The organism is Planktothrix prolifica NIVA-CYA 540, from assembly GCF_963864145.1.
Classification (GTDB): domain Bacteria; phylum Cyanobacteriota; class Cyanobacteriia; order Cyanobacteriales; family Microcoleaceae; genus Planktothrix; species Planktothrix agardhii.
This window is the reverse complement of the sequence record NZ_CAWLTW010000001.1, coordinates 4,685,801-4,800,613: the sequence shown is the minus strand read 5'-3', so window position 1 is coordinate 4,800,613 and position 114,813 is coordinate 4,685,801. Positions and strand designations below refer to the sequence as shown.

The window sequence follows — 114,813 nt, the reverse complement described above, 5'->3', positions numbered from 1 at the left end:
ACCCATAGTAGGTGGCTGGTATGTTTTTAAACATCTGCGGGGTTGAGTGGGAGCATCGCCCAGGTGGTATAGGTTCCAATTGGACTCCACAGGACAAGGGGGAGGAGTAAATAGGCTGCGGTTTGAGACACTGGCCAAACACTCACCATTAACATTAAGCCTAAAATAAAACCTGTCCCGCCTAATATTGTTCCGATGCGTAAACTTTTGGTTTTGCACATTACCGGGGTATAGGACAAAATCACTAATTCTAATAATAGGTAAAATCCCATTAATACCCAGGTTTGGGATATTCCGGGTTCGGCTTCCCAGACTAAAATTGCTGACCAAGCCCCCGCAATAAAAACGATTATCCAAATTAAAGGAATTGCTTTTTCAAAGGTTAACCAACTGGGACGGGTTAAACGATTAAACCATCGGATATCATCAGAAGTTAATAGAATATTATTGGCTAAGGCGACTAAAAACGCCACTCCTCCAATTACCATCCAAGATTTAATCATCAAAAAACGAGTGGGAAACCCCTAGCTTTAACTATGGGGAGGAACACGGATGCGGCTAAAGCGGCCTGAAAGATTATCTTTCCCTTTGTGGGGACTAGGTTTTTGGTTCGGAACCTAGAAACCGACTCGGATCGCTCCGGTAATGTGAGCCTCGACAAAGTTAGAGGTCGGTACTATCCAAATCGCACTGGCTTAACCCATTACACCTGTTTAACGATTCGGTTTTAGAGCTACAGACTGGCTAAACGCATCCGTAGGTAAGAACTTTAACGCTTGCCTCTAACGTAGGTATTGCTACCTGAGTCTGGTCAGATTAGGCTTTTACAAGCCCCCGCCTAAAGGCGTGGGGTTTCTGACAATTTTTTACGGTTTTAACCCTATTCAGATTATTTTAGTTGGTTATTAGTAAAATCTCCCAAAAGTAGGAAAATTGATCCCTATTCCTAAACAACTCCAGCCCATTGCATTAATTTTAAAAGAGAATCCAAATTGACCTTAATATTTTGAGATCCATCCGTCGGAGAACGGCCAAAATCGGCAGGTTCACAAAATAAACAGTAATAATCACAACCCACAATATTACTTAATTCCCAATAACAAGATAGCGTCCAATTTGGCATTAAAAACTCAATCACCTGAGTTCCTGGGGAACAAAAAACTAAATTGGTTAAAGCTGCTCCATGGGGAGAAATAATGACTTTAGTATTTGCCATATAATAGGCTTGTTGTCTGACCGATAAAGTTTCTAAACTCAAGACTGTAAATCCAAATTGCTGTAAAAATGAGATGACTTCTGCTTCATTAGATACCTGACGATAGGATGCGTTACTTCGACTTAAATAAACTCTTTCTAAAGGAAACAATCCTTGATGATCTTGACCCTTGAGACACAAATTTTTTAAGAAGTTGCAAGCCCATTCAGGGGTTCTGTAAGTCGAATGGGAATAGGACGGAATTAAAAATCGATCCGCTTGTAAAGCCGGATAATTGCAAGTTTCAATAATTTTTTCTGAAGGGATATTTAACAGATATAGGGTTTCTCGTTCATAAGCAAATTGACATCTATTTATGATAAAATAATCTACTTCTTCTAGTGAACAATAGGTTGATAATAAATCAAACCTAGCAATAATATCAAACATCCAGTGATAATAGTTTTCTCCCCATTTTATAGAAAAAAATGCCACAGTTCCCCCTAAGTTTCTAGGTGAATTTAGATGAGAAGAATTAACGACTAAAGCAGCACTTCCTGTTGATAAGTCTGTTACTAATTGATGATCTGATGTGAGAACAGCACTGCTCAATGAATTTGCCCAAACTTTGCCTTGAGGGATACTAGAAACAAAGGTTTCTGGGAAATTAATTGAGGGGACTTGAAAATAAGGGTTGAGGGTTCCTTCAATCAACTTAGGAGGCTTGAGTTTGATATTGGTAGGGGGATAAACTGGCATTATAGCTAAATTTTTAGCTGTATTAGTTGTGATAAACTGCTCCTCTGATAAATTAAATATTTTTTGAATTAAAGAGATTGGTAATTGATGATGAACTTCACAAAAAACAGCATCTAATAGTTGATTTTTTTGTTCAAAAATATTAGCAATATAATTATATGCTTCATAGTAATCTGGCTGTATTTGTAATCCTTTAATTAAATAATCTAAAGCAAGATCCCATAATTCCTGTTGGATTAAAATTTTACCAATTGCGATATAGTAACAGCTTTGCGGATTTATAGTTATAGCATTTTGGTAGGCTTGAATTGCATTTTCTAACTGATTTTTAGATAAGAAAGTTTCCGCTAATTTCTCATAAAACCAATCTATATTTGGATTAAGCTGAATTGCTTGAGAATAAGATTTAATCGCATTTTCTGGTTGGTCTAATTTTAATAAAGCATCCCCTAATTTAATATAAATCCAGCAATTTGTAGGCTCAAATTTAATTGCTTTTTCATAATAATTAATAGATTTTTCTATCTGATTTAAGTTAAAAAAAGATTCTCCTAGACCAAAATAAGCCCAACAAAAATTATTATTAAATTTAATAAATTGAGTATAGGCTGCGATCGCTTCCTCCCAGCGTTCTAATTTAATTAATACTTCTCCTAAACTATTGTAAGACCAAGGAAAATTAGGATTAAGTTGAATAGATTTAGAATAGGCTGTAATCGCATCTTCATAACGTTCTAACTGCATTAAAGTTTGACCTAATTTATAATAAATCTGGTCATTATCAGGATTTAATTCAATGGCTTGATTATAGAAAAATAAAGCTAGTTCAGGGTTTCCCTCTTCTAAACATTGATTTGCAGAAATTAAATGAGATTCTGCTATTTGTGAATTATTTTTGGTATTATCATCGTTAAAATGAGTCATAATTAATTAATAACTTTTGCCATTTTTAAAAGTTCAATAATAGTATAAGACTTAATTTTTATATTGTCAAAAATTGGAATAAAATTTAATCCTTCATCATCTATCGGTTCACCGACACAACAGTAATATTCACAGCCGACTATATTGCAAAGTTGCCAATAATAAGAAGTCTCCCATTCAGGAAATAAAAACTCAATCACCTTTGTATTAGGACGACAAAAGACTAAATTAGTTAATCCTGACCCATGGGGTGCGATGATAATTTCTGCATTAGCAAAATAACCAACTTGTTCTTGAAAAGGTAAATATTCTAAACAAAGCGTTTGAAAACCTAATGTTTCTAAAAAGGGTAAAAACTCCGACTCATTGATAACTTTTCGACAGTTAGCATTTTGGCGACTTATATAAATTCGCTGGGGATAATTATTTGAATTAATACTAGCGGAAAGAAACTTATTTTTAATAAAATTTACTCCCCATTTTGAAGACTTTAAATGACTCCAATGAACAGGAGATGGAACTAATAATACTGACCCTCTAACATAGGGATAAATACAGTTATCAATTACTTTATGTTCGGGAATATTCAACAGCTTTAGCATCTCTTTTTCATAGGGAGATTGATGACGGTTAACGACAAACCAATCAATTTTATTGAAATCAAAATCAGCTTCCTCTAATAAATGCAAACGGGCTATAATATCAAACATCCAATGGTAATAAATTAATCCGAATTGCGCTGATAAAAAAGCTACATTTCCTTGTAATTCCAAAGGATCTTGTAATTGTTCACGACTAATTATTAACTCACCACAACCTGTTGATAAATCCTTAATTAACTGGTGTTCTGAAGTCATAACAGCAGATGTTAAAGCATCTCCCCACCCTCGTCCATTAGGGATGACTGCAACAAACGCTTCTGAGGATAGCATAGAGTTAGGAAACAACCTAAAATTAGGTTCTCCTAATATTCCGTTTGGAGGATTAAAATTTACTAAACTTTGAGGGTAAATTGATATTTTCTGAGCGGGAGGATAATCTTGATTATTTATCAGTAAATCAGGTGATAAATTCAAGTATTTTTGAAGTACATCAAGGGGGATAATTTGCAAATATTTACATCCATCTCCATCTAACTTTCGCCCCATTTTTTCTAAAATTAAACCCAATTTAACATAACTATCAAAATTATCTGAATGTCGTTTTAACCATTGCAATAAATAGGGAATTGCTTCTTCCCATCGTTGTTGCTTAATTAAAAAATCTGTAATCAATAAATAGAAATTAGAATGATAGTTGATTTTAATATAATTTTGATCACAAGTAATTGCTTGCTGTTGTAAATACGTTCCTAATTTTTGATAGACTATTTCTAAGTTTAAATTTAAGTCAGGATAATCAGGATTAATTTTTAGACAATCACTAAAAGTAATGTACGCTTCTTCCCATTGTTTTAATTCTTTTAAAATTATTCCTAAATTAAAATAACCTGCCGCAATTTTAGGATTAATAGCAATAAAGCGACGATAAGTAGAAACTGCTTTGTTTTCCTGTTTAACGGCTTGGTAAGCTTCTCTTAAAGCATAATAAGACCAAATAAAATCAGGATTTAATTCTATGGCTTTTTGATAGGCTAAAATCGCTTCTTCCCAGCGTTTTACCTTACTAAGATTTTCCCCTAGACCTTGATACGACCAGCTAAAATCAGAATTTAATTCTATGGCTTTTTGATAGGCTAAAATAGCTTCTTCCCAGCGTTTTACCTTACTAAGATTTTCCCCTAAACCTTGATACGACCAGCTAAAACTAGGATTTAATTCTATGGCTTTTTGATAGGCTAAAATTGCTTCTGTAAAATGCTCCTTTTGACTTAAAGCCAACCCTAATTGACAGTAAGGATGATAAAAGGTTGGATTAAATTCAATGGCGTAACGATAGCAAACAATTGCTTGATCAATTTTGCCATTATCTAAAAATTTATTTCCTAAATTAAACTGATCTTCCAATTTGATTTTATCAGGTTCTCTAATCATGATTTGATATTGACATTAAAAAATATAAATTTAAGTTAAAATAGGTTTTTATATGGATTTAGCTAGACAGATTATAATTATAACATAAATCTAATCTAATTCCAGTTAAACTGCATTCCTAAAAACTCCTCTAACTGCTGATTATAAGGCTGAAAATAATCATTGAGTAATGTCCGAGTTGGTTCAGATATGGGGGGATAGGGTCGGGTATTATATTGATGATAGTTTGAAAGATGATATTCCGGTAAACCTAAAAATTTCAGGACTTCTGTTGTTCCCTGGTCAGGGTTTGTATAGAATTGTTCACTGCTTAAAATTAAAAACTGTTCCCTAGGAAATACTTTGATCCATTTTTCTAAGAAATAAATATATAACCCTTTAGCTAAATATCCTTGAAAGTTTGGTTGATGGATTTTTCTCCAAAAATCAATAGTTTGATCCTCTAATTGATCTATTTCCCGTTGAATTGCTTCTTCAAAACAAGATAATTCCCATTTTAAACTTAACCAATGATAATAGTGGGAAACCGCTCGGTCAATCGGGTTTCTTAATAATAAAATTAATTTAACATTCGGAAAAAATTTAACTAAGTTTTCGGCTACTTCTGGAGAATTAAAGTTTATTGGTGTTGCTTCTCCTACTAAACAATGATAGTTAGGAGGAATGGGGGGGAAATGGGAAAAATACCACTCCAAACCTCGATGAACTTGATTTGACCAAAAGGGCATTTCTTTAATCATTGAGGACATAATATTGGGATGTTCAGAAAGATAGTAATTTAAAGAAGTTGTCCCACCTTTTTGGGTTCCAATTATTAAATAATCTAGGTGATTAACAGGTTTTAATAGTGCTGAAATATTCTGCCATTGTGGACGGAATTTAGGGATGATTTTTTGACCAGCAATATAATTATATTTAATCGCAGATTGTAAATCTCCTTGAGCAGTATATAATACGGCTAAATTCAAATAATAAATAGAGGAGTCTGGATCTTTTTTAATTGCTTGATTAACAATATTAATGGCTGTGACAATTTGATTTTGTGTTGCTATTAAATCAACAATATTTTGATAATTCCAAAGGTACAAATCGGGTTTAAGTTCTAAAAATTTGAGATAGGCAAAAACCGCTTTATCCGGCTGTTGGTTACGATATAAAGCCATTCCTAAGTTATAATAAACTTGGGGATCATTGGGTTTATGTTGCACAGCATCCCGACATTTTTCTACCTCTTGATCTAAAACTTTTTTTTGCTCTAAAATAGTTTCTATTTTTTGAGAAATATCTAAATTATTAGGTTGAATTTGCAAGGCAATCTGGTAAAATATAAGGGCTGCAAACCCATAATTTTTTTGAATTAGAATTTCTGCCAATTTTATATAAAGTTCAAAATCAATTGGTAACAATTTATTTTTAGAAGATTCATTAACTACCGAACAATAATCATTAATTACCGGATCTAATCCCTTTTTGATTTGAGTTTGAAGTATAGCTCCAATTTGATTAATACTTTCTAATAAATCCGGGTTTTGTTTCCAAGCCTGAAAATAAGCATTCACAGATTTTTGCCAATTTTGTTGTTGATAAAAAGCCTCTCCCAAATAATAATATGACCAACAAAAATTAGGGTTGATTTCAATAGCTTTTGAGTAAGCTAAAATTGCTTCATCCCATTTTTTTTGTTGAATTAATGCCATTCCTATGTTATGATAAGACCAGGAAAAGTTGGGGTTAAGGGCGATCGCTTGACGATAAACAAAAATGGCTTCTGTCGGGTTATTTTGCTGGGAGAAAATATCTCCCAGTTGATGATAGGCCCAGGAAAAGTTAGGATCAAGTTCGATAGTTTTTTGATAAAGTGCGATCGCTTCTACCAAATTTCCTTGATTTCTATAAAGTTCTGCCTGTTCGTATAAGGTGGAAGCTGAAATCGGCTCTGGATGTAAGCAGTTAAAATCAAAACTCATTAAAATTTATTCCAATAATTGTTAACCTTTAGTGAGTTGATATATCAGAAAAAATACTAAACCAGCAATGGTAGGAATTGCCAACAAATAGATAAATAAAACTTGAGAAATCCCACTAGCTACATATAATAAAGCACCGTAGGGCCCAAATACAAAGATCAAAAATAAAATCAGTTTAATGGGAGTCCATTTAACGGGTTTTAGGGTCTGTATATTCTTACCTGTTAAACCAGGTAACATCACAGACTTAGGGGGTTTTCCAAAATTATCATGTTTTCCTGATGGCTTCTGAATCTTACCCTTTTTAATTAGTCCAAAGTCACGAGGCATAAAAAACGCTCCTTACTGCATCATATAGGCCAGAAATTTTAACATCTAGGATGTTAAAGATTACACTTTAAAATCCCTCATAAATTAGAAATTATTCAGATTTTAACCAGTATTTGGCTTTGATTCAAACCGATATCCAATCCGATTTACTCAAACTACTGATCATGTAAGCCAATAAGACTTATAATAACAGGTTGATTAGCTAAAACCGTATTTTTATGTTAAGTTCATTTCCTCAAGTTAGTGTTATTATTCCGGTTTATAATGGCGATCGCTACCTTAGCCAAGCCATTGATAGTGTTTTGAGCCAGACTTACTCAAACTATGAAATTATTATAGTTGATGATGGTTCAACAGATAACACTCCTCAAATTATACAACACTATTTAGAAACAAGGCAAGATCCTTCTTTAATTCATTATATTGCTCAATCTAATCAGGGAGTTGCAGCCGCTAGAAATCGCGGAATTCAGGAAGCCAGAGGAGAATTAATTGCTTTACTGGATCAAGATGATGTGTTTTTATCGGAAAAATTAGCCCATCAAGTTGCTTGTTTTGATGCTAACCCAATGGTAGCAATTGTTAATAGTGGTTGGCGTTTAATTGATCAAAATAATCATAACATTTCTGATATTGAACCTTGGCATGAGTTACCCGATTTAACCTTAAAAACTTGGATGACAAGAACTCCAATTTTACCCAGTGCATTGATGTTTAGGCGAGAATCTTGGCAACAAGTTGGAGGATTTGATTCTGGATTTAATGGAGTCGATGATGTTGATTTTATTTGGCGTTTAGCATCACAAGGATATGAAGCCATTTGGCTCCCTGAAATTACCGTTAATTATCGGCAACATCAGCAAACTGTTTCTAATCAAAAAGCTAGAGAAAGGGCTAACTTAATTGTAGCACTTCACGATTATTTTTTCAGTCAGCCTAATTTATCCGATGAAATTTTGCAACTGGAAAAACCCACTCGATATGAAACTTTAACTTGGATGGCATGGCATTTATATCATACCAATCATCCTCAAGCAATGGCTGAATTTCTCCAAAAATCTTTACTTTATACTGCTTATACCGTAGCCATTACAATTTCTGATTGGGTACATAGATTTATTGGTTATTGTCGTGGTTATGGTTACGAAATTGATTTAGAAAATTTCTATAATTTACCCGAATGGAAACAATTAATTACTGAAAATATTTCCCAAAATAAACCTAGAGTGAGTGTGATTATTCCCGCTTATAATTGTGACCAATATATTGAACAATGTGTAAAAAGTGTTCTCGAACAAACCTATACTAATTATGAAGTCATTGTGATTGATGATGGATCTCAAGATCAAACTCAAGAAATTCTCAAACCTTTTTTCCCTGTAATTAAATATATCTATCAAGATAATCAAGGAGCAGCAAAAGCTAGAAATTATGGCTGTGAAATAGCTCAAGGAGAATTTTTAGCTTTTTTAGATGGAGACGACTTTTTCTTACCCCAAAAATTAGCAGAACAGATCGCTGCTTTTGATAATGATCCAACTATTGATTTAATCCAAAGTGGCTGGTGTATTGTTAATCAAAAAGGAATCGGAGTGAGTGTCATTACGCCTTGGGGAAACGCACCAGAATTAAATTTAGAAACTTGGGTTTTACATAAATGTGTGCGTCCTAGTGCTATGATTTTACGTCGAGAATGGTGGGAAAAGATTGGAGGATTTGATCATCATTATCCCCCTACCGAAGACTTAGATTTTGTCTTACGGTTATCTTTAATGGGATGTAAAACTGTTTGGTTAAAAGAAATTCATGCCTGTTACCGTCAACATGATCATAACTTAATGTCAGGAGGATTAAAAGTTATTAAAAATACTGAAATTGTTATGGATAATTTTTTTAATCATCCGAATCTTCCTGATCAAATTAGTAAATTACATCGAAAAGAAAGTTATGAGCGCTGGGTATGGTTAGCTTGGCGAATGTATCGAGATGGTTATCCCGATTTAATGATATATTGTTTAGAGAACTCTATAAAACATACTTTTTCCCCTCTAACCGAAACAATTTCTCAATGGCTTGATGGGTTTCAAAATATTGCGTCAGACTATGGGGAAAAAATAGATACCTATGCTTTAATTAAGTCTCAGGAATGGCAAACTGTTATCCATAAAATTATGAATCCAAAACTTACTCCCCGACCTAAATCTACCTTAACTCCTGCCTCGAATAAACCCCATATTCTGTTAATAAATACCGATGATCCGGGTATTGGAGGTTTAGCCCAATATGATCATTTAATTCTGTGTGAATTAGCTAAATTAGGCTATCGGGTAACGGCCGTTAGACCCAAACATGATAACCCCTTAGTTGAGGAGGAAAAAGAGTTAGAAATTCAGCAATATTGGTTAGACTATAGTACCAGTAAAGATTTACCGCGAATTCTCAGAAATACCCAAGATGCAGAAGCCATTTATGATGAAATTAAGCCCGATTTTATTATTTTTAGTGATGGCTGGCCTTACTCCCATTTTGCCGCTAAACAAACTGCAATTCAACGGAATATTCCATATATGATTGCCTTGGGATTAGCTATGCCAGAACATATTAATTTTACTATGGGAGATGGTGTTCCCTACGCCAAAGGAGTATTATATCAATATGGTTCTTCGCGTACCTTTAATACCGCAGCTTACGAACATATTCAGATTTTACAAGACCAATTTGGCTTACCGAAAAATAAAGGAAATGTAGTATATTATGGGCGATCAGAAAAATATTTTGCCCCGCCTAATTTAGCCACTCGTCAACGGTTACGGCAAGAAATAGGGATTCCTGAAGATGGGATGATGTGCTTAACAACAGCAAGATTAGCACCGATTAAAGGACATCGGTTTCAGTTAGAAGCGATCGCTAAATTAAAACACACTTCTATCTGGGAAAAATTATACTTTGTTTGGGCAGGAACAGGACAGGGAAGTGATCATGATTTAGAACATGAATTAAAGCAAAAAGTTGAGGATTTAAGAGTTAGCGATCGCGTCATATTCTTAGGGCAAATATGGAATATTCCCGACTGGTTAGATGCCTGTGATATCTTTATATTAACCTCCCTAGCAGAAGCCGCCCCCTCCTTTGCTATTATGGAAGCCATGGCAAAAGGATTACCCATTATCGCCTCGGCTGCGGGTGGTATTCCCGAAGGATTAGGAGATACGGGAAAACTGTTAAGTGATCCTAATATTGATCCCGAAAAAACGGTTAATGAACTTGTTCAAAGTCTTCAAGAATTAGCAATTAATCCTCTATTATTATCTAAAATGGGTGTAGCATCCAAACAACGGGCGGAAGAACTCTTTAAAGAAGACCGGATGTTAAAACAAACCCTAGAAATTATAGAAATTGCTTTAACTTCCCACCAGGAAGATGACTTGATCAATTTACCCTTAACGAAAACTGAAGTAAAACATCTCAACCATCGTCTCAAATATGCTTCATTACTTTGGAATGCTTGGTATTATTATACCCAAGGTAATCTATCTCAAATGGTTAACTTTCTTGAACAATCTTTAAAATACTCCCCCTTTGAATTTGCCACCGAATCTGTGTTAGAATGGGTGAATGATTTTGTGCGATTATCCAATTACAAAAACTATCCGTTGGATGCTTCTACCTTAAGTCAATCCCCAGAATGGAAATATGCAATGGAACGAATTTTAGGGATTGTTAGTCGTTTATAATAGTTTTAAGATTCCGATATTCCGACAGATTTCAATCTGTCGCTACACGGACGAAACCCGCCTTCGCGGGTTATGAAATCAAACATTAAGGATTGTCAATTAAAGATGAAAACAGCATTAATTTGTGGGGTATCGGGACAGGATGGGGCCTATTTAGCCGACCTATTGTTAAAACAAGGTTATTCCGTTTATGGCACATCACGGGATGCTCAAATGTCTTCCTTTAGCAATTTATCCCGCTTGGGAATTCGGGAAAAAATCAAATTAGAATCTATGAGTCTAACGGACTTTAGAAGTGTATTGCAAATCTTGACTAAAGTTAAACCCGATGAAGTCTATAATTTAGCAGGTCAAAGTTCAGTAGGATTATCTTTTGAACAACCTGTAGAAACCTTAGAAAGCATGGCAATTGGCACATTAAATTTATTAGAAGCGATTCGATTTACAGGCGCTAAAATTAAACTTTATAATGCTAGTTCCAGTGAATGTTTTGGCGATACAAAAGGACTTCCTGCCGATGAAAACACTCCATTTCATCCCCGCAGTCCCTACGCTGTAGCCAAAGCAACGGCTTTTTGGGAAGTCGCCAACTATCGAGAAGCCTATGGTTTATTTGCCTGTTCTGGGATTCTATTTAACCATGAATCTCCCCTGCGTCCCGAACGATTTGTCACCCAAAAAATTGTTAAAGCCGCGATTGATATTGCAGCCGGAAAACAAGATAAACTTTATTTAGGGGATATTTCAATTCAACGAGATTGGGGTTGGGCTCCAGAATATGTAGAAGCCATGTATTTAATGTTGCAGCAGCAAGAGCCCGATGATTATGTGATCGCAACGGGGGAAACCTATGCCTTAGAATCATTTATAGAAACAGCTTTTTCCTGTGTGGGATTAGATTGGAAAACCTGTGTTAAATCTGATAGTAATTTATTACGACCTACGGATATTGCAGTAGGTCGAGGAAATCCGGGTAAAGCAGAACAAAAGTTAGGATGGAAGGCAAAATATAAAATGCCCGATGTTGTAAAAATGATGATCGAAGCAAAACTCGTAGTAAGCCCTTCAGGGCTTTAATATCAAAATGAATTTACAATCATCACAGGGTTTTGGTTAGGTTGGCAAACCCCATTCATTGGATAGAATTATAGATCAATACCGCTTGCTGACGAAATGGGGGGGGAAATAGCTGATAATGCCGAATAGGTTTGAGATAAAATACTAGATATTGCTTCAGCAATAAATTTTTCTCCGTTATAAACCGGAATACAAACACTAACTAAAGGTAATTCTTTAATTTCTTGATTTAAACCCTTATTAAACAGGACTTATTAACAGGACAACATCTTAAAGTCCCCCAATTTTGGGGGATTTAGGGGGCAAATATTGCTGCTTTAGAAATAGGTTCTAAAACTGCTGATCTAGCCCCCTAGCCCCCAAAATTGGGGGGAAAATAAATAATTAGGACTTTTGAGGGCGATTGCTATTATCATTGGTATGCGATCGCCTACTTTTGACACGCTATATATAGCCTGCTTGCGTAAGTCCTGTTCAAGTTAAAATCAATATCAGCAACCCCAGCCCAGACCCAGGAATAGTGCCATGACCCCAGAACAGCAAAAAGCTGAAGCGGATCGCTTATTCAATCAAGGAATTGAGGAATATTATCGTAGTCAATATCGCCAAGGGTTACAATCCTGGCAGCATTACCAGGAAATCAGAGATCGTCAGAGAGAAGGCGTTGCTCTGGGCAGCTTGGGCAATGTTTACAATTTTTTGGGACAGTATCAACAAGCTATCGACTATTATCGAAAAAATGGGTAGAAACCCCTAAGTTCTACTTAGGCTTTGTGTTAGAATGTGGATGGTCACTGACCCACCCGTGACGATGGATTCAGACAGCCTAACGAGCGAAGCCCAGTTGTACTGGCGGCGCAGAAAAATCGGTAGACCGGGAAAATGAGGATAGGGCAATGGGCAGTCCACCCCTAGAATCAACACAAACTTAAGAATTCTCTTTTTGAGACTTCGACACATAAGAACCGCAGGGCTTGCGGGGATAGTCTGTGGAGCGAACATAAGACCAGAAAACTCCTTGTGGGTAGAGGCAGTTGCTAAGAAGCAGAAACCTAAATTGTGAAGTTTAGGAATCACCGTCCGTTTTACGGCGGCGAGGATGTCAACAGCAGGCTTTAACGATTGCACGAGAAATCGGAGATCGTAGCAGAGAATTTCATAGTCTGAATAACTTGGCATCTATCTACGAGAAACTGCAACAAATCCCCCAAGCCTGGGAAACCTGGCAATCTGCCTTAGCTTTATCTTCTCCCCTGAAGTTTCCGGTAGAATATTTATTGATCGGGCGTAATTTGGGTAATACTGCCTTTGAGGTGGAAAACTGGCAACGGGCTATTACGGGCTATGAAGCCGCCCTGGATGCTTTAGAAGAACTCTGTCACCGCGATCGCTCCGATGCCAATAAACAACAGCGACGGCGTGAGAATGTTGGGGTTTATGAGCGCCTTGTCCAAGCTTATCTCCATCAGAACCAGATAGATAAAGCCTTAGTAACCCTGGAGCGCGGCAAGTCTCGCAGTTTAATTGAACTCTTGGTTAACCGGGATTTATTGCCGAAAAATACCCCACCAGAGATTTGTCAACGGTTAGAACAGTTGCGTCGGGAACTTTCTGCCAATCAACGGTTTATCGAATCTTTAGGCGGCGATATTCCGGCTGCTGGGATTGATCCAGATTCTCCTCAAAGTCGAAGTGTGGGTGCTGTTAATATTCCGATTGATTCTATTAATCAAATTCGGGAAACTTTGGTTCAGCAAAAGCAGGAATTAAATCAAGTTTTAGAACAGATTAAAACCTTTGATTCCACCTTTGAATATACCCAACGGGTGCAACGGATTAATCTATCAGAAATTCCGGCATTATTGCCAGAGAAAACGGCGTTAGTGGAATGGTTTATCGCGTCGGAAGGGATTTATGCGTTTATAGTTTGGGCAGATTCCCCCCAACTCGCCTTAGAAAAGAGGGAGAAGGATGATCAATCAGGTTTTCGCGCTGATTATTATTGGCAATCAAAACCGGAAGCGGTGACGGCAGTGGTGGAATTGCGCGATCGCTATTTAGAAACCTATAATAGCGAAACCGACATCTGGGAAGATCAGTTAGAATCGTTTTTAGAAGAATTAGCCGAAATTCTGAATATTAATCATATTTTGAGCAAAATTCCGCCCACTTGTCAACGCTTAATCTTAGTTCCCTATCGAGAATTACATTTATTTCCCCTCCATGCTTTACCCGTTGCTAAAGATAACGGAAAAACCGTCTGTTTGTTTGATAAATTTTCTCAGGGGGTGCAATATTTACCGAGTTTGCAAATGGGGTTAATGTCGTTAAAAAATATTGCCTTGCGGGAGGAAAATTCAGACCATGCCGTTAACAATATTCAATTATTTGCGATTCAAAATCCCACAGGAGAATTAGACTTTGCAGAATTAGAAGTGGATGTGATTGCATCTAAATTTACCGATAAGAATATTTTATTGCGTGAACAAGCCACTAAAATCGCCCTAACTCAGCCCCCCAATAGTGATCTCTTTCGAGATGCCAATTATCTCCACTTTGCTTGTCACGGGTCGTTTAACTTTGAGTCTCCATTATTATCCCATTTGATTTTAGCAGGTGCGGTGGTTGACCCCCCCCGGCCCCCCTTGGTAATGGGGGGAGTGAAGAACTTTCTGATCTTCCCCTTGGTAAAGGGGGGTCTAATCTTCCCCACCTTAGTAAGGGGGGGACGTGAGGGGGGGTCTAATCTTCCCCATCTTACCAAGGGGGAGACTGAGGGGGGGTCTAATCTTCCCCACCTTAGTAAGGGGGGGACTGAGGGGGGGTCTAACCTTCCCCACCTTACCAAGGGGGGGACTGAGGGGGGGTCTTATCTTCCTTGGAGAAAAGGTAAACAAGTCGATACCAATCAATGTTATACTCTACGCGAAATCTTTAGTTTAGATTTCCCAAAAGGGGAACTGGTAATATTATCCGCCTGTGAAACGGGGTTAACACAATTTGATCAGACTTTAGAAGAATATATTAGTCTTCCCAGTGGGTTTCTGTTTGCCGGGGTTAAAAATGTGATTTGTAGTTTATGGCGAGTCAGTGATTTATCAACGGCGATTTTAATGATTAAGTTTTATGAACTGTTCCCGTCTGAAAAGTCCGTGAGTTTGGCCTTAAATCAAGCCCAAAGCTGGTTAAGAACCGTTGATAAAGAAAACCTCATAAAATGGCTAGATGCGCTACAATTAAAACCAGAATCCAAACAAAAACTCCGTCAACAGCTAAACTTAGGGTTGCGTTCATCAACCTATCAACCTTTTAAAGAAGCTTATTATTGGGCGGGTTTCTGTGCAATTGGAAAATAGGTTAAAATTCTCTTGAGATTCTACTATTGTTAATCCGTTGAGGGAATAAATTATGCAAGACTCTATTGAAACCCTAGTTTGTTTTTTAGAACTGTTAGAAATTCAACCTCCCATTCTTCAAGATCAGGATAAATCTAGTTTAACCCGATTATTAGAACAATTGGAAAAGTTAAACCTTGATCAAATTCAACAAGCTGCAAATTCTATTGAAAAATGGTGTGGAGATCATGAGCAACAGTTAGATTTATACGATCAAGCTAAGAAGGGAAAATCTCGAAAAGAACTCGATGAAATTAGTGATTCTGATCCCCATAACGGTCGCTGGATTATTCCTAATTTTCAACTCGAAACCTCAGAATATTCTCAATCAGAAAATTCCTATTCTGAAGTCAGCACTTTAATTATACCTGCTCCTGAAAGTAGCGAAGATTGCCAGGTTAAAGTTCCTATTCTGGATTATATTAAGCAAATTTTAAGCAAATGGATTAATCGTTAAGATGATAGAAAAAGTTTATGCTCCCAATTTACATTTATTTGCCTTTCATCTCTGGAAAGTCTTAAGGGATGATGGCAATAATAGAGTTGAAAACCCTCAAAAACTTTTTGATAAGTGTTATCAAATATTGGAAAAACTACGTTTTTCAGAACGGTTGAATCTTGCTCAATATGATGATGAAGTTTCCGAAAAATCCAAAAATTCACTGATTAAAATATACGGGAAACTCCCTAATAGTGAAACCCCAATTGCTGGAAGGATTTATCCCCAATGTCTGCATGATAGTTATGCTGTAGCCTTTAATTTACGTCGTCCCGAACAGGAAAACGGCAAAAAAACAGAAGAAATATCGTTAGATTTTTTCCGAAAAATTAATCGAGGTCAGATATTTTTACCCAAATTTGTTGATAGTTCCCTCGGACAAACTTTATTAATTACTGCTTTTATTCCAGAGGAATTTAAACAAAGCTCAATTGAAGATTTAGAAATTTTAGCTCAAAAATGCTTAGAAGAATTTATCCCGAATAATCAACAACGTCCTCCTCTACAAAACCAGGGAGAATTATTTGGAAGTCCTATTTTTGAATATGATAATTTAAGTCAAATCAATCTTGATTCTTCAGACATTCATTACTGTCATATTTTAATTTGGTTATTTACAGAGAATCAAAGCAGTAAAGATTTTATTGATTGTTATTCTGAATTTATTGATTTATTTTTTTATCGTAATAAAGTGATTACCGCCTACCAAGAAAGCCTCAAACAATATGAAAAAGCCTTTAATTATTATGGTAAAATTGAACAGGAAATCAAGAGTTTAAATGAGTTTTTAAATCAGGAAATAACAGATGAATCTTTTTTAAATGAAAAAGACTTAAAGTTGCTTAAACAAAAACTTAAAATTTTGTCTCAGCAAGATTTTACCTATTCTCAAACCCTCCGTAATTTAAAACATTATAGAAATACAATTGCAATTAATAGTAAAAATTATCAACAAACTTTAAAAACAATTCAACGGAAATTAAAAGAGAAATCATTAATTAATTATAGTCAGAACTTAGATTTTTTTCTCGGTTTTATTAATCAGGATAGTCAATATTTTCAAGAACGAATTAATGATCAACTCAACTATTTTGTTGAGGGTTCTACTTTAGTAGATCGAGCGATCGCATCTATTCGGGGAATTACAGAAATTGAACAAACCGAAAACCAACACCGTCAGGAAGAATGGGAAAAACAAAACAATTATGACCTGCAAATCACCATTTTAGCCGTCGGTACAGGTATGAGTGCGGGAGGAATTACAGGCTCTAGTTCCGGTCTATTATTAAATCAATATGCGACTGATTATCCCTTTATAACCTTTGGAATATCCCTTGCCCTTAGTTTTATAGTTGCGTTATTATCGGGTTTATTCACATTTGGCATTGGTAAAATCTTTAAAAACAAAAAGACCTAGAAATTACGAATTACAAATTACTAATGGGTAATAGAAGGAGTTTACATCCCCTGCTCCTCCTACCCCCTGCTCCCCTGGCTTTCCCCTATCTCAATTTAGCAGGAATAGCATAGGGGCCTTTTTTCAAGGCTGTAGCCAAGGCATTATTATTCAATCTTAGGGCTTCATAAAAGAAAAATATTTCTCCCTGAACTCCTTTAAACCGATTATAGTCAATTGACTTCAATAAATCATCCGCCGTAATGCAATAGGAACCGATTTTTGCTAAAATCCCTGGAGAAAGTTTAGGTAACTGCCAATCCCTAAACTGCACATCAACCAATTGATCTACTAACCCTTTATAACTCCAAAAATTGCGCCGATATAACTGAGGGTGAATCCAATCAACTAAATCTTGATCAATCCAAGCAATATAATCCTGTAAATATTCATCTAAACCCCATTTATAAACACTTGGAGCCATAGAAATCATCAAATGGGGTTTAATTGCCTTAACTTCTCGACGCAAACGAACTAAAAAATTGGTGAGAATATTCGCCCGCCATTGTACCCATTGGGGGTCTTTATGATAGCTCGGAGGTTGACGCCCAAATTCATCCCGATAAAGAGCAATTGTTTTCGGATCATATCCTCCTTCCGAGGGCATAGCAGGCATCCGGTCATCACCCTGAATCCCATCAATATCGTATTTTCTCACCACTTCTAAGACTAAACTTAGAACAAAATTCTGCACTTCTGGGTCAAAAGCATTCATCCACTCAAACCCATTTTTAGCAACTAATCCCCCCGTGGAATTAATCCCCGACCACTCAGGTTTTTGAGATAAAATTCGGCCCCCATTTTGTTGATAAGAACTCGCAAATCCAAATTCAAACCAAGGAATTACTTTCAACCCAACTCGATGACCTTCCTCAATCACTTCTTGTAACGGGTCACGTCCCTTAGAATAGAAATCAATTTCAATCCCAAAGGTTTGAGCCATCACCTGAGAGCGATACAAAGTTACGCCCTTATTCCAAACCACCGGAAACACCACATTAAAACCCGTCTCCACCAAGAATTCCATCGCTTCAGCAATGGTCTGTCGAGAAAACATAACTCGACTATCCGTATTAGTTAACCAGACACCGCGAATTTCCATAAAACCTCCTGAAAGCGATCACACTTTAATCTTAGTATGGAGGCTTTCCCGGTTTAGTGATTCAGTCCTTAACACTTTTAGTTTGACTCAGATCCAACCTAACTTGAAAAACCCACATTGCCGAGTTGAGCCTCCAGCGATTATGATTAGTTTAAGAAACAATTTTGATCAATCGAGGCAAAAAGATCAGTTAATCTTTGATCCTAACCCACAAAAATCCCCTAACTCTCAAGGGAAGGCAGTTTTGCCTAAACTCTCGTAGGATTAGGAAGAAGGGGGGTTTAGGATTAAAACATCCTATGAATATCCCAAATCAACAGCGATGGAGGAGTTTCTTCCGGGTTAGACTTTTAGCCCGTCGTTTTCATCTGAAACCGACATTCGACCCAAGCTCGGTTAGTTTACCCGTTTTTGGGTTATCCCAAATCAAGGGTTATCCAGTCCTATCTAAGACTTCTCAGCACTTTCGTTCTTGTATTATTTTATATATGCTGCGGGATATTCCACTTCAGCCGCACTATGATTTTCAGCAATTCTGTTTAGCAATAATCTGGCGATTAATCGCCCAATACACCTATATTGCGGGTGATACCAGTTAAGCCCGATTCACTTTGGGGTTAGCCATTCACCTGAATGTAGTTAAGTAGCAACGTCCGATACAGTTAGATTCCCACAAAGAATTTAGACTGAATCTGATCTAGGTTGATTTATCTATGATCACAGACTAATAAGCATTATTTGGCATTTTTTCCCTTGCCATGAACTGCGTTAAAGCAATTCGTGGTCATTTTCCACTATTTACACATTAAATAAAACCGTTCATTTTTTATGAAGGCTAATGAAAGCATCGATGTCGATAAGTTATTAACTCGATATGCTACAGGAGAGAGAAATTTTAGCGGTATCCATCTGATGGTAGCCTGCTTGAAACAGGAAAATTTGAATCGAATTAATCTTAGTAATGCCAACTTACAAGGGACTAATTTATCTCGCGCCCGCCTAATTGGAGCGAATTTCAATGGGGCTGATTTGAGTCAAGTTAACCTCACCATGGCCGTTCTAGTTGAAGCCAATCTCAGTGGAGCCAGTCTGACCAATAGTATTTTACGCAATGCTGACCTGAGTGGAGTTATGCTCAGTGGTGCGATTTTGTCCGAAACAGACTTAACTGGGGCAAACCTCACCGGAGCCAGTTTAATTTCAGCCTGTCTCCTAAATGGTTGCAAACTCAACGATACAATTTTAGTCGGGGCAACCCTCAGCCGAGCAATTTTAAGCGGCGCTAATTTAAGTGGTGCTAACTTAACTCGAACCATTTTAACTGAAGTTGATCTCAGTGGTGCTAATTTAAGTCATGCTAAATTAGTCCGAGCTTACATAAATCAAGGTAATCTGAGTGGGGCTAATTTGAGTCATGCCGATCTGAGCGAGGCTAGTCTGCGGGAGGCTAATTTGGGTGTGGCTAACCTCTCAGTTGCTAACTTACAAGGGGCGGATTTAAGTGGCAGTAACTTAAACGGAGCCAACTTAAAAGGAGCTTGCCTCCAAGACACAAATCTTAAAGATACCTATTTAAACGGTTTAAACTTACAGAATGCTGATTTAAGACGCAGCGATTTGACTAAGGCTAATTTGCGCGGGGCTAACCTCAGTGGCGCCAACTTAGAAGGTGCGACGCTCTTAGGAGCCGATTTGCGCGGGGCGAACTTGAGCCATGCTAATCTCACCGGAGCCGGACTGCTTTTGACTTCCCTCAAAGGAGCAAATTTAACCGGAGCTAATCTCTGTGCGACTAACTTAATCGGTGCGAGTCTCAATATTGATAACCTGAACCCAGCCAGCCTCGAAGGAGCAATTCTGCCCAACGGAGCCAGCTATTCTTAGAGATTCTGAGCGGTTTCGATAAAACTCTTGCACAATTTCTGAAAAGGTGTGATATGATGGGAGGGTTTGATACACTTTAGGGTGGAGGTAAAACCCGAAGAATGAAACAATTGGGAACCCATCTGGTCGTTGACGCTTGGCAGTGTCCTGCAGAACTTCTGAACGATCCTGAACGCATCCGTCGCGCGATGCTTGATGCAATTTCTGCTGGGGGGGCTACCCTCATCGACTTATGTGTACACCAGTTTAGTCCTCACGGAGTAACTGCAACAGCCACTTTGGCTGAGTCTCACATTGCCATTCACACCTGGCCAGAATTAGGCTATTTCGCTGCTGACTTATTCTTTTGTGGAGCAGGCAATCCTCAGCGAGCCATTAAGTTTCTAGAAACCGCGCTTCAAGCCAAACAGGTAAGATCGAGAGAATTCAAACGCGGTTATGAACCCGACGAGACTGAGATCCCAGATTCAATTAGCGAAGAATCTTTAGCAACTTTAGTTGAAACTGGAACTCGCGGTTAGAACCCGTTCATCGGTTATCCGAGTCAAGTCAAATCGAAACAAAGGATTGTGTTTCTCATCCTTCCGTTGGTATTGATAATTTCCTAAAATTCAATAGTGAAACTATTAATACCAACACCGAGCTAACACAATCAATGTCCCTTCTGGAAACTACATTACAGCCACTCGATAAGCTGATTAATTCTTAGAAAGTTGCATTAATATCTACAACTTCAGAAATAGTATTGGCGGAGGGTTTTCCTTCCGCTTACTTATTACCTATTACCTATTACCTCTCATACTAGCGCTGTTGGTTCAACAGAGGACGAACAATCCAATAACCAGCACCAAAGGCGACTACTACAATCAAAACAATTGATATAATTAACCAAAACCCGCTCAATTCAGAACGCTGAGATTTAGACATCGGGCGTAACCGGGCCTCTGTTGGTTCTGTAAATAAAGGTTGTGCTATTTCTGGAATTAATGGGGGTTTGGGAGACTCAGAAAACGGAAAACTGGGTTCATTTCCCCTCGGTTCAAGTTTAATTGAGGGGGAAATTTCCATCATGGGGGAAGTAGTTGGAGCGGCTCCGAGATGGGTCGGAATTTCAACGCTAAAAGAACTAGCCCCTGGGGATGAAACTTGGGATTTTTTCCCCTGACTGATGCCTTGAGCTTTATTAATAGCCTGGTGCAACCCAATGGCAGATTGCACAACGTTTTCTAATTCTTGCCTAAGTTGTTGATTTTGCTGGGTTAGCTGTTGATTTTGGGTTTTGAGCGTTTGGAGTTGAGATTGAACGGTTTGCAACTCCGCCGTAACTTCCCGATAGATAGAAATGGGAATTGATGGAGAGTAGTTACTCGATGCCACTGACGGATTAGGACTAGAGGCGTCAGCATTTTGCATAGGACGACTTGTAATTGAGGGTGAACATTTTATTAGAAACTTATTATGTTTTACAATACCTGTGATTAGAACTATTTGAACGAATTTTTTCCAGCAATTGCAGAAAAATTCACCCTGCCATCACTACACTTTAAAGAGTTACTGTTGAATCCTAACTATGAGCCACTCTTACTCCGAACCCACAGAATCTGCCACCGCCAGTCCAGAAGCATCAAAATATGGTGAACGGGAAATCGAGGAAGGACAATTGATTACCTTTCCTAATCCTAGAATTGGTCGTCGCTATTTCGTTGAGATTATCTTACCCGAATTTACCTGTAAATGTCCTTTTTCTGGATATCCCGATTTTGCCAAGATTTATTTAACATATCTTCCCAATGAGCGGGTGGTGGAATTAAAATCGATCAAACTGTACATTAATAGTTACCGCGATCGCTATATTTCCCACGAAGAATCGATAAACCAGATTTTAGATGATTTTGTTGCCGCTGTCGATCCCTTAGAAGTCAGCATTAGAGGGGATTTTAACCCCAGGGGTAATGTGCATACGGTTGTTGAAGTCGAACACGAGAAGCTAAACCCCAAACTCTAAAACTCAGGACTTGTGAGAATATCAACTCCTATGATAGAATTATAGGCTGTGTCGAATTTAGGCGAATCCATGCCCAAACTCAAAACTCGGAAATCCGCAGCCAGACGATTTAAAGTTACTGGTAGCGGAAAAATCGTGCGTCGTAAGGCTTACAAAAGCCATTTGTTACAGCATAAAAGCTCCGCTCGCAAACGGAATCTGTCTAAGATGGCGCTGGTGAGTGAGACTCAAACAGATAACGTGCGTTTGATGCTGCCCTATTTGTAAGCCTCTAAACGAATTTTATTAAAGGAAACAAACGTAAATGACCAGAGTTAAGCGCGGTAATGTTGCTCGCAAACGCCGCAAAAAAATACTGAAACTTGCCAAAGGATTTCGGGGTTGTCAGTCTACTAACTTCCGCACCGCGAATCAGAGAGTCATGCAGGCGTTGAGAAATTCCTATCGAGATCGTCGTAACCGCAAACGGGATTTTAGACGGTTGTGGATTACTCGGATTAATGCCGCGGCTCGGATTAACGGAATTAGCTATAGTCAGTTAGTTGGCAATATGAAAAAAGCCGATATCTTACTGAATCGTAAAATGTTAGCTCAACTTGCTGTTTTAGATCCTCAAACCTTTGGGAAAGTCGTTGATCTTGCCAAGAGTGCAAACAAGTAGTTTTAACCACTTAAAACCGCCTGTTCAACTGAATAGACAAAATTGCCCATTGTTAGCTAAGGTGAAGGATAGATTTAATTCGATCCTTCACCTTTGTGTTGAAAAAACTCTCCTTTTTAAAATTATGGATAAGAACCTTCCCATTGCCTATTTATTACTGTTAGTGGGGTTACTGGCAGCCGCCATTGTCTTTGTGATTCGTCAAATTATTAAAACCCGTCGGATAGAAAGCACCCTTTTTGATCTACAAACTAAATTATCAAAAGAACAGGGAAACGCACAGGAATACTATGAATTAGGAAGTATTTATAATGATAAAAAACTCTATTCCCAAGCCGTTACCGTATTACAAAAAGCCTTAAAAGCCGGGGAAGATGAAGCTCCTGAAAACCTAGCCATGATTTATAATGCGTTAGGATATGCTCATCTAGCTAAAGAACAATACGATATTGCCATTCGTCAATATAAAGAAGCCTTAAAGTTAAGTCCCATTTACCCCTCCGCTTCTAATAATTTGGGTTATGCCTACGAAAAGAAAAAGCTAACAGCCCAGGCTTTAGAGGCCTACGAAGAAACATTAAAAAACGATCCCGATAATCAAACTGCAAAATATCGGGCCCAATCCCTACGCAAACGAGTTGGAATTCCCTCAGAATCAACTAAGTAAGGGGAAATAGGGGGAGTCGGGGAGGTATAGCAACCGTGCCTGGGGTGTTAGGACACCAGACGGATGTTGGAACCCAGACGGTGAAGTCTTTTCCCCCTGTTCCCTAGCCCCCCCGTGCACGCAGGGTTTGGGGGGGCTGTTCCGGTGTTCCCTGCTATATTTGTCAAGATTTAATGCAAAGGATTAAGAGAATTGTACCTGTTGTGACATCTTGTATATTTTTGCTTGCAATTTGAGAAAACTCGGTTATTCTTGAAATTTGAAGAAAGTATTAAGCCTTCTCCTAAATGGCGAAGGCACTTTCTAAGTCACTCAGAAAAACACTGTTATTTTCTGTATAGAAACTAACAAAACTGCATCCATCGGAGATTTTATGACTCCTACAATGCTTCGTCAACTTTGGTCACTGGTAGAAACTACTCAAGCATCCACTTTGGTTGATCTTGATGATGCGAGTCTTGTCCAGTGTTTAGTCAAACAGTTGAAAAAACAAGCTGGCATTAACGCTAAAGAAGCCGATCTCTTAAAGGATTATATCTGCTCTCGGATTGCTTTAATTCGAGATATGGCAGAAGCCCGCCTATCTGGAGATGCTTCGGCTTAACCTCCATATTCCAATAGTTTCAAATTCTGTGAAAGTATAACTATGGGGGCATCTTTCTTAAAGGGTTGTATGGAAAATTATCAGATTAAGTTGACACTCCACTGTCTAAAAGTGATTAGACTCATTTCTTTGGTAAGATGAAAGCGTTTGAGGTCGCTCCTTGAGGGTGAATCACCTCAATACGGTTATGGTTTGTCAACTTGTCTAACTCATACACCTACAATATAAAACTATGAACAAATTTGGTTCTTTACTGGTAGCAACCCTATTGTTAGTTGCATCCCTAACAGCCTGTGAATCATCGAATCCTACGAACACTGCTACAATTTCCTCTGGGGGAGACTCAACGGCTGCTAAAGGAGGAACAGGCCAAAGTCGTCTTGATATTGTCAAGCAAAGGGGAAAACTCATCTGTGGAGTTGATGGCAAAATTCCCGGATTCAGCTTTGTGAATGAAACTGGCCAATATTCGGGTCTGGATGTGGATATCTGTAAAGCCCTGGCCGCCGCCGTTTTTGGTGATCCGAATGCGGTTGAATATCGAAATTTGGATTCTACAGAACGATTTGAAGCCTTAAAATCGGGGGAAGTCGATATACTTTCTCGAAATACCACCTGGACAATTAGCCGTGATACCTCCGTTGGCTTAGAATTCGCCCCGACTACATTCTACGACGGTCAGGGGATGATGGTTGCTAAAGATAGTGGGATTACTAAATTGGAAGATTTAGCAGGTAAAGCTATTTGTGTTGAGGCGGGAACAACTACCGAACTGAACCTAACTGATGCCCTGCGTCAAAGAAATATCAAGGCTGAAACCGTTACCTTTCAGCAAGCTGACCCGGCTTATGCTGCTTATGTAGAAGGTCGATGTCAAGGGATGACATCCGATAAGTCCCAATTGGTTGCCCGTCGCAGTACCCTCCCTAATCCCGACGATCATGTTCTTTTGGATGTTACGATGTCTAAAGAACCCCTGGGCCCGGTAACAGTTAATAATGATTCCGCTTGGTTTGATGTGGTGAAATGGACAACTTATGCTTTAATTGAGGCGGAAGAATTAGGAATTAATCAAGGGAATGTGGATCAACTCAAAACCAGTGATAACCCTAATATTAAAAGATTTTTAGGAACAGAAGGCGACCTCGGTAAAGGTGCTGGATTAAGTAATGATTTTGCGGCTAATGCGGTTAAAGCTGTTGGCAATTATGGTGAAGTTTACGAACGCAATTTAGGTCAAGGTTCACAATTTAAACTGCCCCGGGGACAAAATGCCCTATGGACAAATGGGGGTTTGATGTATTCTCCTCCTTTACGCTAAAGTCAGTTAATAGCTATGTAGCGACGTACAATGGTACGTCTCTACACTAATAATATTGATACTTGATAAATAATATATGAGCAATAGAGATCAGAAAATTCCTCTTTGGCGAGATGACCGATTTTGGCGAATTGCTTTGCAGGTTTTAGTGATTGTGATTGTGGTGAGTGTATTTGCTCTTTTGGGCGGAAACCTAAATCGCAGTCTCAGACAAACTGGAAGTGGTTTTGGCTTTAGTTTCTTAGGAACATCGGCGGGATTTAATATTCTCGATAGTTTAATTCCCTATACTCCGACAGATCCTTATATTCGGGTTTTATTCGCCGGATTATTAAATTCTCTGCGGGTAATGTTTTTTGGAATTATTCTCACAACTTTATTGGGAATTACTGTTGGTATTGCCCGTTTTTCTGATAATTGGCTTTTGCGTAAATTATCGTTTATTTATGTCGAAATTGTTAGAAATACTCCTCTATTATTACAGTTAGTTTTTTGGTATGGGGTTTTTGTGCAGCTTCCTCAGATTAAAGAAAGTTTCAGTTTTTTTAATGCAGTTTTCTTGTCTAAGCAAGGAATTTTTATGCCTTGGCCGTCGGGAATGCAAGGAATTATTGGATTTGGGGTTTTAGTGATTTCTGCGATCGCAGCCTTCATTATATCAAAAAAACGCCTAAAACTCATGATCGAAAGGGGAGAATCTGGACAAACTCAATTGATCACTTTGGGGATAATTGGTTTGATTGCTTTATTAACATTAACTATCGGATTAAATTGGCAAACTCCAATATTTAATCCCACAACCAATAATATAGAAGGAGGATTAAGGCTTACGATTGAATTTACAACCCTGTTAGTCGCTTTAGTAGTTTATACAGCGGCTTATATTGCTGAAATTGTGCGGGCGGGGATTCAATCTGTTTCCAAAGGTCAATGGGAAGCGGCTCGCTCCTTGGGTTTACAATCCGGTTTAGTCATGCAGTTAGTGGTATTTCCCCAAGCCCTGCGGGTGATTATTCCGCCCTTAAATAGTCAATATTTAAACTTAGTAAAAAACTCCAGTTTAGCGATCGCCGTTGCTTATGCGGATATCTATAATGTTGCCACAACTACTTTTAATCAAACCGGAAAAGCGATTGAAGTCATGTTAATTATTATGGGAACTTACCTGACAATTAATTTATTAATTTCTTTAGGAATGAACCAATTAAACCGCAGTGTTCAGTTGCAAGAAAGATAAATTAATGGTCAAGAAAATCATCTTCAATCTTTTTCCGAATACAACACTGATTCATAATAGTTTTGATATGATCAACAACAATATTAGTCTGTTCTAGCATAGCTAAATGCCCACAATTGTCAATTTCAATCACATTGTTATCCCCCTGACGAAATAGCCAATGAAAACTGGCTAAATGGCGAACATATTGAGGCTCCATAATTAAATCTTGGCATCCCGCCAAAAAATAAACAGGTTGGCTAAGTTGGGAAACCACCTGGGGTAAACGATGAACTTCTGATTCAGTAGTGGAATCTAATAACGCCCCTAATGCGGCTTCGGGATGGGCGATGACAAAATCAATTAACCTTTGGCGTCCCCAGCGTTGGGTGATGGGACAAGCCACTTGAGCACGGGTAAAGATTAAATCCAACAGAGGTAAATAACACAACCATCGGGGGCGGAATTTAACAATTTTTTCTCCCACGGAACGAAATTTATCAAATTCTTCTTTCAGGTAAATTCCTCCCCCAGCATTAATACAAATAACGCCTTTCACCTGTTTCGAGAGTTTATCTGCTGCTAAAAGCGCAATCGTCCCCCCCAGGGAATGACCCACTAACCAGGCATTTTTGATATTCAGGGTTTGTAATAGAATCCCTAAATCTTCGGCGTAGGAAATGGGGGTATAAATAGCGTGTGATGGGTTTCCCGCCAACAATTGAGAATTGCCAAATCCCCGTAAATCGTAGGATAAACATTGATATTCGGGGGCTAACAGGTCGATTACGGGTTGCCAATAGTGACGACTCAGTAGCCACCCATGAATAAACACAAGTACATCACCCGATGAGGTTGGTGATGTCAATTCGTAACTATGTTTTACGCCATGGATATCGATAGTAGCCATAATCCTATCGTATCTTGAAATGTACTTTTTTCGTTAATCTACTATCCTCTCCGTTAAACCTATCCAAAACTATCTATCCATTTCTGTCACTCTCCGAGTGTTAAGATAACCGGATCAAGTTTGAGTCCCATTTTAACAATAATCCCACGCCAAAAAAATTAGTATAGCGTGGGAAAAGTTATAAAAAATTGCAATAGCAAAAAAACGTTAAACCAAAACCGGAATAATCTCAGATTCTTCGATGAAAATAAGGACAATTCGACTCAGGGCTTAAGCCACTTCGTCAGAAACCCCTGAAACCAACTCTTTGAAGGCCTTACCTGCCGAGAACACCGGAACAGTGGTCGCCGGAATGGTCATGGGTGCACCCGTACTGGGGTTACGACCCTCACGGGCTTTACGTTCTCTGGCCTCAAATGACCCAAAACCCACCAAAGTCACTTTTTCCCCATCCGCCACCGCTTCCATGATGGACTCACAAATGGCTGAAACAATCAAATCCGCTTGTTTTTTAGTAACACCAGCTTTAATGGCTGTGGCTTGAACCAGTTGTTCTTTATTCATCTGATATGAACCTCATAAATTATGTGAGCAAGTCTGCAAATGCAGAAACGGCTGAACCATCCGTCTTTAAAATTCTGATGCCTTCTGACAAAACACCAATTTACCACTTTTGTAGAGATTAGCATTGATTTGAGGGAGTTTTGACACTCTTACGAATAGAATTTGGGAGATTCAAAGCTTAAGTAGAAGGACGGGGCTTGATAGCCTATTTTTGGGTGACAATAGAATAAACCCTAGACTTGAAAAGATCAAATATGACGGCTGAAGAACTTTTGATGGCTTATGCCTCTGGAAAGCGGGATTTTCGGGATACAGACCTATTTCGGGCTGATTTTAATAATGCTGACTTGAGTGGGGCCAGTCTATTTCGATGTCACCTGTTTCGGGCTAACCTATTTCGGGCTAACTTGATTGGGGTGAATTTATACAATGCCGATCTCGTTGGTGCTAATCTCTACTGTGCTAATTTAAGTGGAGCTAACCTCAGTGGGGCTAACCTGACCCGAGCGGATTTGACCGGGGCTGACCTGAGTGGAGCGGACTTGAGTGGGGCGGATTTGAGTGGGGCAACTTTATCCTTGGCAAATTTGAGTTATGCTGATCTGAGTCGAGCCACTTTATTAAAAGTCGATTTGGTGGAAGCGAATTTGAATCATGGGAACCTCAAAGGAGCTAATTTGAAAGATGCTAATTTCAAGGATTCAACGGTTCAGGACGCTAATTTGACGGGTGCAATTAATATAAGTTTAGATTTACTCAGTTACCTGCAACAGCAAGGAGCAATTTTATCTAAATCGGAGCTTTCGGTGACTCAGTGCTAGACCCTTGAACGTGCGGACTTGGCCTCCGCACCCAGCCCCTCAAAATTGTGGCAATATTCGGTGTGGCTTTTTAATCCCCCAATGCTCTCTATCCAGTGATTTTGACCTTGGAACCAACTCCCCATTTAGTCTTACATACCGAAGGTGGTAATCGCTATTTACCACTAATGGGTAAAAATTACTGGACATTCGGTCGCAGTGAGGACAATACTTTTGTCGTCAAAGACCGATGGATGTCTCGTAACCATGCCATGTTACAACGCATGGAAAATGGAGAGTTTTTTTTAATTGATTTAGGGAGTCGAAATGGTTCTTTTGTCAATGGTCGGCGGGTAACAATTCCGGTTACCCTTCATAATGGAGATCATATTGTTTTCGGACAAATGGAATTAGAATTCTATTGTCCTGATGTCACTCAAGAAACTGACCCTTCCGAACCCGAATCTGAAGATTTTACCGCCACATTAACTGTCCGTCGTTTGATATCAGTCATGGTGATGGATATTCGGGATTTTACCGTATTAACTAGACAATTAGATGAACGGATTTTATCAGAAGTTATCGGTCTTTGGTTTCGTCACGCCGGACAAATTATTCGAGAAAATGGCAGTTGGGTAGATAAATATATTGGCGATGCGATTATGGCCGTTTGGTTTCATGGAACTCAAGGAGTCACTCCCCAAGAAATGTTAAAAATTGCTAAAGCATTAAGTCAATTACATAAAATTACCCTAGAACTGAGTAATAATTATCCCTTGCCTTTCCCGTTACGAGTGGGTGCTGGTATTAATACCGGATATGCCATGGTCGGAAATACCGGAAGCGGTGGTACTGCTGATTATACAGCCTTGGGAGATACGGTAAATGCAGCATTTCGTTTAGAATCTTCGACTAAAGAAATTGGTATGGATATTGCATTAGGAGAAACTACCTATAAATATCTAGCCCAGGCTTGTCCTGAACAAAATTTTCAACAATATACTGTTAATCTGAAAGGCTATGATACCCCTACAATTACCTATGGCGGAACTTTTGACAATTTAGATGAGTTTTTGGAACCCAAATCATAAAGCTGAACCCGACTATATTTTAATTCTTCCTTCTTTCTATTCCTAATCTTTTTAACGTGTATAATACTAAGTTAGAATATTTTACCTGATTAATTATGAAACTTGTCACCGACATCAAAATTCCCTTCCCTCGTCCCCTGGTTTTTAGTACCTACAGAGACAATTTAATGGATGTGGTCAACTCATTACCCAATAAAAATGATGTTAAATTAGTCTCTCATCGAGTAGAAGCCGATAAGGTTTATACTGTTTATGATTGGCAATCGGATGAAGATATTCCCGCACTGATTGAGAATATATTAAAACAGGATAAACTCCGTTGGACAGAATACGACACTTGGAATAATCAAGACTTTACCTTAGATTGGCAAATTAAAACCCAAGCCTTTACAGAAGCATTCCAATGTTCAGGGAAAAACACCTTTTTAGAGGATAAAAACCACACCCTAATTCAAACCAGAGGCGAAATTCAATTAGACCCGAATAAAATAGATGGAGTTCCCGATTTTCTCAAGACTCAATTAGCCAGTTTATTTGAACAAATCTTAGGAAGTAAACTCGAACCCAATTTAATAGATATGGGGAAAGGAGTACAAAAATACTTGGAAAAACATAAATAACCCAAGAAACCGGGTTTTATTTTTCATAAACCCGGTTTCTGTATCAGACCTGTTTTTGATAATATTAATATCATCACAATTCACACCTATTTCTCAACCGAACTTCCTTGGCCTACGACAACACTTGTAAATATCTTGCTGAAAAATTCCCAGATGCTTTTGTCCAATGGCTGCTCCCCCTTGAGCAACCTACCAGCATTCAGGTACTCAAAACTGAACTAATTCAAGAGCCTATCCGCGCTGATTCTCTCACCTTTTTACAAACCGATAACCAAATTCTGCATCTGGAATTTCAAACCCTATCCTATTCCAACCCTCCGCTCCCATTCAGAATACTTGACTACTACGTCAGGCTCAAGCGCCAATACTCTTGTTCTATAACTCAAGTTGTACTCTTTTTACAGCAAACAGCCTCAGAACAGGCTTTTGTATCTGAGTATACAGACACAAACACCCAACACTGCTACCGAGTGATTCGCCTGTGGGAACAAGACCCCGATTTATTGCTATCCGTCCCCGCTTTACTACCCTTTGCGACATTATCTCAAACCAACTCACCCCGAACATTGCTAGAGCAAATAGCGAATCAAATTGCTACAATTGAAGAACCATCACAACAAGCCGATCTACTCGCTTGTACTCAAGTTCTTGCGGGTTTGAGGTTTGAAAAAAACTTAATCAGACAACTATTTAGGAAGGAAACTATGCGCGAGTCTGTCATTTACCAAGAAATTCGGGAAGATGGTCTCCTTGAAGGTCTCCAACAAGGAAGACAACAAGGTCTGCAACAAGGAAGACAACGGGAGGCGATGTCATTTGTCACTCGCCAGTTGACGCGACGACTCGGTGCGATCGCTCCTACAATACAAGAACAAATTCAGACCCTATCTGTAGAAGAATTAGAGAATTTAGGGGAAGCACTTCTGGATTTTTCAGAAGCAACGGATTTAGAAAATTGGTTGAATCAACATCAACCTTAATGGGTAGAATAGAGGTTCATCTGTTTAAAACTGCACCTAATACTTTAAGGACATTTAACCCATGACCGTTGATGAAGCTCTTGCGATCGCAGAAGTTGTCCTCGATGGCGAATGCTTAAACGACGTACAAGAGCTAATATTTAGACAATGTTGGGAAGGGAGATGTTCATATCAAGAAATTGCTAAACTTTCCAAGTATGATGATGAATACATAAAAGCCATTGCTGCTAAACTTTGGAAACAACTCTCAGACGCTTTTGACGAAAAGGTAAAAAAAAATAATTTACAGTCTGTTTTTAAGCGATACTTGCGACGAAATCAAATAAATTTGCATCGAACTCAGGAAATAGAAGTTAATCTTAGTGGCGCAAATCTAACTGGCGCAACATTAAATTTAGCGAGTTTAAGTGGAACAAGACTATTATTTACAAACTTTAGTGAACCTGTCTCATGTCAGCAAGATTTAGAGCAAGTATTATTACCAGACAATAACACTGACTCCCTAGAAAAAATCATACAATCTGAAGCAGAAAATAATCACCAAACTCACTCTAACCTAGAAGAAAAAATTTATCTCTGGAATAATTAGCATTTCCACTGCGAAGAACAAATAAAAATAGCTGAAGCACTGGATCGTGCCAATATTCTTTTTTTTCCTAATGCTAAAGTGCGTCTGACAACACCAGAAGGTAGACAAAATCAAGAAGCAAACTTTCTAATTTTTAATCAAGGTAAATGGGGGATTCTGGAATTATTATCACAACCTAATATAGCAAAAGTTGAAGGGCGCGATCGCCTTTTTGAAACTCAGGGTATCTGTATTATCCACTATTATGACTGTAATCGGTGCAATCAAGAACCCGATGAGATTGTGCAGGAGTTTATAGATATTTTGAGTCAGGGATAGATCTAAAAATAGCCCAAATTGGGGAGAGTTTTACAACATTAATGATTAAGTAGAGACGTTGGATGCAACGTCTCTACGCATGGTTTAGGGAACTTATGTAGCACCGATTTCAAGATTTCATATCAGAATGAATCTTGACAGTTTCCCCTAATAAACTGGAATGTCGCGCCGCCTCAGCAACTTTTAGGGTATATAAACTCGCTTCTGGCGTAATATAAAGCGGCTTTCCTTCATAGAGAAAATCTAAAACCATCTGGGTATCTTTAACAAATAATCCTCGACGAGAAGCTACCTCAATATTTTGAATATTATCGTTTTGAATTAGTTGACCCTTTTCGGGAGTAAAAATTAAGGTTCCCTGTTCACCATAGAGGGTAAAAGTATTATCAGACTGCCAAAAAACTTCCCCTTTCCCATAAACACACTCTCCCAGGATACCATTACTAAAAGTTAACCGAGCATTACATAAACAGGCTTTATAAAGATCCGGTTCAATATCCCAATATTGGGATTGACAATTGACACTAGCTACCGTCCCAAATAAATCAGTAAATCTATGCAAACGGGACAAAGCCCCAGTCATGGGAAAACCAAATAAAGACGGCTGATATGTCCATTTAGGGGGGGTCGGATGTTGGGGGTTAATAGTGACATAACGGACATAGAAGACTTGACCAATAGCCGCCAGGGACGCTTTGATGGCATTGTGCAGTCCCCCCAAGAGTTCAATATGTTCAACGTGGAGGAGTTTATTTTTCTCTTGCGCCAGAGTAATTAAAGATTCTGCGTCATCGGGATCTAAACTCAGGGGATATTCAACAACGACGTGCTTACCATGTTCTAAAGCATAACGGGCAATTTTGCCATGATCTCGATTAACCGTAGAAATGATCACCAGATCAATATCTGGCCGTTCGACTAAATCAACCCAGGATGCAGATACCGTGACATCAAATTCTTGACTAAAGGCAATTGTCGAGGCCGGGGTATTACCTGTAACGGCCACAAGCTGCGATCGCTGATCAGCAATTAAAGCCGCCGCCCGCATTTTTGCCACATATCCAGTACCAACGATGCCCACTTGCAGGGGATGGGAAGCCTTACCAACAGAAAAAAATAAAGATTGAGTCATGATAACAGAGTTAGGGACAAGGGAGCTAGATATAAGTAATCAAGATGTAATTAGAAAAATTTATAATAAATCCCATTCTAAATCTAGGTTGACAAGGTTTTACAACTTCCGCTTTTTCTCCTAATATCGAGAGGTGAAAAAAATCTGTGATGCAAGCAAAAGCCCATTAATGCTTTTGACTTGTATAAGGGATTTTTATATTTTTATCGAAATTAACGAGAGGAACACTACATGGCTAGTTATAAAGTCACATTGAAAACTCCAGAGGGCGATAAAACCATTGAAGTCGCTGATGATGTCTATATTTTGGATGCGGCGGTAGACGACGAAGGTATGGATCTGCCCTATTCCTGCCGTGCAGGTTCTTGCTCATCCTGTACAGCTAAAATTATTTCCGGTACAGTCAACCAAGACGATCAGAATTTCTTAGAGGATGAGCAACTCGATGCAGGATACGTTTTGACGTGCGTGGCTTACCCCACTTCTGATCTTGTGATCCTGACTAACCAAGAAGAAGAAATGCAAGACTTGCAAGCCTAGTCATTGGCGTGTCTGTTCAAAGTTCAACGGTGATGGGTATTATCGGCGTTAGTCTTTGAATTCATAAGGGATTGACGGGCTGAAGTTGGGTTTTTAGAAATTAAGAGTTTAGTTACTTCACTACCCTGACTTCACCTGTTAATCTGACCCCCAACCCGCCTTAAAATTTACAAAGTTGGCTTTTTTTCGTACTGTCTAAAGAGGAAAAAATTCCACGATGTCAACAAATCCTAATCAAGATTTTGCTTGCTGTCGGGGATTTTTAGAGTTTTTATCAAAATTCGTGAGAGGATCACTACATGGCTACTTACAAAGTCACACTGAGAAGTAAAGAAGGCGACGAAAATACGATTGAAGTCCCTGATGATGAGTTCATTTTAGATGTAGCAAAAGAATCCGGACTAGAACTACCATCTTCTTGTCGTGCTGGTGCTTGTTCTACCTGTGCAGGTAAAATAGTATCCGGTACGGTTAACCAATCGTCTCAGGCTTTCTTAAATGATAACCAAATTAAAGAAGGATATGTCTTAACCTGTGTAGCTTACCCCACTTCCGATTGTGTAATTGAGACGGATAAAGAGGAAGATTTATATTAATTTGTTCTGGATTTAAAGTTCAACCTTATTGATTCCATCGCCACTAAATCCTTGGGTGATTAGTGGTGGTGGTGATTTTTTTAGAGTTTTTATCAAAAATCGGAGTAAGAAGACCCGCACTAACGCTTCGCTGATTGTGTCGGGAGGATGTCAACTTTTATTCCTGACCTGGAATCCCAACGTTAAGTTCTGCAACAGGAGCTTGGATTATATCGATAATTATGTAACTCTGAATACAGAAATAATTTTATTTTTCAGGTTCAGACCCCTAGAACTTGAATATTAACGGTTGATAAGGGACAAAAAATTATGAAACTTAATCTCAAACAAGCGGATACAGAGGTTCAACCCCAATGGCAACCTATTGTTGGGTATGCCTCGGAATTTAATCCCTCTACCTGGGTACAGATGCGGGAAAAACCCAATCCCTATAGCCATGATCAGGCGTTGCTCTTATGTCAGGTGACTGAGGATGAATGGGTGGCTTGGGTTCCCGACCACGGTGAGATGGTATTATATCGCCATCAATTCTTTCGCTCTTAACCCTTGAGATGGGATACAGTAACAAAAAGAACGTCAAAATTATCCCATACGAGCGTTATGACCGTTTTGGAATCTCCTGGTAAGTCTTCAATTCAATATTCTGAACGCACCTTAAAACGGGCTGAACGGGCGATCCGGTGTTCTCCCTTTCAACTGCTACTGTTCACCACGATCCGGTTTAACAGTGTCAGTCTGACTGGAATTGCCGGGGAGTCTGGAGTCAATTCTACCTATACCCGCATCGCCCTAACCGAACTAGCCGCAGAAAATACCCTATTATGGCTGATTCAGGTGGGGGTGCTGCGTCGAGAAGTTGATGGTCAGGGGATTACAGATAGTTTTCGCCTCACTCCCCTGGGTCGGCAATTAATCGACCAATGGGAAAGTGAAAATCAAGGCATACCCCAGCCTTCTTTGTGCGATCGCTCTATCAACACTCTCAATCGTTGGTTGCGATTTGCCTTTTGAAAAAACAAAAACAGGGGTATGCTTTAAAACAGCACCCTAAAGCCAGATAGAATTAAATCCTATCTGACTTGTGGGGTCAGAAAAATTAGACCCCCCTAAGTGGATTAAAATTTAGGATTGATGGATCAAATGGCAGGAAGAAAGCCCGTGATTAGTAAAATGAAACAAATGCTAGGACTAACGACGCTAATCAGTATGGCTTTGGTATCTTCAACAGTGGCGGAACAACCTTTATATATTGCCTATCCGCCACCAGATCACAAAACAACATCTGATCGTATTTTTTTGATTGGAACAGCAACACCCGATGGAGAAGTCTCAATTAATGGTCAAGTAATTCCCCGAAGCCAAGCTGGTCACTTTGCACCCACATTTCCATTGCAACTTGGGGAAAACAATTTTATTCTACGCTACAAAGATCAAAAAATCAAACTTAATATTACTCGAATTGCGACGGAAGCAAATTCTTTAGATCCGGTCAGCTTTTTCAATGATTCATTGACTCCCTCCGAGAATCTGGCCATCCTTCCGGGGGAGTTAATTTGTTTTAGTGCGATCGCCCCGGAAAAATCAACGGTTTCTGTTGAATTAGCCGGACAAATTCTATCTTTATCTCCCCAGTCTCAGAGATTAGAATTACCCGATAACAAAGCGGTTTTAACCGGAACTAATCAACCCATAAAATCTGATACCTTAAAATATCAAGGATGTGGAAAAATTGCTGAGAATTTGTCATTTTCTGCTTCCCAAAACTCCTTGGATTTAGGTCAACCGAAATATCAATTAACCCTGAATAATCAAACCATTACCCAACTGGCAACGGGAAAAATTTCTGTTCTCTCTCCGATTCAATTTGAAGTAGCTGAAGTCATTGTAGATGAAGGGGTAGCCCGCACTGGCCCCAGTAGCGATCATTCCCGTTTAACTCCTTTACCCAAGGGAACCCGTGCCACGATTATCGGACGACAAGGAGATTATTTACGTCTTGATTATGGGGGGTGGATTAAAGCCAGTGAAACCCGGATCACCAGCGAGTCAGTTCCCCCTAATTCCGTAATTAGAAGTGCTAGTTCTCGTCAAGTTGGCGATTGGTTAGAGGTTTTTTTTCCCCTACAAGTACCAGTACCAATCACTGTTAAACAAGAGGATCAGAGTTTAACTTTAACCCTGCATAACACAACAGCAAAAACCGATACGATTCGGTTTAATGATAATCCCTTAATTTCGCGTATGGATTGGCAACCGATTTTATCTCCCCTCGGAGAATCACAAAATGCGGTGCAATATACATTTCATTTTAAAACCAAACAACAATGGGGTTATAAACTCCGTTATGAGGGTACAACTTTAGTTTTATCTCTGAAAAATCCCCCCCAACTCCAATCGAATTTACCCTTATCGGGGTTAAAAATTTTAATTGATCCCGGTCATGGTAGCCCCAATGATTTAGGGTCAAAAGGGCCGACGGGATATCCTGAAAAAGATGTTAATTTAGTGGTTTCTAAACTATTAGAAGCCGAACTAATTAAACGCGGTGCATCGGTATTTATGACCCGCAACGGTGATGAAGATTTGTACCCTCAAGATCGGGTGAAAATGATTAATCAACAGGAACCAGATCTATCAATTTCTATTCATTATAACGCCTTACCTGATAATGGAAATGCCATCGAAACAAAAGGGCTTAGTACCTTTTGGTATAACCCTCAAGCCCACGATTTAGCTGTGTTTTTACATGAATATTTAGTTAACAAACTTGACCGTCCTTCCTATGGCGTATTTTGGAATAATTTAGCCTTAACTCGTCCGACCGTTGCCCCATCCCTGTTATTGGAATTAGGATTTATGATTAATCCCGAAGAATTTGAATGGATTGTTAACCCTCAAGAACAACAAAAACTAGCAATAACCTTAGCGGATGGTATAGTAGAATGGGTCGGAAAAACTCAATAGCAAGGAATACAAAATAGGAAAGTGGCGTTGCTGAATTAGGTTATGATTAATCTACGACAGCTACGCCATCGAAGATTAAGATATTGATTATTTATGATAATTAATGAGAAGATTTGCACCGATCGCAATGACCACAGCGTTTAAACTGATTATCTAGGTTGAACCCAAAAGATTGTAATAAAAACTTCCATCGACAATCACGGGTTTTTAAGTATTGATTCATTTGTTGAATGGCTTTACTATTTTGATCTTGATTCAATTTTGCAGGTTTAGATAGAATTTCATAATCAAAGGGATTATGCCAGATTAATCGTCCTTGGGCGTGTAAAATAGAAAGGGCGATCGCACTATTTTTAAATTGTTCAGATAGAGTTTCTATGTTTCCCGTTGCTGGAAGTTTTTTAATTAATTGATTTGCTGATTGATATTGTTTTTCTAGGTTTTCGATTAAATATTTTTGTCGTTGTTTATCTTCAGGATAGAAAAACCCCGTAAGTTCGCTAATAATAGTTAAGGCGATCGCAGGTTTCCCATCTCTCCCCGCCCGTCCCACTTCTTGAATATATTCAGACAATAAAAAAGGGGCTTGAAAATGGCATACCCATCTCACGTTACTCTTATTAATTCCCATACCAAAGGCACTACTACAAACTACAAATTTAATCTTTTCCTGTAACCAATCTTTTTCTATTTTTCGACGTTCTTCTGAACTTAATCCCGCATGATAAGCAACAGTTGAATAGTTTTCTGTTTGTAACCATTGGGCTAATTGTTCACAGTCTTTCCGAGTCCTCGCATAAATCAAACCTGTCTGATTTTTTCGCGGTTGAATAAATTGGATTAACTGTTGTTGTCGTCCTCTGGGAGTGCAAACTGTTTTAATATTTAATTCTAAATTAGATCGATAGGGACTCAATAGAAATTGCTGAGGTTTTTGCAGTTGTAAAACCTGTTTAATTGTGTCTTGAGCATCGGGATCGGCGGTGGCGGTAAAAGCTGCGATCGCAATTTTTGTTCCTTTTGGTTTAAGTTTTAATAAGGTCGAACGAATAGCCCCTAAACGTCGATAAGCTGGGCGAAAAGTATCCCCCCATTGTACTAAACAATGGGCTTCATCTAAGATTAAACCATTGATTTGAACATGGGGTTGAGAAATCACACTCCAGACGGGAGAACTTAATAGAGTTTCGGGGGAAAGATAGAGAAGTCTTAATTGATTTTGTTGAACCAAACTTAAAGTTTTTCGTCGTTGTTGGGGCATTAATTGACTATGAATTAAAGCGGCGGGAAGTTGCAATTCTTGAAGTTCTTGCACCTGATTTTCCATTAATGCCACTAAAGGAGATATAATTAAAGTTAATCCAGTTTGTAATAGTGCTGGCAGTTGAAAACAGATGGATTTTCCGCCTCCGGTTGGCATGACAATTAAAGCATCTTTTTTATCTAATAAGCTCTTAATAATTTCCCATTGGGGCGGTCTAAAATCATCATAACCCCAAATTTTCTTAAAAGATGCCTTAACCTGTTGCCAGTCTGTAGATGCTTCCATAACACATTTCCAAATTTGACTTAAGTTCGTTGTTGCGCTTCAGCGCAAAGAGGAGCTAAATATAAGAAATCCCGTTGTTGCGCTTCAGCGCAAGGAGGGGCTAAATATAAGAAACCCCGTTGTTGCGCTTCAGCGCAAGGAGGAGCTAAATATAAGAAATCCCGTTGTTGCGCTTCAGCGCAAGGAGGGGCTAAAGCCCAACGACGGAGGGGCTAAAGCCCAACAACGGAGGGGCTAAAGCCCAACAACGGAGGGGCTAAAGCCCAACGACGGAGGGGCTAAAGCCCAACAACGGAGGGGCTAAAGCCCAACAACGTTTTATATGTTTAATTATTTTAAGAGGATAAAACATGAGTTGTGTTAGAAAAACCCTATCGTTATCAAAAATTAATCTATCTTATTTAGAATGGGATTCTGGGATTAATAATTCCTCAGACACCAATATTTTATTATTACATGGGTTAGCAGATCAGGGGTTAGTCTGGAAACAATTAGGGGAAAAATTAAGCGATCGCTATCATATTATAGCACCGGATATGCGAGGACATGGAGAAAGTAGTAAACCCGATCACGGATATACTTTTACCGAAGTTATTGAAGATTTAGAAGCCTTAATGGATCATCTAAACTGGTCAAAAGCCCATATTTTAGGACATTCTTGGACAGGGAAAATGGCAGCAATTTGGGCAAAACAAAATCCCGAAAGGTTTAATAGTCTGATCCTAGTTGATCCGATTTTTATTATGAAACTTCCCGGTTTGTTTAAACTAACTTTACCAATTCTATATCGTCAGTTAGATTGCTTAAAATTAATCGGGCCATTTACGAGTTTTGAACAGGCGGAAAATCTGGCTAAACAATTAGCTCAATTTTCGGGATGGAGTGATTTACAACAGGAATTATTTATATCGGGAATGGAACAAAAACCCGATGGAAGTTGGGGAAGTAAATTTGGAATTGCTGCTAGAAATGAAATTTTTGAACAGGTGATGGAAGTTCCTGGTTTAACCGAAAATATTGATATTCCTACGTTATTAATTCAACCGGAAAAAGGCGTAAATCGCATGGAATGGCAATTAAAACCCTATAAACAGTATTTAACTCAGTTAGAAATTCAGCGTGTAGCGGGAAATCATTGGTCATTTCTAGTCGAAGCTGAAGGTTTTAATCAAACAGTTGAACGGTTTTTAAATAGTCAAATTGTGGTAAAATAACAATAATAAAAACCGAGGTAAAATTATGGATTTAGAAATTATTGCCCATCGAGGTTTTTCGGTGATGGCGCCTGAAAATACCCTAGTAGCATTTAGTGCCGCGTTGCAACAAGGGGCAAATTCCCTAGAATTTGATTTACAAATTTCTGCGGATGGAATTCCGGTTATTTTTCATGATCAAGAGTTAAACCGAATTACGGGAATATCGGGTAAAGTTTCTGAAAAAACTGTTGCAGAATTAAAAGAATTAGATGCGGGAGGGTGGTTTGCGGAAAGATTTGCGGGGGAAAGTATTCCGACATTGGAAGATGCGATCGCTACCTTTCAAGCGGTTAAAGATTTTTTATATTTTGATGTTAAACCCGATCATCAATGGTCAGAATTAGAAATCAAAAATTTAGGAGATTTTTTAATTAATAATAACTTGATTAAGAAGTCGATTATGACTTCATTTAATCAAGGATTTTTAGACCAAATTCGAGGTTATTGTCCAGAAATCACCTTGGGATATTTTTTAATTGATTTTAAGCAATTTGAACAACAATTACAAACAGCTATTAATCAAGGAAATGCTATTTTAACCATAGATTATTCTGTGATTTTAGAGCATCCCGAAATAATTACCCAGAGTCGAAATCAGGGGGTAGATATTGTGGTTTGGACGGTGGATGATTTAGAGGATTTTAAAAAATTAGTTAATCTGGGAGTAAAACGGATTATTACAAATTCATTAATTGGTAATATTCAAGTTAATTAAAGTTGACTTTAAATTCCGGTTACTACTTCCCAAAAATAGGTTTTAAAAGTTGTTAAATCAACAGTAATTTGCATTTCCTGTCCCCAAGTATAAACATTAAAATGAATCAAATTACTGTTTTGATTAATCTGTATTTCACCTAATAAAGCTACCCAATGATTCGGATAAGGAAAAACGGGCGGTTGATTTAGGAGTAAACCGGAATCATTAATTAAGGCGAAGGCAACACCACCGGATTTAATCATCTGATTTGCGGTTTCAATTGCTTCTAAATCCCCAAATAAGTAAGCATTTCTATAATTAACGGTTTGATAGCCTAAAATTTCTTTAATCCATCCTGCCATCTCCCAAGGTTTAGTCATTCCGGCTAAGTTTCTTAACAGTTGAGGTGCATTAGGATCTACAGAAAAAATAATATTTTCCGACTCTCTGAGGGTGGATAATACCATCCAGTCTATTTGAGAAATTTCTAAATTTAAAGGACTTTCTGATAACCATTGAGGCGGAGAAATCCAGCGATTATTTTGGGTATGAAATCCTCCAATTTGGAACAAATTACGGCAGATTTGAATATAGGCAAGGGGATTTTTTCTAATTAGTTCAAAAACAATTGCTGCTGGGCCGCAAAATGGTTGAGTGCCTTGATTAATATTAAAAGGATTAACCAGATGTGATCGCAATTCTGCAATAATTTGTTGTTGATCTAATCCCGTCCAAACCCCCGATATTTTTGAATTTTCAAACTCAGTAATTGCTATTTCTGCTTGTCTTAAAATGTCAGAATTTGCTGTCATATTCTATAAGTAGTTGCACAAAATAAATTACCTAGTTGAGAGAGGGAACACCGGAAAAGCCCCCCAAACCCCCCGTGCACGGGGGGCTAGGGGGGGAGGGAACAGGGTAGAGGATGTGTAATTAATTTTGTTTAGGTACTTAATTGATTTAGAGAAGATTGCTCCTTTAATTTATTCTGAAAGTTGGTTTCCATTTCTAATTCTTTATTCAAGAAATAGTTTAAAAATGTCCGAATTACAGCAATAGCAGCTAACTGACCTAACGCAATAAAAGAGGGTGTAACGGTTGTGAACAAAATATCTGCACCCAACTGAAATTCCAAGGCTAAAGCTAACCAACTGCCAAAATTAAGCCGTAATTCTATAAACGGAAAAATTTGCCGACGACGGAAACTTGCCAGGGCAATTTTTAAGGTACTAATTAATCCCAATAATATACAAAAAGCCGAAATTGCTTCTAAGCAAAATCCTAGAAGATGAACAAAGGAAGATAAACTATGTTTTAAGGTTTCTAAACCGATCATAAATCCAATAATTAAGGATTAACTAAGTGCTTCAGATAAATAATCGGCGGCGGCTTCAACCACGGCGATCGCATTTTCATACATCATCCGAGTCGGGCCTAAAATTCCCACACTTCCAACCGGAATATTATCCCGTCGATAGGGTGCAGAAACCAAGGTACAGCCTTGAATCGGTTCTAAAGGATTTTCCGACCCAATGCGAACCGTAACCCGTTGTTCTTGTTTAGGATTAGGAAAAATTAACGGCCATAATTGTTCCTGTTCTTCTTCCAATAAGTGCATCAAAGTTTTCACCTGTTGCAATTGAGAAAATTCAGGTAAATGTAGAACCTCAGCAATACCACTAATTAGAATGCGGGTATATTCTGGAGTTTGGCTGCGAAAACTTAAATCCGTTAATAACTTCCTTAAAAAGTCAGAATAGCACTGAAATTCCCGATCTAATTCACTCCAATCTAAAATCGAAAGTTCAGAAATAGATTTACCTCTGAGTTGAGCATTTAAAAAATTAGAAAGTAGTTGTAATTCCTGTTCTAAAACCTCTTGATCTTCGGGTAAAAGATTAACTCCCATGGCCTGAGAATCCGAGGGAGAATTGGCTGGAGATAAATCAATTAAACTGGACTGAGTTTGATAGGAGTCTGTCACCACAACTAACATAATTTTCCCAGGTTCTATAGAAACCAAATGCAAATGTCGTAACCGAGTAGTGACGGTTTTCGGGAGTGTAACTAAGGTAATATAGCCACTCAAAGTTGATAAAATTTGCGATGCCCCCCGCAAAACCGCTTCCAAACTACAGTTTTTTAAATTGAGTTGTTCGCGTAACAATTGCAGCGCCTCATCCGCAAAAGTTTCTGAGGGGGTAATCAGTTTATCAACATAAATCCGATACCCTGAGTCGGAGGGGATACGTCCGGCGGAGGTATGGGGCTGATACAGGAGTCCAGCCCGTTCCAAGACCCCCATGCCATTACGAATAGTGGCGGGACTGACTTTGAGGTTGTATTCTTCCACCAAAGCCTTAGAGCCCACGGGTTCGGCCGTCGCAATATAGTGACGAATCGTTGCCCAGAGAATATGATGATGTCGCTCTGTCAAATGAACTTGTGTAAACATTGAATTTTTCTATACAGATTTGACTGATGGAAGTACGGTATGGAATCAGGCAACTCCGAGATTTCCAGAATTTCGTGACTCACAAGATTTTTAGCAGAGTTTTGATATCCAAGATAGCAGATATTTGAATTAAACCGGGAAATTTAATCCAATAATATTATGAATTATGATCTAAGGAAATTTATTGTAATGGCGACCATGCCTTTTCAGCTTGTTCAGCAACATAGGCAGCAACGGTGGTAATTTCTCTAGCCGTTAACCGAGTTTTAAAATTAGGCATGGCATTTTTACCATTAGTAACTTGATTAATAATTGCAGCCAGGGGATTTTCTTGATATCCTTTTAAGTATTTAGTTAACGCTTCTTTTTTTAGGGTTTTATTAGCAACTATAACGTTATTCCCGTTAATATGGCAAGCTGCACAGGAGTTAGAAAAAATAGTAGACCCACTTAAAACCCCTTCTGCTAATGCGGATTTAGGCAAAAGGACTGTTAACAATAGAAAACTCAAAATAAGGACTGATAAGAGCTTTTTCAATGGAGTCTCCTTGAATCAAAAATAGCTAACAAGAAGATTTTACTCTTTAAGTTGTGCAAATAGACAACGATTCCCCTTAACGAGTTGCCTTTCAGTATCCTAGAGGGTTAAACACACGGATTCTGGCCATTCTCGACACCAGGATTTCATTTCTGTGACGACGGGGAGATGAATACGATTCCAACTAAAAAAACCAGGATTAATTTCTGCATAGTAACCTTGATGAAATTGGACTTCTCCAGGGGATAAACCACTTTCTACAAATTTAAAGGTTAATTGAGAGGGGTTAAGTTGCTTTTTGATTTGGTTTCTAAACCAGTTTCTATGGATAATTCCGGTATAGGTACTGCGAAAACTACCCGCAAATTGCTGACAGTTCCATATCACTAAATTACAAATTAATCCCAGGGTTTGTTCATCGGTAAAAGGTAAATTTTTGAATTGTTTTTGAAAGTTTGCAATAATAAAATGATCAATAAAAATAGCATTTTTATAGTATTTTAAAATTGGGTTAAAAAAATCCATATTCTCCGATTCATCGGTACAAATTAATAAAAGTTCTTCCGGTGGAAAAATTTCTTTTAGGGTTTTTAAGATTAAATAGGGATGGTCGGCTTCTCGATGGGGAATCCAGTTACGATAGTCTGTCAGACGAATATGAATCCCATTATATTGTCCGAGGGTTTGAGAGATTTTATCGGCTAAATTTCGATAAATGGGTTTAAATTTAATCGCTTCCATCAAGGAATAGAGCGTCGGGGAAGGCAGATAAAAAAAGCGAGAATAATAGGCCAAATTACAGGCACTAAATTCTAAAATATCCTGTTCAACATCCTGTACAATCATTCGATTTTCAGCAAAATCCGATAAAACCTTGGGGTCAATTATAATATTATTCGGAACAAAAACCGCATTAACTAATCTAACCTGACTCTGATAATGACTGAGATTTTTTCCTTGGGTTTCTGCCAAAAACTCTGAATAATTTAAAATAGGAATAGGAAGTTTATCAACTAAATCTAAAATCGTTGGTAGTTGGTCAATATTAATAATATGTTTCCGACTTTCAGGAACCGATAAAAAATAGCCCCCCCGCACAGGTAAAATGTTTTTATCCTCTCCCACGGAACCATAAAAAACTAACTTTCGTTGGGTTAAATAAGCCAATCCTACGGCTATTTCTAACCCCATTAAGTTATTATTTAACCCGGATTCATAATCTTTGTATAACAGATAGCGTGAGGTCATGAAATTGAAAATTAAGAAACTTTAGCTGAAGAAAAATTTAATAGTTTTCCTTGGGCAGACTCCAAAATTACATCCCGGATAAAAGCACTTGCTTCAAGGATTTCTAGTCCAATTAATTCCCCATCTTCATTCAGTTCAGCCGTCATATTAGGGCTAATCTCAATACTTCCAGTTTCCGATTCATCTGAAAATTTCAAATGCAGAATATCTTCTTGTTCAAAATAAGTCATTTTTGTAGGATTCATAGATTACAAATCTCCCAGTTTTTAAACGAAATCGCACTTGTTGCCGAGTGGTTACATGAATCGTCACAGGCATGATTAAATCTGGATTTTCTTCATAAGGAATCAAAACCAAGTCATTGTTGTGTTTACCCACTACCACCAAACGGCTTGTAGCACTATCATAATACTTTTCTGCTGAAAATCTTAAAATTTCTTCAATTTGTTCAAGATCAAAACCTCTCAGTGTAGCTCGATACTGAATATAATCTGACCAGACAATTTTAACCATGAACTGATGCCCAAATCTATAGGTTTCATTCTTTTTCTTTCTGCTTCCTATTTTCTATTCCCTTCTATAAATCCGAAATTTAATATTAATCAAGGTTTCGGTAGGGTCTGTGTGGGGTGGGTTCAGACCCACCTTTTTTAACTAAATTTTACAAATCCAATTATATGGATCGGGTGCTTTTCCAGTTTTAATGGCTTCCAATTGTTCTAAAATAGATGGGGCATATTTGCGTTCAGAAATCGGAGGTAAAACTAAATCCCGTCCTTGATATCCAATTTTAGAAACCTGGGCAATAGTAGCTGCGGTTCCCATACCAAAAGCCTCTTGTAAAATCCCTTGGTCATGGGCTGCTGCCACTTCTTCGATAGAAATTAACCGTTCTTCCACTTCTACCCCTTGATCTCGGAATAACTTTAACACACTATCGCGGGTAATTCCTTCTAAAATGGTTCCGGTTAATTGAGGTGTTACCACCACATTATTAATCACAAATGCTAAGTTCATGGTTCCACATTCTTCCACATATTTTTTGTGGACACCATCGAGCCAAATCACATTATCATAACCCAAGGCTTTAGCTTCTTTATCAGCTAATAAACTAGCGGCATAATTTCCAGCACATTTCGCCGCCCCGGTTCCCCCTTCACAGGCTCTAATATATTTATCCGTGACGATTAATTTAACTGGTTCGGAATAATAGGCTCCTACGGGACAACTCATAATAATAAAAGTATAGTGAGTTGAAGGTTTTAAACCAATAAATTCATCGTTGGCAAAATACAAGGGACGAATATATAAACTTCCCTCGGATTCAGGAATCCAACCGGAATCTAAACGAATTAATTCCGTTAATCCTTCCATAAAAACTGATTCAGGAATCGGGGGCATACAAAGTCGATGAGCCGATTGATTAATCCGTCTAAAGTTAGCATCGGGTCTAAAGATTAAGGTTTCTCCCGTGGCACTTTTATAGGCTTTCATCCCTTCAAAAACAGCCTGACCATAGTGCAGAACTGCCATGGCTGGAGCCATAGTTAAATTACCATAGGGGATGATTTTGAGGTCTTGCCAAGTCCCGTTATTGTAGGTGGCAACAAAAATATGGTCACTGAAGATTCGACCAAAGGGAATATTATGTAAAGTTTCCGCAGAAAGACGGGAATCCTCTGTTTTTTGAATCAGAATTTTTTGAGTTAGTGTTTCCATTATGGCTTAGGTGGTCAGGGTTTTATGGTTTTTCATCAGAATAACATGAATAACTGATAACTGATAATCGGGATACTTGATAACTGATTAATAGAACTTCCTCCCATTTTTATAATGAGGATAAAAATAGGAGGAATTTAGGCAGACCTAGATTAATTTTGATCGTTTTTGGCAATTATCCAAACGGCGTGAATAATCCCAGGAATAAATCCCAGTAGGGTTAGGAGAATATTCAGCCAAAAGGCACCCCCAAAACCAACGGTCAAAAAAACGCCCAAGGGCGGCAAAAACACAGCGGCAATTAAACGAATAATGTTCATATCACTGGATTACAACTTCTCTATCTATTTTAGCAATTTTTTCAATTAGAATAGGGAAACCTCTGTCATATCTTAAATTTTATGTCCATGTTGTTTGATATTTTTCCCTTCCAATTCCATTTTGACCCCAAATTGATTGCCGGGGCAACCCTCTGGTCTTTAGCGTTGTATTGGGGTTTTTCTCCCGTGGGTGAATGGGTCACCCATCAATTAAACCGTTGGTTTAATTATGCAGAAAGAATGTTATATACCTCGGAAGCTGAATATGAACGTACTCGCCAAGGTCGAGAATCTCAAAATGCTTTTTATGCGTCTTTGTTTAGTATTGTTCCTTTTTTAATTATGGGATTTTTATGTAATTGGGGTATTGAGATAGGTTTAGATAAAAGTTGGTCAATTAGTGTGGGAATCATTGCTTGTATGAGTGGGGGAATTTATGAATTAGGGCGACAAGATGGCAAAAAAGGCATTAATTCTTAATCATGAATTTCACCATTAGGCATCATTGCACCATGCAAAATGGCTCCGGCGGTATTAGCACTACTAATTTCTACGCGAGTTAAATAGGTATAACTTAAATTCGCATTTCTTAAATTAGTTCGAGCAACGGAAGCATCGGTTAAATCCGCTTGAGTGAGATTGGCTCCATTCATATTAGTTCGGGTTAAATCGACACGAACTAAATTGGCTCGACTCAAATTGGCATTACTTAAATTAGCATTACTTAGTTGAGCGTCGGGGAGAATGGCATCACACAATTCTACCCCGGGTAATTGAGCATCAATTAAAATCGCCCGTTCTAATTTAACTTTTTTTAAATTCGCTCCAATTAAGTTAGCTTCGGTGAGATTTGCTTCGGTTAAAAATGCAGATTGTAAGTTGGCTTGACTTAAGTTCGCTTGACTTAAAATTGCTCCTTTTAAGACGGTTTCTGTTAAATTAGCTCCGCTTAAATTCGCCCGAGTTAAATCAGCCCCGGTCAAATTTACCCCTTGTAAATCGGTTCCTCGTAAATCAGCCCCGCGCAAATTCACGCTTTCATAAATTCTGGGTTCATAGCGCAGATTAGCCCCCCGTAAACAGGCTCCTCTCAGGTCAGCCCCTTGTAAATTTGCCCCTCTTAAATCCGCTTGAATCAGGTTCGCATCTAATAAGGTTGCTAAGGCTAAATTGGCTTTCCGAAAATCTGCTCCTTGTAAATTTGTGCCATGAAATTCGGCATCATTCAGGTTAGCACTGCTTAAATTGGCTTTATTTAAAATAGCGCCATTAAACCTAACTCCCCTCAGATTAGCCCGGGAAAAATTAGCCCCATTCAAATAGGCTAAAACAAAGTTAGAGCCTTGCAAATCTGCACCACTTAAATTAGCACCAATTAAGTCCGCACGACTTAGTTCAGCACTCCTTAAATTAAGCCCTTTAAAATTTTTTTGTCCGGCTCGATACTGTTCGAGTAGTGTTTCCTCATCCATGATTAATTATCTTTGAGTTCCCGTATAGGTAAATTCTTGAACCCAAGCCATTGACTTACTACCAGGAGTTCGAGCGTAAACTTTAACCTTCTGAATCAATTGAATGTTCAAATCCAGCAATTTTTGACGGATAAATTGACTCATAGAGGCTTGATTTGGCACTTGATCTGACTCTAGTATAATGTGCAGACAGCCCTCTTTTGACTTGGTGAGAGTGTTAATTCCTTTCGGTTTCAGGGATTGACTAATCACCGTTGCGATCGCTTTTGCATGGCCCTGCTTGGCCAGTTCTAACAATTGGCCATGGGTTAGTCGAGGTTCCAGTTGTTCTGGGTCTTCCTCCTCAACGGCTATTGTGGTCTTATGCTGGGATAATCGTTGCTGTTCTTCCACTTCCGATTGATGAATGACCCCCGCTAAATCTCCGACTTTAGCTTGCAGGACATGAATAAACCGTCTTAAAGATTTATATTTAATCTCTAATTGAATTTCAGGAGGATGATTTTTTAATTGTTGATTGAGGGCAAGTTCTAAATGTTTCAAAATAGTGGTTAATGGCACCAAGGTATCTGCTACACTATTTCCAACAATCTGTTCAACTTCTTGCTCCAGAATGAGCTTTTTTCTGAGATCATCACTCATTTCTCCTGAGTCTGTGGGCGGGATATCAATATTACTAAAGGCGGTGGCGGAAGTAAAATCAGAAAAACTACTCTCGCTAATTGTCGTAAAATGTTGAGTTTTTGGTAAACCTAATCCCAAGTTCGGAGGATTAGGGGATAATAAATGCACGGTTTCACTTTCATTAATATCAATGGCATTATCAGTTAAAAAATGCTGCTGCAAAATTGAAGAACGGGGGGGGGTTGTATTCCCAGGAGAATGATTCAACCCCGAATCTGAACGGGATTTAGCTTTAGTTTCATAATAGGGGTTCAGGGCATCTAAAATCACCGTTACTGCTTGAATATTTTCGTCCGTATCTTCTAAATATTCTGCCATCTTATAAAGATGGGATTTTAGTCGATCTACGTTAGGAAAGGTTTGTAATAGTTCGTGAAGTAAATCATCGAGACTCTGATTTTTTAGTTGTGACCAATCTTCTTCTCGATAGTTAAATTCCCGTTCTAAACTCGAAAAAATTACCAGTTTTGCCCGTAAAGGATTGGTGTGTTGCATGATTTTAAATCGCACATCAAATAAATTCGATATGTTGCGAATCTGATGGGCGGGAACACCTTGACTAAAATAGGCTGAAGATAGAGAATTTAACTCCTCTGGACTAATTTTTATGGTTTCTGAAGCAGTAATTGATAGTTGATTTAGTTCGGGAATTTCTTCGACATCAGACTGAATATAAAATTGACTAATCTGAGCTTCAATCCTCTCTAAAACCAGATTGTATTCATTTTTTTTATTCAGACGAGATAGAATATTATTCAGAATAATTTTAAGCGGTTCAAACTGGGGATGTTTTTGATAAATATTTTGGAGTAAAACATTCAAATTAATACTATCTAGGACATGGGAATCATTCTCCCATTTTCCACTATAGGCACATAACAGAACTTTCTTAATCCGAGTGATATTCGGATCAGTTTCTAAATTTTGAGCAATCTCATTTAGACGGGATGGGTTCGGCATTTGGGTCTCCAATACAGAAAGTCAACACTATGGGAAGTGACTTAGGGGTATTCGGCACGAGGGTCTTGAAAATAACGGATTACATCCGGTTACAGGAATATTCAAAACAAAACACAAAATCCCTGATGATCCGCTCAAACACATTTTAATTCTAAAAACCAAAATTTATATTTTTGACTGACCATTTTTGATTCTCCCATCTTAGAATACAATTTTAATCGTTAGCACCCTAATATACTATTTTACGCTATTTTTTATCGGAATAGCTGTAGGATTTTTTGCTACTCCCCTACCCCCGAATTTATACGGATGTAAAGTTTTGATGGGATTGTCATTGACAGTGGAATTGGTGGCTTAGTTGCCGGGGGCTTTTAGCTGATAAGTAGTTACACAAAATAAATTACCTAGTTGAGAGAGGGAACACCGGAACAGCCCCCCCCAAACCCCCCGTGGGGGCTAGGGGGGGAGGGAACAGGGTGGAGGATGTGTAATTAATTTTGTTTAGGTACTTATTGACCATTATGCTTTTTTGTCAAAAAATCTGTTCAATCTAGCCAACTACCATTATCGTCCATCAGCAATAAAGCCGGAGGCAGAAAAATCCAAGCCATGATAGCATCTTGATCCAAAAGCTGTTTCTGAGAACCCGGTGAAGAAGCCATAACCTGAATAAATTTTGATAAAGTTTCTTAAAAATATTTTACAATAGTTTGGTTAATTTATATTTAGGTAAAAGCTTGAATGGATAAGAAAATGACCAAAATTGACCCCACCTCCTGTTTAATTTCTCCCGCCATTCCCTCGCCTTTATTTGTAGAGGGATCTCCGGTAAAAATTGGAGTTTTAGCATCTGGAAGTGGCACGAACTTTGAGGCGATCGCACAAGCCATAAAAGATCAAGAACTCAATGCCAAAATTCAGGTTTTAATTTATAATAACCCCGATGCTAAAGTCATAGAACGGGCGGAAAGGTTCGGAGTCAAAACCATTCTTTTAAACCATCGTAATTATAAAAAACGGGAAGATTTAGATCAAGCCATTGTTCAAACCTTAAAAGAACATGATGTGGATTGGATTGTTTTTGCTGGATGGATGCGAATTGTTACCCAAGTTTTAGTGGATGCTTTCCCCCATAAAATCATTAATTTACATCCGAGTTTATTACCGAGTTTTCCGGGGATTAGAGGAGTAGAACAGGCATTAGAAGCTCAAGTAAAAATTACAGGCTGTAGTGTTCATTTAGTCGAGTTAGAAGTCGATAGGGGCCCAATTTTGATGCAAGCCGCGGTTCCGATTTTACCTGATGATACTCCCGAAACTTTACACGCTCGAATTCAAATTCAAGAACATAAAATTTTGATTGGGGCGATTTCTTTGGTGAGTCAGTGGCAAAATGCGATAAATTAAAATACAGTGCCATCACTCTCTAATTTTAGGGGAGGAGAACCATCAAAACGTTGTTGTTTAGCAATTTCCCGTCCAGCATTCCAGGTACCTCCTTGTAAGACTTTAACTAGGGGAAATTCCTGGGAGGTAAGATTTAATTTTTGGCGAAGGATTTCCGCAATTTTATCGAGTATAATAATCGTGAGAGATCGCCATTCTATAATTATATTAGAATCGGGTTTGTGTAGTTTTTCCGATAAATTATTATCTTTTAATTCCAATAATCCCAAATCTAAAATTAATCCCCCGTTGCGATATTCTGCTAATCCAGTTAATTGATCTAAATCAATAATTTCTAATCCTAAATCCTGTAAAGGTTCAAGTAAGGAATAGGTTAACCATTGGGATAATTTATGGAAAGGAACAAAGGGATATTCTGAGTCTAGGGTTTCTAACCCTGAATAATACCAAACATCTCCTAAATTGACTTGATTTAAAGTTAATCTTCCCGGCCAAATTTCTCCTAACCCTTCTAAAATAGCGGTTAAAACAATCACAGCACTGAGTTGATTGTCTTGGGTTTGGGTTAAAAAATAATTCGCTAATTTCCCAGGTCGAGGATGAATTTCTCCAAATAAATGAGGATAATTAGATAGGGTTTCACCGAGTTTTTTTAAGAGTTCTAATCTACCTTTTACTCCGGTTAAATAATTATTTTCATTAACTTGAAATCCGGTGATTAATTGGGATTCCGTCAAATTCATTAATCCCTGGGCGTCGGCTTGAAATTGATATTTACTCTGACTAGAAAATAAACCCTGACTAAACATTTCATAACTGGCAATTGCTAACCCCTCAGAACGTCGCCAAATCAACCCGGTTTCTGATTCTTGATAATGCCATTTTTCCCCGGCTCCGGCATCCAGTAACACACTAATAATGGCTAAATCAAGTTTAGCTTGGGTTTGTTCTAACTGGGATAAACCATTTAATTGTTTTTGTAAGTTTGCAATTCTAGGAATATTACCGACTTCAAAATGTCGCCAGCGAGAATGAAAAGGGACATTGAGATCGGGATAGTTTTGAGTAATATTATCTAAAACAAAATTAGCCACTAATTCTAACTTTTCTGGATGATAAATAAAATGTTGTAGTTGATTAGATAGGGCTAAATCAAAGATAAAATTACAACGTTCTCGAATTGCTTGAGGAGAACGAAAATAGGCGATCGCATTTGAATAATTTTCTCGATTTTGCATTTTAATATTAAGGGAATAGGGAATAGAAAAAAGTGATTGGCTACCTGATCAAGTATTTGTAGCAAACATGAAAGAATGGAATATAACTATCCCCAATTCGTAATTCGTAATTCGTAATTCGTAATTCCCATTAACTTGGGATTTTGCGCTGAAGCGCAACAACGGGTTAATAGTCTCGACCTTTAATACCGAGTAAACCTTCTGGGTCTAAAATTGCCCCTTCCGTATAATATCCGGCGGCTTTTTTCGCTTCAATTTCCACCTGAGCATCCGCCGGAATTAAATCATCAGGAATCGCAATTCGTCTAACTACTTCAATCCCAGAATTAACAATCGCATCATATTTCATATTACTCATGGAAACTAATCGATCAATCCGAGTAATTCCTAACCAATGTAACACATCCGGCATTAATTCTTGAAACCGCATATCTTGTACCCCAGCCACACATTCTGTCCGTTCAAAATAGGCATCCGCGCGATCGCCTCCAGTTTGACGTTTCCGGGCATTATAAACTAAAAACTTCGTGACTTCTCCTAAAGCTCGTCCCTCTTTTCTATAGTATATAATTACTCCTGCGCCGCCTGACTGGGCTGTTTTAATACATTCTTCAATCCCATGCACTAAATAGGGGCGACAGGTACAAATATCTGAGCCAAAAACATCAGATCCATTACACTCATCATGAACTCTAACTGCAACCGGACGATCAGGATCAGTAATCGCTGCAATATCCCCCATAATATAAACCGTAACTCCCCCAATCGGAGGTAAAAATACTTGTAAATCAGGACGAGTAATTAACTCAGGAAACATTCCTCCGGTCTGTTCAAATAATGCTTGACGTAAATCACTTTCTGTCACCTTTAAATGATCGGCAATTCCGGGTAAATACCAAACGGGTTCAATTGCGGCTTTTGTTACTACTAAATCACCATTTTTCTTCATAATTTTGCCATCAATTTCTAACCGTCCTTTCGTGGCTGCATCATATAATTCTGGCATATTAATATGGGCTTTTGTAATCGCAATGGTGGGGCGAATATCATAGCCTTTTTCCAAATATTCAGTAAATGCTTCCCCAATAATCGCGCCAAAGGGATCGAGGGCGACAATTTTATCGGGATCTGACCAACTGGGGTAAGGGCCAATTTTTACGAAGGGGGAGGTATTGGTTAAGTCGGCGCGGTGGTCGGTTTTCAGATTCCCCTGGACAACGGCTAAGGCGCGATAGATAGCATAGGAACCCGAATGGGTGCCAATGACGTTACGATGGCTAAGATCGGTCAGGGTTCCAATCAGGGGGCCACGTTTGCCGGGATCGGCATTTCCCCAATGGACGGGGATGGGTTTGGTGCCGTAGGAGGTGGGGTGAGAGGTCAGAACAATATGCCTCAGTTTTGGATCTTGCTTTTGGCCAGCCATTGTTGTGTCCCATGCGATTCGGATATCCCTATTATGGGCATATTAGGGGTATTTTCTTATTCAACAAGATCCCTGGACGGCATTTTTTATTTCAGAGATTTGTAAGTTTTTACCAATAAAAACTAACTGGGTTTGACGGGACTCGGTGGGTTTCCAGAGACGATCATAAAAGGTTTCAATTCGATCACCAACTCCCTGTAATACTAACCGCATTGGTTTATTTGGAACTGAAACAAACCCTTTAATTCGGTAAATTTCCTGTTGTTTCACCATGGTTTTTAACCGTTGAATTAAATCTTCTGGTTCAAAATCTTGGGTTAAAATCACCGGAACTGAATTAATATTATCATCATGGTCGTGTTCTTCTTCGGCGTCATGATGACTGGGACGGGCTTCTAAATTATCTTCAACCGCCGCATTAAACCCTAAAATTACATCGGGATGAATATTTCCCTGTTGACAAGGAACAATTTTAACTCCTGCTCGCAATTCCTGTTTTAACCAGGTTTCAACTTTATGTTGATGATCTCGATCAACATGATCGGTTTTGGTTAATAAAACTAAATCCGCACAGGCTAATTGATCTTCAAATAATTCTTCAATTGGGGTTTCGTGATCTAAATTGGGATCGGCTTGACGTTGGGCTTCTACGGCCTGAATATCCCCAACTAAAGTACCATTAGCCAAGGCTTCACAGTCTACTACAGTTATCACACCATCTACCGTTGCCCCCGTGCGAATTTCCGGCCAGCGAAAGGCTTGAATTAGGGGTTTAGGTAATGCTAACCCAGAGGTTTCAATCACAATATGATCGATTTTATCCCGTCGTTTGAGTAGGGCTTGCATGGCGGGGAAAAATTCTTCCTGCACCGTACAACATAAACAACCATTAGTCAGTTCTACGAGGTTCACTTCTTCGGTTTCATCGTCACAAACTTGACAGGATCGAATTAATTCACCATCAATTCCAACTTCTCCAAATTCATTGACTAAAACGGCAATCCTTCGCCCATGATTATTTTGTAATAAATGACGAATTGTGGTGGTTTTTCCACTTCCTAAAAATCCAGTAATCACTGTAACGGGAATTTTGGCAGACATAATATTTATAAGAGGGAGTAGGAAATTACGAATTACGAATTACGAATGGGGTAAAGACTTGGCCGTGAGCTTTGTTGGATCAATCTTTATTCGGGTTGTTATAATTCAAAGTTTCAAGGATAAAAGTAGAGATATTTTATTAATATCTCTACTAAATTCTAATTAGGCTTAATTAGCTGATAATCGCTGAAGATAAAGCTACTACACCAACAGCTAAAACGGCAAAACCCGAATATTTGATTAGGGAAAATTGGCTATTTTCTAAGGTTTCTTTAAAGGATTGAGTCAGTTTCATTGTAGCTCCAGCAATCATCAATTGAATGGCTGTAAACCCAACTAAATAGGAGATTAAGGGGGTCATTTCGGCTCCCATAATTGATTCTCCATAGGCATAACCGTGAAACAAACCCGCTACACTAGCTAAACTAATTAATACTGCTAGGGGTAACTGTTTTTTGAGAACTAATAAAATCCCAATTGTAATCACAGAAAGGGCGATCGCAATTTCAGGAATGGGTAAATTAAAACTCATTAAATGAATTCCGGTTCCCAACATTGCGGTTAATAGAAAAGCCATAATTATCCAACTACCGCCCACAATTCCGGCTGCAATTAAACCAATGGCAATCACAAAAGCTAAATGATCAATTCCAATAATTGGGTGAGCAAGTCCGGCGAGAAATCCTTGAAAAAAGTTTTCCGGGGTTTTCCCTCCAAAGGCATGATGAGCCTCTGCGGGTTGCGCCATTAGGAGTAATAATAAACTCACCCCTAAAACCAAGATGCGAGTGCTATTTTGTAGCGAAAAATTTTGAAAAGACTTTAACATTTTAAACACCATCTGTACCGCGCAGATGTGCGAAAGAACAATCTGATTTCGGTGGGTGTTCTGACTTAGAGATTAATATTCTCATCACAGTTGCGGGACAGTGTTGGATTTGCGCCAAACTTTCCCCTTGCTTCTAGCGACTGTTCCCCGCTAGAACCGATTCAGATCTTTCATTGTATCATAATTTCTCCCAATATTCAATCAGGAGAAATACTTAAATTATTACCATTTTTTATAGGAAAGGAATTTTCCAGACATCGTAATTTTAACGCGATCGCCATTGGGGTCTTCGATTTTATCCACATCTAAGGTAAAATCAATTGCACTCATAATTCCGTCGCCAAATTTCTCATGAATCACGCTTTTCAGAGGCATTCCATAGACCTGCATAATTTCATAAAATCTATAGATTAAGGGATCGGTTGGAATCACGGGATCAAGTGATCCTTTGACGGGATAATCGGTTAAGAGTTCAATATATTCTGTGCTTAAACCTAGGGCTTCAACTAATTTTTTAGCTTCCTCATAGGAAGCACTCGCTTGTCGATAAATAACCGCAGCAATCCAAACTTCATCGCGTCCCAGCAGTTGCTCTAAATCTGAAAAGGTGACTCCTTTAGATTTTTTAGCCGATAATAACTTTTCTGTAATTTCTGAAATAGCCATTGAAAGATCCTCGTAGAATTTATTGGTTGATAACTTGTTAAAAATTATAAAATATTTTGCCAGTAATTCAACGGAAGTATTTAATTTTGGTCAATAGATCAATCCTATGCAGGTGGATTTTTCGATAGAGGTTTAGGGGGAATAGGTAAACTCCGGGGATGATTGGTTTGTAATTGTTTAACAACGGATAATAACCGTCTTAAATGAGGTTTAATTACCTCTTGATGTTCTTGGGTAAGTTCATCTAATCGGGTTTGAATCTTGGATAGATGAAGATCAGAAGCAGAGTCTCCAGATTTTTCCTGTTGTAATTGATCAATCACAACTTGAATTTCTAAAAATCGCCCTTGAAAATCCGCTTGTAAAGACTCTAAATGAGCCGTTTCAGTTGAGGAAAATGTTTGTAATTCTTGCCGAAATTCCGCTCTAATTTCTGCCAATGCTAGGGAAATATGTTCGGTGCTTGAAGTTACTGCTTGTCCTAAAGCTGCTACTTGTTTACTCCGATAGGCGGAGTCCAAGGCTTCAGTAGTAGGAAAAGCCTCTAATTTTTGCTGGAGGGATTGAATTTCTTCTAAAAGTTGTTTCCTCAACCCCATAACTACTTTAACCGTATTTTTTTCTAACTTTTCAACGGAGTCTTGAGCTTGAACAATTTCAATTTGATTTTGATGGGTTTGTTGTTCTAAACGATAACGGTTGGCAACATTCAGCGATAGGGCTAAGGTTAGGGGGGCAACTCCATAAAACGCTTGACCCGAAAGGGCCACTACTCCCGAACCGACAGCCGAACTGATCAGAGAAACATACTCTGCTAACTCTAACCAATGCCGTTGTTTCAGGGAAGAAAAAACCGTTTTAGGAAGAATAGAGTTAGACATCGGCATAGGACTAGAAGTTATAGCATGGGGTCGATTGGGATGGGCAGAGGACGCTGGGGGAAACATAATAATCTATTCTACTGGGGATATTGGGACACAGTGGTTAACTCCAGAATACAAAAAATTATGGCTATCCGCACTAGGAATTAAAAATTTGATGATCGGTTCGGCGAGTCCTTAACTGTTAAGATGTTTTGGGAGTACAAAATTATCTTAATTTCTGGTTTGATATTGGAGTTGTCTGAATTTTAACACCCTTAATGCCTAGATTCAATGTCAGCACCCTGCACTGAAGTGACGGGGCTTCATGCCTCCCACTTCAGTTAGTTGACCAGCCTAAGTCTTAACTGACTACGTTTTTTGAGTCAAGACACCCTGTTGGATGCGATAGCGAAGCGTGGCGTCAGCCATAGCTAGTCCCTGGCTCTGTCGTTAGTAGTTAAACAGTTTTACGAGGGGTAAGACAGTGCTACTAGCCTAACAAGCTCTTAAAACATTGGCGAAGCTAACTTTACCCTAGAAATAGGAGTTAGGAGGGCAACCATACCCTCCTCCCTGAAAGGGGAAATATAAAGCCTAACTATAAGTTAGGGGTTTCTACCCATTTTTCTGATGAAACCAAATCAAAATCCCAAATTCGATCAATTGAGATCAATTTTTAGTATTACTGCTTTTGTGATTTTAGTCCTGGGAGTCGGGTTTCTCAGTCTGAATTTTATTTTGGCTTTATTTCATAAATTCTCATCAACAATTTAACCTGTTTTTAGTGCATAAATTTTCTAATTTGATAGGTTCGACTTTCTAAAATAGGTATTTTTAATTCTCCCATTTTTTCGTCAAATTCTTGAATTGTTTTTTCAGGAAAGCTGCCAAGTTTTTCCTGGGATTCCCAACGAATTACCATGACAATTTCCTGATTTTTCACATCTAACCAAACTTCTTTTCCGAGAAATCCAGGAAAATTCTTGAGTCCGGCTGTCCAAACTTCTTCATCCTTTTGAATAAATAGCTCCCATTGTTCTGTGGGAACTTTGAATTTCAACCACTCAATAACCATGATTTTTATTAAGATTAATTAAACCACAAAGACACAAAGAAGTTTTAAAAACGCTCTGCATTGCTATATAGCAACCGCCAAGGCAGTTAGGACACCAGACGGATCTTGGAACCCAGAAAGTGAAGTATTTCCCCCCTGTTCCCTCCCTGCCGTGCACGGGGGGCTAGGGGGGGCTGTTCCCTGCTATATTTTGCAGAAGTAGAGAACCAGAAACAATCTCTAATTCCCTACGCCCGATTCCTTTTAACCTTTAAAATATTGTCCCCCTAAACGCATGGCATCAGCAATATCCACATCTCCATCTCCATCCGCATCTAAAAAACTATTTAAAACCGAATTAGAAGCTGATGCAGATTGTTGTTGATTGGTTCCTGTTTTCAGCAGGTTTAATACTAAAGGAACCACCATGGGTAAAACCGATTGAATGGTTTGGGCACTAACCCCCGTATGTTGGGAAACGGTTTGAATCAATTGCTGTTGCTGAGTCGAAGAAAATAACATTTCTACCGCCTGGGGGTTAGAAGTGATTCCAGCAAATTGATTGACTAGATTTTGTACCCCATCATTTCCGATTTCGGTTTGTTTTTCTTGCAAAGAAGACCGCACGGAACTCCCCACCATTGACATCACCATTTGACTGGTTTCAGGGGCAATCCCTAATTGATTACCAAGCTGTTGAGCGGTATTCAGAATCCCTCCGATTTGGTCGGTGTTTCCTACTGTATTGGGATCATTCAAAGCTGTTAAAATTTGATCAAATAGTCCCATATTGTTAATGAACCTTTTATGCAGATGAACTACACTCTAGTTTATCCTATATCTGATCCATTGGCTTAATTAAGTCGATAAAAAGGTGAAAAAACCTTAATTGAATAGGGATAATTTGTTATAATTACTAATAAATTATCAGAAAAATAATCCAAGATAATTCAATATAGAGATGAGATGATAGAACTGCTTACTTATTTTGGTTGTCTAGCTATATTTATGAGTAACTTTGAGTAAGTTTAGATCAGTTTTTTGTTTCTGTATTTACCCCCGTTAACTCAATCAGTCTTTTCAGGGTGGTTACTTTTTCCCGATGAATGGGTGCAAACCATTCTAGGTTCATAACCATTACTTCCAGAGTATAACTATCTGGATTTAAGTAAATTCCTGCTGCCCGATTTAGATCTAGTTCCACTACCCAATATTCTATCCCATCTACCAAATGCAGTTTTCCCCGTTTTTCTAACTCTAAAAGGGCATGATCTTTAGGACTAGCCCAATTTGCATCCACCATTAACCGGGCTTGAGAAATACGATGCTCGATATTTTCCATTTTCCACTGATTGTGTTCAGCGATTCTATACAGTTGTTCTAGCTCAATCTCACCAAATTTTGTCGATAGGGGAATCGGTTTGAGTGAACCATTTGCACTGAGAAAGGTTTGAGTTGATTTGGTAGCCACAATCATGTTCGTTATTCTCACGGATAAAATATTTTAACTTGTGTTCCTATAATCTAACAATTTCTGGTAAATGTCAGTGATTGTAAAAGGGTTATGGTTGTGATGTGTCGATCTGATCTCCGTGATAACACGCAGAATCTGTTCTGACTGAATTAACATTGCCAGAGTGACATAGATCACAAACCAGGGTTAGTTGGGATAATATGGATAATGATTATTTTTTATATTAATCTTAATAAAAAAAGGTTGCAATTTGGAGAGTTAAGAAAGGCTATTACGAGTTAAAAAATTAATTATTCCATGTTTATTGTGAATTATATACCTGTTCCATAATTGCCAATTGATAGATTTCACGGGATTCCTGCTTAACTTTTCCTGACATGGCAGCCAACTGCAAATTAGCAAAGGCATGGACATCCTCAGAATCATAATGGGTAGTTTGTAGCATTCGTCTTAATTGGTTTTCCTTATGCAAGGTCAGATAGCCCGCAGCCATCACTTCTTGAACCACATCACGAACACGAATACAAGTCATAGTACATTCCTACCGTTGAAAAGTTCTGATAATACCTAGTGTCAGGGAGTTTTACAAAATTTGCCGTGATCCCAATACATTGACTCTACTGATATTTAGCATCAGAGTGGGGTGATAAGGAATAGGGTTTAATAGTGATCTTGATCAAAGTTGTCAAGATGATTGATTGCTAAGGGGTACACTGTCCTTTGTCTTGACCCACAGGGGAAAAGTTAGGGATCAGACGGCTATTGATTTCCTGTTCTGTCAACCAACCCTGGTTCCCTGCTTCTAGGGATGGGGCAACTGGGGTATTGGTCGGCGATGGTGGTGTGGCATCAACCGGAGATAACTCCCCATTAGTCGATGCTTTGGGAGTCGAACAAATTTTGACTTGCACCCAGATTCCCCCTTGAGGAGTAGACTGTTTTAGCTGAACCTGAAATACCGATCCCTGTGGAACAGTTCCCTTAACAGTGTTTTTACCAAATTCGGTGAGCAGAGTAATTCGCTTGGAATTGGCGGTCGGATTTCCCAATTTAATCAAGGATTGCAATTTTAACAGACTGGGCGCAGAGGCTTGAGGAGTAGGGATTGGAGGAATAGAAGGACTATCCGTAGGGGTGGGAGTGTCTATTAGTTGTGCTTGGGGATCATGGTTGAACACCCCTAACCCATAGAGCAATGCCCCTAGAATCCCTAATAAGACGGCAATACCCAGGGATAGGAACCAAATCTTATTCACCCCCGACTGAGCCGGTCTAGGGCGACCAATTACTGTTTCCATAGATGAATCTTCGGCATCACTGGTATCGGAAGAATCATCCCCTAAATCTTCGGTTAAAGGAACCACAGGAGGGATACAAACCTCTTTCTGGGCATCGGGATCATCCTTGGGAACTACCGTAATTAATAACAAGGCAATGGTGACGTTATCATGGCCATTTTGAGTATTGGCAATTTCAATCAGACGATCCCGAACCGTTACTAAATCCACTTCTTGACGCAAAACGGGTAAAATTTCCGCTTCCCAATATTGTTCCACCCGATCGCGATCGCTTAATCCATCAGAACATAATAAAAACACACAATCTTCATCCAGGGGAAACCGTTGTACCGTCGGATGCAGCGTCACCGATGACGTAATCCCCAGAGCTTGAATTAAAGCCCCAGAAGCCCCCTGTTGCAGAGCATCGCGATAGAGGGCGCAACCCAAACGCACCTGGCGAGAAGCCACATCATCATCCACCGTCACTTGATGACAACCACTGGAACTAATCCAATAAACCCGACTATCCCCTAAATGGGTTAAATAAACTTCATGAATATGGGCTAAAGCCATCACCAAGGTGGTTCCCATCCGTTCCCTACCTTGACGGTTTTCATCATCGTTGCGTTGACAAATCACGTCATTGGCGATGCAGATTGCCCGTTTTAATTTAGGCGTTAAGGATAATGGGTCCCAATTGGCTTGATGCAGAGGCATTTTTTCCACCTCCTGACGCAGAACATCAATCGCCATCGAAGATGCTACTTCTCCGCCATCCTGCCCCCCAATTCCATCACAAACAATAGCCAAAGCGGGTTCGCTCGGAGGAACTTCGATCGGTTGATCACCATTGGGATAGCAGGCATCCTCATTATGGGAACGAGTGGGGCCAGCATCGGTTCCAGCAGCAATCTCAATCTGACGATGATAACCCCGTCCACAAATAGAAAGGGCTTGATCCAATTGTTGGATCAGTTGGGTGGAGGTGCGTAATTCCCCTGATATCATTTGATGGGTCAGTTGTCGGAGGAATTTTTGGATTTGAGGCTGTGCGGTCGGAACCCACTGTTGCCAAAAATTACCCAACTGTTTGAGGGTGGCATTATGGATATCTGGGTCTAACTGCAATAACCGAACTAATCTTCCCTGAACCATGAGCAAATGGGAATTAAGCAAACTGGAAGCGACATTTTGACGGCAAAAGGGTTGCCAAATTTGAGCGATTTGCCATAACCAATTCAGTTGGCGCATTGCCGTTGCATCGGGCCACAGAGCCGCCAGTGTGGGCATTAGGGTTTCCCCATGGTCTGCAATCGGCCCTTTTTCTAAAAGGATGATCGGTTTATTAATTCCTCCCTTAGCTGGGGAGATAATTCCATAGACCTGCGGAATGTGCAACCGATAGGCAAATAATTTTAGATAGGGAGAAATCTGATCAGAAATCTCACTGGGTATTTCCGGCAACAGTTCTGGTCGCGTATCTACTACAATTCGATTGGTTTTGACCAGGTAGCGATCTGCGATCATCGTTCCCGAAGGCTGATCTTCGATCCCCTCGCCTACCGTCCACAGATATTGTTTTGCCACAGGATTTTGCATTTGGGTTCCTCACGCCTGGCGTTGCCACTCAAAAGTGATCTTCTAAAATTAGGATGGTTTATCGTTGTTATCTACCCCATAGGTTGAGGGCGATAACACCAGAACCACAATAGATGTCCAGTCCTGTCCAATTTTGATAACTCACCCTAAAAATTAGCACCAATTGGCAATCAAGATCAGGTAATCTGAACTATTGTAGCCTTTGAGCATCACCATCTGCTTGACCATTTGTTGTTAATTTTTCTTGGCTCTGGGCAAGGATGCTTACAGCATGAGTGATTCTCCCCCTAACCCCTCCGATGACCCTAATTTATTACCTTATTTGGAAATTAATGAACGCTTGACTCAACTCAAAAAGTCTCACGGTCACTATTACCAGATGATTAATTTAGAGGTTTGGGCTTTAATTGAAACCATGGATCAGTTTTTTCCAGGTTCTTGGAATCGATTTATGAATAACCGTCAACTTTCCATGAAACAATTCTTACGGCGTCAGCGATCGCAAAAACAATCCCCAGCACCCGATGAGTAGGCTGATTTGAGGGTGATCATAAGGTTTAGGGTATATACAAACTCACCATCAAGAGTCTGTATATGGTGAGTACAGACTCTTAATGGTCATAATTTTACTAATTGCCGACTCGGGGTAATCCCATACTATAGTTTACCGCCCGACAGTCGAGGTTATAGCTAATTTCACCTTTTTGGATCAGCGATCGCACTAAATGCTCTAAATCTGATCCAATTCGACGTAAATTATATTCGGTGAGGTCTTCGCCACTGAAAGCCTCGACTAAATCATCAAATTTGCGATAGACTTTTTGCACAGCCTGATCATTCCAGTTAAATTCGTTATCGGGATCAATATCCAAGGTTAATACTTGTTCATTGTCCACTAACTCCTCATCTTTAATTTCCGCCGTATAAATATGAATATGGCGAGTTGTTGATTTCAGCAGCATAAGCGGTTTAACTGAATAGATTTTATCTGGATTGTTTTTTATTTTGCCATTACTTTAGGAAATAATGACTAATTTTTGGGATCAAATTTTTGACTTTGCACTTACCACGGCCACCGACGTTGGACAACAGTTAATCCTCGATTTTGGCACAGTCCAAGCCTCGGAAAAAGCCGATGGTAGTTTAGTTACCCAGTCTGATCAGTGGGCTGATCAAGAAATTCGCACTCGGATTACTAATACTTTTCCTCAGCATGGGGTGATTAGTGAAGAAGCTGAACATATTTTTCCCAATACGGACTGGTGTTGGGTGATTGATCCTTTAGATGGTACAACTAATTTTGCCAGAGGTATTCCAATTTGGGGGATTTCTCTAGGATTACTTTATCAAGGTACTCCGGTATTTGGTTTGATTCATTTACCGCCTCTACATCAAACTTTTCATGGGTTTTGGTATGGTGCATCGGGATTAACTGGCCCAGAAGGAGCTTTTTTAAATGGTAAACCCATTCATGCTAGTTCTGATACCTTGAGTTCTAATCACTTTTTTAACCTCTGTTCTCGAAGTATTGCGATCGCTCCCCAAATTCCTTGTAAAATTCGGATGTTAGGCATGGCGGCTTATAATTTCCTCACGGTTGCCTTCGGTGCAACATTAGGGGGAGTGGAAGCTACTCCTAAAATTTGGGATATCGCCGGAAGTTGGGTCATTGTTAAAGCGGCGGGTGCGGTTTGGTGTCCTCTCTCTCCCGAACCCTTTCCCTTAGAAGTGAGTCGAGATTATGGTACTCAATCCTATCCTACATTAGTTGTCAGTCAGGCTGAATTATTATCGGTATTTCAACCCTTAGCCCAGCTATAATGTAATCCTTGGTGCTATAACTGGACTCTTCAGAAATCCCCTTGTCTTCAGAATGGGGAAGCTTAACCTTCCCTTTTCAACTTTTTGTTACGATCCCTTCCCAAAATGCCCAAATTAGTTGACATTAGTTAACGATTATCTCAATTTATGAAGGAGCTATTCAACAATGGCATTAACAGATACTCAGGTGTACATTGCCCTGGTTGTTGCCTTGATCCCCGGAATTTTGGCCTTCCGTTTGGCGACCGAACTGTATAAATAGAAACTTTCAAACTTATTAGTGAAAATTCACTGATAACGGGTCAATTTATAAATCTGTCTCGACAAAAACAACCCAAATAGCAGACAATTAACCCCAAATGGGATAGAGTATTGTGTGTTAACTCGGTAACGGTGTCGGGACAGTTTTTTTTGGAATCCGCATCGGATGTTAATTCTTAACCCGTTTTGGGGAAAGCTAGAACCCTCTCCTGCTGTTGGTGTTCCGTTGGTTGTGACGTTATTGACATCCGCCCCGCCGTAAACGGACGGGGATTCCATCTATTTCAACAAATCAACCCTTCGACAAACTCAGGAGACAACTGTTGAAATGCTGGTGGGTTGACGCTTCGCCGAGATGCGCTTTCCTTGGAAAGTCTAACCTTCTCTCCACGTCCGTTTAAAGTCTCCGTGCATCCCTCCGGCGACACTTCGACCTGGCTCAGTGCAGGCTTTGATATTAATTGCAGCATTAACATCTCGATCGTGAGAAGTGCCACAATTTAAACAAATCCAATCTCTTACAGACAAATCTAATTTGCCAATTTTGAACCCACAACAAGAGCAAGTCTTTGATGTAGGTTCCCATCGGTCTATCACTCGGAAATCTCTACCATATTTCTCCGATTTAGCTTCTAGGAAAGTTCTAAAACTTCTCCACCCTAAATCAGAAATAGCTCTTGATAATTTCCGGTTCTTAACCATTCCCGAAACATTCAAGTCTTCCAAGACTATTGTTTGGTTTTCACGAACAATCTGGGTAGACAATTTATGCAGGAAATCGGTGCGGGTATCAGAAACTTTGGCGTGAAGTTTAGCTAATCTTTTTCTAGCTTTTTCATGACGTTTAGACCCCTTGGTTTTCCGAGACAATTGCTTAGAAAATTTACGAAGCTCCTTGATTCGCTGTTTTAGCGGCTTAGGAGCTTTTATTTTTTGCCCATTACTTAATGTAGCAAAGGTGGTTATTCCCAAATCAATACCAACTGAATTTTCAGATTGTGGCAAGATTTCAGATTGAATTTCTACCACAAAACTCAGGAAGTATCGATCAGCACTGTCTTTGATAATTGTGACAGAACTGGGTTCAGAGGGTAGTTGCCTTGACCAAATTACATCAATCTTACCAATTTTAGCGAGATAAACCTTCTCGCTCTTGAAGGAAAATCCCAACTTGGTGAAATGGGCAGATTGCTGTGATTTTCGTTTCTTGAATTTTGGAGGTTTAACCCGTTGACCTTTTCTAGTTCCTTTGCAGGAATTGAAGAAATTTTGATAGGCTTGTTCTAGGTTGTTTAAGGATTGTTGCAAGGGAATTGCTGAAACTTCCGACAACCATTCCCGTTCTTCTAGCTTCTTGACTTGGGTGATGAATTGTTTCTGAAGTTCAGCATTTTTCGGTTTCTTATTCCCTCCTTTGTACTCGGAAATACAAAAAGCCAGTGCATCATTCCATACTACCCGCACACAACCAAATAACTTGGCTAATGCCAATTTTTGGGAAGGTGTTGGATAACATCTATAACGATATCTGGCTTTCATTTCTTTTGCTAAATCTACTTCTTTAGTATACACTAAAATTAGAATAAAAAGCCGTCGTGAAACGACGGGGCTTTAAACCCAAAATTTTCGGTAAAAAGATCATGTCTGCGATTCGACCTGTTCCCCAAATTATTCCATCTATTTCCCCTTCTCGCCGTCCCCGTGCGCGTCGAGCCGCCAAACGACGAACAATTCATAACCCGGGTCTACTTACGATTGAAACGACCATCAAGTTAGGTGTTAATCTAATTTTATCTGCTTTTGCCCTCTCTGCATTAATTCAGATTTTGCCCCAACATCGTTCGGCTTCAGAAAAACTTCAGGATATTCGGGCTGAGGTGAAAATGACAGAAGAAAGAGTAATCAAAGAAAGGGAAGAATTTACTCGCTATTTTGATCCCCAGCAAACTAAAAGTATTATGCAGGAACAGGGGAATCTGATTGATCCCACTCAAAAGCCGATTATTTTCTTAGAAAAACGTCCAAGCACCATCGCAGAATCAACGGAGGAACCAACAACCACTTACGCAGGTTTAGAATAGAACCTAGAAAAACTTTGTGCGGTGAAAATAGGGAGAATCAGATTTATGGAACGTTCAAAAATTGTTGCGTATATTACGGGTGGGATTTCAATTATTTTGGCGTTGGCTTATTTATTACTTGTCTCTGTATTAGATTTCCGAGGTGAAATGTTACCCGCACCCGTAAGTCAAATTCCATCGACTGTATTAGTTGAAAATATAGTAGGGAATCTAAGTGTCCACTTCCAATCTGTTATAGCAACCGCCAAGGCAGTTAGGACACCAGACGGATACTAGAACCCAGACGGTGAAGTATTTCCCCCCTATTCCCTGTTCTCGTTCGACAAGCTCACGACGCGGCCTGTGTTCCCTGTTCCCTTATAACATAAGTCTGGGAGCTTGAAAACTCAGTGTCTTCAGACCACCAGATGAAAAGTGACTCAGGGGGTTTTAACCCCCGTGAATATTTCTTCAATCTATGTTAATATATCCAGTAACAGGAAAAGGTAAACAACCTGTATAAAAACCTAGTCGCCTAACGGCAAAACGCTGAACCCTTCGACTGCGCTCAGGAGAGCCCTTGACAATTGAATCTATAGGGTTCTACTGCACAGTTCTAGTTTTCCCCCAGCAGTGGGTAAAAGATTCATGGGAGCTAGACGAACAGTTTTTAAGCAAAAAAGAACTCGCATTAATGCGAATAGGGTAGGGCATACCCGCTCTTTAGCTTGGGGAGAATCCCACCTCTGGTTAAAGCACTGCAAGGTACTTTGATTAAGTGGTTTCGTTGAACCAAGAATCGAGCGCGTCTTCAGACCTGAGAGTGTCAATTGTCCCACTTTAACTTAGTTTAATTTTAAAGCACTCACAGGGACATCATCCCAAGATTCAACGCTTCTTAGTACAGCAACCCAACCTTCTTGTTTTTGGGTTTCGGTTAGGTCTTTTTGAAAGGATTCATGACAGTCTTGAGCTTGCTTTTCATCGGAACAAGCAATACAAGAGTAAACAATTCCCATCGGATCAAGTTGTTCATTTACCCAAATTATCATTGTAAATCTTCTTCTCACCCCATATTAGTAAATTGCTTTCATTTTATATTAAATTGGGAAGAATTTGCCTATTTATTTTTTCCATATTGTGTTAAGGATTCTCCCGTTAAACGACAAATCCGCCAGTCGGGTAAAATTTTAGCTCCGATTTTTTGATAAAAATTAATAGCGGGTTGATTCCATTCTAAAACCGACCATTCTAAACGCCCATAGCCTCTGGATACTGCTAATTCTGCTAGATAGGTAATTAAGGCTTTCCCAATACCTTGACGACGATATTCAGCAAGTACAAATAAATCTTCTAAATACATTCCAGGTTGGGTTAAAAAGGTAGAATAATTATTGAAAAATAGAGCGAAACCCACGGCTTTCCCTTCAATTTCAGCTAAGATAGCTTCCGCATAACAAGGAGAACCAAATAAATGTTGTTTTAATGTTTCCGCATTTCCTGTTACTTCATGGGATAATTTTTCATATTCGGCTAAGGCTTGAATTAACTCAAATAAAACAGAAATATCCTCAATAGTTGCGGGTCGTAAAGTTGCGGATTTAGACATATAAATATTGAAGGTTTGACAATGACAAGAGAACGATTCTCTTGCTCATTATTGTACCACAATTTTAATCAATAATCAATTGATTATCTGATCCAACCTTTTAAGCGTTCAGCAACATTAGGACGGCGTAATTTTCGCATGGCTCGGGCTTGAATTTGTCGGACTCGTTCCCGGGATAAATTATAGACTCCACTGACTTCTTCTAAGGTGTAAGGAACGCCTGTAACTAATCCAAAACGCAGGGCTAAAACATCTTTTTCCCGTTCAGTTAAAACTGTTCCTAAAACCTCTAATAAATCCTGTCGCATCATCATTTCATTCATTTGAGCTTCAGGGGTTTGGGTTTCTTGATCTTCTAAAATATCCATTAATTCCGAGGTTTCTTCAGAACCAATTCGATGATTTAAAGATAGGGATTTACGGTGAACTTGTTCGAGTAAAATCACTTGTTCGGGGGTAATTCCCATCGCCTCCGCTAGTTCTGCTTGGGTGGGCTTTCGATGGAGCGATTGCTTTAAATCTCGATAGGTTAACTTCATTTTATTCAACTGTTCAACAATATGAACAGGTAAGCGAATTGTTCTCCCTTGATTAGCAATTGTGCGGGTAATTCCTTGACGAATCCACCAATAGGCGTAGGTCGAGAATTTATAGCCTTTATCGGGATCAAATTTTTCGGTGGCGCGGTTGAGTCCCAAGGCTCCTTCTTGAATTAAATCTAATAATGGAACTCCTCGATTAATATAACGTTTAGCAATAGATACGACTAACCGTAAATTAGAACTAATCATCCGGTTTTTTGCAGCATTTCCTGATTGTAAACGATGTTTTAGTTCTGTTTCAGTTACTCCCACTAAAGTTGCGAGTTCTGGGGGAGTAGGTAAACGTCCTAATTCCAGGGTAAGTTGAGTTTGTTGGGCTTCGATTTTAACTAAACTTTGAATATGACGAGCGAGTTCGATTTCTTCATCGGGTTTGAGTAAAGGATAACGCGCCATCCGTTTAAACAGTGCGGCGATGGCGTCATCTCCAGATGCAGTCGCTTCTATAATCGGAAAAAATGTGGCATTCTGTGGATTCATTGTATCCTCCAGGTTAAGATTCGCCATGACAGAATGGTTTTGACGATCTAGAATTTGAGCAGTCTACTTTTAGTTTTCCCCATCCTTAAAATCTTGAGTCCGATTTAAAGATCAGGAAATACTATCCATCACTACTTGATGCTGGTTCTATTATAGAAGACTTGTTGAAAAGACAGGGAAATCCTTGGTATGGTTTTAATCAACCCCATAATTTACTCATTCATATTTCTTAATGTTGCTACCGCAGAAGGGGAAATTCGACTGAGGTAACGGAAAATCCAATATTTCATAATGGTATCCAAAATCACGGGAAAAGTGGCAATGAACAAAAAGATAAAGCTACGATTCGGCGCAATTCCAAGGTGATTAGAAAATCCCTCTAATAGAACTTCCCAACCATGGGGAGAGTGAAAACCGACAAAGATATCCGTGAGTAAAATAATAATAAATGCCTTAGCACTATCACTCAAATCATACATGACCGTATCGAGCAAGGATTTTAAGGAGGCTAACCCTTGGCGATTGAAAATAATTACTAACGCAAAGGCAATTAATCCCACGAAATCCGCAAAAATATTACTAATCGCTTCACTGCTTCTGTGATTAAAGTCTTGGGCAATTTCCTCGGCTTTTTCTGCCATTTTCTTTTCAACTTCTTCGGCTTCAATAGCGGGAGTTTTGTAAAGTAAACTGCTCATTTGCAGTTCTTCTTCATAGGACTTTAACTCATGAAGGGCTTCTTCTTTCATTTCTGGGTTAAGAAATAAAGCCACTTGATGGGTTTGTCGATAGTGTTCTACTAGGGGAATAAAGACAAAGTTTTTAGATAGTTGTTGTGATAAAAGGGGAATTAAAATAAGCAGCAATAGGAAATTAATCGCTGATTTTGTTTTTTTTCGGGATGCTCGGTAACTATTCATTAACCGTTCTTCGGAGCCATCATCTAATTCCGTTTGGATCTTTTGAAACGTGCGTCCAATCGAACGGGGTAAAGTCCCACTTTTTTTTCCTTTAAACATTTCTCCAGAGGCTTGAACTTCTACAAAATCCAGAGGGGATAAACCCGATGGGTCATTAGATTTTCCGTTGTTTAGTTTGTTTTCAGATGTAAACCGAGAGTCATCAGATGATAAGGGGAAACCGGGAGAATCATATTGATATTTATCAACAACTTCATCAATAAATCTTAATTTATCAATAAATTCTATGTTTCCCGAATTGTCTAAACTCCGGGTTAGTTTGAATTCATTTAGTTTGAATTTAATCGTGTTCAAATGCCGCTCAACATCCTTAATAAAGCACTCTAAAACACTGGGACTATATTGGGGTGCGTCTTCGGAAACTTTTCGACCCCCAAAACGCTGATCTTCTATGGTTTTTATCGCTAAAGCAGCTTGATAGGCTTGTTCTAACGCCCGTTCTGGGGTTTTATGAAACCATTGATTACTGGATTTAAACACATTCGAGAATCGAGTGCCTAAACTACCTTTTTGAACTTTGATAATAGAATTACTCATCTGGATGGTGTTGGCTAGAACAGAATAATAACAGGACTTTAACTTGGATTTATTATCGCCAAGAGGTCAGGGACGGGAAAGGGTTCTTGTTCAAGAGGAACAAACTGATTTTGTTTAACATCATACGCTAAAATTCGTCCAGTTTCAATTTCATAAACCCAAGCATGAAGGTGGAGTTTTCCAGCGTGTAACCTAGACCTAACAACTGGATAGGTTTCTAGGTTGGCAATTTGATTTAAAACATTAGTTTGGGTGGCAATACTTAACAATTCTTCTCCCGAATATTCTGAATAATTCTCTCGAATGATCCGACGAATAGATTCTCCATAAAGTTTTAACCAATCATAGACTAATGGCATTTCATCACACAAACTTTGGAGTTGAAGTAATCCTTTGATACTACCACACAGGGAATGTCCACAGATGATAATTTCTTTAATATTCAAGGCTTGAACTGCATATTCAATTCCGGCTCCTTCACTACTGTTTGAAGTTCCGTAAGGAGGAATAATATTACCCATATTGCGAATAATAAAGATTTCTCCGGGTTCAGTCTGAGTCAGCAAGTTGGGAGCAATCCTAGAATCACAACAAGTGATAAATAAAATCTCAGGGGTTTGACCGCGAGAGAGGCGTTGAAATAAGTCTTGGTGGGCTTTGAAATAATTCTGTTGAAAATCATTCAAACCACTAATAATGCGTTTAATCGGCATAAATATGTCCTCAATCACTAACCATTCGAGATCCGGTCAACTGCTAACTGATAACTGATTCGGTGTCAATGTATACTGTCCTAAAATCCCTTTAGTGGATTACCCATTTGGCATCACCCACTAAACACATTCCACCGACTTTTTTGAGTAAAGGTGTGATTAACTCAACCAGGACATTAAGTTGTTTTTCATCGATACAAACGGTCATGATATAGCTGCTCGTAAAATTGCAGTCTAAATCAGAACAGTAAATACCCCGATCCCCTTTCCCAGAGGTATCTTTAATCACGGTATATCCAGAGACTTTGACCTGATCTAAAATATCCAGGGCATCCTGAACATGAAATGTATCAATAATGATTTCTACTTTTCTGATATCTTGCATACTAAATTAACAATTCTAGTAGTGAATCCAAGTTGCATCGTTAACTAAACACACTCCTCCCAATCGCTTCAGCAGAGGGGTGACGCTGGAAATAATTTGCTCAAGTTGTTTTTCGTTGGTGCAAACCGTCATAATATAAGTGTTGCTAAATACTTCTCCGAAATCATCATTAGCAAAACCGCGATCGCCTTTTCCAGACGTATTTTTGATCACGGTATATACTATAACTTTCGCTTGGTCTAGTTTTTCTAAAACTTGATTAACTTCAAAACTACCAATGATGATTTCAACTTTTTTTACCGCTTGCATTCTCTAGGCTCCAATGAGTTTGATGAGTTCTAAATACAGGGGAATTCCCACAATAATATTGAAAGGAAATGTCAAAGCTAGTGCCATGGAAACGTAAATACTAGGGTTGGCTTCGGGAATAGTCATTCGCATGGCGGCGGGAACAGCAATATAGGAAGCACTGGCACAGAGAACCGTAAAAAGTAATGTGTTTCCTTCACCAAATCCTAAGACTTTACCAATAATAATTCCCAAAATTGCATTAGCAACGGGAATAAAAACAGAAAAAGCAATTAAAAATGATCCGGCTTTTTTCAATTCTCGAATTCGTTTTGCGGCCACCAATCCCATATCTAAAAGGAAAAAGGTTAAAGCACCATAGAAAATACCTTCGGTAAATGGTTGTAATTTTTCCCAGCCTTTTTCTCCGGTTAACAGTCCGACAATTAAACTACCAACCAATAGAAAAACGGAACCATTTAAAAAGGATTCATGTAGAACTTTTCCCCAAGAAAAAGCCTCATTTTCACCCTCTTTAGCCGGGGCAAAAACCCGTACCAAAACAATCCCAATAATAATTGCTGGAGATTCCATTAAGGCTAAGGCCGCCACCATGTGTCCGCCATATTCAATGTGCAATTTTTCCAGGAAGGAACTGGCAGTAATAAATGTCACGGCACTAATGGAACCATAGGTCGCTGCAATCGCCGCCGCATTATACGCATCCAATTTTAGGCGCAAAATAAAAAAGCTATAGGCAGGAACCACAAGAGCCATGATAATCGAAGCCATCAGGGTTAAGGCAATTTGGGTATTAATTCCACTTTCTGATAACTCGTAGCCCCCTTTAAATCCAATTGCCAATAACAAATATAACGAAAACAGTTTGGGTAAAGGCGGAGGAATTTCTAAATCCGATTTACAAAAGACGGCTAACACCCCCAGAAAGAAAAACAGTACCGGAGGGTTAAGGATATTAAATAAAATCAGGCTTCCATCCATAAATTAGAGTTTGGGTGTAGATGATATAAAAAATCTTAATCAAGATTAAATAGAATATACTCAGAGAAGGGTAAAAAAATTCTAAGAATCTTCTTAATTAAGACTTTAGCACTAAAACTTAGTTTAAAAATAATTCTGGCAAGATTTTATATTCAAAATATAGGCTTAAAAGGGAACACCGGATCTGGGGTAATACTTCTGGCTGTTTCATGTCAGTATTAAAATGTTACAACCTATTTAGGATTGCTATATATCTAAAATCATCTTCTACCAGTAAAACGTGCATTGCTTCTGATTCCTATTTCACCCTAGTCAACTCAACTTAATTCTATAAAAGATTTTACCTTGAATTAGGTTATAAAACATAGTGACTTTTTTAAGGTTGTCGCTCTTTTGGCAATTCTGATCAAATTCCTAGGGGAATTATTAAGATTTGTTACAATTGACAATGATCGTCACCTTTACTTGTATAATGATTAGTTGTTGGTGGTAAATTTTTTTTTGACCAAAAATCCCCCTTGAAAGAGGACGCTAAATTTAGGTAGCTTTCCTTTGAATTTTTTTTGCTAACGTCCTCTCTAATATGGATAAAGCAACTTTTTGGCCCATTCATCACTCCTAAACCCATCAACACCTCAAAGAATTATTGATTTTGTGCATCCATCCTAGAGTTGAGTTGTGAAGTTCAACAAAAGGTTGAGAATATTACGATTCCAGGCAGAAATAAAAAGATTATGAGTATCAGACCTTTATAGAAGGTTCAACCTGTTTTGGATTCAGGCATTTTTACTCATTTCAACAGTTAAACATCCAGACTCATTGAGTTGAAAACTTTCCTCAATCTAAGGAGCATCCAGTTTTATGACGAGCAGCGCAACAGCATCACTGCTGTATTTTAATGGTATAGACGATAAGATTGATGTTGGCTACAACAATGAATTAAATCCCCAAACTTTTACAATTGAAGCTTGGGCATATTCCCGCACCTCAAATACAGGAATTGAACGCTCTGTATTAACTTCCCGTCCCGATAGTTATCGGTGGGGGTATATGTTTTATCAAGCTTGCTATCAAGATAATTGGGAATTATGGCTGTTACCTCCAAATGGTGATTATCAAAAAATTCGCGGGCCAAAAGTTCAAGCCAATGTCTGGACTCATTTAGCCGCCACTTATGACCCAGGTTCGTCGGTAGCCCGGTTTTATATTAATGGCCAACAAGTCGCCCAACAAAACCTAAACTATCAACCTTCTGGGCCAACGGGTTCTAATCGTCAGAATATCTTACGCATTGGGTCAGGTTCTACGGAGTCGGGCTATTGTGTTGGGGGGAATTATTTCTTTAATGGTTATATTGATGAAGTTCGCGTCTGGAATAGCGTTCGCAGCGCACAAGATATTCAGGCGAAAATGAATCAACGCCTCACGGGTCAAGAAGCCAATTTAGTCGCCTATTGGCGGTTAAGCGATATTTCGGGCGCACAAGTTTCTGACCTCACAGGTCATGGTCATAATGGCAATATTTGTAAAGGTTCCATGGGTTCTCAGACTATTAACCCACCCTTTCCAGTACCCACTCCAGTACCCACTCCAGTACCCTTTCCAGTACCCACTCCAGTACCCACTCCACCCACTCCAGCACCCACTCCAGTACCCACTCCAGTACCCACTCCAGTACCCACTCCACCTCCTCTAACTTCAGGTCAATTTGATGTTGTCAGTACCTCAGAAACGGGCTATAACTTCACGAATACATCGGGTCGGGATATGACCTTTACCTTTTACCCGTCAGGAGAATGGAAACCTGCCTATTTTCTTCCTTATTATACTGCCGCAGGAGAAACGGGTTTTCCCTATCAACAATACATGGTTTATCCTCAACAGACATCCTTTGCACTGTTAGCAATTGACCTACAAACTAATACGGTTTTAGCCGAAATTAACGGGACAACTCAATTCGTAATTAAACCCGGACAAACTGTTGCTTTCCGCATCAATGATGTTGTGGGTTGTTATGCCGATAATTATGGGACTTTAACCGTTCAATGGTCAGCCGTTTAGGTTAATCTTAGAAACGGTAAATATTGAAGGAAAAGAGACGCTAAACAGTAGAAATATTATTGAGGTATTTCTACAAATTTGAAATTTATTTTGAACAACAGGAGAAGCAGTAGATGATTGTCGAGTTGCAATTTCGCACGCTATTAAATGGTCAGACTTTTGGAACAGGAACATTTAGTTATAACGGACAATATGCACCTGTTACTATTCTGCATCAAGGGGATTTAATTTCGTTTACTTATCAGGATGAAATTGTTGGTTCGCTTGACTTAAGCCACTTAGCAAATTTTGATTTTGTCTATCAAAGTGTTGACAATATTTGCGCTTTTAATATTGTTGTAGCCTCTGCGGATCGCACGCGATCGCTAACGGCTGGCCCCGCCCAACCTCACCTGACCCGACCCGGAACATCAGCCGATGTCGCTAAACCCCGTTCTCAAGTCGTAGAATTAGAGTGGCCTACCCCCAAAACCTCACCCCTAACACCTCCACCTACCCCAGTCCCCACTGAAATCCCAACACCTCCACCTACTCCAGTCCCCACTGAAATCCCAACACCTCCACCTATCGAACTTTATGGTGAATTTGATGTTGTCAGTACCTCAGAAACGGGCTATAACTTCACGAATATATCGGGTTGGGATATGACCTTTACCTTTACCCCGTCAGGAGAATGGAAACCTGCCTATTTTCTGCCCTACTATAATGCCGCAGGCTCTCCCGGTTTTCCCTATCAACAATACATGGTTTATCCTCAACAGACCTCCTTTGCACTGTTAGCAATTGACCTACAAACCAATACGGTTTTAGCCGAAGTTACCGGGCCAACTCAATTGGAAATTAAACCCGGACAAACGATTGCTTTCCGTATCAATGACGTTGTGGGTTGTTATACCGATAATTATGGGACTTTAACCGTTCAATGGGTAATCGGTTCGCTCAACCAATACCCATGTGGCCGTTAAACGCTTTCATCATTCTTGATTAATAACGGTCAGTAGGTTCTAGGTAAAATCCTGGATGAAGGAGAGTTAATTCTCTAGTTTTTTGTGATAAATTTGTCTTGAAATTCGACTTTATTTTCATAAAAAATGTTGACAACATTTTCTAATTGAATATAATGGTAGAATGGATTAATCCAATCAACTATGAGTTTCGTTCTGGTCTATCCATTGATTAATAATTAGGAGTAAAAACGATGTCTGCTGCCGCAAACTGGCCTTTTCCATTGCCTAATACTAAAGATTTAGTCAGCTTGTTAAATTGGCTATATCTTCAAGGAAAACGGGATTTTCCCTATAGCTATCTGTATGAAGCTAATCTAATTAATGCCAAACTTCCCTCGGTCGATCTTAGCTTTTCTTATATGTACAAAGCTAATTTATTAGGTGTGGATTTAATGGCAGCTAACTTAGGCTATAGCTTTTTTGCCTATAGCTATTTGGGTTATGCTAACCTCACCTACGCCTATTTTGGGTATGCCTATTTAGCCTATTCCAACTTAAATCATGCCAATTTGAGTTTTGCAAATTTGAGTAATTCTGATTTGAGTAATTCGGATTTAAGTTATGCAGATTTAACCAATGCTGATCTAAGCAATGCGGATTTAAGTTATGCAAATCTGACCGGTGCAAATCTAACCAATACCAAAATGACAGGTGTAACAATGGTGGGAGTTATTAAGTAAGTTATCCCCTAGGGTTTAAGCTGCACTTTACTTTCATCAGTTAGGTAGCCTAACCTTTAATCCTTGCTAAAAATGGAGTATGGAGGAGCAGGAATTATTTTTTGTTTCTCCCTATACTCCTAATTTTAATTCAGTCTAACCTATTGAAAAGGATTGAACATTATTATGACCAGCAATAATCCTCAAACCTCTCTCTTGTACTTTGATGGTGTTGATGACTATGTAGAAATTCAATACCAAACTCAATTAAATCCTCCCACTTTTACGCTAGAAGCTTGGGTTTTAGATTTGAGTATTCCTGATACAAACTTAGGAATTATCACTTCAGCACCGTCCACGAAAAATAACTCTAAATGGGGATATGATTTTGCCGAACAGACCGGACGTTCATTTTTTGCACTTCATGTTCCTGAAGGTAGTAACAATGCTAATGCAAATCCTTTACCCAAAAATGTTTGGACTCATCTGGCAGGAACTTATGATCCAGCAACTAAAAGCCAACTTTTTTATATCAACGGTAAACTTATAAAATCTTATACAAGTAGCTATAAGCCAGAACCCCCCCCATCTGCTGACATTTATAACCTGTTGCGACTAGGAACAGGATACATTGATCGATCAGGTTTTGGAGGTTGCTTCAAAGGATATATTGACGAAGTTCGTATCTGGAATATCGCTCGAACTGAACAACAAATTCAAGAAACCCTCAATAAACAATTAACAGGTAAAGAACCAAATTTAGTTGGATATTGGCGCTTAAGCAATATTTCTGGAAATAAAGTTACTGATTTAACTGGGAAAGGATTAGATGGAATCATTAATGGTAATCCTACCTCTCAATTAATTGATAACCCACCATTTACCACTCCCCAGCCAGAGAAAACAACAACCTTTGATGTTGATATCAAATCCCCCTCTGGTACGCCCTTTAAAAACGCTTTTGCTCAAGAAGTCAGCTTTAAAATTTCTGCTTCTGGAACCTGGAAACCCGCTAATTGGGAAGGTGTCGATTGTACGACCGCCGGATGGGAGGGTTTTGAATATCAAAATCTGATGAAATATCCTAACAATAATTCCTTTGCCTTGTTAGCAGTTGATGTGGAAACTAACACCGTTTTAGCAGAATTAGGGAGTGAAACAACTTTAGTCTTAAAACCCAGTCAAACCATTACCTTTGTTGTCAATGACATTCCTGGTAATGATGGCTATCAAGATAATACAGGACATCTCAGTGTCACTTCTGTTGCACAGATTCCCTAAAATTAGGTTGGGGAGTGTTGACTGTTGAAATGTTAACAGTTAACTCTATTTGTCCCCTTATCTTCCCCTATTCAAGATCAACTCGAAGCACATCCTCTGGTATATTATCAATCAAATAACTGTAGATTGGATGCTGTTGTTCTATGGTTGCAGGAATGGGAAAAACAGAAGTAGGCAACCAAGTTTGATCAAATTTGTTCCATAAATCTTGTAACTCTGGACGAATGGCACTATCCGCCAAAAAATTCATCACAACCCCATAAATTGCGGTTAAATTTGGTAAAGTTCCTTGAATATAAATTTTACCGATAACGACCGCAGCATCTAACGATAACCGTCCCTGAATAATGGCCCTTAAAGTTTCAGCATCAGTACAAAAATCGACGGTCGAAACGTCAAAGAGAGGTTCAATTTCAACTTGTAATTGTTCACCCCCATGCGCCTTTAATTGTAAAGGAATGCCATCTAGTTCAATGACTGCGGATTTTCCTGAAACTGCCAGGACAAAACCATCCCAAGTTGAGCCTCCCTGAGTGCGAACTAGAAATACTAATTCCTCTAACCATTCCTTTAATTGTTGCTGACGTTCTCTCAATAAATTAACCATCTTTAGGAGTTAAAAATGAATTTTATTTGAACCGAAATCTATGGCTAATATAGCATAAAAATTGATCGATGAAAACCCCAGCAACCCCTATCACCTATTTGAACGGTAACGAGTGAGTAAGAACCGATGTTTAATCAAACTATTATTAATGAAGCCTTACAAAATTCCCGTTCTGCTATTGTTAGTAAAATTCAGGAATTTGTGGATAGCAAACGTCAAAGCACAGGTGCTTATACTCCTTTATATGATTTATTAACCGATTATCCCTTCCGCATGGGAAAAATGCTCAGACCCACTATTTGTATTAGTGTAGCTCGTGCTGTTGGAGGCATGGGACAATCTGCTTTAGCAACTGCTGCCGCCTTAGAACTTTATCATAATGCGTTTTTGATTCATGATGATATTGAAGATGGCTCAGAATCTCGACGGGGAAAAGAAACATTACATTCTAGGATTGGGATTCCTCGCGCCATTAATGTCGGAGATGCGACTAATGTTTTAGCTGTGGGTTTATTATTAGAAAATCTATCTTTCTTGGGAGTGACAAAAACCCTAAATATTCTCCATGAAATTGAAGTTATGGCACAACAATCCGTTGAAGGACAGGCAATGGAATTAGATTGGGTAGCCGATAATGCCGCCTATTTAACGGATCAAGATTATTTTATCATGTGTGTTAAAAAAACCTGTTGGTATTCGTTTATGACACCTTGTCGGATTGGGTTGATTATCGGAAATCCTAATGCTAACGCCCGGGAATTAATCAAACCTTTAGCTGATTTAACTCGATTTGGAATGCTCCTAGGAATTGCCTTTCAAATTCAAGATGATCTCTTAAATCTGGTTGGGGAAATCGAAACCTATGGCAAAGAAATTGGAGGAGATATTTATGAAGGAAAACGCACGGTGATGTTAAATCACGTCATTACCCATAGCAAACCCCAAGAAGCAGAAAAAATTCTCAATATTTTAGCAATTCCAAGAGAAAAGAAAACTCCAGATCAAATTGAGTTTATTTTGCAATTGATGCGAAATTATGGCAGTATAGAACATGGTTGGGATTTAGCTCGTTCCTATGCGAATCAATCCGCAGAACTGTTCGAATCTCTGGATTTCCTTCAAGCTGAAACTCCCGTCCATCCAGAGGAAAAATTAATTTCAGAATATCATGATCGACGATTCTTAGAAGAATTGATAAATTATGTAATTTATCGCAATTTATAATCAATAAAAATAGGATAAAATCATGAATTTAGAATTAAAACAAACTGACAATTTCCCGATATTAATTCAGGGTAAACTCGGATTAAATGTGATCCTGAATTTATCCTGTTGTAATCATCAGTCGGAAACCTTACTCATTCGTCCGATTTTAGAAGATGGGTTCACCGAGGAACAACAGGTAGTATCTTGTTATTATCAAGTTAATCCAGCCTATCTTTATTTATTATCAGGAAAAACGGCAAATCTGACTTTAACCTTCCAAATTCCCGAAACTATTCCTGATCATCCGGTGAAAATCGGGTTAAGATTTCCAGGGATAGAAGCAGAAGCGATTCCCATTCTAATTACCCTTGTATCTCCTCAACCTGATTCTGAAACTAACTCAATTCAGATTTCTCTGAATATCACCTTTCCTTTTTCTAGCCAGAATATTCAATCTCAGACTAATCTTTCCAGTCAAAAAAAAGGCGCAATTTGGGGATTAATTTCAGGGTTAAACGATTTAGATACAATTCCCTCTCGTTGGTTTATCGCTGAAATTCTAACGCTTTTAGCGATAATTGGAAATGATTATTCTCAGACTAAATTTGGAAATAAAATACTTCATAAACTTAAAAAAACAGATTTTTTTAAAGTAGGTATGCAGGCGTTTGATTCAGCTAATATTTCTCACTGGCTGATCACAAGTTTATCTACGATTCAAACTTATTTAGGTAAAAAATTAGGATTAGAAGTTTGGGAACAGTGGTTATATAGTTTGGAAAAAACTGATTTAGAAACCGAAAAAAAATCAGAAACTATTTTAATTTCTCCCCTGATATCTTCTGATGGGGTTTCTCAACAGAATATCCCAACAGAAGACTGGTTTTGTTATATTATTTTGGGTTTGAAACAGATTTCTCCCACTTTTTCTAATCAATTAGAAACTCTAATTTTTCCAGCTTCATCACAGCTTAACAATTCTTCTTTTGGGTCGAGGTTATTCAAGTTTATTCCCCCTAAAACTAACCCAGAAAACCAAGCTATTACCCTCGAAAAAATTATCACTTTAACCACAGGAATATCTAGTTTTGATACCTTACCTGCTCGCTGGTTTATTGTAGAAGTGCTTTTGATTTTAGCCGATCATGGAAATCAGTATTCAACCCAAAAACAGGGGATAGAATTATGTTCTAAACTACAACGGACTCGATTTTTTAAAAATGGGGTTATTGCTTTAGCTTCCGCACAATTTCCCCGGTGGTTAATTGTCAGCCATCAAGCAGCATCAGCCTTTCATACCGATACAGGAGAAAGCTTAGAAACCCAAGGATTACTCTATTTTTGGGAAAAATGGTTATGGAGTTTAAATTCTCAGCCCTTGCCAAATATTTTAAATTATCATACCCTAACGGAAAACCTAATTCAAAAAAATGGGATGAATGCTGAAAAATGGTTCGTTGATATTATTTTAGGACTGGCTTTAATTTCGCCTAGAATAGCAGCATTTGTCCATTCCATGGCCGAGACAGCACCAGCAATTTCCCTCGAACCCGTAATTGTTAAAACTCCATTAGAAGATATTCTCAATTCTAATCTATCTTTACAACGATGACTTTAGATCTTTCACTGATTAACCAGATTGAATCTTTACGGATTCCTTTAGATGATCCTGAATCTCCTTTAGATTGGAAAGATTGGTATCATTATATTCTGATTCATCCTAAAACCGGGATGCGAATTTTAGTGAATATTACTCTCATGGGTAGACCCCAACGGGGAGAAATTCAAGTCAGTTTAATTATTAATAGCCCCAATTTTTTATTACCGACTTCCCTACAAACAACGGATTTAATAGCGACCTTTGCTACGGCTGTTTCTATTCCTTGGAAATCTAATCAGGTCTGTTCTCAACCCTTAGAAATTCAAGCCAAAGGGGTACATTTACAAATTAATGGTGAACAATCTAAAATCCGAGTTTTTGACGAGCCATCGCAACTTTCTATTGATTTTAAAACTCAAGCCAAGGCTACTCCTTTATTAGTTACAGAAGATGCTCAATTTGGCAGTGGTTTTATCGGCTGGGGGTTAATTCCTGGGTTAGAAGTTTTAGGAGAATTATCCATTGGGGAAACCAAATTTAACTTAAATTCCGATTGGTTTTGTTATCACGATCGCAATTTTGGCCGATTCCGATGGGGAGAGGATATTGGTTGGGAATGGTTTGTGATTTTTGCCCAAACCGAAACTAAAATTCCCCTCACCCTAATCTTAGACTGGAGAACCAATAAAACCCATAGTCAAGGCGGTTTACCTTATATTTTTATCTATCAGAATCATCAGTTAAGGAAAATCTTTTTAGGGGAAACCTTACGCCTAAATTGGCATTGGTCAACTGTTCCCTATCAACCCTTACGTTTACCTGGAATTATGGCTTCTTTATTTAGCGATCGCTCCCTAAAAATGCCCCAAAGCTTGCAAATTGAAGCCCAAGATGAACAGGATCATTTGTTGTTAAATCTCAACTTTGATGCTACCCTAGAACTGATTGTCCCCGATAATCAATCCCGTCAATATACTTTTATTGAAGAACTCTCTGGAACTGTGGAAATGCACCTAAACCTTAACGAAACCCAATTAACAGCCCAAGGATTTGTTTATGCAGAATATGTGCAGTAAACTCCCAACACCGATTAACAAGACTTCAAATAGGTTTCAATAATATCAATAGCTTTGTGGTTTCCCTGTTCGGCCGCGATATAGTGGCTGACTTCAGTGACACGGGTAGCATAATTTGGATCACCTAATAACACTTTAAGTTCTGCTAAAACCGTAGACGCTTGATAAAGATTGCGGTCTAATATTCGTCCAACTCCCATTTTTACCACTCTCGCCGCATTGTCCGGTTGATCATAATTAAAAGGAACAATCAACATCGGATGCCCTGCGCGTAAGGCTTCTGCCGTTGTTCCCATCCCCCCATGATGGACAATTGCCGCCGCATGGGGAAAAATAGCCGCATGGGGCGCGTAGTCAACAGCAATGATTCCTTCGGGTAAACCCAAAGCGTTTAATTGGTGTGCCGCCTTTCCCATCATCAAAATTGCCCGATATCCTAACTCTTGGGCGGCGATCATCCCCTCTTGATAAAAGTTGCCAGGAGCTAAAACAGCCGTTGACCCCAAGGTAAATACAATCGCAGGTGGCCCATTATCCAAAAAGGCCTGAAGTTCTGGGGATAACCCCGGCCCAGAATTGGGACGGTAAAAGGGAAAACCCGTAATCTGGGTTTGTGGGGGCCAATCTGGTTTGGCCGTGGCGAAGGTTGGGGAAAATAAACCTAATACCAGCGGCGCAAATTGTCCTTCAAACAAAGGATCAAGCCCGCCTTCTAACCCTAATTCTGCTTGTAATTGTTCCAAAGGAGCGCTCCTAAGTCGAGCATTCGAGCGCAATAGACGCATGAGTGAATCTCTAGCCACCACAGCCATTGCCTGTTGATGGCGAGATTGAGTGCTTTTTTCCTGGGCGGTATCATAGACTGAGATCAAAGCACTGGGAGATAAAATCGTAGAAACCCAGGGAATTGCTATTTTTTCAGCGACTAAAGATGCCACTAAAATTAAAGGATGGGTTAAGAGTAAATCTGCTCCTTGGCAGGCCTTAATTAAGTCACAATAACTGGTGCGTAAATAGGGCATTAATAAATAATTGATAATGTATTCTACGCCCCTTTGGGAGTCCATCATCATTGAAATAAATTCTGCCTCATTGGGATCTTGGGGTAAACCATTGGGTCTGAGGGGATGAAATTCTATTCCTGCTGTTTCTAGGGTTTGTTGATATTGTTCACAGCTGGCAATACTGGGAGAATATCCTCGACTTTGCAATTCCTGAGCCAACGCCATATAGGGATATAAATCCCCTAAAGATCCAAAGGTTGCTAAAACAATTCTCTTTCCAGAGCCGTTTGAAGTTTGATCTTTTAATCTACTGTCCATGGGATTGAATTTACAAATACCTGATTCCACATTATTAAATGTATCATGAGCTAATAAAATATTTTGCCTTGAATTAAGTTCTAAAACATAGTGACTTTTTTTAAGGTTGTTGCTCTTTTGGCAATTCTGATCAAATTCCTAGGGGAATTATCACGATTAACTGTGATTCGAGAAATTCGATATTTATTGGTATAGCGATTAATTCGTGTCATATTTCCATCATAGATATATCCGGTTAAATAATAGGGAGGTAAGGATTTTTCCACTCTCCGGTTAACTTTTCCAAAGGGATAAGCAAAATGAGCAGCCACCCATTTATTTTTATCTAAATCTTCCATACAGGTTCTTAGATCGAGTTTAGCTTGTTCGAGTTCAAATTTTAAATCTTTCCCTTTGATTAAGGTTAATTGTTTATGGGTTTGACCATGGGATTGAATATCATAATATCCGCGTTTATAGCCATCCCGTAGTTCTGCACAACTCACATGGGGTAAAAAATCCTTTAACCTCACTCCCATTAAGCCTGGATTTACAAACCAGACAATTTTGATTTTTTTGTTGTATTCTTTTTCTAAGTCTTTTAAAATCGGTAAAACATTCTCGTGAACACCATAATAACCATCGTCAAAGCTAATCATTATAGGTTTTTGCCCGATTTTTTCTGAAGGAATGGGCTGGGATTTTTCAATAAAATAGATAAATAAATCTTGAGTTGTTAAAAACCAATAGTTATTTTTAGCTAAATAATTAAGAAAAGTATAGAAATCTTTTTTTAAATAATCATTCTCAAATTGGGTTCTTCTTTCAGGACTTTGATCAATATTAGATTCGTCAATAATATCATGTAATCCAAAAATGGGGATTCTGATACTGGCGGTTCTGTAGGTAGCTCCCAGGGCGGGAATACTTAACAAAATCACACAAAGTAAGCCAATTAGGAAACTAAGCAAAATCCGATTTTTTTTTGCCATTTTTGTTGTATAATACAGAGAGTAAAACCACAAAGACACAAAGACACGAACAAAGATAAAGAGAATAATTTTAATTTTAACTGAATCCGATTTCTGTCCCCTTTCCGGCATGAACCAGGGCTAATTTTTCATAGCGTTTGGCGTGTTCAATTAAATCTGACGCAGCTTCTGGGGACACATCCCGCAGACGTTTGGCGGGAACACCCACAACTAGGGAAAACGGCGGCACATCTTTGGTTACAACCGAACCCGCCCCAATGATACTTCCGGTTCCCACCCGTACCCCGTCTAATATAACGGCTCCAATCCCAATTAAACTTCCCCGTTCGATATGGGCCGAATGAATCACCGCCCGATGACCCACAGTAACACAATCTTCTAAAAGGGTAACTTTCCCCGGATCACCGTGCAGAATCGCACCATCCTGTATATTAGTTTTGGCACCAATAATAATTCGTTCCACATCCCCCCGAACCACCGCCCCATACCAAATACTCGCCCCCGCCCCAATTTCTACAAACCCCATAACAACTGCATTGGGGGCAACAAAAGCAGCCTGGGAAATATCGACATCGGGCCAGTAAGGTTGATCATTCTGTGGAGATGGATGAGACATGGGTATTAGATTCCTTCAAAAACGAACAAGCCAGAATTAACAAGAAAGGTTAAAATTCCTATAGCTATAATACAAGCCTTGGTCTAACACCATTTAATAATGAATTCTGCCTTGCAGTACCCAATTTTTGGCCCTGAAATTAATTGTCCCCATTGCCGTCAGCCTATTCCCGCCCTGACGCTAACGGATACCTATTTGTGTTCCCGTCATGGGGCTTTTGAGTCTGACCCAAATACAGGGGAGTTGGTTCACTTGCAATCGGGCCGTCATTGGCGACGATGGCAAGACGAATGGTATCGACAACATACCCATCCCGACGGGATTCGGTTTGAAATCCATGAAGCCCTAGACCGACTATACACCCAGGGCTATCGGGCAACCCGTGTAATTATTGCTAAACGCTATCAGGATTTAATTAGTAGCTATTTAGAAGGGAACACTCCCTGGTGCAATCCTACAGAGGGAAACGAACCAAAATTGTATGGTTTACCTGTGGAATTTAGTCCCGATATTGGGGATGAACCCCGTTGGAATGTGATTAATTTTGATTTGGAAAAAGAACAGGGCGCTCCTGTACGTTATCCCTATTTTCGATTATTTGAGTAGGGGGAAATTTTATGCACCATATATCAATTCGTACCGCTAATATTCATCGCGCGATCGCATTTTATGAAATCCTAGGATTTACGGTTTGTGAACGCTTTACAACTGGATATACTTTAGCCTGTTGGATGGAAGGTTTAAATGGCAGGATTGAATTAATTGAAATTCCCCAACCCCAACCCGCCCCCGATGCTTTTGGCGATGAACATTATGTCGGTTACTATCATATTTCTTTTGATTTAACTAATCAGGTTTCTGATCTAGTTAGTTGGTTAAATCATCTCAAAAATCAGTTTGATCAAGCTATTATCAAACAGCCTAATTTATTGCAACCCCTCAATATTTTATTAGAACCGATTCAACAAATGATCGGAGATCAGGTTTATGAAGTCATGTTTATTGCCGATTCAGATGGTTTACCCTTGGAATTTATTCGGATTTTGTAGGAATTACGAATTACGAATTACGAATTACGAATTACGAATGGGTAAGGGACTGACTCAAATCGACTGAATAATTTAAGTTAAAACCTAGTTTTCCTTGTGCAAATGAGTCAGCTTAACGGTATATTGATATTTCGTTGATTTAGTTTAAGGAGATTAAAATGCAATCCAAAACCATTCAGTTATTTCTCGCCGTTGGTTTAGCTACTACTTTAGGGGCTTGTGGTGCAGCAGATCAAGGAGGAGAAGGTGCAAAACCAGAGGAAACCACTGCACCCACTCCCGCAGTCACATCTAGTCCAACCACCGCACCCACTCCCACAACTACATCTAGTCCGTCTTCATCTTCAGATGATGACAAAAAAAAGGATAAGGATAACGAAGGAGGCGAAGGGGGCGAAGGCTAAAACGCTTTCCCAGTAGAGATATTCCCAAGAATGTCTCTACAGTTATAGCAGTAGCCATAACTATATTTAACCCACATCCCCCCATTACCCTGTTACTGAGCGAAGTCGAAGTATTACCCATTCGTAATTCGTAATTCGTAATTCGTAATTATCCATTCCCCGGCGGAAATTTCCCCTCACGAACTTCGGTACAAAACTCCTGCACAGCCTGGGTAATAGTTTGTTGTAAATTAGCATAGGTTTTAGCAAAGGGGGGTTGCCACGCAGATAACCCTAAAATATCAGAAGTCACTAAAACCTGGCCATCGCAACCGCCCCCCGCCCCGATACCAATGGTTGGAATGCCTAATTTTTGGGTGATATTTTGGGCCAAATCCGAGGGAATATGTTCTAAGACAATACTGAAGGCTCCAGCTTGCTCTAAAGCGATCGCCTCTGCAATAATTCGTTCAGCCTGATCCAATGTTTTGCCCTGTTTGCGATATCCGCCAAATTGATGCACCGATTGTGGGGTTAATCCCACATGACCCATCACCGGAATTCCCACTTGGACTAACTGACCAACGGTTTCCGCCATCGCTGGATATCCGCCCTCAAGTTTCACCCCTTGAGCACCCGTTTCCTTGAGAATTCGTCCGGCGGAATGAATCGCTTGTTGGGGACTTTCTTGATAAGTTAAAAAGGGTAAATCAACTACTAATAACGCCTGTTTTACCCCCCGTCGTACTGCCTTGGCATGATGAATAATTTCATCTAAAGTTAGGGGTAAAGTGGTATCGTAGCCTAACCCAACCATCGCCAGAGAATCCCCGACTAAAACAATATCAATTCCGGCTTGATCAATCAATTGAGCGATCGCATATTCATAAGCTGTTAATACCGTAATCCGTCGCCCTTGATGTTTCCATTGACTTAATTGTTGCGTTGTAACTGGCATTTACTAATTTTAGATAATTTCATAAGGATTGAATAGTTGACAATCTGGATTTACAATTAAACAAGATTTGATGTTCTTCATATTTCACCCCGTTAAATTTACCACATCTTCTACCCGATAACGCCCAGACCATATCAGTAATCAGCCCTTGGAGGGAGAAGTTTTGCCCACAACCATCGCTGTAAAAAAACCTATAGGGGGAATTATCATGAAAATTTTATTAGTAGAAGATGATCCACTCACCCGCACCACCTTATCGGAAATTTTACTCGCTCATCAATACACCGTAAATACTGCCACCGATGGACTAACAACCTTAGAAATGGCTGGATCCTTTCTCTATGACTTAATTCTATTAGATATTGGCATTCCTAAGCTAGATGGAATCAGTGTTTGTAAACAGTTACGCAGCAAAGGATATCAAAATCCCATTCTACTCTTAACAGCCAGGGATAGCAGTACCGACCGGGTGATGGGATTAGATGCAGGAGCCGATGATTACGTCGTTAAACCCTTTGATATTAACGAATTAATGGCAAGAGTCCGGGCTTTATTACGCCGAGGAAAATCCGTTTCTACGGCGGTCATGACCTGGGAAAATCTGAGTTTTGATCCGATTAATAACGAGGTAAAATCTGGAGAGAGATTAATACATCTGACCTCAAAAGAATACTGTTTACTGGAATTATTTTTACTCAATCCTAAGCGAATTTTTAGCCGGAGGGCAATTTTAGATCGCCTATGGGATTTTGCCGAATCTCCAGGGGAAGAAACTGTCAGTACCCATATTAAATGTTTACGACAAAAACTCAAAGCTGCTGGCAGTGCAAACCCGATTGAAACGGTACATGGTTTGGGCTATCGTTTACGATCGCCAGTTAGCCCATCCGCCTCCGATGCTACCGAGTCCCAAACTGCAACCAACTCTAGTAACTCTCGACAAGAAATCGCCCAGATTACCTCTAGGATTTGGGAAAATTTTAAGGACAAGGTGAAAGTCCAAATTGAGATTTTAGAACAAGTCGCCCCAGCCTTACTCCAAAGAAAGCTGACTCCCGAACTCCATCAACAAGCCAGAAACGAAGCCCATAAATTAGCGGGATCTCTAGGGATTTTTGGTCTGCGGGAAGGTTCACAAGTGGCCAGAGAACTGGAATGTTTACTGGAATTGCCCAAAATAGAGGTTAATCAAGCTCAGTTAATTTCGGATTTAGTCGTTAGCCTGAGTCTTGAAGCCAGTCGCGAAACCCTATTAACGCCCCTGTCTTCCGAACCTGTAGCCTATTCCCCCTTAATTTTAATTGTCGATGATGACTTAATGCTGGCGGAAAGAATTAGGATAGAAGCGATCGCCTGGGGATTAAGAATTGAAATGGCGACGGATCTCTCGGTTGCCCGTAAAATGATTGCTCAAAACCCTCCTAATATTATTCTACTGGATTTGACCTTTCCCAGTGTCTCTACCGAAGATGGTATCACCCTGCTCAAAGAACTCAGGCCTATGATTCCTCAAATTCCAGTTATTACTTTAACCGGAAGGCAAAGTTTAAGCGATCGGGTCACTGTCGCCAGTTTGGGAGTTAAGAGGTTTTTACAAAAGCCTTTACCTGCTTATGAAATCCTGAAAGCGATCACCGAGGTCTTATCCCAGTCTCGGTCAGTCCAAGGGAATCGGGTTTTGATTGTGGATGATGATCCTACGCTTTTGATCTCTGTTTCTAGCTTGTTAGAAGCCAAGGGATTAAGTGTAAATACTCTACAAAACTCAGAACAATTTTGGGATGTGTTACTCGATTGTCGTCCCGATCTATTAATTTTGGATTGGGAAATATCGGGTTTCACTGGCTTAGATCTCTGTCAAGCGGTGCGAACTGATCAACGGTGGTGTCATCTCCCGATCATCTTTTTTTCTGTTTTTACGTCGCCTGCAACCCGTTGAGTGAAATTTAGTGAAAATCAGGGATCAGAAATAGTTCACGCCTTTGAATTGTCACCCCAAACCTGATACATGATATGATCAAAGATCCTTGCTTCTAAATTCAGAAGCCCCGTTGTCCACAAGGAGAATAACAGCATGAAGCCTTTTGTTTACGAAACAACGTATATTTTGCGCCCCGACCTCAACGATGAGCAGGTGGGTCAGTCTATCGGCAAATACGAAACCCTCCTCAAAGACCAAGGCGGACATAATATCCAAATCCAAAATCGGGGTAAACGACGTCTAGCCTACGATATTGACAAGCATCGGGAAGGAGTTTATGTCCAGATGAATTATGAAGGCCCTGGAGCCCAAATCGCTGTTTTAGAAAAAGCCATGCGAATTAGCGATGAGGTTATTCGTTATCTAACGATTAAGGAAGAAGTAACGATAGAGCCGACCGAAGCCACGGAAGCAGAACCCGAATCTCAAGAAGTTGAATAAATTGGGCAAACAGGGGGAAGGATAGAAGCAAATTCTACTCTTGACCCCTGTTATTGTTGTACCCGGTTTTCTTAGCTATTGCCGATTGGGAACAACAGAGATATTTTAGAGACACATATACAAAATAAATTTATAGGAGCCGTTAGTCACCGTGAGCCAACTCAAAAGTCAAACGCCACAGGAGTTACAAGCTGAAGTTACTCGTTTGAACGAGGAGCTACAAATGCGGGAACAGTTGATTCAGCAGTTATCTCAGGAACTATTCCGTTTGGTCAAAGGAGATGCTAACTTATTACCCAGCCCAGAGGTTTCTGAGCGTCATCAAGCTCAAATGGTAGCCTTGCGAGAACAACTTCAAGAGATGGAGCAGCAAGTTAAGTTTTATCAAGGACAAATAGCCGAACGAGATACGGAAGCCTATCAACTCAGACAGTCAGTTGAGGAGTTAACAGACCGTTCTCGAATGTTGGAACAGGTCGTCCAAGAGTTACCCGGAGTCTATCGTCAAAAGTTCTCAGAACGTCTAACCGAAGTAATGGAAAAAGTTGAATTACTTCAACGGGAAAATAAACAACTTAATGCAGAATTACAAAGTGTCAGCTATCGTTTAGCTCAGAAAAGTCGCCGTCCCAGTGGCTTGGATTTACCGAGTTTTCAGGGTCGGGGTTCGGGTTCGGTTGAGATTCCAACTTTGGGTAATGCTTGATTATTGATAGCTTAAAAATTATCCCCTATTATAGCGGGGAACACCGGAACAGCCCCCCCAAACCCCCCGTGCACGGCAGGGCTAGGGGGGGAGGGAACATGGGGAAAATACTTAACTGTCTGGGTTCCAAGATCCGTCTTTATCCTAAATGCCTTGGCGGTTGCTATAAAATTTAAGGGGCTATTCTTGATCAAGAATAGCCCCTTAATTGTTTTTCAGTCATATCAGTTGAAAGCATCAAAGTTGCACCCGAATTCACCTAATCTTAATTCAAGTATCAACCTCCGTTCTGATGGATTAAGATTGACGTTTGCTCAGTCGGCTACCACCGAGTAAAGTTAAACCAACCAAAGCTAAACCAGCAAGACTACCGGGTTCGGGAACAGAAACTCCACCAGCGAGAGAAACACCATCATTACCACATTCTAGGAACAGACTAGCCATATAGTTATATTTGCCATCGGCGAGCCCTAAATCGGCTTTATTAAGGCTAAAACCAAGGGTTTGTGTTCCACTAGCACCGAAGAATCCAAAGTTAAGTCCTTGACCCGTTAAGGAGGCAGCGGACAGACTTTGAATACCACCTAATTTCTTCGCACCGGAGTCAATCACATTCAGGATTGTTCCTTCACCAAAATAATTGTAAGCAGCAGCTTTTGTAGCAATGTCAGTACCTTGGGTATCGGCGCTATCAAATCCATGATCGTAATACTGTTTTAAGCTACTGTAGCCGGAATTATCAAGTGTAACGTTGGCACCTTTGACGTTCCCATATAAACCTGTGGTGGCAACTTTGGAGTCATTTGTTCCCGCAAAACGAACTCCTAATAAGCTTTTTTGATTACTAGCGGTTGTGAAGTTTTTGCCCGTAAAGTTTAAGAATAAATCTCCCCAACCAATATTTCCATCGGCTGCTCCGCCGTAACTCACACCCGTCAGAGGCATTCCACCTGTGAGGGCAACAAAAATGCTATTGCTGGTTTCTTTAATTGCAATTCCTCTGATATTAAAGGCTTCACCGCCAGAGCCATCGTTAAAGGAATCAATTCCATAATTCCATCCATTGTGGAGTTGTCCAGCCATCGCCGGAAGACCGCTCACGGATATTAAGGAAAGACTGGCTAATGTCGTTCCGATTAATTTTTTCAGTGTTGAAGTTTTCATAAGTTTACTCCTGGGTGGTTCGGGTTTAATCTTTTTCCTTTCGATAAATACACTATAGTGGATGGGTGTTAAAGATATGATGTTGAAAACGCCTTAATTTGTAAAGTATTTGTAAAGGGGCTTAAAGCCTGATTGTATAGGTATTTTTAATTTTAGTAACCTACTTGAAATATATAAAACCCAGCAAAAATTATGAATCTGGTTGAACTATTTATTTATCCGATTAAATCCTGTGGCAAAATAGCCCTGAACCAAGGGGAAGTAACCCTTAAAGGGTTAGACTGGGATCGGGAATTTATGTGGGTTGATGAATCCGGTCAGTTTGTTACCCAGAGAACTCATCCTCAATTAGCAAAAATTCAAGTTCAACAGTCAGGGGAATTAATAGAATTATCCGTTGAGGATCGGGAAATTAAACCTTTTCAATTGCAACCTATATTAATAGGAACTTCCAAAACTGTACAGGTTTGGAGAGATGAAACTATTGCAATTGATCAAGGGGATGAGGTTGCTGATTGGTTGAAAAATGCTTTAAAAATAGATAATCAATTCCAGTTTCGGTTAGTGCGACAATCTCCTAATTTTATTCGATCTGTTGATCCGAATTATGCTGTTAATATTAATAATCAGGTAAGTTTTGCCGACGGTTATCCTTGTTTATTAACTAATACTGCTTCCTTAGCTGAATTAAACCGAAAACTATCAGAAATCTATCCAATATCATCACAAGAAGTTCCGATGAATAGATTTAGACCTAATCTTGTGATTGATACAGATCAACCTTTTATTGAAGATCAATGGAAAGTGATATTAATTGGAGAGGTTTATTTTGATTTAGTCAAACCTTGTAGCCGTTGTATTGTAACAACAACAGATCAAAATATTGGGGAACGTAATCCATTAAAAGAACCTTTAAAAACCCTAGCTACCTTTCGACAACAACCAGGTGGGATTATGTTTGGTATGAATATTATTCCTAGGAATACCGGGACAATTCATGTCGGAGATATTGTTGAGGTCGTGGAAACCTATTAAAGCGTTCTATAGCACTACGCATTACAGTTAGGACATTTGTAAATTCTGAAACCATTTCACAGCTTACTGTTCCGGTGTTCCCTCCCCCCCTAGCCCCCCGTGCACGGGGGGTTTGGGGGGGCTGTTCCGGTGTTCCGGTGTTCCGGTGTTCCCTAGCACTATAGTGAATTTTTGTTACAAGTGCGAGTCAGAAATACTGAGACTAATCTGATAGAAACGGCTAATCCTAGGTAACTTAACGCCCTATTGAACTTGAAATTATGGAAAAAATTGGGTAAAATTTAATACTAAATATTGCGTTGGTGGGGTGTAGCCTAAATGACCTATAGCCTGAGAATTGCTGATTTACCCAGTGATGAGCGTCCCCGCGAGCGACTGATGGCCATTGGTTCCAGAAATTTAGCCACGGCTGAATTGATTGCAATTTTGTTAGGAACAGGTCAGGGAAAGGGGAAATTATCGGCCGTTGGTTTAGGACAATATATCTTAAATCAGTTGGGTCAACATCAACGAGATCCCCTAGCGGTATTGCGGGATATTGGGGTTCATGAATTGACTCAAATTCATGGTATTGGGCCAGCAAAAGCCACCACAATTCTAGCGGCCATTGAGTTGGGAAAACGGGTTTTTCAGTCCAAACCCCCCGATTTAGCCGTTATTGAGACCCCCCAAGCCGCCGCAGATGCCTTAAGCCATGATTTGATGTGGCAACCCCAAGAACGCTTTGCGGTGTTGCTATTAGACGTTAAACACCGTCTATTGGGAACTCAAGTAATTACGATTGGAAGTGCAACGGAAACCATCGCCCATCCTAGGGATATTTTCAGAGAAGTCTTAAAAAGCGGCGCAACCCGGGTGATTATTTCCCATAACCACCCATCGGGGAATGTTGAACCCAGTGCGGCAGATATTACTTTAACTCGTCAATTGTTGCAAGGGGCACAACTTTTGTCTATCCCGATTTTAGATCATATTATTTTAGGAAATGGTAATTATTTAAGTTTAAGAACTACCACATCTTTATGGGAAGAATATCCCCAAGCGGAGTAAAAATTTACCCTTTTGTTGTTTTCTGTTTTAGGATTTAACGTGCTTAATTAACAACTGAGCGATCGCTTGTAATTGTTGTTTATTAAAGGTTTTTAATAGAACTTTAACTACCTCTTTCGGATCAGCCGGAATTGTGATTTCTTGAGTCGCGGGTTTAGCGGTGGCTTTTGCACCCGCCAAGGAAGATAAAGCCGCACTGGGGGCAATGGTACTGGCTTTTCCTGCTTGTAAGAGTTCGGCTCCTTGCTTTAACTCATTAATAATTGGGGTCGCTAAAACCTTAAAAGAATTTTTAGGATTTGCGATCGCACCATGGGCCGTTTTAACTAATGTTTGCCAGGGTTCAATTCCTACCCCAACCTTCGTTAACCGAGCGCATAAACCCGCCAATTGTTTACGAGTTTCCGGGGAGTCCGCCTGTTTAAATCCCTGCAACATCGGTTTGAGAACCGTCATCACTTGATTAACGGCATTGGCAACCCCAGGTGTTGCTGTAGCTGTTGGTGTTGTCGCTTTTGGAGTTGCCACGGCTACCTTACCACTAATTAAATCCTTCAAGTGGTTTTCTAACTTGTCATACAGAGGTAGAGAAGCCTGGAGAATTTTTTCCCCTATTTCTTCTGAAAGTCCGGCGGGACTGGCGGCTCGATCAATAAGATTTTTCAATACTTCAAACCCCTTACTATAAAGGGTTTGAGTTGTGGCATCAATTTTTAAAGGCGTGTCTTTAACCAGCTTAAAACAATCTTCTAGGCGTTTAGACACCTTATTAATACTGGCCAGACTGGGCATATTCTCCATCAACATCGCTGCCGCCCCCTTAATGGAGTGAGCCGCCCGATAGATAGAGGCCACTTCTTCCCGGTCTGGATCGGCCATAATTGCGGGGAGCTTTGTTACCCCCATTTGCAGGGTTTCGAGACGCTCCTCAGCCTCTTCCATGAAGATAGCAAAGATTTTTTGGTCTTGGTTTGTTGGCACAGCAGCCCTCCTAAACCCTTGAATCAGTAATCAGTTATCAGTTATCAGTGTAAGAGTTGATCTGTGATTGGTCAACCGGAATATCTGAGGGGGGGAGTTTTTCCAGATGAATGAGTGCTTCCATCACCGATTTCACAATGGGTGCAGCCACAATTCCTCCGGCGCGACCTTCTAAGGGTTCATCCACCACCGCCACCACCACATAACGGGGATGGTCAACACTTAAAATTCCGACAAAACTGGTAATGAGGGCGTTAGAAGAATAGCCTCCATCAGCCGATGCTTTTTGAGCCGTCCCGGTTTTGCCAGCAACCCGATAATTTTCTATGGAGGCTTGGGTTCCAGTTCCTCCTTCTTTAACCACAGTTTCCATCATTTTTAAAACGGAATTAGCTGTTTCAGATGAAAACACTTGTTCCGGTTCACTCAGGGGCAATTTCCAATAGAGTTGGCTTTTGCTGTTGTATAACCCTTGAACAACGTGGGGAGTTACCAGTTTACCGCCATTGGCTAAAAGACTATGGAGTTGGGCTAACTGAATGGGAGTAATGGAAAATCCTTGGCCAAAAGCTGTGGTAGCGGGTTCAATGGTGGCGGAAACAAATTGTTCTTTGGATTTTAGGGTACTGGTGGCAGCAAAGGGTAAATCAATGCCCATGGTTGTTCCTAACCCCAAACGTTTTAAGCCTTCATAAAATACCTCCGGCTCCATCCGTTGCATAATTCGCACCATGCCCACGTTACTGGAATATTTGACCACATCGGTGATATTAATTTCGCCTCGAGCGGAACCATCGGCATTTTGAATCGGCCAACCTCCAACTTGAATTTGACCTTGATCATTAACAACAGTATCCGGTTTAATTGCTCCTGCTTCTAAGGCTAAAGCAACGTTAATTGGTTTGAAGGTTGAACCGGGTTCATAAAGATCCGTTAAGGCCCAATTTTTAAACCGTTCTAAGTCAAATTTATAGTATTGATTCGGATTATAGGTCGGTTCATTGGCCATGGTTAGTACGGAGCCATCGGTGGCATCCATGACAATTACTGTTCCCCGTTTGGCTTTGTATTCTTTAAGGCTTTTCTGGAGGGCTTGATGGGCAACTCGTTGTAAGGAGGAGTCAATTGTTAGCCTTAATTCTAAATCATCAATGGGGATAAACCCTGTGGCGATTCGTTCAGGAACCCAAGCACCATTAGCAGCCCGTTGAAAGGACAAGGAGGGCATGGTACGTTCTAGTAAGTTTTCCTGACTATATTCAATTCCAGCTTGACCTTTACCTTCAAGATTGACATGACCCACAACATCTGCGGTGTTTTCCTGTTGCGGATAAAGTCGTTGACGACTTTCTAATAGTTCTAATCCATCTAATCCCAAATTTTGGATATGATTGGCGACTTGTTCGGAGATTGAATCTGCAACTTTAATTCCACTTGGAGATGTACCAAATAGGGTTAAAAGTTCGCTCTTGAGTGGGGTAGTTGAATCTTCTCGCAATAATACAGGGGCTAACTTTTCGGCAATTTCATTGGGAGTTTGTTTAAAGAGTTTAGGGTGAACATAAAGGGTATAAACTCGCTGATCTAAAGCCAGAATATCTCCTTTGTGATCGGTAATTGAACGTCTGGGAACAAACGGTAGGATTTTTTGTTGTTGTTGAGATAAAGCCTGTGCTTTTAGGAAGGAAGATTCTTGACCTATTTGTAAACGAAATAAATTCAGGGATAGACCAACAATTCCCCCTAATATTAATAACCAAACTAATATTAAACGCCTGCGATCGGCTCTTACTGGGGCAGAGCGATCGCGCTTTCTAGGATAGGCTACAAAGGGAAGATCAACCGAGCTTTTCCTTAAAGGAGTAGAACCTGAATTCCGAGATGGGGAATTTTGACCTTTACCTCCCCAGACGGTTCTTTTTCGCCCACGCTGACCAGGAGAAGAACGCTGTCGTTGAAAACGAGAACCCGAAGAATAGTCTGAAGAAGCCATACTAACTTACTCAATACCAATCAATAACTGATTACTGTTAACTGTTAACTAATGACTGTTACAGACGCGCCAGGGCGGCGTCTCTACACTGATGACCATTTAATATCCTAAAGGTCTTTTTACTGTGGACACCGGAACAGGATCTAATTCGATCACAGTATTGGGTTCTGGAGAGGGGTGGGGACGGGGTTTCGCCGGTTCAACATAAATCATATCACCAGGTTGGGGAACCACAAGACCTGTGGTGGGCCCGTCGGCGGTGATTGCAATTTCATTTTTTAACATTTCTTGAGCCGTCCGTAGTTGTTGTTCCGTGGCTCGTAACTTTTCTAATCTGGGATATTCCTGTGTCCAACTCGACTCTCCATAAACCGTTAACCCATAAACGGTTAAAGTTGAACCAATAATCAAAGAGGTGATAACCGATGAAACCTTTTGTACCGCAATTATAGAACCAAGCCATAAAGGTTTGGGTTGAGGTTTAGGGAGGGCTTTAACAACAGTTGATCTCGGCAGGGAGGAAGGGGGATGAACCAAAGGTACAGCATTTGTCAAGGAGGCTTTAACCCGTTTTTTCCGAGCCTGATCAAAGGGAACAACCTTACTTTGTACCCAAGGAAGATCAACGGGACTAGAAGTTCTGCGTCTAGGAGAAGGTGTCGATTTGAACGCAACAGTCATACTAAATTTACCTATCTTGACTTGAGATCAACGGTGGGGGGAAAGGGAACGGCGAGGGGGGATCGGAAAGTCGGCGTCGTTAGGAATCATCCTCAGCCAAAAAATCTAACCTTTAAATGATCAATCTAACTTAGTAACTATCTAATCACAAAAAAACCTAAAATATTGTTAAATTTCAGTTTTGTATATTAATTCAATCCATTTTAGTTTTTTATGCTCCTATTGCAGTTTAGTACGTCCCATTATTGTCGAAAAGCCCGTTTAGCATTGGGGTATAAAGGGATTTCTTATCAAGTGGAAAATCTCACCCCCGGACTTCATACCCTGAAACTCAAACCCCTAACGGGACTGACAACGGTTCCGGTTTTATTACCCCAAATAGAAGGTCAACCCCAGGCGATCGCCGACTCCACTGAAATTTTTAAGTATTTAGAGCATAATTATCCTGATCCCCCCTTATTTTTTGTTGATCCCCACCTACAAACCCAAGCCGCATTATTAGAAGATTGGTTAGATGAAAGTATTGGCACAGCCACTCGATTTGTTTATTATCAGTTTCGGTCTGGAGAGGGGAAACAAATTGATCCGTCCCTATCGAGTTTATTGGTAATTCGGGTTGTGTGTTGGCAATATCAGATTAATGCGGCTGCCGTTGAACTGGCCAAAACCCGCTTAAAAAAGGCTTTTGAGGTGTTGGAAGTCTGGAAAGAACGGCCCTATTTAGTAGGCGATCGCATCAGTATTGCGGATATTGCTGCTGCGGCATTGCTCAGTCCCCTGGCCTTAATTCCCGAATACCGCCAAAGTTACCCCTGGATATTTGACCGTATTACCGAAATTCACAATATTTGCAGTGAACCTTTACCGCCGGGATTACAAGATGCAGGGGAAGTGAGGAAGTAGGAAATGGGGAAAGTGCGAATATACGTTCAAAATCTAGTACCATTATCCCAAATCTAAACCTCGCGTCAGCGTAGGATTTTCCCGAAAATGCGGAGGGTAGGGGAGAGGTTTCCTCGCCCTAAAAATGTAAGTTGAAGCACCATTCCCATCCGTATTAGACCTGTTTTGTAATCGTAGAGCAGTAGAATCCATGACGACCATCGCAATTGATCAGATTGATAAGATTGTTTGGAACCATCACCAAGATCCCTTTGAAGTGTTGGGTTCCCATCAAATTGAACACGAGGGTAAAACGGTATGGGTAGTAAGAGCATACCTCCCTAATGCGGAGGCGGCATGGGTTCTGTTGCCCGAACAACGACAGGAATACCCCATGCAGTCCGTCCATAATCCCCATTTCTTCGAGTGCATCATTGAGACTCATGAACTCTCCAACTATCAACTGCGAGTCAAAGAAGGGGAACATGAAAAGGTGGTTTATGACCCTTATGCTTTCCGTTCTGCCCAATTTACCGATGTAGATGTCCACCTGTTTGCAGAAGGGAACCACCACCGGATTTATGAAAAATTAGGTGCCCACCTAATGACCGTCAATGACGTGGCTGGGGTGTATTTTGCCGTTTGGGCTCCCAGTGCACGGAACGTTTCCATTATTGGTAACTTCAACAATTGGGATGGCCGCCAACACCAAATGCGGAAATTGGGCAATGGAGTTTGGGAAATGTTTGTCCCAGGACTCGGAGTGGGTGAACATTACAAATATGAAATTAAAAACTGGGAAGGACATATCTATGAGAAAACTGACCCCTACGGGTTTTATCAAGAAGTTCGCCCTAAAACCGCTTCCATTGTTGCCAATTTGGATGCCTACCAATGGCGCGATCAAGATTGGTTAGAGGAACGACGTCATAAAGATCCCCTAAAATCCCCGATTTCAGTTTATGAATGCCATTTAGGGTCTTGGAACCGCGCTCCTTTTGATCAACCCCATGTTTTACCTGATGGCACCGTTGAACCTGCTGTACAAGCCACTGAGCTTGATCCAGGGGGTCGTTTTTTAACCTATCGGGAACTCGCGGATCAGTTAATTCCCTACGTCAAGGAATTAGGCTTTACCCATATTGAATTATTACCGATTGCTGAACATCCCTTTGATGGATCTTGGGGATATCAAGTCACCGGATATTATGCCCCGACTTCCCGGTTTGGCAGTCCCGAAGATTTCATGTATTTTGTCGATCAATGCCATTTGAATGGTATTGGGGTGCTTGTGGACTGGGTTCCGGGACATTTTCCTAAAGATGGACATGGTTTACCCTTCTTTGATGGCACCCACCTTTATGAACACGCTGACCCCCGCAAAGGCGAACATAAAGAATGGGGAACCTTAGTCTTTAACTATGGTCGCAACGAAGTTCGTAATTTCCTGGTTGGTAACGCCCTATTCTGGTATGACAAGTATCATATTGATGGAATTCGGGTGGATGCGGTCGCCTCGATGCTGTATCTGAACTATTTACGTCCCGATGGTGAATGGGTCGCCAACGAATACGGCGGTAGCGAACATATTGAAGCGGCGGATTTCCTGCGTCAAACTAACCATGTTCTGTTTAGTTACTATCCGGGGACGTTATCCATTGCAGAAGAATCAACTTCCTGGCCGATGGTGTCCTGGCCCACTTACGTTGGCGGGTTAGGGTTTAACCTGAAATGGAATATGGGATGGATGCACGATATGTTGGATTATTTCAGCATGGACCCTTGGTTCCGTCAGTTCCATCAAAATAACATCACTTTTAGTATTTGGTATCACCACAGCGAAAACTTTATGTTGGCGCTCTCCCATGATGAGGTGGTGCATTGTAAGAGTAGTATTGCTAACAAAATGCCGGGGGATGATTGGCAAAAATTTGCTAATGTTCGGTGTTTGTTTACCTATATGTTTACTCACCCGGGTAAGAAAACTTTGTTCATGGGAATGGAGTTTGGTCAGCGTCAAGAGTGGAATGCTTGGGGGACTTTGGAATGGGAATTGATGCAATATCCCGCCCACCAAGGGATTAAACGGTTATTCCAATCTTTGAATGGACTGTATCGCAGTGAACCTGCATTGTATGAACAGGATTTTGCTGAAGCTGGGTTCCAATGGATTGATTGTACGGATACTCGTCACAGTGTGGTGTCGTTTATTCGACGGGCAAAAGATCCAGAAGAATTTGTGGTGGTGGTCTGTAATTTTACGCCCCAACCCCATAGTCATTATCGCGTCGGTGTTCCTGAATTGGGATTCTATACCGAAATATTCAATAGTGATTCCGGTGAATTTGGTGGCAGTAATATGGGGAATTTAGGGGGTAAATGGACGGATGAATGGTGGTTCCATAATTATCCTCATTCCTTGGATTTATGTTTACCACCTTTGGGAGTTTTAGTGCTCAAATTAGACCGACCGAAAACGGAAGCCGCCCTCCAAGCTACTGCGGTGGAAGTTCCTGCTTTAGAGGCATAGTTAGCTTGAATTGAGTTGATGAAAAACAGCGATCGCTATTTTTTAAAAGTGGCGATCGCTTCAATTTTTATAGGATAAAAAATTAATTAGAAAAGCATTTTTATAAAAATAAATTCTTAAATTATATCAATTTTAAATTAGGTTATATATCGTTATTTTAATTAAATTTCTATTATAATAGAATCAGATTGTTTAAAATCTTACAATGTCAATTCATGCAACTTCAGGACGATGGCGCTTAGGGCTAGGGTTAGCACTATTAACAGCATTTTTATGGGGGATTCTACCGTTAGCATTAGCGATTATTTTACAAGGTTTAGATGTTTATACCGTAACTTGGTATCGATTTTTCATTGCTTTTGTCCTGTTAGGCGGATATTTAACCATTCGTAAACAACTTCCTAATCCAGAAACAATCCGTTTAATTCCTTGGGGTCTATTAGGAATCGCCGCAATATTTTTAGCAGGTAACTATATCCTATTTGTGCAGGGTTTAGCCTTAACTTCTCCCACTAATGCTGAAGTTTTAATTCAAACATCTCCGGTTTTAATGGGATTAGGAGCATTAGTTATTTTTAAAGAACATTATACTCGCTTACAATGGTTAGGGTTAGGGGTATTAACCTTGGGATTTAGTTTGTTTTTTAATGAACAATTAAAAGTGCTAGTTACTGCTTCTAATCAATATTTATGGGGAAGTTTTTTACTAGGAATTGGAGCTATATGCTGGGCAATTTATGCCTTAGCTCAAAAACAACTATTACAATCCCTTTCCTCCTCTCAAGTTATGGCATTTATTTATGGAAGCTGCACGATTTTATATTTACCCGTAGCCACGCCTACCGCAATTTTTAGCCTCACTCCATTTCAGGTATTAATCCTACTATTTTGTGGACTTAATACCTTAATTGCTTATGGGTGTTTTGCCGAATCTTTAGAACATTGGGAAGCTTCAAGGGTCAGTGCTGTTTTAGCCTTAGCTCCGATTATTACCCTGATTTCTGTTGATAGTATTGCGGTATTATTTCCCCATTTAATTGAACCGGAAAATTTAACTATTTTTGCTGTGATAGGAGCGATTATTATAGTTACAGGTTCGATGATGATTGCATTAGGAAAAAAAACATAATAGGAAATTATTAAACCGGGTTGGGTGAATATTTCCCAAAAAACCCGGTTATTATTTCAGAATTAACCTTCTGATTTCTCGAAATTTAACGCCGCAGAATTCATACAATAGCGTTGTCCGGTGGGTTTGGGGCCATCATCAAAAACATGACCTAAATGGGCATCACAAGCCGCACAAAGAACTTCAGTTCGACGCATGAAGAAACTGACATCACTTTTGCAACTAATATTATCTTCTTTGATAGGTTGCGAAAAACTCGGCCATCCGGTTCCCGAATCAAATTTTGTTTCGGAAGTAAATAACTCCGTGCCACAACAAACGCATTTATAAATACCCTTTTCTTTATTATCATGGTATTTTCCTGTAAATGCGCGTTCCGTGCCTTTTTTGCGAGTTACAGAGAACTGTTCATCGGTTAATTGTTGTTTCCATTCGGCATCGGTTTTCTTGATTTTATCCATCATTAAGACCTCTAGTAAAGTAAGCTGTTCCGGTGTTCCAGTGTTCCCTATTTAGCCCCCCGTACACGGGGGGTTGGGGGGCTGTTCCCTATTTAGCCCCCGTACACGGGGGGGTTGGGGGCTGCTCCCTATTTAGCCCCCCGTACACGGGGGGTTGGGGGGGCTGTTCCCTAATATTTAATTACGAGTTAACCATTTTTGTGCATTTAAACGCTGAACTACGCCAAACACTAATAAATCAAGGTTGATTTTTCGTTCATCTCCTAAAAATGGCTCAATTGTAGAAGGTTTAATCCCGTTTAAAGCACAGGTAAATAACTTTAAAGAACTAATATCTTCATTGGGAAAATAGACATTAAACTGTCGTTTTCCCTGTTGCCATTGACCAACTACTTGCCAACAATCTTGATTTTCTCCTAAGCTAGAAGGCAATTTTTCTTTGGCAAATTTGAGGTCTAAATTCTCAACACCTTGACTATTTAATGCTTTTTGTAAGGCGGGAATATAGTCCTGTTGGATAAACTCACCGAAAGGTTTATCTTCTAATGCCGGGGCTTTGGCTTTCTTCTGGGCTTCAGGTTTTTCGCCTGGTGTTTCTGGGGTGGCTTCAGGGTTGGGTTTTGTTTCTTCAGACATGGAGACTTCCTTACTTTAATTTCAACAACAATTTACCAGAATATTCAAGCTATTTTAACGGATGATTGATTGCTGTGCAGGGGAGGGAAAACCCTACCCCTGATTTTTTTAGTTAAATTTCGGCGGCGGCTCGTTCAATTAAACGACGGGCTAAGGTTTGAGTTCCGGTATGGGTATAATAGTTAGTAGTCATGTCCAAAAATGCAGCAACATAATCTAACTTATCATTGGTAATATCGACAAACCCTTGCAGGTTTTTAACTACTTTTTCCGGGGTTAAATCATGTTGAGAAACAAAATCTCCCATCCAACCCTTGACGGAATCAAAACTTCCTTGAATAAATTGTAATTTTCCTTCAGAATTATCCCCAGGAATGACATCATTAATCTTTTTAAAGCCTTCATTTTGTTCTAATTCTTTCGGGGTTAAGTTTCCAATTGTTGATAACGCCGAACTAATAAAATCTGGCCCCAAAGGAATTAAACCATCTAAACAAACTAACGCCGTCATCCGCATTAAAGATTCTCCGCCATAATCTCCTAATGCAGCTAAAAAGTCCCCAATACTATCACCTGGGATACCATTAATTAAACAAAATCCCACTAATTCCGCCACTAATTTTAGGGATAAATCAATCGCTTGGGCTTTATTTGGTTTGGGGGTTAATTGATTTAAGAAGCCTAAAAAGCTGACACTTTCTCCGATTTTATTGGCTAAAGCTGCTGCTCCTAAAGCCGTTCCAGTGCTATCAATAGTTTGATATAACCATAATGCCCGTTGATAATCTTGTTCTTGTTTTTTGTCATTATAGAGCCATAAAGCCCGTTCACTGACCTGTTGAATATAGGCGGGGTCATCTTCTCCGGTAATAGTTTTAACTGTATTTTCAAACCCTACTAAATTATTCCATTGACCAGGAATTACAAAGTCTAACCCGCGTAAAACCATGACGGTAACGCCACCTGTCGGTAAATCATCAACTAATTGAGTGATAGATTGGCTCACAGTAAATCTCCTAAAATAGTGCAGTTATTGTTGATAGAAATGCTAACTAATATTATTTGACTCGGGATAACCCATTCAAATTGAATTTTCCAATCCATTCTTCTCGGTCATTGGCGGTAAAAGATTCTGCCCGAGATTGGACTTTGACTTGATGGCGGTTTGCCACTAAAATAGCCGTAGTATTTTTACCTTGAGTAACGGCCGGATATCCACTAATAGTTTTACTACTTTGTTGATATTTTGTCGCCGCACTGGGATTATTAGCCAAGTCATTAATCGAAAGCATGGCTACATTTTGCCCGCCTTGATTTAATTTAGCTTCGGCAAAACCAGTTTTTTCCTGAGCAAAAACAACCTGATAACCGTCTTGACCTTTGGGGAAAAACTTATTAAATTGGCTGCCAGAAACAGCTTTCTGTGCCACAGTAGTTGGGGCAGATTTATTAACAGATTGATTCCCCGACGGAGGTGTAGAAGCTTTGCCCCCGCAAGCCGATATTAATAACGACATTGCTAGGGTTAAGGCGATTAAAACTTTAGGTAATTGTTTAAAATTCATACTTTAGGCAAAAAAAAGGTAAAAATCGGCGATTATTCCCCTATAGTTGGGGAAAATAACCCTTATTTCCCCTAGTATAAGCTTTTTAGAGGAAAGGAGAAGCCAGAAGTTCTACAAGTTTGACTTCATAAAGGATTGAAGATATTTATACCATCGGACGGCTAGAGAAATTTCAGTAAAGGGAATTTGGACAATTTTAGCAGTATCGGTGAATCTAAATTCTAACGCGATCGCTTTTCCTTTTTCTGGGGGAATATTCGGGTCAACGGCCTGATTTTCCACTAATAACCCCAAGGACTCCACCTGTTTGAGAGAAAAGGTTTCTAAATTAATCGGGCCTTTGCGGGTGGGTTTTCCCCAGGTTAGGTCGGTTTCCTTGAGGCCCAAGACCGCATAAATGTCATATTTAGCCTTATCAAAATGGGTCGCCCAGGCTTGATAGGCCTCCAATTTTTGGTATTCATTCCAACCCGACCAAGCTAAACTAATAAATACCGCCAGCAGGGGAAGCCACAATAAACCACGTTCCATAATAGTTTTTTCTGTGTGTTAATTTAGGATCTATGATCCTCTATTTTGAGGATGATAGATAGAATAGAAACAAGATTGTATGTTCTGACCCAAGAAACCGGGTTTCTTAGGTTTAGATGTTAACCTATCATCAACCTCAACTTTTGAAAAACTATGAAAAAATTTTTCCTATTCTGCTTATTTTTAATTGGTTTGGGCTGGGCAGTTTCTAACTTCTCCGGTCTTGCTAATCAAGGCAGTTATGATAGTATCGTACTTGATTTTAAGGAATCTTTAGGGCAATCAGAAATTGCCAATCAAGTGCGGTCAATTTCTGAACAATATCAAATTGTTCCCTATCTCAATAGTGAATTTTCCCAAGCAGATAACGTTTATGTGGTTAGAGGGGATGCTAAATTACTCAAATCCTTGAGAAAATCTTTGGGTAAACAAACAGAATTTATTGAACCCAATTATATCTATAGTGCTGACGAAATCCCAGGAGGAAATTCCCAAGCTGCGATTATTTATGATACGGCAAATGCAATTCCCAATGACCCTTTATATGGAAAACAATGGAATTTTCGCAGTATTAATTTAGAAGGAGCCTGGAGTGAAACCCAGGGAGAAGGAGTTACTGTTGCCATTATTGATAGCGGAGTTAGTCTAGTTCCCGATTTAGAACAGACTCAATTTGTCGAAGGCTATGATTTTGTAAATGATAAAATTGAAGCCTTTGATGATAACGGACATGGAACCCATGTTGCCGGAACTATTGCCCAATCAACTAATAATAATTATGGTGTAACAGGCATTGCTTATAAAGCCAAAATTATGCCCTTAAAAGTATTAAGTTCCGGGGGCGGAGGCACGATTTCTGATATTGCCGAAGCGATTAAATTTGCTGCTGACCATAACGCCGATGTAATTAACATGAGTTTAGGTGGTGGTGGCGAAAGTAACTTAATGCAAGAAGCCATTGATTATGCCTATTCTAAAGGAGTTGTAATTATTGGCGCGGCGGGAAATTCCGGGGAAAATTGCGCCGGATATCCTGCCCGTTATCCTAAAGTTTTAGGTGTAGCCGCGTTAGATGCGGCGGGAAATAAAACCCCCTATTCTAATTTTGGGGCTGGGGTTGATATTGCCGCCCCTGGAGGATTAATTGAAGGGGAAAATCAAGTCGGAGGTATCCTACAAAATACCATTGACCCGGCAACGGGTGAGGCGGTTTTTGCGGCTTTTCAAGGTACAAGTATGGCGGCGCCGCACGTTGCTGGAGTAGCCGCATTAATTAAAGCTAGTGGAGTTACCGAACCAAATCAAGTAATTAATATTCTCAAAGAATCTGCCCGCAAAGTTGCAGAAGACCCCCTAAATCATTTTGGGGCGGGTCATTTAGATGCTACAAATGCTGTACAAATGGCATTAAAAGGACAAATTACTTTCCGAGATTTCTTTCGTTGGTTACGCGATAATGGCTATCTGAGTCCTCGGTTTTGGGTTGATGGCGGGGCGGTAGCATTATTACCTAAATTAGCGATGGTTTTGGGTTCCTATTTATTAGCTTGGTTTCTGAGAAATTATTTTCCGTTTCAATGGGGTTGGTCTTTGGCTGGAGGATTAGTTGCTGGAAGTAGTGGTTTATTTTTCCTGCGGGGTTTCTATATCTTTGATTTACCCCAATGGCCGATGCGAATGATGGGTAGTTCTCTCCCCGAATTAGGGGGAGCAATTCAAGGAAGTTCTACCTTAAATCCCATTTTTGCTAGTGTATTAATTCCAGTAATTTTAATCCTATTATTCCTGGGACATCCCCAGTGGAAATGGGTAGCGATTGGAATAACAATTGGAACAGCAAGTTGTTTAGGAATTAGTGCAATAGTATCTCCTACTGTTTGGGGATTAGGCACAGGTTTCGTCTCTCAATTGTTTTTAGTTACCAATGCTTTGTTATGTTTTGGGTTAGCTCGTTTAGCGATTAAAACTCAGGTGAACGCAATATGAGTATTACAGTAACAGGTACAATTGAACGCAAGGGATTTGGTTCTGGAACCTGGGCATTGGTCAGCGATAGCAAAACCTATGAACTCCATAATCCTCCTAAAGATTTGCAAAAATCGGGATTAAAAGTCACCATTAAAGGTGAAATTCGAGATGATATTATGACCGTGGCAATGATTGGCCCTGTGTTAGAAATAGAATCTTTTGAAACGGCTTAATTATTGAGCCATAACAGGGAAATCCTCCTGATTTTAATTGGGGAGTTAGTGACCTAATATTTGGGAGGATTTTCAAAGAAACTGAACATGGAAATTAGTAAGTACCTAAACAAAATTAATTACACATCTTCCACCCTGTTCCCTCCCCCCCTAGCCCCCCGTGCACGGGGGGTTTGGGGGGGCTGTTCCGGTGTTCCCTCTCTCAACTAGGTAATTTATTTTGTGCAACTACTTAATGAGATATATTGATTTATTTTGTGGAATTGGAGGATTTAGAATTGCGATTAATCAAGTATTAACTGCTAAAAATATTCATCCAGAATGTGTTTTTTCCTCGGATATTGACCCCGATGCCCAAAAAATATATCAGATGAATTTTGGAGAACAACCCGCCGGAGATATTACCCAAATTGAAGCCGAAGATATCCCCGAACATGATATTTTATTAGCGGGGTTTCCCTGTCAACCCTTTAGTATTTGTGGACAGCTTAAAGGGTTTGAAGATACCAGAGGAACGTTGTTTTTTGATATTGCTCGAATTTTAGCTAATAAAAAACCTAATTATTTTATCCTAGAAAATGTCAAACAATTAGTCGGACATAACCAAGGAAAGACTTTAAAATCTATTATTGAAGTTTTAGAAAAATTAGGTTATACTGTTGAATATAAAGTATTAAATGCTTTGAATTGTGGATTACCCCAAAAGCGAGAACGAATTTTTATTGTCGGTTATCGTCAATCTTTACCGTTTCAGTGGGAAATTCAAAAAATACCGATGAAACCCTTAAGCGATATTTTAGAACCGCAGGTTTCAGACTTTTATTATGCTTCGGAAAAAATCCGTAATAATCGTTTAATTAAATATCAGGGTAAAACCCATACTGAACCGACAATTTGGCATGAAAATAAAGCAGGTCATATTAGTGCTTATCCCTATTCCTGTGCATTAAGAGCCGGGGCATCCTATAATTATTTATTAGTCAATGGAGAAAGAAGATTAACCGAGCGAGAAATGCTGCGTTTGCAAGGGTTTTCCGATGAATTTAAAATATTGGGTTCCTATTCTACTTTTCGCAGGTTAATTGGCAATAGTGTGGCCGTTTCTTGTGTAGAAATTGTGATGAATTGCTTATTAAATACGATAGAAAATTTTGCTATAGATTTGAAGTGACCACAAAGGCACGAAGACACGAAGAAATCGGGTTTTTGTGTCACCTCTGGCCTAATGACAAGTTTCGCGCTAGGCTTTATGTTAATAAATTGCAACAATCACTAATTTTGACGAGGAACCCTAGGTTGCATAGGGACGTCACCAACAGAATGCTTGAGTTAGGCCCTGTGTGCCGGATAACCTAAGTATTCTCACGGAAACTGAAAATAATTTCTGTCTAGGAAACAACTAAAACATGACTGCAACAACTGTCCGTATCAACTACGAAATTAAAGACCCCTCCCTCGCGCCGAAAGGAAAACAACGGATTGAATGGGCTGGCCGTGAAATGCCTGTTCTGCGCCTGATTCAAGAACGCTTTGCCAAAGAAAAACCCTTTGCTGGTCTGCGGTTAGCCGCCTGTTGTCACGTTACGACGGAAACGGCCCATTTAGCCATTGCCTTAAAATTGGGTGGCGCCGATGCGGTGTTAATTGCCAGTAACCCTCTGTCTACCCAGGATGATGTTGCAGCGAGTTTAGTTGTTGACTACGGAATTCCGGTCTATGCGATTAAAGGGGAAGACGCCGAAACCTATATTCGCCACGTTCAAATTGCTTTAGATCATCGTCCTAATATTATTATTGATGATGGTAGCGATGTGGTGGCTACTTTAATTCAAGAACGTCAACACCAAATCCCCGACTTGATTGGGACAACGGAAGAAACCACCACCGGAATTGTGCGTTTGAAAGCGATGTTGAGAGATGGGGTTTTAACTTTCCCCGCCATGAATGTCAACGATGCCGATACTAAGCATTTCTTTGATAACCGTTATGGTACTGGTCAATCAACTTTAGATGGAATTATTCGCGCTACTAACGTCCTGTTAGCGGGTAAAAATATTGTGGTGGCTGGTTATGGTTGGTGCGGAAAAGGTACCGCACTGCGGGCACGAGGTTTAGGCGCCAATGTGATTGTCACCGAAATTGACCCGGTGCGGGCAATTGAAGCGGTGATGGATGGTTTCCGGGTGATGCCGATGGATGAAGCTGCATCGGTGGGAGATTTATTTATTACTGTGACTGGGAATAAGCACGTTATTCGCGGCGAACATTTTGACGTCATGAAAGATGGCGCCATGGTTTGTAATTCCGGTCACTTTGATATTGAAATTGACCTGAAAACCTTGGGAGAAAAAGCCACGGAAGTTAAAGAAGTTCGTAACTTTACCCAAGAATATAAACTCAAAAACGGTAAATCCGTTGTGGTATTGGGAGAAGGTCGTTTAATTAATTTAGCGGCGGCCGAAGGACATCCTAGCGCGGTGATGGATATGAGTTTTGCTAACCAAGCCTTAGCTTGTGAACATTTGGTGAAAAACCAAGGTAAATTGGAACCGGGAATTCATTCTATTCCTGAGAATCTTGACAAAGAAATTGCCCGTTTGAAATTGGATGCCATGGGGATTAAAGTTGATAGCTTGACTCCTGAACAAATTGAGTATGTCAACTCTTGGACATCGGGAACATAAATTGTTTCTGATGTAGATTTTTGAGCTACTCTCTAAACCGGGTTTCTAAACCTGAAACCCGGTTTTTGATGTTAACAATTTAATTTTAAAAAAGATTATGACTGAATGGATTACTAATACTATGAGTTCCTTGGGATATCTAGGAATTGGGTTATTAATGTTTTTAGAAAATCTATTTCCACCTATTCCCTCTGAGTTAATTATGCCCTTAGCGGGTTTTACTGTATCCAGGGGAGAAATGCAACTTTTCCCTGCGATTGTAGCGGGAGTTGTCGGAACAATATTAGGAGCATTTCCTTGGTATTATGCTGGTAAATTCTTTGGAGAAGAACGTTTAAAACAGTTAGCGGATAAGTACGGAAAATGGATTACGGTGTCCGGTAGAGATATTGATAAAGCCAATAATTGGTTTACTCGATATGGCGGCATGGCCGTTTTTTTATGCCGTTTAGTTCCTGGGGTAAGAACCTTAATTTCTTTACCTGCGGGTTTGAATAATATGCCGTTAATTCCCTTTATTATTTATTCTACCATTGGCACAACGCTTTGGGTAAGTTTTTTAACCGGAGCCGGATATTTATTGGGAGACCATTACGATTTAGTCGATGAATATTTGGGCCCGGTTTCTAAGATTGTGTTATTAATTTTAGTCATTGGTTTTGGACTTTGGATTCTTCGCAAAAACATGAGAAAAAGCGCCGAATAGTAGAGACGTGCCACGGCGCGTCTCCTCCCTCAGTTATCAGTTTAATTATCTTTGAAACCGTTGGCGAATTCGGGAGACTAATAAATCCACTTCGGGTAATTTGAGAAATAGAATTAATACCATAAAAACAATTAGGCCGATAATCCCCGGAAGCACTAATTCTAGTAATAAAAACCCAAAATTATCACCGAGGGCTAAAATTCTTAAGCCTTGTAATGTTCCCCAACTCACCAACCCAGAAATTAGACTAATAAATGTTAATCCCAAAAATGGTAAACTCCACTCCCGCCAGGGTAAACCATTTAATTTTATATGTAATAGCCATAAAAACATCACCATGGAAACAATATTAACCACAACTGTTGCGAAGACTAAACCCGGCGCACCCCAAGATTTAACTAACATAAAATCCAATAACCCATTCAAGAAAATATTAAAAATACTAACTTTAAAAGGAGTCTGTCCATCTCCTAAACCATAAAATACCCTAACTAATACATCCCGTCCTAAATAAAAGAACATCCCCACGGAATAGGCAACTAAAACCGAAGCCACAAACTCCGACGCCTGTAAATTAAACGCATAACGTTCATAAACAATTCTCACCGTCGGTAAGGCTAAAGCTACCATTAATGTACTTAATGGTAACATAGTAATAGCTGTTAATATTAACGCTTGACGAATCCGATCTTTTAATTCTGGCCATTGTTCAGGATCTCTTAAACGAGCAAAAACGGGTAAAAAAGGAACCAAAATCATATTAGAAATGATTCCTAAAGGCGTTTGAACTAATAATCCAGAATATCCCATAGCCGATGCAGCTTGAGGAATATAAGAAGCAAAAAATAAATCCGTATAGACATTAATTTGTAACATTCCTGATGATAAAGTCGCGGGTAGCATCACTTTCATCACATCTTTTAATCCCGGTATTTTAAAATTAAATCGTAGTCTTAAAGTCCCTAACCCCGATTTCCACATCGCCGGAACTTGAATAATCCATTGTAAAACCGCCCCCGCCAAAGTCGCCCAAGCTAATACTTCCCCTCCTAAAACCATATATTTAGGACTACCTACCTCATCCCCTAAAATCCCAATTAAAACCCCTAATCCTAAAATTAAAGCCGCACTAGAAAACAAAGGACTAATAGACGGCAACCAATACATATCCGCCGCATTCAGTGTACCAAATCCAATCCCAATTAAACCAGCAAATAAAGCCATCGGAGCCATAATTTTTAACTGTTCAATGGCAATATTTCGGGTGGCTATTCCTTCTGGAGTTAGGCTTAAACCCGGAGCCATTAAATCAATTAATGGGGTAGCAAAAATTACTAACCCCACCGTTACGACTAATAAAACCATTCCGACTAATGTAGAAACAGTTTCGACTAATGCTTCTGCATCTTTTCGCTCTCTATTTGCTAAAGCACTAACAATTGCACTATGAAACGGGCCGTTAATTCCACCCAATAAAATTAATAAAAATCCGGGGATAACATAAGCAAAATTATAAGCATCAATAGCTGGCCCCACACCAAAAGCCGCCGCCATTACTTGTTGACGGATTAAGCCAAATACTTTACTAATTAGGGTAGCAACTGCAACAATAGTGGCAATTCCTACTAATGAACGAGAGCGTTTAGGTTCTTCTGACACGGAATATCCACAGGGGTTAAAATCCAAACCCTAGTTTAATCGGAATTGACCACTATTCAAACCTATTGCTCATGGATTCTTATTTGTATCGCTATCCGCCCCTGGAGTCTGGAGTTTTGCTCAAACGCTATAAACGATTTTTAGCGGATATTCAGTTAACCTCCGGGGAGGTCATCACCGCCCATTGTCCGAATACCGGGCCGATGACCGGGGTTTGTATCCCTGGAAACCCGGTGATGGTGTCCTACAGCCCCAGTAAAACCCGCAAATATCCCTATACTTGGGAGTTAATTCAGTTAAATTCGGAGGTTGACCCCCCCCAGCCCCCCCTTGTTAAGGGGGGGAGAGAAGAATCGGAACAATATCTTGAACCCACCCTTACCAAAGGGGGGAGAGAAGAATCGGAACAATATCTTGAACCCACCCTTACCAAAGGGGGGAGAGAAGAACCGGAACAATATCCTCAAACCCCCCCTGATACAAGAACGAAATCTT

At 39.5% G+C, this 114,813-nt stretch carries 119 protein-coding genes, 1 pseudogene and 1 riboswitch; of the genes and pseudogenes, 61 read left to right on the top strand and 59 right to left on the bottom strand.

What is annotated here, in order from left to right:
• Nucleotides 1-26 precede the first annotated feature (26 nt).
• From AC559H_RS21360 to AC559H_RS21340, 5 genes are all read right to left on the bottom strand, one after another.
• A complete protein-coding gene (locus AC559H_RS21360) occupies nt 27-503 on the bottom strand; it encodes a TspO/MBR family protein (protein ID WP_026788382.1) in 477 nt (158 codons plus the stop codon).
• 443 nt (nt 504-946) lie between these two features.
• Nucleotides 947-2,878 carry a tetratricopeptide repeat protein gene (locus AC559H_RS21355; protein WP_026794997.1) on the bottom strand — a complete coding sequence of 644 codons (1,932 nt, stop codon included), beginning with the start codon at nt 2,876-2,878 and terminating at the stop codon, nt 947-949.
• Between the two features lie 2 nt (nt 2,879-2,880).
• Nucleotides 2,881-4,911 carry a tetratricopeptide repeat protein gene (locus AC559H_RS21350; protein ID WP_026794998.1) on the bottom strand — a complete coding sequence of 677 codons (2,031 nt, stop codon included), beginning with the start codon at nt 4,909-4,911 and terminating at the stop codon, nt 2,881-2,883.
• Between the two features lie 95 nt (nt 4,912-5,006).
• On the bottom strand, nt 5,007-6,878 hold the full coding sequence (locus tag AC559H_RS21345) for a tetratricopeptide repeat protein (protein WP_051319682.1): 1,872 nt from the start codon (nt 6,876-6,878) through the stop codon (nt 5,007-5,009).
• 21 nt (nt 6,879-6,899) lie between these two features.
• Nucleotides 6,900-7,208: a hypothetical protein gene (locus AC559H_RS21340; RefSeq protein ID WP_026788376.1), complete on the bottom strand. Its 309-nt coding sequence runs from the start codon at nt 7,206-7,208 to the stop codon at nt 6,900-6,902.
• Nucleotides 7,209-7,426: 218 nt separating this feature from the next.
• On the opposite strand from AC559H_RS21340, the gene AC559H_RS21335 reads away from it, so the two are divergent.
• Together AC559H_RS21335 and AC559H_RS21330 are read left to right on the top strand one after the other, a co-directional pair.
• Nucleotides 7,427-10,942, top strand: coding sequence for a glycosyltransferase (locus tag AC559H_RS21335; RefSeq protein WP_036833051.1), 3,516 nt, complete (start codon nt 7,427-7,429; stop codon nt 10,940-10,942).
• Between the two features lie 105 nt (nt 10,943-11,047).
• Complete coding sequence (locus AC559H_RS21330) at nt 11,048-12,019, top strand: GDP-mannose 4,6-dehydratase (RefSeq protein WP_026795001.1); 972 nt, start codon at nt 11,048-11,050, stop codon at nt 12,017-12,019.
• A gap of 68 nt (nt 12,020-12,087) precedes the next feature.
• Here AC559H_RS21330 and AC559H_RS21325 read toward each other — a convergent pair whose 3' ends face one another.
• Nucleotides 12,088-12,210 carry a hypothetical protein gene (locus tag AC559H_RS21325; protein ID WP_339435779.1) on the bottom strand — a complete coding sequence of 41 codons (123 nt, stop codon included), beginning with the start codon at nt 12,208-12,210 and terminating at the stop codon, nt 12,088-12,090.
• A gap of 334 nt (nt 12,211-12,544) precedes the next feature.
• Here AC559H_RS21325 and AC559H_RS21320 point away from each other — a divergent pair, with 334 nt between their 5' ends.
• The 4 genes from AC559H_RS21320 (at nt 12,545) to AC559H_RS21305 (ending at nt 17,330) form a co-directional block, all read left to right on the top strand.
• On the top strand, nt 12,545-12,766 hold the full coding sequence (locus AC559H_RS21320) for a tetratricopeptide repeat protein (protein WP_026795002.1): 222 nt from the start codon (nt 12,545-12,547) through the stop codon (nt 12,764-12,766).
• A 425-nt stretch (nt 12,767-13,191) separates the two neighbouring features.
• Nucleotides 13,192-15,375: a CHAT domain-containing protein gene (locus AC559H_RS21315; RefSeq protein ID WP_052349632.1), complete on the top strand. Its 2,184-nt coding sequence runs from the start codon at nt 13,192-13,194 to the stop codon at nt 15,373-15,375.
• A gap of 52 nt (nt 15,376-15,427) precedes the next feature.
• Entirely contained in the window at nt 15,428-15,871 is a 444-nt protein-coding gene (locus AC559H_RS21310; protein ID WP_026795004.1) for a hypothetical protein, read from the top strand.
• Nucleotide 15,872: 1 nt separating this feature from the next.
• Nucleotides 15,873-17,330: a hypothetical protein gene (locus AC559H_RS21305; RefSeq protein WP_036833053.1), complete on the top strand. Its 1,458-nt coding sequence runs from the start codon at nt 15,873-15,875 to the stop codon at nt 17,328-17,330.
• An 85-nt stretch (nt 17,331-17,415) separates the two neighbouring features.
• Here the strand turns inward: AC559H_RS21305 and AC559H_RS21300 are convergent, their stop codons facing one another.
• The gene (locus tag AC559H_RS21300; RefSeq protein WP_026795006.1) at nt 17,416-18,471 is read right to left on the bottom strand and encodes a glycoside hydrolase family 10-like protein; all 1,056 of its coding nucleotides are present in this window, start codon (nt 18,469-18,471) and stop codon (nt 17,416-17,418) included.
• 299 nt (nt 18,472-18,770) lie between these two features.
• Here AC559H_RS21300 and AC559H_RS21295 point away from each other — a divergent pair, with 299 nt between their 5' ends.
• The 3 genes from AC559H_RS21295 (at nt 18,771) to speD (ending at nt 20,876) form a co-directional block, all read left to right on the top strand.
• A complete protein-coding gene (locus AC559H_RS21295; protein WP_026795007.1) occupies nt 18,771-19,070 on the top strand; it encodes a hypothetical protein in 300 nt (99 codons plus the stop codon).
• 229 nt (nt 19,071-19,299) lie between these two features.
• The gene (locus AC559H_RS21290; protein ID WP_026795008.1) at nt 19,300-20,355 is read left to right on the top strand and encodes a pentapeptide repeat-containing protein; all 1,056 of its coding nucleotides are present in this window, start codon (nt 19,300-19,302) and stop codon (nt 20,353-20,355) included.
• A gap of 101 nt (nt 20,356-20,456) precedes the next feature.
• A complete protein-coding gene (gene speD / locus AC559H_RS21285; protein ID WP_026788369.1) occupies nt 20,457-20,876 on the top strand; it encodes an adenosylmethionine decarboxylase in 420 nt (139 codons plus the stop codon).
• Between the two features lie 280 nt (nt 20,877-21,156).
• Here speD and AC559H_RS21280 read toward each other — a convergent pair whose 3' ends face one another.
• Nucleotides 21,157-21,768, bottom strand: a complete 612-nt coding sequence (locus tag AC559H_RS21280) for a hypothetical protein (RefSeq protein ID WP_026788368.1) — start codon at nt 21,766-21,768, stop codon at nt 21,157-21,159.
• Nucleotides 21,769-21,925: 157 nt separating this feature from the next.
• Here AC559H_RS21280 and queF point away from each other — a divergent pair, with 157 nt between their 5' ends.
• The 7 genes from queF (at nt 21,926) to AC559H_RS21245 (ending at nt 26,850) form a co-directional block, all read left to right on the top strand.
• Nucleotides 21,926-22,360 carry a preQ(1) synthase gene (gene queF / locus AC559H_RS21275; protein ID WP_026788367.1) on the top strand — a complete coding sequence of 145 codons (435 nt, stop codon included), beginning with the start codon at nt 21,926-21,928 and terminating at the stop codon, nt 22,358-22,360.
• A 69-nt stretch (nt 22,361-22,429) separates the two neighbouring features.
• On the top strand, nt 22,430-22,627 hold the full coding sequence (rpmI, locus tag AC559H_RS21270) for a 50S ribosomal protein L35 (RefSeq protein WP_071782700.1): 198 nt from the start codon (nt 22,430-22,432) through the stop codon (nt 22,625-22,627).
• Nucleotides 22,628-22,664: 37 nt separating this feature from the next.
• Entirely contained in the window at nt 22,665-23,021 is a 357-nt protein-coding gene (gene rplT, locus AC559H_RS21265; protein WP_026788366.1) for a 50S ribosomal protein L20, read from the top strand.
• 124 nt (nt 23,022-23,145) lie between these two features.
• Nucleotides 23,146-23,688, top strand: coding sequence for a tetratricopeptide repeat protein (locus tag AC559H_RS21260; protein WP_026788365.1), 543 nt, complete (start codon nt 23,146-23,148; stop codon nt 23,686-23,688).
• 373 nt (nt 23,689-24,061) lie between these two features.
• Nucleotides 24,062-24,292 carry a hypothetical protein gene (locus AC559H_RS21255; RefSeq protein WP_026795009.1) on the top strand — a complete coding sequence of 77 codons (231 nt, stop codon included), beginning with the start codon at nt 24,062-24,064 and terminating at the stop codon, nt 24,290-24,292.
• A gap of 232 nt (nt 24,293-24,524) precedes the next feature.
• Complete coding sequence (locus AC559H_RS21250) at nt 24,525-25,613, top strand: amino acid ABC transporter substrate-binding protein (protein ID WP_026795010.1); 1,089 nt, start codon at nt 24,525-24,527, stop codon at nt 25,611-25,613.
• A gap of 76 nt (nt 25,614-25,689) precedes the next feature.
• Nucleotides 25,690-26,850 carry an amino acid ABC transporter permease gene (locus AC559H_RS21245; protein ID WP_026795011.1) on the top strand — a complete coding sequence of 387 codons (1,161 nt, stop codon included), beginning with the start codon at nt 25,690-25,692 and terminating at the stop codon, nt 26,848-26,850.
• 1 nt (nt 26,851) lies between these two features.
• On the opposite strand, the gene AC559H_RS21240 is transcribed toward AC559H_RS21245, so the two are convergent.
• A complete protein-coding gene (locus tag AC559H_RS21240; RefSeq protein WP_042155191.1) occupies nt 26,852-27,739 on the bottom strand; it encodes an alpha/beta fold hydrolase in 888 nt (295 codons plus the stop codon).
• A gap of 270 nt (nt 27,740-28,009) precedes the next feature.
• The gene (locus tag AC559H_RS21235; RefSeq protein ID WP_026788361.1) at nt 28,010-28,303 is read right to left on the bottom strand and encodes an HU family DNA-binding protein; all 294 of its coding nucleotides are present in this window, start codon (nt 28,301-28,303) and stop codon (nt 28,010-28,012) included.
• A 254-nt stretch (nt 28,304-28,557) separates the two neighbouring features.
• On the opposite strand from AC559H_RS21235, the gene AC559H_RS21230 reads away from it, so the two are divergent.
• The 6 genes from AC559H_RS21230 (at nt 28,558) to AC559H_RS21205 (ending at nt 32,701) form a co-directional block, all read left to right on the top strand.
• Nucleotides 28,558-29,124 (top strand): pentapeptide repeat-containing protein, encoded by a 567-nt coding sequence (locus AC559H_RS21230; protein WP_026788360.1) that lies wholly within the window; start codon nt 28,558-28,560, stop codon nt 29,122-29,124.
• 98 nt (nt 29,125-29,222) lie between these two features.
• The gene (locus AC559H_RS21225; RefSeq protein ID WP_026795012.1) at nt 29,223-30,194 is read left to right on the top strand and encodes an adenylate/guanylate cyclase domain-containing protein; all 972 of its coding nucleotides are present in this window, start codon (nt 29,223-29,225) and stop codon (nt 30,192-30,194) included.
• 95 nt (nt 30,195-30,289) lie between these two features.
• The gene (locus AC559H_RS21220; protein WP_026788358.1) at nt 30,290-30,814 is read left to right on the top strand and encodes a hypothetical protein; all 525 of its coding nucleotides are present in this window, start codon (nt 30,290-30,292) and stop codon (nt 30,812-30,814) included.
• Nucleotides 30,815-30,921: 107 nt separating this feature from the next.
• A complete protein-coding gene (locus tag AC559H_RS21215; protein WP_026795013.1) occupies nt 30,922-31,794 on the top strand; it encodes a DUF4351 domain-containing protein in 873 nt (290 codons plus the stop codon).
• Between the two features lie 61 nt (nt 31,795-31,855).
• Entirely contained in the window at nt 31,856-32,383 is a 528-nt protein-coding gene (locus AC559H_RS21210; RefSeq protein WP_237745540.1) for a helix-turn-helix domain-containing protein, read from the top strand.
• 78 nt (nt 32,384-32,461) lie between these two features.
• Nucleotides 32,462-32,701, top strand: coding sequence for a hypothetical protein (locus AC559H_RS21205; RefSeq protein WP_027249809.1), 240 nt, complete (start codon nt 32,462-32,464; stop codon nt 32,699-32,701).
• 109 nt (nt 32,702-32,810) lie between these two features.
• Here AC559H_RS21205 and AC559H_RS21200 read toward each other — a convergent pair whose 3' ends face one another.
• Entirely contained in the window at nt 32,811-33,833 is a 1,023-nt protein-coding gene (locus tag AC559H_RS21200) for a Gfo/Idh/MocA family protein (protein WP_026795014.1), read from the bottom strand.
• 231 nt (nt 33,834-34,064) lie between these two features.
• Here AC559H_RS21200 and AC559H_RS21195 point away from each other — a divergent pair, with 231 nt between their 5' ends.
• The 5 genes from AC559H_RS21195 (at nt 34,065) to AC559H_RS21175 (ending at nt 37,933) form a co-directional block, all read left to right on the top strand.
• Nucleotides 34,065-34,373, top strand: a complete 309-nt coding sequence (locus tag AC559H_RS21195; RefSeq protein ID WP_026795015.1) for a 2Fe-2S iron-sulfur cluster-binding protein — start codon at nt 34,065-34,067, stop codon at nt 34,371-34,373.
• A gap of 299 nt (nt 34,374-34,672) precedes the next feature.
• On the top strand, nt 34,673-34,969 hold the full coding sequence (locus tag AC559H_RS21190) for a ferredoxin (protein WP_026795016.1): 297 nt from the start codon (nt 34,673-34,675) through the stop codon (nt 34,967-34,969).
• 309 nt (nt 34,970-35,278) lie between these two features.
• Nucleotides 35,279-35,512, top strand: coding sequence for a hypothetical protein (locus AC559H_RS21185; protein ID WP_026795017.1), 234 nt, complete (start codon nt 35,279-35,281; stop codon nt 35,510-35,512).
• A gap of 57 nt (nt 35,513-35,569) precedes the next feature.
• Nucleotides 35,570-35,980 (top strand): Npun_F0494 family protein, encoded by a 411-nt coding sequence (locus AC559H_RS21180; protein WP_026795018.1) that lies wholly within the window; start codon nt 35,570-35,572, stop codon nt 35,978-35,980.
• Nucleotides 35,981-36,139: 159 nt separating this feature from the next.
• Nucleotides 36,140-37,933 (top strand): N-acetylmuramoyl-L-alanine amidase family protein, encoded by a 1,794-nt coding sequence (locus AC559H_RS21175; protein WP_026795019.1) that lies wholly within the window; start codon nt 36,140-36,142, stop codon nt 37,931-37,933.
• A 100-nt stretch (nt 37,934-38,033) separates the two neighbouring features.
• Here AC559H_RS21175 and AC559H_RS21170 read toward each other — a convergent pair whose 3' ends face one another.
• The gene (locus AC559H_RS21170) at nt 38,034-39,482 is read right to left on the bottom strand and encodes a RecQ family ATP-dependent DNA helicase (protein ID WP_026795020.1); all 1,449 of its coding nucleotides are present in this window, start codon (nt 39,480-39,482) and stop codon (nt 38,034-38,036) included.
• Nucleotides 39,483-39,832: 350 nt separating this feature from the next.
• On the opposite strand from AC559H_RS21170, the gene AC559H_RS21165 reads away from it, so the two are divergent.
• Both AC559H_RS21165 and AC559H_RS21160 read left to right on the top strand, forming a co-directional pair.
• Nucleotides 39,833-40,696 (top strand): alpha/beta fold hydrolase, encoded by an 864-nt coding sequence (locus tag AC559H_RS21165; protein WP_026795021.1) that lies wholly within the window; start codon nt 39,833-39,835, stop codon nt 40,694-40,696.
• A gap of 25 nt (nt 40,697-40,721) precedes the next feature.
• On the top strand, nt 40,722-41,453 hold the full coding sequence (locus tag AC559H_RS21160; protein WP_026795022.1) for a glycerophosphodiester phosphodiesterase: 732 nt from the start codon (nt 40,722-40,724) through the stop codon (nt 41,451-41,453).
• Nucleotides 41,454-41,461: 8 nt separating this feature from the next.
• On the opposite strand, the gene AC559H_RS21155 is transcribed toward AC559H_RS21160, so the two are convergent.
• From AC559H_RS21155 to AC559H_RS21115, 9 genes are all read right to left on the bottom strand, one after another.
• Nucleotides 41,462-42,247 (bottom strand): hypothetical protein, encoded by a 786-nt coding sequence (locus tag AC559H_RS21155; protein WP_026795023.1) that lies wholly within the window; start codon nt 42,245-42,247, stop codon nt 41,462-41,464.
• 131 nt (nt 42,248-42,378) lie between these two features.
• On the bottom strand, nt 42,379-42,771 hold the full coding sequence (locus tag AC559H_RS21150; protein ID WP_026788217.1) for a DUF1622 domain-containing protein: 393 nt from the start codon (nt 42,769-42,771) through the stop codon (nt 42,379-42,381).
• Between the two features lie 18 nt (nt 42,772-42,789).
• The gene (gene hrcA, locus AC559H_RS21145; RefSeq protein ID WP_026795024.1) at nt 42,790-43,890 is read right to left on the bottom strand and encodes a heat-inducible transcriptional repressor HrcA; all 1,101 of its coding nucleotides are present in this window, start codon (nt 43,888-43,890) and stop codon (nt 42,790-42,792) included.
• Nucleotides 43,891-44,071: 181 nt separating this feature from the next.
• Nucleotides 44,072-44,428 (bottom strand): cytochrome c6 PetJ, encoded by a 357-nt coding sequence (gene petJ, locus AC559H_RS21140; protein ID WP_026788219.1) that lies wholly within the window; start codon nt 44,426-44,428, stop codon nt 44,072-44,074.
• A 99-nt stretch (nt 44,429-44,527) separates the two neighbouring features.
• Nucleotides 44,528-45,676 carry an O-fucosyltransferase family protein gene (locus tag AC559H_RS21135; protein WP_026795025.1) on the bottom strand — a complete coding sequence of 383 codons (1,149 nt, stop codon included), beginning with the start codon at nt 45,674-45,676 and terminating at the stop codon, nt 44,528-44,530.
• Nucleotides 45,677-45,687: 11 nt separating this feature from the next.
• Nucleotides 45,688-45,906 (bottom strand): DUF2283 domain-containing protein, encoded by a 219-nt coding sequence (locus AC559H_RS21130; protein WP_233423078.1) that lies wholly within the window; start codon nt 45,904-45,906, stop codon nt 45,688-45,690.
• The gene (locus tag AC559H_RS21125; protein WP_026788222.1) at nt 45,893-46,189 is read right to left on the bottom strand and encodes a hypothetical protein; all 297 of its coding nucleotides are present in this window, start codon (nt 46,187-46,189) and stop codon (nt 45,893-45,895) included. The genes AC559H_RS21130 and AC559H_RS21125 overlap by 14 nt, the downstream gene beginning before the upstream one ends.
• Nucleotides 46,190-46,330: 141 nt before the next feature.
• Nucleotides 46,331-47,395 (bottom strand): branched-chain amino acid aminotransferase, encoded by a 1,065-nt coding sequence (locus AC559H_RS21120; protein ID WP_026795026.1) that lies wholly within the window; start codon nt 47,393-47,395, stop codon nt 46,331-46,333.
• A 152-nt stretch (nt 47,396-47,547) separates the two neighbouring features.
• Nucleotides 47,548-47,715 carry a YqaE/Pmp3 family membrane protein gene (locus AC559H_RS21115; RefSeq protein ID WP_036831247.1) on the bottom strand — a complete coding sequence of 56 codons (168 nt, stop codon included), beginning with the start codon at nt 47,713-47,715 and terminating at the stop codon, nt 47,548-47,550.
• Between the two features lie 87 nt (nt 47,716-47,802).
• On the opposite strand from AC559H_RS21115, the gene AC559H_RS21110 reads away from it, so the two are divergent.
• Nucleotides 47,803-48,195, top strand: a complete 393-nt coding sequence (locus tag AC559H_RS21110; RefSeq protein WP_026795027.1) for a hypothetical protein — start codon at nt 47,803-47,805, stop codon at nt 48,193-48,195.
• Here AC559H_RS21110 and AC559H_RS21105 read toward each other — a convergent pair.
• Together AC559H_RS21105 and AC559H_RS21100 are read right to left on the bottom strand one after the other, a co-directional pair.
• Nucleotides 48,192-49,187, bottom strand: coding sequence for a pentapeptide repeat-containing protein (locus AC559H_RS21105; RefSeq protein ID WP_026795028.1), 996 nt, complete (start codon nt 49,185-49,187; stop codon nt 48,192-48,194). The genes AC559H_RS21110 and AC559H_RS21105 overlap by 4 nt on opposite strands.
• Nucleotides 49,188-49,193: 6 nt before the next feature.
• Nucleotides 49,194-50,831: a hypothetical protein gene (locus AC559H_RS21100; RefSeq protein WP_026795029.1), complete on the bottom strand. Its 1,638-nt coding sequence runs from the start codon at nt 50,829-50,831 to the stop codon at nt 49,194-49,196.
• Nucleotides 50,832-51,584: 753 nt separating this feature from the next.
• Here AC559H_RS21100 and purN point away from each other — a divergent pair.
• Nucleotides 51,585-52,238, top strand: a complete 654-nt coding sequence (purN, locus tag AC559H_RS21095; RefSeq protein ID WP_026795030.1) for a phosphoribosylglycinamide formyltransferase — start codon at nt 51,585-51,587, stop codon at nt 52,236-52,238.
• On the opposite strand, the gene AC559H_RS21090 is transcribed toward purN, so the two are convergent.
• The 6 genes from AC559H_RS21090 to AC559H_RS21065 form a co-directional block, all read right to left on the bottom strand.
• Nucleotides 52,235-53,476, bottom strand: coding sequence for a URC4/urg3 family protein (locus AC559H_RS21090; RefSeq protein WP_026795031.1), 1,242 nt, complete (start codon nt 53,474-53,476; stop codon nt 52,235-52,237). The genes purN and AC559H_RS21090 overlap by 4 nt on opposite strands.
• Before the next feature lie 166 nt (nt 53,477-53,642).
• Nucleotides 53,643-54,902 (bottom strand): GTP cyclohydrolase II, encoded by a 1,260-nt coding sequence (locus AC559H_RS21085; RefSeq protein WP_026795032.1) that lies wholly within the window; start codon nt 54,900-54,902, stop codon nt 53,643-53,645.
• A 60-nt stretch (nt 54,903-54,962) separates the two neighbouring features.
• Nucleotides 54,963-56,003 carry a cobalamin biosynthesis protein CobW gene (cobW, locus tag AC559H_RS21080; protein WP_026795033.1) on the bottom strand — a complete coding sequence of 347 codons (1,041 nt, stop codon included), beginning with the start codon at nt 56,001-56,003 and terminating at the stop codon, nt 54,963-54,965.
• A gap of 172 nt (nt 56,004-56,175) precedes the next feature.
• Nucleotides 56,176-56,832: a HupE/UreJ family protein gene (locus AC559H_RS21075; protein ID WP_026795034.1), complete on the bottom strand. Its 657-nt coding sequence runs from the start codon at nt 56,830-56,832 to the stop codon at nt 56,176-56,178.
• A 32-nt stretch (nt 56,833-56,864) separates the two neighbouring features.
• A riboswitch (cobalamin riboswitch) is annotated at nt 56,865-57,008 on the bottom strand.
• Between the two features lie 46 nt (nt 57,009-57,054).
• On the bottom strand, nt 57,055-57,498 hold the full coding sequence (cynS, locus tag AC559H_RS21070) for a cyanase (protein WP_026795035.1): 444 nt from the start codon (nt 57,496-57,498) through the stop codon (nt 57,055-57,057).
• 104 nt (nt 57,499-57,602) lie between these two features.
• The gene (locus AC559H_RS21065) at nt 57,603-58,445 is read right to left on the bottom strand and encodes a hypothetical protein (protein WP_051319458.1); all 843 of its coding nucleotides are present in this window, start codon (nt 58,443-58,445) and stop codon (nt 57,603-57,605) included.
• A gap of 546 nt (nt 58,446-58,991) precedes the next feature.
• Between AC559H_RS21065 and AC559H_RS21060 the strand changes: the two genes are divergently transcribed.
• Nucleotides 58,992-59,135, top strand: coding sequence for a hypothetical protein (locus tag AC559H_RS21060; protein ID WP_162832335.1), 144 nt, complete (start codon nt 58,992-58,994; stop codon nt 59,133-59,135).
• Between the two features lie 7 nt (nt 59,136-59,142).
• On the opposite strand, the gene AC559H_RS21055 is transcribed toward AC559H_RS21060, so the two are convergent.
• From AC559H_RS21055 to AC559H_RS21035, 5 genes are all read right to left on the bottom strand, one after another.
• The gene (locus AC559H_RS21055) at nt 59,143-59,436 is read right to left on the bottom strand and encodes a TIGR03792 family protein (protein WP_026795037.1); all 294 of its coding nucleotides are present in this window, start codon (nt 59,434-59,436) and stop codon (nt 59,143-59,145) included.
• Nucleotides 59,437-59,679: 243 nt separating this feature from the next.
• Nucleotides 59,680-60,204, bottom strand: a complete 525-nt coding sequence (locus AC559H_RS21050; RefSeq protein ID WP_026795038.1) for a DUF937 domain-containing protein — start codon at nt 60,202-60,204, stop codon at nt 59,680-59,682.
• Between the two features lie 244 nt (nt 60,205-60,448).
• Nucleotides 60,449-60,892, bottom strand: a complete 444-nt coding sequence (locus AC559H_RS21045; RefSeq protein ID WP_026788234.1) for a hypothetical protein — start codon at nt 60,890-60,892, stop codon at nt 60,449-60,451.
• 298 nt (nt 60,893-61,190) lie between these two features.
• Nucleotides 61,191-61,421, bottom strand: a complete 231-nt coding sequence (locus tag AC559H_RS21040) for a hypothetical protein (RefSeq protein WP_026788235.1) — start codon at nt 61,419-61,421, stop codon at nt 61,191-61,193.
• 169 nt (nt 61,422-61,590) lie between these two features.
• Nucleotides 61,591-63,768 carry a PP2C family protein-serine/threonine phosphatase gene (locus AC559H_RS21035; protein WP_027249820.1) on the bottom strand — a complete coding sequence of 726 codons (2,178 nt, stop codon included), beginning with the start codon at nt 63,766-63,768 and terminating at the stop codon, nt 61,591-61,593.
• A gap of 271 nt (nt 63,769-64,039) precedes the next feature.
• On the opposite strand from AC559H_RS21035, the gene AC559H_RS21030 reads away from it, so the two are divergent.
• Nucleotides 64,040-64,300: a hypothetical protein gene (locus AC559H_RS21030; RefSeq protein WP_026798590.1), complete on the top strand. Its 261-nt coding sequence runs from the start codon at nt 64,040-64,042 to the stop codon at nt 64,298-64,300.
• Between the two features lie 97 nt (nt 64,301-64,397).
• Here the strand turns inward: AC559H_RS21030 and AC559H_RS21025 are convergent, their stop codons facing one another.
• Nucleotides 64,398-64,730: an NAD(P)H-quinone oxidoreductase subunit M gene (locus tag AC559H_RS21025; RefSeq protein ID WP_026788237.1), complete on the bottom strand. Its 333-nt coding sequence runs from the start codon at nt 64,728-64,730 to the stop codon at nt 64,398-64,400.
• Nucleotides 64,731-64,794: 64 nt separating this feature from the next.
• Here AC559H_RS21025 and AC559H_RS21020 point away from each other — a divergent pair, with 64 nt between their 5' ends.
• Together AC559H_RS21020 and psaM are read left to right on the top strand one after the other, a co-directional pair.
• Nucleotides 64,795-65,589: an inositol monophosphatase family protein gene (locus tag AC559H_RS21020; RefSeq protein WP_026795039.1), complete on the top strand. Its 795-nt coding sequence runs from the start codon at nt 64,795-64,797 to the stop codon at nt 65,587-65,589.
• 166 nt (nt 65,590-65,755) lie between these two features.
• Complete coding sequence (gene psaM, locus AC559H_RS21015; protein WP_026788242.1) at nt 65,756-65,851, top strand: photosystem I reaction center subunit XII; 96 nt, start codon at nt 65,756-65,758, stop codon at nt 65,849-65,851.
• 374 nt (nt 65,852-66,225) lie between these two features.
• Here the strand turns inward: psaM and AC559H_RS21010 are convergent, their stop codons facing one another.
• The gene (locus AC559H_RS21010) at nt 66,226-67,422 is read right to left on the bottom strand and encodes an RNA-guided endonuclease InsQ/TnpB family protein (RefSeq protein ID WP_330949031.1); all 1,197 of its coding nucleotides are present in this window, start codon (nt 67,420-67,422) and stop codon (nt 66,226-66,228) included.
• A 68-nt stretch (nt 67,423-67,490) separates the two neighbouring features.
• Here AC559H_RS21010 and AC559H_RS21005 point away from each other — a divergent pair, with 68 nt between their 5' ends.
• Nucleotides 67,491-67,931 (top strand): slr1601 family putative cell division protein, encoded by a 441-nt coding sequence (locus tag AC559H_RS21005; protein ID WP_026788243.1) that lies wholly within the window; start codon nt 67,491-67,493, stop codon nt 67,929-67,931.
• 45 nt (nt 67,932-67,976) lie between these two features.
• The gene (locus tag AC559H_RS21000) at nt 67,977-68,207 is read left to right on the top strand and encodes a hypothetical protein (RefSeq protein WP_026795040.1); all 231 of its coding nucleotides are present in this window, start codon (nt 67,977-67,979) and stop codon (nt 68,205-68,207) included.
• A 548-nt stretch (nt 68,208-68,755) separates the two neighbouring features.
• Here the strand turns inward: AC559H_RS21000 and AC559H_RS20995 are convergent.
• The 8 genes from AC559H_RS20995 to AC559H_RS20960 form a co-directional block, all read right to left on the bottom strand.
• Nucleotides 68,756-68,962 carry a hypothetical protein gene (locus AC559H_RS20995; RefSeq protein WP_026788244.1) on the bottom strand — a complete coding sequence of 69 codons (207 nt, stop codon included), beginning with the start codon at nt 68,960-68,962 and terminating at the stop codon, nt 68,756-68,758.
• A gap of 68 nt (nt 68,963-69,030) precedes the next feature.
• On the bottom strand, nt 69,031-69,519 hold the full coding sequence (locus AC559H_RS20990) for a GNAT family N-acetyltransferase (protein WP_026795041.1): 489 nt from the start codon (nt 69,517-69,519) through the stop codon (nt 69,031-69,033).
• Nucleotides 69,520-69,602: 83 nt separating this feature from the next.
• Nucleotides 69,603-70,601, bottom strand: a complete 999-nt coding sequence (locus tag AC559H_RS20985) for an RNA polymerase sigma factor, RpoD/SigA family (protein WP_026788246.1) — start codon at nt 70,599-70,601, stop codon at nt 69,603-69,605.
• 212 nt (nt 70,602-70,813) lie between these two features.
• Nucleotides 70,814-72,118, bottom strand: coding sequence for a proton extrusion protein PcxA (locus tag AC559H_RS20980; RefSeq protein ID WP_036831257.1), 1,305 nt, complete (start codon nt 72,116-72,118; stop codon nt 70,814-70,816).
• A gap of 38 nt (nt 72,119-72,156) precedes the next feature.
• Complete coding sequence (locus tag AC559H_RS20975; RefSeq protein WP_026788248.1) at nt 72,157-72,831, bottom strand: carbonic anhydrase; 675 nt, start codon at nt 72,829-72,831, stop codon at nt 72,157-72,159.
• 91 nt (nt 72,832-72,922) lie between these two features.
• A complete protein-coding gene (locus AC559H_RS20970; protein ID WP_026795043.1) occupies nt 72,923-73,216 on the bottom strand; it encodes a P-II family nitrogen regulator in 294 nt (97 codons plus the stop codon).
• A gap of 15 nt (nt 73,217-73,231) precedes the next feature.
• Complete coding sequence (locus AC559H_RS20965) at nt 73,232-73,525, bottom strand: P-II family nitrogen regulator (RefSeq protein WP_026795044.1); 294 nt, start codon at nt 73,523-73,525, stop codon at nt 73,232-73,234.
• Between the two features lie 3 nt (nt 73,526-73,528).
• Nucleotides 73,529-74,506: a sodium-dependent bicarbonate transport family permease gene (locus AC559H_RS20960; RefSeq protein WP_026795045.1), complete on the bottom strand. Its 978-nt coding sequence runs from the start codon at nt 74,504-74,506 to the stop codon at nt 73,529-73,531.
• A gap of 861 nt (nt 74,507-75,367) precedes the next feature.
• On the opposite strand from AC559H_RS20960, the gene AC559H_RS20955 reads away from it, so the two are divergent.
• The 4 genes from AC559H_RS20955 (at nt 75,368) to AC559H_RS20940 (ending at nt 79,514) form a co-directional block, all read left to right on the top strand.
• Nucleotides 75,368-76,567 carry a LamG domain-containing protein gene (locus AC559H_RS20955; RefSeq protein ID WP_026795046.1) on the top strand — a complete coding sequence of 400 codons (1,200 nt, stop codon included), beginning with the start codon at nt 75,368-75,370 and terminating at the stop codon, nt 76,565-76,567.
• A gap of 113 nt (nt 76,568-76,680) precedes the next feature.
• On the top strand, nt 76,681-77,532 hold the full coding sequence (locus AC559H_RS20950; protein ID WP_026795047.1) for a hypothetical protein: 852 nt from the start codon (nt 76,681-76,683) through the stop codon (nt 77,530-77,532).
• A 233-nt stretch (nt 77,533-77,765) separates the two neighbouring features.
• Complete coding sequence (locus AC559H_RS20945; RefSeq protein ID WP_051319459.1) at nt 77,766-78,254, top strand: pentapeptide repeat-containing protein; 489 nt, start codon at nt 77,766-77,768, stop codon at nt 78,252-78,254.
• A 165-nt stretch (nt 78,255-78,419) separates the two neighbouring features.
• Entirely contained in the window at nt 78,420-79,514 is a 1,095-nt protein-coding gene (locus AC559H_RS20940) for a LamG domain-containing protein (protein ID WP_026795048.1), read from the top strand.
• Between the two features lie 67 nt (nt 79,515-79,581).
• On the opposite strand, the gene AC559H_RS20935 is transcribed toward AC559H_RS20940, so the two are convergent.
• Nucleotides 79,582-80,121, bottom strand: a complete 540-nt coding sequence (locus AC559H_RS20935) for a hypothetical protein (protein ID WP_026795049.1) — start codon at nt 80,119-80,121, stop codon at nt 79,582-79,584.
• A 126-nt stretch (nt 80,122-80,247) separates the two neighbouring features.
• Between AC559H_RS20935 and AC559H_RS20930 the strand changes: the two genes are divergently transcribed.
• The 3 genes from AC559H_RS20930 to AC559H_RS20920 are packed head-to-tail and all read left to right on the top strand — an operon-like array spanning nt 80,248 to nt 84,003.
• Nucleotides 80,248-81,345 carry a polyprenyl synthetase family protein gene (locus AC559H_RS20930; protein WP_081694756.1) on the top strand — a complete coding sequence of 366 codons (1,098 nt, stop codon included), beginning with the start codon at nt 80,248-80,250 and terminating at the stop codon, nt 81,343-81,345.
• A 22-nt stretch (nt 81,346-81,367) separates the two neighbouring features.
• Nucleotides 81,368-82,939 carry a hypothetical protein gene (locus AC559H_RS20925; protein ID WP_026795050.1) on the top strand — a complete coding sequence of 524 codons (1,572 nt, stop codon included), beginning with the start codon at nt 81,368-81,370 and terminating at the stop codon, nt 82,937-82,939.
• Nucleotides 82,936-84,003: a hypothetical protein gene (locus tag AC559H_RS20920; RefSeq protein ID WP_026795051.1), complete on the top strand. Its 1,068-nt coding sequence runs from the start codon at nt 82,936-82,938 to the stop codon at nt 84,001-84,003. Before AC559H_RS20925 ends, AC559H_RS20920 begins: the two co-directional genes overlap by 4 nt.
• A gap of 14 nt (nt 84,004-84,017) precedes the next feature.
• Here AC559H_RS20920 and AC559H_RS20915 read toward each other — a convergent pair whose 3' ends face one another.
• From AC559H_RS20915 to AC559H_RS20905, 3 genes are all read right to left on the bottom strand, one after another.
• On the bottom strand, nt 84,018-85,325 hold the full coding sequence (locus tag AC559H_RS20915; RefSeq protein WP_051319460.1) for a glycosyltransferase: 1,308 nt from the start codon (nt 85,323-85,325) through the stop codon (nt 84,018-84,020).
• Nucleotides 85,326-85,405: 80 nt separating this feature from the next.
• Nucleotides 85,406-86,296 (bottom strand): polysaccharide deacetylase family protein, encoded by an 891-nt coding sequence (locus AC559H_RS20910; protein WP_042155124.1) that lies wholly within the window; start codon nt 86,294-86,296, stop codon nt 85,406-85,408.
• A 76-nt stretch (nt 86,297-86,372) separates the two neighbouring features.
• Entirely contained in the window at nt 86,373-86,912 is a 540-nt protein-coding gene (locus AC559H_RS20905) for a gamma carbonic anhydrase family protein (RefSeq protein WP_026795054.1), read from the bottom strand.
• Nucleotides 86,913-87,011: 99 nt separating this feature from the next.
• Here AC559H_RS20905 and AC559H_RS20900 point away from each other — a divergent pair, with 99 nt between their 5' ends.
• The 3 genes from AC559H_RS20900 to AC559H_RS20890 all read left to right on the top strand — a co-directional run bounded on the left by AC559H_RS20900 (nt 87,012) and on the right by AC559H_RS20890 (nt 88,365).
• Nucleotides 87,012-87,518: a TIGR02652 family protein gene (locus AC559H_RS20900; protein WP_026788261.1), complete on the top strand. Its 507-nt coding sequence runs from the start codon at nt 87,012-87,014 to the stop codon at nt 87,516-87,518.
• Between the two features lie 11 nt (nt 87,519-87,529).
• Nucleotides 87,530-87,961, top strand: a complete 432-nt coding sequence (locus AC559H_RS20895) for a VOC family protein (RefSeq protein WP_026796788.1) — start codon at nt 87,530-87,532, stop codon at nt 87,959-87,961.
• A gap of 158 nt (nt 87,962-88,119) precedes the next feature.
• On the top strand, nt 88,120-88,365 hold the full coding sequence (locus AC559H_RS20890; protein ID WP_026788263.1) for a hypothetical protein: 246 nt from the start codon (nt 88,120-88,122) through the stop codon (nt 88,363-88,365).
• Nucleotides 88,366-88,513: 148 nt separating this feature from the next.
• Here AC559H_RS20890 and panB read toward each other — a convergent pair whose 3' ends face one another.
• Entirely contained in the window at nt 88,514-89,302 is a 789-nt protein-coding gene (gene panB, locus AC559H_RS20885) for a 3-methyl-2-oxobutanoate hydroxymethyltransferase (protein WP_026796789.1), read from the bottom strand.
• 208 nt (nt 89,303-89,510) lie between these two features.
• Between panB and AC559H_RS20880 the strand changes: the two genes are divergently transcribed.
• From AC559H_RS20880 to AC559H_RS20870, 3 genes are all read left to right on the top strand, one after another.
• A complete protein-coding gene (locus AC559H_RS20880) occupies nt 89,511-91,241 on the top strand; it encodes a response regulator (RefSeq protein WP_052338596.1) in 1,731 nt (576 codons plus the stop codon).
• Nucleotides 91,242-91,376: 135 nt separating this feature from the next.
• Complete coding sequence (gene rpsF / locus AC559H_RS20875) at nt 91,377-91,724, top strand: 30S ribosomal protein S6 (RefSeq protein WP_026796790.1); 348 nt, start codon at nt 91,377-91,379, stop codon at nt 91,722-91,724.
• Between the two features lie 151 nt (nt 91,725-91,875).
• The gene (locus AC559H_RS20870) at nt 91,876-92,430 is read left to right on the top strand and encodes an Npun_F5560 family protein (RefSeq protein ID WP_026798587.1); all 555 of its coding nucleotides are present in this window, start codon (nt 91,876-91,878) and stop codon (nt 92,428-92,430) included.
• 297 nt (nt 92,431-92,727) lie between these two features.
• Here the strand turns inward: AC559H_RS20870 and AC559H_RS20865 are convergent, their stop codons facing one another.
• Nucleotides 92,728-93,594, bottom strand: coding sequence for an XDD3 family exosortase-dependent surface protein (locus AC559H_RS20865; RefSeq protein WP_026798586.1), 867 nt, complete (start codon nt 93,592-93,594; stop codon nt 92,728-92,730).
• Nucleotides 93,595-93,786: 192 nt separating this feature from the next.
• On the opposite strand from AC559H_RS20865, the gene AC559H_RS20860 reads away from it, so the two are divergent.
• Nucleotides 93,787-94,629, top strand: a complete 843-nt coding sequence (locus AC559H_RS20860; protein ID WP_026798585.1) for an MOSC domain-containing protein — start codon at nt 93,787-93,789, stop codon at nt 94,627-94,629.
• Between the two features lie 318 nt (nt 94,630-94,947).
• Nucleotides 94,948-95,679: a RadC family protein gene (gene radC, locus AC559H_RS20855; protein ID WP_026795059.1), complete on the top strand. Its 732-nt coding sequence runs from the start codon at nt 94,948-94,950 to the stop codon at nt 95,677-95,679.
• A 27-nt stretch (nt 95,680-95,706) separates the two neighbouring features.
• On the opposite strand, the gene AC559H_RS20850 is transcribed toward radC, so the two are convergent.
• The 3 genes from AC559H_RS20850 to AC559H_RS20840 all read right to left on the bottom strand — a co-directional run bounded on the left by AC559H_RS20850 (nt 95,707) and on the right by AC559H_RS20840 (nt 99,334).
• Nucleotides 95,707-96,660: an Hpt domain-containing protein gene (locus tag AC559H_RS20850; RefSeq protein WP_026795060.1), complete on the bottom strand. Its 954-nt coding sequence runs from the start codon at nt 96,658-96,660 to the stop codon at nt 95,707-95,709.
• 37 nt (nt 96,661-96,697) lie between these two features.
• Nucleotides 96,698-98,653 carry a peptidoglycan D,D-transpeptidase FtsI family protein gene (locus tag AC559H_RS20845; protein WP_026795061.1) on the bottom strand — a complete coding sequence of 652 codons (1,956 nt, stop codon included), beginning with the start codon at nt 98,651-98,653 and terminating at the stop codon, nt 96,698-96,700.
• Between the two features lie 99 nt (nt 98,654-98,752).
• On the bottom strand, nt 98,753-99,334 hold the full coding sequence (locus tag AC559H_RS20840) for a hypothetical protein (RefSeq protein WP_051319462.1): 582 nt from the start codon (nt 99,332-99,334) through the stop codon (nt 98,753-98,755).
• Between the two features lie 213 nt (nt 99,335-99,547).
• On the opposite strand from AC559H_RS20840, the gene AC559H_RS20835 reads away from it, so the two are divergent.
• The 3 genes from AC559H_RS20835 (at nt 99,548) to AC559H_RS20825 (ending at nt 103,875) form a co-directional block, all read left to right on the top strand.
• Nucleotides 99,548-100,237 carry a glutathione S-transferase family protein gene (locus tag AC559H_RS20835; RefSeq protein WP_026795062.1) on the top strand — a complete coding sequence of 230 codons (690 nt, stop codon included), beginning with the start codon at nt 99,548-99,550 and terminating at the stop codon, nt 100,235-100,237.
• A gap of 190 nt (nt 100,238-100,427) precedes the next feature.
• A complete protein-coding gene (glgB, locus tag AC559H_RS20830; RefSeq protein WP_026795063.1) occupies nt 100,428-102,746 on the top strand; it encodes a 1,4-alpha-glucan branching enzyme in 2,319 nt (772 codons plus the stop codon).
• A gap of 205 nt (nt 102,747-102,951) precedes the next feature.
• Nucleotides 102,952-103,875, top strand: a complete 924-nt coding sequence (locus tag AC559H_RS20825; RefSeq protein ID WP_036831259.1) for a DMT family transporter — start codon at nt 102,952-102,954, stop codon at nt 103,873-103,875.
• 62 nt (nt 103,876-103,937) lie between these two features.
• Here the strand turns inward: AC559H_RS20825 and msrB are convergent, their stop codons facing one another.
• From msrB to AC559H_RS20800, 5 genes are all read right to left on the bottom strand, one after another.
• A complete protein-coding gene (msrB, locus tag AC559H_RS20820) occupies nt 103,938-104,339 on the bottom strand; it encodes a peptide-methionine (R)-S-oxide reductase MsrB (RefSeq protein WP_026788276.1) in 402 nt (133 codons plus the stop codon).
• Nucleotides 104,340-104,513: 174 nt separating this feature from the next.
• Nucleotides 104,514-104,972 carry a DUF2996 domain-containing protein gene (locus tag AC559H_RS20815; RefSeq protein WP_026788277.1) on the bottom strand — a complete coding sequence of 153 codons (459 nt, stop codon included), beginning with the start codon at nt 104,970-104,972 and terminating at the stop codon, nt 104,514-104,516.
• A 112-nt stretch (nt 104,973-105,084) separates the two neighbouring features.
• Complete coding sequence (locus AC559H_RS20810) at nt 105,085-105,978, bottom strand: hypothetical protein (RefSeq protein WP_026795065.1); 894 nt, start codon at nt 105,976-105,978, stop codon at nt 105,085-105,087.
• A 52-nt stretch (nt 105,979-106,030) separates the two neighbouring features.
• Nucleotides 106,031-106,537 (bottom strand): hypothetical protein, encoded by a 507-nt coding sequence (locus AC559H_RS20805; RefSeq protein ID WP_026795066.1) that lies wholly within the window; start codon nt 106,535-106,537, stop codon nt 106,031-106,033.
• Between the two features lie 111 nt (nt 106,538-106,648).
• Complete coding sequence (locus tag AC559H_RS20800) at nt 106,649-107,068, bottom strand: hypothetical protein (protein WP_026795067.1); 420 nt, start codon at nt 107,066-107,068, stop codon at nt 106,649-106,651.
• A 153-nt stretch (nt 107,069-107,221) separates the two neighbouring features.
• Between AC559H_RS20800 and AC559H_RS20795 the strand changes: the two genes are divergently transcribed.
• The 5 genes from AC559H_RS20795 to AC559H_RS20775 all read left to right on the top strand — a co-directional run bounded on the left by AC559H_RS20795 (nt 107,222) and on the right by AC559H_RS20775 (nt 112,659).
• Complete coding sequence (locus AC559H_RS20795; protein ID WP_026795068.1) at nt 107,222-109,054, top strand: S8 family peptidase; 1,833 nt, start codon at nt 107,222-107,224, stop codon at nt 109,052-109,054.
• The gene (locus tag AC559H_RS20790) at nt 109,051-109,269 is read left to right on the top strand and encodes a hypothetical protein (RefSeq protein WP_026795069.1); all 219 of its coding nucleotides are present in this window, start codon (nt 109,051-109,053) and stop codon (nt 109,267-109,269) included. Before AC559H_RS20795 ends, AC559H_RS20790 begins: the two co-directional genes overlap by 4 nt.
• Nucleotides 109,270-109,504: 235 nt before the next feature.
• Nucleotides 109,505-110,440: a DNA (cytosine-5-)-methyltransferase gene (dcm, locus tag AC559H_RS20785; protein ID WP_051319463.1), complete on the top strand. Its 936-nt coding sequence runs from the start codon at nt 109,505-109,507 to the stop codon at nt 110,438-110,440.
• Nucleotides 110,441-110,675: 235 nt separating this feature from the next.
• Nucleotides 110,676-111,953 carry an adenosylhomocysteinase gene (gene ahcY, locus AC559H_RS20780; protein WP_026788284.1) on the top strand — a complete coding sequence of 426 codons (1,278 nt, stop codon included), beginning with the start codon at nt 110,676-110,678 and terminating at the stop codon, nt 111,951-111,953.
• A 97-nt stretch (nt 111,954-112,050) separates the two neighbouring features.
• Nucleotides 112,051-112,659 carry a DedA family protein gene (locus AC559H_RS20775; protein ID WP_026795071.1) on the top strand — a complete coding sequence of 203 codons (609 nt, stop codon included), beginning with the start codon at nt 112,051-112,053 and terminating at the stop codon, nt 112,657-112,659.
• Nucleotides 112,660-112,704: 45 nt separating this feature from the next.
• Here the strand turns inward: AC559H_RS20775 and murJ are convergent, their stop codons facing one another.
• Nucleotides 112,705-114,318, bottom strand: a complete 1,614-nt coding sequence (gene murJ / locus AC559H_RS20770) for a murein biosynthesis integral membrane protein MurJ (RefSeq protein WP_026795072.1) — start codon at nt 114,316-114,318, stop codon at nt 112,705-112,707.
• 71 nt (nt 114,319-114,389) lie between these two features.
• Between murJ and AC559H_RS20765 the strand changes: the two are divergent.
• Nucleotides 114,390-114,813: pseudogene (locus AC559H_RS20765) on the top strand (hypothetical protein); the annotation flags it as partial.

Excerpts from the sequence above, each read along its gene's own strand:
- queF (WP_026788367.1), top strand. The coding sequence starts at position 21,926 with ATGAGCCACTCTTACTCCGAACCCACAGAATCTGCCACCGCCAGTCCA.
- AC559H_RS21025 (WP_026788237.1), bottom strand. The coding sequence starts at position 64,730 with ATGCTGCTGAAATCAACAACTCGCCATATTCATATTTATACGGCGGAA.
- AC559H_RS20995 (WP_026788244.1), bottom strand. The coding sequence starts at position 68,962 with ATGATAATTTGGGTAAATGAACAACTTGATCCGATGGGAATTGTTTAC.
- AC559H_RS20955 (WP_026795046.1), top strand. The coding sequence starts at position 75,368 with ATGACGAGCAGCGCAACAGCATCACTGCTGTATTTTAATGGTATAGAC.
- cobW (WP_026795033.1), bottom strand. The coding sequence starts at position 56,003 with ATGTCTGCCAAAATTCCCGTTACAGTGATTACTGGATTTTTAGGAAGT.
- AC559H_RS21045 (WP_026788234.1), bottom strand. The coding sequence starts at position 60,892 with ATGATTGTGGCTACCAAATCAACTCAAACCTTTCTCAGTGCAAATGGT.
- AC559H_RS20915 (WP_051319460.1), bottom strand. The coding sequence starts at position 85,325 with ATGGACAGTAGATTAAAAGATCAAACTTCAAACGGCTCTGGAAAGAGA.
- AC559H_RS20790 (WP_026795069.1), top strand. The coding sequence starts at position 109,051 with ATGAGTATTACAGTAACAGGTACAATTGAACGCAAGGGATTTGGTTCT.
- AC559H_RS21000 (WP_026795040.1), top strand. The coding sequence starts at position 67,977 with ATGGAACGTTCAAAAATTGTTGCGTATATTACGGGTGGGATTTCAATT.
- glgB (WP_026795063.1), top strand. The coding sequence starts at position 100,428 with ATGACGACCATCGCAATTGATCAGATTGATAAGATTGTTTGGAACCAT.
- AC559H_RS21030 (WP_026798590.1), top strand. The coding sequence starts at position 64,040 with ATGAGTGATTCTCCCCCTAACCCCTCCGATGACCCTAATTTATTACCT.
- AC559H_RS21125 (WP_026788222.1), bottom strand. The coding sequence starts at position 46,189 with ATGGTTAAAATTGTCTGGTCAGATTATATTCAGTATCGAGCTACACTG.
- purN (WP_026795030.1), top strand. The coding sequence starts at position 51,585 with ATGACCAAAATTGACCCCACCTCCTGTTTAATTTCTCCCGCCATTCCC.
- AC559H_RS20965 (WP_026795044.1), bottom strand. The coding sequence starts at position 73,525 with ATGCAAGCGGTAAAAAAAGTTGAAATCATCATTGGTAGTTTTGAAGTT.
- AC559H_RS20865 (WP_026798586.1), bottom strand. The coding sequence starts at position 93,594 with ATGAAAACTTCAACACTGAAAAAATTAATCGGAACGACATTAGCCAGT.
- AC559H_RS21220 (WP_026788358.1), top strand. The coding sequence starts at position 30,290 with ATGAAACTTGTCACCGACATCAAAATTCCCTTCCCTCGTCCCCTGGTT.
- AC559H_RS21260 (WP_026788365.1), top strand. The coding sequence starts at position 23,146 with ATGGATAAGAACCTTCCCATTGCCTATTTATTACTGTTAGTGGGGTTA.
- AC559H_RS20880 (WP_052338596.1), top strand. The coding sequence starts at position 89,511 with ATGAAAATTTTATTAGTAGAAGATGATCCACTCACCCGCACCACCTTA.
- AC559H_RS20975 (WP_026788248.1), bottom strand. The coding sequence starts at position 72,831 with ATGCCGATTAAACGCATTATTAGTGGTTTGAATGATTTTCAACAGAAT.
- AC559H_RS20775 (WP_026795071.1), top strand. The coding sequence starts at position 112,051 with ATGACTGAATGGATTACTAATACTATGAGTTCCTTGGGATATCTAGGA.
- AC559H_RS21320 (WP_026795002.1), top strand. The coding sequence starts at position 12,545 with ATGACCCCAGAACAGCAAAAAGCTGAAGCGGATCGCTTATTCAATCAA.
- AC559H_RS21050 (WP_026795038.1), bottom strand. The coding sequence starts at position 60,204 with ATGGGACTATTTGATCAAATTTTAACAGCTTTGAATGATCCCAATACA.
- AC559H_RS21200 (WP_026795014.1), bottom strand. The coding sequence starts at position 33,833 with ATGACTCAATCTTTATTTTTTTCTGTTGGTAAGGCTTCCCATCCCCTG.
- AC559H_RS21310 (WP_026795004.1), top strand. The coding sequence starts at position 15,428 with ATGCAAGACTCTATTGAAACCCTAGTTTGTTTTTTAGAACTGTTAGAA.
- AC559H_RS21195 (WP_026795015.1), top strand. The coding sequence starts at position 34,065 with ATGGCTAGTTATAAAGTCACATTGAAAACTCCAGAGGGCGATAAAACC.
- AC559H_RS20960 (WP_026795045.1), bottom strand. The coding sequence starts at position 74,506 with ATGGATGGAAGCCTGATTTTATTTAATATCCTTAACCCTCCGGTACTG.
- AC559H_RS21040 (WP_026788235.1), bottom strand. The coding sequence starts at position 61,421 with ATGACTTGTATTCGTGTTCGTGATGTGGTTCAAGAAGTGATGGCTGCG.
- panB (WP_026796789.1), bottom strand. The coding sequence starts at position 89,302 with ATGCCAGTTACAACGCAACAATTAAGTCAATGGAAACATCAAGGGCGA.
- AC559H_RS21340 (WP_026788376.1), bottom strand. The coding sequence starts at position 7,208 with ATGCCTCGTGACTTTGGACTAATTAAAAAGGGTAAGATTCAGAAGCCA.
- AC559H_RS20825 (WP_036831259.1), top strand. The coding sequence starts at position 102,952 with ATGTCAATTCATGCAACTTCAGGACGATGGCGCTTAGGGCTAGGGTTA.
- AC559H_RS21230 (WP_026788360.1), top strand. The coding sequence starts at position 28,558 with ATGACGGCTGAAGAACTTTTGATGGCTTATGCCTCTGGAAAGCGGGAT.
- AC559H_RS20985 (WP_026788246.1), bottom strand. The coding sequence starts at position 70,601 with ATGAATCCACAGAATGCCACATTTTTTCCGATTATAGAAGCGACTGCA.
- AC559H_RS21350 (WP_026794998.1), bottom strand. The coding sequence starts at position 4,911 with ATGATTAGAGAACCTGATAAAATCAAATTGGAAGATCAGTTTAATTTA.
- AC559H_RS20930 (WP_081694756.1), top strand. The coding sequence starts at position 80,248 with ATGTTTAATCAAACTATTATTAATGAAGCCTTACAAAATTCCCGTTCT.
- AC559H_RS21055 (WP_026795037.1), bottom strand. The coding sequence starts at position 59,436 with ATGGTTATTGAGTGGTTGAAATTCAAAGTTCCCACAGAACAATGGGAG.
- AC559H_RS20840 (WP_051319462.1), bottom strand. The coding sequence starts at position 99,334 with ATGACTGTTGCGTTCAAATCGACACCTTCTCCTAGACGCAGAACTTCT.
- AC559H_RS20895 (WP_026796788.1), top strand. The coding sequence starts at position 87,530 with ATGCACCATATATCAATTCGTACCGCTAATATTCATCGCGCGATCGCA.
- AC559H_RS21190 (WP_026795016.1), top strand. The coding sequence starts at position 34,673 with ATGGCTACTTACAAAGTCACACTGAGAAGTAAAGAAGGCGACGAAAAT.
- AC559H_RS20910 (WP_042155124.1), bottom strand. The coding sequence starts at position 86,296 with ATGGCAAAAAAAAATCGGATTTTGCTTAGTTTCCTAATTGGCTTACTT.
- AC559H_RS20900 (WP_026788261.1), top strand. The coding sequence starts at position 87,012 with ATGAATTCTGCCTTGCAGTACCCAATTTTTGGCCCTGAAATTAATTGT.
- AC559H_RS21355 (WP_026794997.1), bottom strand. The coding sequence starts at position 2,878 with ATGACTCATTTTAACGATGATAATACCAAAAATAATTCACAAATAGCA.
- rplT (WP_026788366.1), top strand. The coding sequence starts at position 22,665 with ATGACCAGAGTTAAGCGCGGTAATGTTGCTCGCAAACGCCGCAAAAAA.
- AC559H_RS20815 (WP_026788277.1), bottom strand. The coding sequence starts at position 104,972 with ATGTCTGAAGAAACAAAACCCAACCCTGAAGCCACCCCAGAAACACCA.
- AC559H_RS20835 (WP_026795062.1), top strand. The coding sequence starts at position 99,548 with ATGCTCCTATTGCAGTTTAGTACGTCCCATTATTGTCGAAAAGCCCGT.
- AC559H_RS21085 (WP_026795032.1), bottom strand. The coding sequence starts at position 54,902 with ATGGCTGGCCAAAAGCAAGATCCAAAACTGAGGCATATTGTTCTGACC.
- AC559H_RS21175 (WP_026795019.1), top strand. The coding sequence starts at position 36,140 with ATGAAACAAATGCTAGGACTAACGACGCTAATCAGTATGGCTTTGGTA.
- AC559H_RS21155 (WP_026795023.1), bottom strand. The coding sequence starts at position 42,247 with ATGACAGCAAATTCTGACATTTTAAGACAAGCAGAAATAGCAATTACT.
- AC559H_RS21110 (WP_026795027.1), top strand. The coding sequence starts at position 47,803 with ATGTTGTTTGATATTTTTCCCTTCCAATTCCATTTTGACCCCAAATTG.
- AC559H_RS21250 (WP_026795010.1), top strand. The coding sequence starts at position 24,525 with ATGAACAAATTTGGTTCTTTACTGGTAGCAACCCTATTGTTAGTTGCA.
- AC559H_RS21035 (WP_027249820.1), bottom strand. The coding sequence starts at position 63,768 with ATGCAAAATCCTGTGGCAAAACAATATCTGTGGACGGTAGGCGAGGGG.
- AC559H_RS21255 (WP_026795009.1), top strand. The coding sequence starts at position 24,062 with ATGACTCCTACAATGCTTCGTCAACTTTGGTCACTGGTAGAAACTACT.
- radC (WP_026795059.1), top strand. The coding sequence starts at position 94,948 with ATGACCTATAGCCTGAGAATTGCTGATTTACCCAGTGATGAGCGTCCC.
- AC559H_RS21305 (WP_036833053.1), top strand. The coding sequence starts at position 15,873 with ATGATAGAAAAAGTTTATGCTCCCAATTTACATTTATTTGCCTTTCAT.
- hrcA (WP_026795024.1), bottom strand. The coding sequence starts at position 43,890 with ATGTTTACACAAGTTCATTTGACAGAGCGACATCATCATATTCTCTGG.
- AC559H_RS21135 (WP_026795025.1), bottom strand. The coding sequence starts at position 45,676 with ATGACCTCACGCTATCTGTTATACAAAGATTATGAATCCGGGTTAAAT.
- rpsF (WP_026796790.1), top strand. The coding sequence starts at position 91,377 with ATGAAGCCTTTTGTTTACGAAACAACGTATATTTTGCGCCCCGACCTC.
- AC559H_RS21115 (WP_036831247.1), bottom strand. The coding sequence starts at position 47,715 with ATGAACATTATTCGTTTAATTGCCGCTGTGTTTTTGCCGCCCTTGGGC.
- AC559H_RS21165 (WP_026795021.1), top strand. The coding sequence starts at position 39,833 with ATGAGTTGTGTTAGAAAAACCCTATCGTTATCAAAAATTAATCTATCT.
- AC559H_RS21150 (WP_026788217.1), bottom strand. The coding sequence starts at position 42,771 with ATGATCGGTTTAGAAACCTTAAAACATAGTTTATCTTCCTTTGTTCAT.
- AC559H_RS21280 (WP_026788368.1), bottom strand. The coding sequence starts at position 21,768 with ATGCAAAATGCTGACGCCTCTAGTCCTAATCCGTCAGTGGCATCGAGT.
- psaM (WP_026788242.1), top strand. The coding sequence starts at position 65,756 with ATGGCATTAACAGATACTCAGGTGTACATTGCCCTGGTTGTTGCCTTG.
- AC559H_RS20980 (WP_036831257.1), bottom strand. The coding sequence starts at position 72,118 with ATGAGTAATTCTATTATCAAAGTTCAAAAAGGTAGTTTAGGCACTCGA.
- AC559H_RS21065 (WP_051319458.1), bottom strand. The coding sequence starts at position 58,445 with ATGTTTCCCCCAGCGTCCTCTGCCCATCCCAATCGACCCCATGCTATA.
- AC559H_RS20945 (WP_051319459.1), top strand. The coding sequence starts at position 77,766 with ATGTCTGCTGCCGCAAACTGGCCTTTTCCATTGCCTAATACTAAAGAT.
- AC559H_RS21130 (WP_233423078.1), bottom strand. The coding sequence starts at position 45,906 with ATGACTTATTTTGAACAAGAAGATATTCTGCATTTGAAATTTTCAGAT.
- AC559H_RS20950 (WP_026795047.1), top strand. The coding sequence starts at position 76,681 with ATGATTGTCGAGTTGCAATTTCGCACGCTATTAAATGGTCAGACTTTT.
- AC559H_RS21060 (WP_162832335.1), top strand. The coding sequence starts at position 58,992 with ATGAAACCAAATCAAAATCCCAAATTCGATCAATTGAGATCAATTTTT.
- AC559H_RS21345 (WP_051319682.1), bottom strand. The coding sequence starts at position 6,878 with ATGAGTTTTGATTTTAACTGCTTACATCCAGAGCCGATTTCAGCTTCC.
- AC559H_RS20990 (WP_026795041.1), bottom strand. The coding sequence starts at position 69,519 with ATGTCTAAATCCGCAACTTTACGACCCGCAACTATTGAGGATATTTCT.
- AC559H_RS20860 (WP_026798585.1), top strand. The coding sequence starts at position 93,787 with ATGAATCTGGTTGAACTATTTATTTATCCGATTAAATCCTGTGGCAAA.
- AC559H_RS21090 (WP_026795031.1), bottom strand. The coding sequence starts at position 53,476 with ATGCAAAATCGAGAAAATTATTCAAATGCGATCGCCTATTTTCGTTCT.
- AC559H_RS20905 (WP_026795054.1), bottom strand. The coding sequence starts at position 86,912 with ATGTCTCATCCATCTCCACAGAATGATCAACCTTACTGGCCCGATGTC.
- ahcY (WP_026788284.1), top strand. The coding sequence starts at position 110,676 with ATGACTGCAACAACTGTCCGTATCAACTACGAAATTAAAGACCCCTCC.
- AC559H_RS21180 (WP_026795018.1), top strand. The coding sequence starts at position 35,570 with ATGACCGTTTTGGAATCTCCTGGTAAGTCTTCAATTCAATATTCTGAA.
- AC559H_RS20940 (WP_026795048.1), top strand. The coding sequence starts at position 78,420 with ATGACCAGCAATAATCCTCAAACCTCTCTCTTGTACTTTGATGGTGTT.
- AC559H_RS20805 (WP_026795066.1), bottom strand. The coding sequence starts at position 106,537 with ATGAATTTTAAACAATTACCTAAAGTTTTAATCGCCTTAACCCTAGCA.
- dcm (WP_051319463.1), top strand. The coding sequence starts at position 109,505 with ATGAGATATATTGATTTATTTTGTGGAATTGGAGGATTTAGAATTGCG.
- cynS (WP_026795035.1), bottom strand. The coding sequence starts at position 57,498 with ATGGCTATTTCAGAAATTACAGAAAAGTTATTATCGGCTAAAAAATCT.
- AC559H_RS20845 (WP_026795061.1), bottom strand. The coding sequence starts at position 98,653 with ATGGCTTCTTCAGACTATTCTTCGGGTTCTCGTTTTCAACGACAGCGT.
- AC559H_RS20890 (WP_026788263.1), top strand. The coding sequence starts at position 88,120 with ATGCAATCCAAAACCATTCAGTTATTTCTCGCCGTTGGTTTAGCTACT.
- AC559H_RS21005 (WP_026788243.1), top strand. The coding sequence starts at position 67,491 with ATGTCTGCGATTCGACCTGTTCCCCAAATTATTCCATCTATTTCCCCT.
- AC559H_RS21295 (WP_026795007.1), top strand. The coding sequence starts at position 18,771 with ATGAATATCCCAAATCAACAGCGATGGAGGAGTTTCTTCCGGGTTAGA.
- AC559H_RS21300 (WP_026795006.1), bottom strand. The coding sequence starts at position 18,471 with ATGGAAATTCGCGGTGTCTGGTTAACTAATACGGATAGTCGAGTTATG.
- AC559H_RS21335 (WP_036833051.1), top strand. The coding sequence starts at position 7,427 with ATGTTAAGTTCATTTCCTCAAGTTAGTGTTATTATTCCGGTTTATAAT.
- AC559H_RS21160 (WP_026795022.1), top strand. The coding sequence starts at position 40,722 with ATGGATTTAGAAATTATTGCCCATCGAGGTTTTTCGGTGATGGCGCCT.
- AC559H_RS21235 (WP_026788361.1), bottom strand. The coding sequence starts at position 28,303 with ATGAATAAAGAACAACTGGTTCAAGCCACAGCCATTAAAGCTGGTGTT.
- AC559H_RS21020 (WP_026795039.1), top strand. The coding sequence starts at position 64,795 with ATGACTAATTTTTGGGATCAAATTTTTGACTTTGCACTTACCACGGCC.
- AC559H_RS21290 (WP_026795008.1), top strand. The coding sequence starts at position 19,300 with ATGAAGGCTAATGAAAGCATCGATGTCGATAAGTTATTAACTCGATAT.
- AC559H_RS20800 (WP_026795067.1), bottom strand. The coding sequence starts at position 107,068 with ATGGAACGTGGTTTATTGTGGCTTCCCCTGCTGGCGGTATTTATTAGT.
- AC559H_RS21240 (WP_042155191.1), bottom strand. The coding sequence starts at position 27,739 with ATGGCTACTATCGATATCCATGGCGTAAAACATAGTTACGAATTGACA.
- AC559H_RS20970 (WP_026795043.1), bottom strand. The coding sequence starts at position 73,216 with ATGCAAGATATCAGAAAAGTAGAAATCATTATTGATACATTTCATGTT.
- AC559H_RS21330 (WP_026795001.1), top strand. The coding sequence starts at position 11,048 with ATGAAAACAGCATTAATTTGTGGGGTATCGGGACAGGATGGGGCCTAT.
- AC559H_RS21170 (WP_026795020.1), bottom strand. The coding sequence starts at position 39,482 with ATGGAAGCATCTACAGACTGGCAACAGGTTAAGGCATCTTTTAAGAAA.
- AC559H_RS21245 (WP_026795011.1), top strand. The coding sequence starts at position 25,690 with ATGAGCAATAGAGATCAGAAAATTCCTCTTTGGCGAGATGACCGATTT.
- AC559H_RS20795 (WP_026795068.1), top strand. The coding sequence starts at position 107,222 with ATGAAAAAATTTTTCCTATTCTGCTTATTTTTAATTGGTTTGGGCTGG.
- AC559H_RS21185 (WP_026795017.1), top strand. The coding sequence starts at position 35,279 with ATGAAACTTAATCTCAAACAAGCGGATACAGAGGTTCAACCCCAATGG.
- AC559H_RS20925 (WP_026795050.1), top strand. The coding sequence starts at position 81,368 with ATGAATTTAGAATTAAAACAAACTGACAATTTCCCGATATTAATTCAG.
- AC559H_RS21360 (WP_026788382.1), bottom strand. The coding sequence starts at position 503 with ATGATTAAATCTTGGATGGTAATTGGAGGAGTGGCGTTTTTAGTCGCC.
- speD (WP_026788369.1), top strand. The coding sequence starts at position 20,457 with ATGAAACAATTGGGAACCCATCTGGTCGTTGACGCTTGGCAGTGTCCT.
- AC559H_RS21100 (WP_026795029.1), bottom strand. The coding sequence starts at position 50,831 with ATGCCGAACCCATCCCGTCTAAATGAGATTGCTCAAAATTTAGAAACT.
- AC559H_RS21120 (WP_026795026.1), bottom strand. The coding sequence starts at position 47,395 with ATGGAAACACTAACTCAAAAAATTCTGATTCAAAAAACAGAGGATTCC.
- AC559H_RS21210 (WP_237745540.1), top strand. The coding sequence starts at position 31,856 with ATGACCGTTGATGAAGCTCTTGCGATCGCAGAAGTTGTCCTCGATGGC.
- AC559H_RS20935 (WP_026795049.1), bottom strand. The coding sequence starts at position 80,121 with ATGGTTAATTTATTGAGAGAACGTCAGCAACAATTAAAGGAATGGTTA.
- AC559H_RS21105 (WP_026795028.1), bottom strand. The coding sequence starts at position 49,187 with ATGGATGAGGAAACACTACTCGAACAGTATCGAGCCGGACAAAAAAAT.
- rpmI (WP_071782700.1), top strand. The coding sequence starts at position 22,430 with ATGCCCAAACTCAAAACTCGGAAATCCGCAGCCAGACGATTTAAAGTT.
- AC559H_RS20920 (WP_026795051.1), top strand. The coding sequence starts at position 82,936 with ATGACTTTAGATCTTTCACTGATTAACCAGATTGAATCTTTACGGATT.
- AC559H_RS21075 (WP_026795034.1), bottom strand. The coding sequence starts at position 56,832 with ATGTTAAAGTCTTTTCAAAATTTTTCGCTACAAAATAGCACTCGCATC.
- msrB (WP_026788276.1), bottom strand. The coding sequence starts at position 104,339 with ATGATGGATAAAATCAAGAAAACCGATGCCGAATGGAAACAACAATTA.